Raw genomic sequence first — 112,603 nt, 5'->3', positions numbered from 1 at the left:
CGCGTCGCGTACCCGAACACCTCGGCCAGCGGCACCGTCGCCGTGACGACGACCGTGCCCGCCCGCGCCACGGACCCGGTCACCCGCCCGCGCCGCGCCGCGAGGTCGCCGAGCACCGCGCCGGCGGCCTCGTCCGGCGCGGTCACCGTGACCTCGGCCACCGGCTCCAGCAGCGCCATCGCGCACGCCGCCAGCGCCGCGCGCAGCCCCAGCCGCCCGGCGGCGCGGAAGGCGAGCTCCGACGAGTCCTTCAGATGCGTGGCCCCGTCGGTCAGCGTCACCCGCAGCCCGGTCACCGGATGGCCGCCGAGCGGCCCCGCCGCGAGCGCGTCGCGGCAGCCGGCCTCGACCGCCCGGACGTACTCGCGCGGCACCCGCCCGCCGGTCACCGAGGAGCCGAACGCGAACTCCTCGCCGTCCAGCGGCTCGACGTCCAGCACGACGTGCGCGAACTGCCCGGCGCCGCCGTCCTGTTTGACGTGCCGGTACAGCACGCCCCGCACTCCGCGCACGACCGTCTCCCGGTAGGCGACCTGCGGACGTCCGACGGCCACGGCCAGGCCGTGGTCGCGGCGCAGCTTCTCCACCGCCACCTCCAGGTGCAGCTCGCCCATCCCGGACAGCAGCGTCTGCCCGGTCTCGGCGTCGGCCCGTACCGACAGCGACGGGTCCTCCTCCGTGAGGCGGGCCAGCGCCGTGGCCAGCCGGCCGGCGTCGGCGCTCCTCCGCGCCTCGACGGCCACGGACACGACGGGCTCGGCGGGGCTCGGCGGCTCCAGCACGACCGGGGCGTCCGGGGCGCACAGGGTCGCGCCCGCGCGGGGCGCCTTGAGCCCGACCAGCGCCACGATGTCGCCCGCCACCGCCCGGTCCACCTCGGCGTGCCGGTCGGCCTGCACCCGCAGGATCCGCCCGGCCCGCTCGACGCGTCCCGCGCCGGCGTCCAGCACCGCGTCCCCTTTCCTGAGGGTCCCCGCGTAGAGCCGCACGTACGTGAGCCGTCCCGTCGCCGTCGCGCTCACCTTGAACGCCAGCGCCACCAGCGGCGCCGCGGGATCGGCGGCCCGCGCGGCGGCGGGCACGTCGAGCGGCGACGGCAGGTACGCCACGACCGCGTCGAGCAGCGGCTCCACCCCGCGGTCACGGTAGGCGGCCCCGCACAGCACGACCACGGCCGCCCCGGACAGCGTCAGCTCCCGCAGCGCGAGCGCCAGCGTCTCGTCGGAGAGCGCCGCTCCGGCGGGGGCGGCGCAGAACTCCTCCAGGGCGCCCGGGTGCAGCCCGGCCACGGTCTCCTCCAGGAGCCCGCGCCGCCGCCGCGCCTCCGGCAGCAGCTCCTCGGGCACGGGCTCCTCCCGCACCGGCGCGCCGCCGCCGTCCCAGACCAGCGCCCGCATCCGGACCAGGTCCACCACGCCGCGGAAGCCGTCCTCCGCGCCGATCGGGAGCTGGACGGGCAGCGCCACGGGGTGCAGCCGCGCCCGGATCGCGGCGACCACGGCGTCGAGGTCCGCGCCCGCCCGGTCCATCTTGTTGACGAACGCCACCCGCGGGACCCCGTGCCGGTCGGCCCGCCGCCACACGGACTCGCTCTGCGGCTCGACCCCGGCCACGCCGTCGAAGACGGCCACCGCGCCGTCGAGCACCCGCAGCGACCGCTCGACCTCGTCGGAGAAGTCGACGTGGCCGGGAGTGTCGATGAGGTTGATCCGGTGGCCGTCCCAGTCGCAGCTCACCGCGGCGGCGAAGATCGTGATGCCGCGGTCGCGTTCCTGGGGGTCGAAGTCGGTGACGGTGGTGCCGTCGTGCACCTCGCCGCGCTTGTACGTGGCGCCGGTCAGGTACAGGATCCGCTCGGTGACGGTGGTCTTGCCGGCGTCCACGTGGGCGAGGACGCCGAGGTTGCGTACGGTGGCGAGGGGGTCGGCTACGACACGGGTGCGCATGGCCTGCGGCCTTTCGTGAAAGGTCGGGAAACGAGGACAGCGCGATTCGCCCGGCGAACAGCCCGGCAGGATCAGGAAGAGGAGGCGTTCGTCAGGGCGTCCGGCGACGGCCGCGCAGCCGGCGCCGGGGCGACGAGGACACCAGGATCACCTCGTACCGCGAGGACGGGAGGACGACGGCGGCGCTGACGGGGCGCATGGCGGGGTCCTTCCCTTCTCGATCGCGGCGGGTTCGGGGCGAGTGTAGTGAAGTGGCTTCCGGCGGGGCGACGGGTTTTCCGCCCGTCACCGCTCGACGACGTGGCCGACGCGGAAGAAGCCGTCCGGGTCGTAGGCCCGCTTGACCTCCCGCAGCCGCGCGTGGTCCGCCTCCGACCAGGCCGCGGCCGTACGCCCGGTGTCGGCGAGGAAGTTGAGGAACGTGCCCCCGTTGTCGTACGGCCGCAGCGCCTCGGCGAGCCCCGGCACCGGCGTGTCCACGATCACCGACAGCCGGGTGCGGCGGTGGCTGACGGGGCCGGCGTCCGGCCCCGGACGGCTCATCGCGCCGCCCCAGTGCCGCACCTCCACGGTCTGCGCCTGCCCGGCCGCGGCGACCAGCACGTCCACGACCTCGCCGGGGACCTCCTCCAGCATGGACATGTGACGGATCGGGGTGCCGCCCATGGCGGTGTCCGCGTACGTCGTCGTGCGGGTCTCGTCCAGCAGCGCCGGACCGGCCGCCCGCAGGAGCGGCGCCAGCAGCCGCCGGCCCTCCGCCTCGTCGCCTGCGTGCACGACCTTGAGCTGCGCCACGTGCCGCCCGGCGAGCGGCCCTTCGTCGGGCATGCGCCGCAGCACGACGGCGGTGCTGAGGTCGTCGGGGGCGGTGTCGATCCAGGTCCGGTACGCCTCCAGCAGCTCGCCCGCCACCTCGATCGGGAAGTACGCGAACCCGCTGTAGACCTGCGAGACCGGGTGCAGCCGGAACTCCAGCGAGGTGACCACGCCGAACCCGCCGCCGCCCCCGCGCAGCGCCCAGAACAGTTCGGGGTGGCTGTCCGGGCTCGCCGTCACGTGCCGGCCGTCGGCCAGCAGCACCTCGGCCCGCAGCACGCTGTCGGCGGCGAAGCCGTGCCTGCGCGCCAGCCAGCCGAGCCCGCCGCCGAGCGTGTAGCCGGTGACGCCGACGTCGGGCGCCGAGCCGGACAGCGGCGCGAGCCCGAACGGCGCGGCGGCGGCGATGACGTGGCCCCAGCGCGCGCCCGGCCCGACCCGCGCGATCCGGCGGACGGGGTCCACCAGCACCGACGCCATCGGCGTCGTCCGCACCAGCACGCCGCCCTCGGCCCCGGCGTGCGTGCCGTGCCCGGTGGCCTGCACCGCGAACGGCACCCCGTGCGCCCGCGCCGCCAGCAGCGCCGACCGCACGTCCGCCATGCCGTACGCCTCGGCGACCAGCGCGGGCCGGGCGTCCACGGCGGGGTTGAGCGCGCGGCGCAGCTCGTCGTAGCGGTCGTCACCCGGCCGGTACGCCCGCCCGGTGAAGCCGGTCAGCGTGATGTCCTCGTCGATCCTGTAGGGGTTGCTCATCTCGATCGCCCTTCTCGTCATGTCCTGTGATCAGGGTGCGGGAGGGCGCTTACGGTCTCGTTCCCGTCGCCTTACCGCACCTCTTAAGACCGTCCGAGAGTCAGAATCTCGTCGCCGCGCGGCCGGCGAATCCCGCGGGCGTCGTCTTTTCCGCTACGCCGCCGGCGGTAGGCGGGCGCCGGCCTGCCACGGCGGGAGTGGTACCGGCGGATGAAGGACGACCGGGTCTACGTGACGGGCACGATCTCGGCCCTGGTCAGGACGCCGTCCTCGACGGTGAGCAGGCCGATCGTGCCGTGCGGCTGGCGGCGGCGGTCGGTGGGGGAGCCCGGGTTGAAGATGCGCAGGCCGTCGCCGGACTCGTCCAGCGGGATGTGGGAGTGGCCGAAGACCACCAGGTCCGCCTCGGGGAAGCGGCGCCGCAGGCGGGCCAGGCGGCCCTTGGCCGGGCCGCTGTCGTGGATCATGCCGATCCGCAGGCCGTCCAGCGTGAGCTCCAGGGTCTCCGGCGCCGTCACGTCCGGGCCGTCGTTGTTGCCCTTGACCGCGTGCACCGGCGCGTACGCGGCCAGCTCGGCCAGCACCGAGGCGACGCAGACGTCCCCGGCGTGCAGGATGACGTCCGCGCCCCGCAGGTGCTCGGCGACCCGGGGCGGGCAGGAGCGCCAGCGCCGGGGCGCGTGGGTGTCGGACAGCGCGACCACGTTCATGCCCTGCCCCTGCCCGCGTCGCCCGGGCCCGTCACCCCCGCCGCCCGTGCCTCGAGGTAGTCGCGCTCGGGGGCGCTGGCCGTCAGCCGGGCCGCCTCGCGGTAGGCGTCGGCCGCCCCGGCGTGGTCGCCAGCCAGCTCCAGCAGGTGCGCCCGGACCGCGGCCGGCCGGTGGTGGCCCTTGAGCCGGCCGTCGGCCGCGAGCCGGTCCAGCCGGTCGAGCCCGGCCCGGGGGCCGTGGACCATGGCCTCGGCGACCGCGTGGTTGAGCTCGACCACCGGGTTGTCGTCCAGCCCCGACAGCACCCGGTAGAGCGCGAGGATCTGCGGCCAGTCGGTCTCGGCGGCCGACGGGGCCTCGTCGTGCACGGCCGCGATGGCCGCCTGCACCTGGTAGGGCCCGAGCGGGGCCGTGGACAGCGCCTTGCTCACCAGCTCCACGCCCTCGGCGACGAGCCGCCGGTCCCACAGTCCGCGGTCCTGCTCGGCGAGCGGGACCAGCCGCCCGTCCGGCCCGGTGCGGGCGGGCCGCCTCGCCTCGGTGAGCAGCATGAGCGCCAGCAGCCCGGCCACCTCGCCGTCGTCCGGCAGCAGCCGGTGCACGGCTCTGGCCAGCCTGATCGCCTCGCCGGTCAGCTCGTCGCGGTGCAGCTGCGGCCCGGCCGTCGCGGTGTAGCCCTCGTTGAAGATCAGGTAGAGCACGTGCAGGACGACCCGCAGCCGTTCGGCCCGCTCGCCCTCCGGCGGCGGCTCGAACCGCGCCCCCGCGGCCTTGATCCGCTGCTTGGCCCGGCTGATGCGCTGCGCCATCGTCGCCTCGGGCACCAGGAACGCGCCCGCCACCTGCGCCGTGGTCAGCCCGCCGACGGCCCGCAGCGTGAGGGCGAGCTGCGAGGGCGGCGACAGCGCCGGATGGCAGCACAGGAACAGCAGCGTGAGCGTGTCGTCCCGATCGCCGGCCGGCTCCTCGCCAGGCCCGGCCACGGTGTAGGCGTCCGCGGGCTCGCCTGCCCCGGCGCTCTCCTCGCGCCGCCGGCGGGCGTGCTCGCTGCGTACGAGGTCGATGAGCCGCCGCGAGGCCACCGTCACCAGCCAGGCCCGCGGGTTGTCCGGCACGCCCTCGCGCGGCCACTGGACGGCGGCGTCGAGCAGCGCCTCCTGGACGGCGTCCTCGCAGGCGGCGAACTGCTCGTGGCGCCGTACGAGGATGGCGAGCACCTGCGGCGCCAGCTCCCGCAGCAGCGCCTCGACCTCGGTCATCCCAGAGCCGGGCCGCCCTCGCCCGCGGGCGGGTCGACCTCGTCGATGATCGGCCGCACCTCCATCGCGCACAGCCGGGCGTCCGGCCACCGGGCCGCGATCTCCGTGGCCCGCTCGACGCTCGCGCACTCCACGATGAGGTAGCCCGCCAGGAACTCCTTGGCCTCCAGGAACGGCCCGTCGGTGACGGCTGGCACGCCGCCGCGCACCCTGACCACGCGGGAGGTGGCGGGCCCGTCGAGCGCCTGCCCGCCCACCAGCTCGCCGCTCTCGGCGAGCTCCTTCATCAGGGCGTCCACCTCGGCCATCACGTCGGCCTCGTGATCGGCCACGTGCTGCTGCGACTCGGCGTTGGCGTAGATCATCAGCATGTACTTCACGGGCTCATGCTATGGGCTCAGTGGCAGCGGAGGTCCAGGCCGGCGTCGGTGCTGTCGGACGCCTCCACGATGAAGGACGTGGGGAGGCCGTCGACGTCCTGGCCCCTCTCGAAGTAGATCCGCAAGGAGGCCCGCTCGGTCTCGACCCCGGCGATGCGGGCGGCGGCGTAGTAGCGGAGCACCGCCTCCTCGGAAAGGTGCGTGGACAGGGAGATGCGGACCTGGTAGTCGCAGTGGTTGCCGTTCCCTCGCAGGGCGATGGAGCCCTCGGCGGTGTTGTCCGTGTGGAAGGTCTCGGGCGGCGGCGGATAGGCGAGGAGGCGGTCCCCGAGGGCCTCGAGCTTCCTGTCGTTCGCCCACGAAGGGATGGCGAACAGCAGAAACAGCCCGGCGAAGGGCGCCAGGACCGCGCACGCGACGGCGACGAGACATCCGGATCTCATGACCGCGAACTCTACGCGGGATCAGCGCTGCGGCGGGCGGCCCCAGATGCGGCGGAAGTCGGCGAGCGGGTACGGCACGTCGGCGGGCGGCAGGTCCCAGAGGCGGGTGCGCCGCTGGTCGAGGTCGAAGCGGGGCCAGCCGGGGTCGCCGGTGGCGGCGAACGACGTCCAGGCGCGGCGGACGCGCTCCGACAGCTCGGCGAAACCGGCGGGCGGCGGGGAGCCCAGGAGTCGGCCGGCGAAACGGCTCCGGCCGTCGCCGAAGGTGAACGGCACGTCCACGCCGTGCGCCGCGCCCAGCGCCGGTCCCTTCCAGGTGAAGTCGTACAGCCAGGTACGGCCGCCGGCCCGCGCGTGGGCCTCGGCGGTCCACGTGGTCGGCATGCGGACCAGCGCGTCCGACATCAGCACGGTGAACAGCTCGGCGTCACCGGCCCCGGGATGCGCCAGGCCGTACGTGGGCACGGCGTCGGCGTCCAGCCCGAACGAGGCCGCCGCAGCGGCAGGATCGACCCCGGCGGGCGGTCCGCCAGGGGCGAGCCCGCGGTACTCCTCGTGCGTGAAGCCGCAGATCAGCTCCACGCCGCGCGCGGCCGGACCGGCCATGCCCGCCCACGGCGGCCCGGTGACCAGCTCGCCGTCCACGACCGGCCCGAACGGGCTCGCCCCCGTGACGTCCCGCGCCGCGAGGACGGCCTCGGGCGGCAGCCCGGCGAGGGCTTCGTACGTCGCCGGAACCCCGGCCGCCGCGGCCAGCGCCCCGGTGACGCGCCCGGCCTCGTCCGGGGTGCGGAGACCGGCCGGGATGCTCTGCGCGATCGCCCGGCGGAACAGCCCCGCGGCGGCCGGCGCGGCCGTCAGCAGCGCGACCGAGGCCGCGCCCGCCGACTGCCCGAACACCGTCACGTTGCCGGGGTCGCCGCCGAACGCGGCGATGTTCCCGCGCACCCACTCCAGCGCGGCGACCTGGTCGCGCAGGCCGCGGTTGTCCGGCACGCCGGGCAGGTGGCCGAAGCCCTCGAAGCCCACCCGGTAGTCCACGGTCACCACCACGACGCCGGAGCGGGCCAGTACGGCGCCGTCGTACTGCGGCATGGCCGTCGCGCCGACCTGCCACGCCCCGCCGTAGAGCCACACCATGACCGGCAGCCCCGCCCCTCCCGGGTCGGGGCTCCACACGTTGAGGTTCAGGCAGGCGAGGCCGTCCCCGGGCCGCCAGATCGGCGGCACCCCCGGCGCAGGGGGGAGCTGGGGCGGCGCGGCGCCGTAGGCGACGGCGTCCCGCACCCCGTCCCACGCGGGCGGCGGGGCGGGCGGCCGGAGACGCAGCGGCCCTTCCGGCGCGGCCGCGTACGGGACCCCCAGGAAGGAGGCGACGCCGTCCCGCGTCGCGCCCCGCACGGAGCCCTGGGCGATCTTCACGATGACCTGCATGTTTCCAGTCTGGCCGGGCATGCTTGGAGATCACTTGGACGCGGCTGCACCCCTTATCGGCCGCGCAGCCGGGACGAGGGCGAGGCGGGGGAGCGGGGCCGGCCGACGCGGGCGATGTGCAGCAGCGAGGAGGGATCGGCGACGCCCAGGCGGGCGGCGAGCTCGCGCCGCGTGCCCGGGCTGTCGATGATCTGGCTCAGCGGATGCGTGGCGTAGCCGGCGCCCGACAGGGTGAGCCAGTGCCGGAGGAGGAGCCGCCCCTGCTCCACCTCGTCGCCCGCCGGGCCGACCAGCACCAGCACGTCGCCGTCGTGGTCGAGCAGCCCGCGCGAGGCGCCCGCCAGGACGCGGGGCAGGCCGAGCGGCCGGAGCGCCGGGTACAGCGCCAGCGACGCGCGCAGCGCCGCCGCCTCCAGCCGGGTCAGGCGCAGCGCCCGGTCGCTCAGGCCGTCGAGCAGGTAGCGGCGGTGCCTGCGGGTCAGCCGCAGCCACTGGCGCAGCTCGCGGGTCACCTCCGGCGAGCCGTACTGGTGCAGGTCGGCCGCGTGCAGCAGGTCGGCGAGGTCGCGGCACGGCACGCGGCGCATCCCGGTCAGCCCGGCCACCAGCTCGTCCGGCAGCCGGCCGGGATGGTACTCGCCCCGGTTGGCGCCGCGGGCGCGCACGTCGGCCGTGGTGAAGGGCGTCGCGTACGTCCCCGCGGCCCGCACGAGATGGCCGACGCGCAGCGGCCCTGGATCGGCGGCGAACGCCACGGGCAGGCCCGCCGACGCGCAGACGATCAGGCAGCACTCCACGAACGCCCCCAGGCCGAGCCGCAGGTCGCGGCCCGTGGGGTCGCTGACCGGCAGCGCCCGGTCCGGGTCCCAGCCGACGGTCACCCGGTCGTCCTCGTACGTCAGCGTCCAGGGCTGCGTGTTGTGCGCGCTCGGCGCCCGCCAGAAGTCGGGCTCCAGCGCCCGCAGCTCGTTCACGTGAGGTCCTTGGCGTAGAAGGCGTAGCCGTGGAGGGGGCGGCCGCCCATGGCGGTGTACTGGGCGGCCGAGCCGGGGTTGGTGCGCTCGACGTACGTGCTGCGCAGCGTGCGGTAGCCGCCGCGGCGCAGGCCCGCGTGCAGCTCGCGCGAGAGCAGGCGCATGTAGCCGCGGCCCTGCTCGTCCGGCACCGTGCCCTTGATCACCAGCACGGCCTCGCGCCGGTGACGGGAGCGGGTGGCGAGCAGGCGGAGCTGGTTGAGCAGGTGGAGGTCGCCGCGCACCCGCATCACGAACTCGGAGATGTCGGGCAGGCACAGCACGAACGCGACCGGCCGGCCCGCCTTGGTGAGATACAGCAGCAGGTCCTCGTCCAGCAGGTGCGCCAGCCCGTCGGTCTGCGCCGCGAGCTGTTCGGCGGAGATCTCGGTGTAGTAGCCGAGCCCGGCGAAGGAGGCGTTGAGCATGCCGCGCAGGATCGGCAGCTGCTCGGCGATCCGGCGGCGGTCGCCGCGGTGCACCTCCAGCCCTTCGGCCGCGACGCGGGCGTCGTCGAAGGCGAACACCGGCTCCTGCGGCACCGGGCAGATCCAGGTGTCGGACTCGAAGCGGCGGGCGAAGCCGTACGCCTCGTACGCGGCCGGGTAGTAAGGCGGGTTCCAGGCGCTGTCGATGAAGCCGCGCTCGGCGAAGCCCGAGGTGATGACGCCGCCCGCCTGGTTCGGCAGCAGCGAGACCGGGCCGAACGCCGTCCGCCGCCCGTCCGCGCGGCCCGCCTCGCACACGGCGTCGAACAGCTCCTCGGCGGCGTCCTCCGTGAACTCGGTGAGGCCGAAGAGCTGCAGCCGCTCGCCCAGCTTGGCGTCGAACGCGGCGTCGGTGTGCAGGGTCGTGCGGGCGACGACCCGGCCGGCGCGGCGCAGCACGTACAGGGCGACGCCCTGGCGCATCCACGCGCGGACCTGGGCGTGCAGCGGCGGGACGAAGCGCGGCGGCCCGTCACCGGGGGCGTGCAGGCGGTCGGTGAGCGACAGGAAGTCGCGCAGGCCGGCCCGGCTCGTGACACGTTCCAGCCCGCTCATGCGCGTTTCACCGGCGGGCCCGCGCTCTCCGTCGACAGCGGCGTGAACGTCTCGATGTGCGCCATCCCGTCGCCCTCGGCCCGCCACACGCCGTTGCTGTAGCCCTCGGGCTCGGCGTTGTAGACCCGGATGTAGCCGCCGGTGGCGTTCTTCGTGCCGTCGGTCACCCACTGCATGAGCCTGCGGTGGTGGCGGGTGCGGGCGAAGCGCATGAGGGCGTCGCGGTCCTCGAAGAACGCCAGCGTGCCCAGCGTGAACGGGAACTCCCAGTAGACCTTGTGCCACCGGTAGCCGCGCATCCGCTTCATGTCGCGCACCATGCGCCACCAGGTGAAGGAGAGGACGACGATCGACAGCGGCCCCCGGTAGCGGGTCGCCCCGACGAACATCGCCGTCGCCTGCCCCTGCGGCGGCGCCTTGCTGAAATCGGTGGTCCTCATGCGTCCTTCACCAGGTAGACGTTCTTCATCTTGGTGAGCCCGGCGAACGGGCCCTCGCCCGGGCCGAAGACCCGCACCCGCAGGTCGGCGGCCGTCGGGTCCTCGCGCAGCGACTCGGCGAAGTCGCGCGAGACGGCGCTCAGGTGGGCCAGCACGCCCTTGCGGCACAGCGCGGCCAGCTCCTCCCTGTCCACCTCGCCGCGTATCTCGAGGTTCACCACCGGCCGGTACTCCAGGCCGGGCAGTTCCTCCAGGGACAGGCAGAACCGGTTGATCGCGGCGGCGTACGGGTTGCCCTGGTAGAGGCCGTACTCGACGTCCTGCGGATACAGGTTCGCCCCCATGTAGGAGATCGTCGAGTCCTTGCGGCCGAACAGGAACAGCAGCGGCAGGTTCAGCCGCTCGTCGGTCCAGGCGCGCTCGTACGCCTCGTCGCCGAGCGCGGCGCGCACCTCGGCGAGCGTGCGCAGCGCGGCCTCGTCGCCCACGTTGTAGCGCAGCTTGGGCTGCAGGGTCGTCTTGGTGTTGATCGTGCACAGCAGCTCGCCTGCGGCGTTGACCTCCAGGAACGTCTCCAGCGGGTTGTAGTGGAAGATCATCGGCAGCCGCTGCTCGTCCGGCCCCAGCAGGCGCTCGCGCAGCTCCCGATCGACGGCGAGGCGCTTGCGCAGCCACACGCTGAACCCGCTCTCCGCGCCCATCCCGATCGTCAGGTCGCTCGCGCCGTAGCCGGAGCGGACCTCCTCGAAGCGCTCCTCCAGGTAGTCGCGCAGCGCCTCGGTCATGCCCTCGCCGCCGACCATGCCCCGGATCCGGTAGTCCCGCCAGGGGAAGCCGCGCTCGTCGAGATGGTCGCGCAGGTGCTTGAGGAACGGCGGGTACGCGGAGACCACGTAGTCGTAGCCGGGCCCGAAGTGCTCCAGCGTGTCGGCGATCTTCTCCAGGTCGGGCCCGGTGTTCTTGACCATCGCGATGCGCGCCATGGCCGTGCCGGTGGTGGTGCCGGTGGCCCAGGCGCCCATCGAGTACGCGTTCACCACGAACAGCCGCCTGCCGGGGAAGACCAGGTCGATGTAGCCAGCCGCGTTGCGGTACACGCCCTTGAGCTCGCGCGGCCCGCGCACCCAGTTGTACGGCTTGCCGCTCGACCCGGACGACTCGTCCACGATCACGCCGGCCCGGTGCAGCCTGCCCTCCTGGCAGCGGCTCTCCTCGTCGTAGGCGGCGGCGTAGTTCTGCTTGGTGGTCTCGGGGAAGTCGGCGAGCCGCTTGGCGTGCTCGGCGCCGTTCTCGCGCAGGAAGTGCCGGTAGGCGGGCACGTCCACGGCGGCGAACTGGCAGGCCACGCGGGCGTGCCTGGCCGCCACGCGGTCCAGCGCCGGATGGTAACTGCGGGCGACCAGCCGCCAGATCGCGGGGTGCAGCGCGCCGAGCCGGTAGGCGCCGGTGAGGGACCAGGAGTACGCCTGGAGGCGCAGGCGGCGCCAGCGCTGGCGCGCGGTGAGGGGGCCGAGACGGGGACTGAGCCGGTTCATGAGCGGTGACCCTAATGATCCCGAATTGCCGATCACTTGCGTCGCACTTGAACCGCCGACGCGGAACCCACCTTTCCGCATTCGTCCCTACGGTGAGCGGTGAAAGCGGACGGGCCGACCGAGGAGAACGTCGATGATCGCACTGTCGTGGCCGCAGGTGAGCGCGCGCCGGCTGGAGCGGGCCGGCCTGGGCGCGGAGCCCGCCAGGACCGGCCCGGCGGAGGTCGTGGCGGCCATGTGCGGCGCGCACGCCCAGGTGATGTCGGCGGCGGAGGTCTCCGTCGGCCTGCGCCTCGCCGGAGCCACCCGCGCGCACGTGCGCGCCGCGCTGCGGCGCGGCGGCGAGCTGGTCAAGACGTACGGGCCGCGCGGCACCGTCCACGTCCTGCCCGCCCGTGACCTGGCCACGTGGGTGAGCGCGCTGTCGTCGCTGCCGGCGGGCAGGAATCCGTTCGGGCCGTCCGTGCGGCTCACCCCCGAGCAGACCGAACGGGTGGTGGCCGCGATCACCGAGGCGGTCGCCGCGGACGAGCTGACCATCGACGAGCTGAGCGACCGGGTCGTGGACCTCGCCGGGCCCTGGGCGGGCGACCTCGTCATGCCGGCGTTCGGCGGGAACTGGCCGCGCTGGCGGCAGGCGATGCACCTGGCCGCGCACCGGGGCGCGTTCGTGTTCGGGGCCGGACGGGGGCGCAAGGTCACCTACACCGCGCCGCCCGCCGCCGCCCCCGTGGTGGACGGGCTCGGCGAGCTGGTGCGGGGCTACCTGACGGCGTACGGGCCGGCCACGCCGGAGCAGTTCGCGCAGTGGGCGGGCGGGCCGGCGCGGTGGGCGGCGCGCGCCTTCGAGGGGGCCGGGCTGGAGGAGGTGCTGTTCGAGGGGCGGCCGGCCTGGGTGGTCGCCGGGGACACGGCGGTGCCGCAGGAGCCGCCGCGCGGGGTGCGGCTGCTGCCGTACTTCGACGCGTACGTGGTGGCGGGGCGGCCCCGCGAGCTGCTGTACGCCGGGCCGGCGGCGGCGCGGGCGCTCAACCGGGGGCAGGCGGGCAACTTCCCGGTGCTGCTCGTGGACGGCGTCGTGGCCGGCGTCTGGCACCAGCGCCGCTCCGGCGACCGCCTCGACGTGACCGTGGAGCCGCTCCACGAGCTCGGCCCGGAGGCGGAACGGGAGCTGGAGGAGCAGGTGGAGCGGCTGGGCGAGGTGCTGGAGGCCCGGCCACGGCTGACCGTCGGCACGGTCACCGTGGGCGCGCACGCCTGAACAAATCGCCGAGCCCGCCGCGCCTGACTCGCCGCGGTCATGTCCTGCGGGTGCTGGCCTCGATGCCGTCGAGCACCACGTCCAGGCCCGCCAGGAACGCCTCGCGGGTCCGGTGCTCCAGGTAGGGCTCGCCGTCGCCGCCGGGCCAGTCGTCCTCCGACTCCACCCACCGCGCCATCGGGTAGCGCCCGGCGAACCCGGGAGCCACCTCCTCCAGCAGCGACGCGCGGGCCCGCCACCACTCCTCGTCCGACACGCCGGTCTCCGACGGGGCCTCGCGCGACTCGGCGACCGTGCGGGCCGCGCCGCGCACGAAGTCGTACAGCAGCGCCACCACGCCCCGCACCCGGGCCGGCCGCAGCCCGGTCGCCCGCAGGATCCCGACCAGGGTCTCCAGCGCCGCGAACTCGTTGGGCCCGAGCACCGGCCGGGCCTGCGACACCTGGAGGATCCACGGGTGACGCAGGTAGAAGGCGCGGGTCTGCTCGGCCCACGCCGCGACGGCCGGGCGCCAGCCGCCGCTCAGGTCGTACTCGGCGGGCAGCTCGGCCATCGCCCGGTCGTACATGAGGTCGACCAGCTCGCCCTTGCTCGGCACGTACGTGTAGAGCGCCATCCCGCTGCGGCCCAGCCGCTCGCCGACCTTGCGCATCGACAGGGCCGCCATGCCCTCGGCGTCGGCCACCTCGATGGCGGCGTCGACGATCACGTCCACGCTCAGCCCCGGCTTCGGCCCCGGCCGGGTCTCGCGCCGCTCCTGCCCGTCGCGCCACAGCAGCGCCATCGAACGGCGGGCGTCACCCTGACCGGCGTAGACGACCAACGCGCGACTCCCCGTACGGACCCGACTCTGCTACGCCGTGAAGCGTAGCAGCGCCGTCCCTGACGTACGGGCCCGGCTCAGCCGGGGACCAGCAGGACCTCCGAGCCGATCGGGACGTACCCGGCCGCGAGGAAGGCCCGCACGCTCGCCGCGTTGCCCGGCGCGATCTGCGCCCACAGCGGCCGGGACGCCAGGTGGCGGGCCGCCGTGGCGAGGAGCCGGCCGAGCCCGCGGCCCCGGTGGCCCGGCTCCACCTCGACGGCGGCCTCCCAGCGGCCGGCCACGCCCCGCCCCACGGTCAGCAGGCCGCCCTCGCACGTCCAGACGCGCACCTCGTCACGGTAGGCGAGGGCCCGCTCGACCCGTGGATGATCGGCCGCGGTCACCTCGCGCAGCGCGAGCGGCGGCGGACCGGGAAGCGGGTCCGCCACGGCGAGCAGGTCGAGGTTCCCTGCGCTCCGCCCGGTCCGCAGGCCCAGCTCCAGCAGGAACGGCGGGTTCACCGGGGCCGAGAGGTCGCCGGCCGGCAGCCGCTCGCGTACCCAGGCGGGCGGCAGGTCGGCGAAGACGACCGTGTGCCCCGTGAACGCGATCACGCCCAGGTCGCGCGGGGACGGCTGAGCCACCACCGTCAGCCCGCCGTCCGGAGCGGGCGGCGCGCCGCGCTCGGCGGCGGCGAGCACGGCCTCCAGAGAGTTCAACGCCCGGCCTCCTGCTTGGCCGCTTCGACCGCCTCCAGGTAGGCGAGGATGCGGTCCCGGTTGCGTGACAGGCACTCCACCCGCTGCTGGATGCGGGCCGCCTCCGACCTGAGCAGGTCGGCCAGCTCGGGCGTCAGGCAGTCCGGATGCAGATGGATGTCGTCGGGCCGGTCGAGGAACGGGATGACGCGGCGGATGATGTCCGTGGTCAGCCCCGAGTCGAGCAGCCCCCGGATCTGCTGCACCCGGTAGACCGCCGCCTCCGGATAGACCCGGTAGCCGTTCACCGCCCGGTCCGGGCGCAGCAGGTCCTGCTCCTCGTAGTAGCGCAGCATCCGAGCCGGTACGCCCGTGCGGCGCGACAGCTCCCCGATCCTCATGCGGCCTCCTCGCTTGCCTTCTCATTGATGAGAAGGTTTCAGCATGGTCGCATGACCGACACGATGACCGCTCCTCCGGGGCGGGACTCCCGCCTGCCCTGGGCCGGCCTGCTGGCCCTGTTCACCGCGGCGTTCACCGCCGTCATGACCGAGCTGCTGCCCGCCGGGCTGCTGCCGCGCATGGCCGAGGCCCTGGACGTGCCCGAGGGCCGGGTCGGCTTCCTCGTCACCGGGTACGCCGTGGCCTCCACGCTCGCCGCGATCCCGCTCACCGCCCTGGTGCGCGGGCTGCGGCGGCGGCCCGTGCTGGTGACGGCGCTGAGCGGGTTCGCGCTGCTCAACGCCGTCACCGCGGCGTCCTCCTGGTATCCGCTCACCTTCGCCGCGCGGCTGCTCGCCGGCGTGATGGGCGGGCTGCTGTGGGCCATGCTCGTCGGGTACGCCGCCCGGATGGTCCCCGCGGAGCGGCGCGGACGGGCCATCGCCATCGTCTCGGCCGGCATCACCGTCGCCCTGTGCGCGGGCCTGCCCGCGGGCGCGGCGCTCGCCGCGGCCCTCGGCTGGCGGGCCACCTTCGCCGGGCTGGCCTGCGTGGCGGTCGCGCTGGTCGGATGGGTGCTGTGGAAGGTGCCGGACTTCCCCGGCGAGGCGGCGGGGGAGCGTACGCCGCTGCGGCGGGTGGCGGCGGCCCCCGGCGTGCGCGTCGTCCTCGGCACGACCGCGCTCGTCCTCGTCGGGCACCAGGCCGTCTACACGTACCTGGCGCCGCTGGCCGAGCTGTCGGGGACGGCGGCGACGAGCGTCGTGCTGCTGGTGTTCGGGGCCGGGACCGTCGCCGGGATCTGGGCCACCGGCGCGACGATCGACCGGCGGCCCCGCGCGGCCCTGCTCGTGGTGCTGGCCGTGATGGTCGCCGTCATGCCCCTGCTGGGCGGGCCCGGCTGGACGCCGCTGGCGGCCGTGGCCCTGTGGGGCGCCGCGTTCGGCGGGGTGCCGACGCTGCTGCAGACGGCGCTGGTGCACGCCGCCGGGCCGGGCCACGCCGACGTCGCGACCTCCATGCAGACCACCGTCTACAACGCCGGCATCGCCGCCGGCTCGCTCACCGGCGGCCTCGTGCTGGAGTCCGCCGGCGCCGCGGCGCTGCCGTGGACCGCGCTCCCGCTGCTGGCCTGCGCCCTGGTGACGGCCGTGGTGGCCAGGCGGCACGCGTTCCCCCGGCGGGCCGCCGCGGATTGACCGTCTCTTGTGCCGGCTCGCGGCGGCGCTTGGCGCGGCAGAGGGGAGGTTGAAGGGGATCGTTGCCATCCGCCGTCGTGAGGAGACGCGCATGACGACCAGACGCCCTGCCAAGGCGACGCGGTCCAAGACCGACAGCCAGCCGTGGCTGCACATGAACGGCGTGCAGATCCAGGAGTTCGGCACCGTGCGGATGTTCCCGCTCGGGCTGTCGCGGGACGCCCGGATGTACTCGTGCGAGCGGCTCAACCAGATCCTGGCCGACACCCAGATCCTCCACGCCCTGTACAAGAAGCACCACTGGCTCATGCGCGGCCCGACCTTCTACCAGCTCCACCTGCTGCTGGACAAGCACGCCGGCGAGCAGCTCGAACTGGTCGACCAGATCGCCGAGCGGGTGCAGACCCTCGGCGGCGTGGCCGTCGGCGACCCGCGCCACGTCGCCGAGATCACCGTGATCCCGCGCCCGCCGAACGGCTGCGAGGAGGTGCCGGCCATGCTCTCCCGCCTGATCGAGGCCCACGAGACCATCCTGGTCGCCTGCCACGACGCGGCGGGCCGGGCGCAGGAGATGGGCGACGACGGCACCAACGACCTGCTCGTCTCCGAGGTGATCCGGACGAACGAGCTGCAGACGTGGTTCCTCATCGAGCACCTGGTGGACACGCCGCTCGTCGAGACGCCCGGGAGCTGAGCGAGGGAAATTGTCGGGGCCGCGCGGTACGGTCGGCGTCTCGGCGAGCGGGAGGCGTACATGATCGACGACGAGGTGGCGGCGCGGCTGCGGGAGATCTGCCTGGGCCTGCCCGAGACGGAGGAGCAGCCGTTCGGCGGGCACACCGCGCCCAGCTTCCGGGTGCGGGGCAAGCTGTTCGTCATGACCAGCGAGGACGGGCGGTCGATGACGTTCAAGGCCGGGCCCGGCGTGCAGGAGGCGCTGGTCGGCTCCCAGCCTGAGCGCTTCTTCGTGCCGCCCTACGTCGGCGCCAAGGGCTGGGTGGGGGCGTGGCTGGCGGCCGGGCACGACTGGGACGAGCTCGACGAGCTGATCAGGGACAGCTACCGCCTGGTCGCCCCCAAACGCCTGGCCGCCCTCCTCGACGCCTGACCCCCCCGCGCGGCGGCGCTTGCGCGCGGGGGGCGCTTCGCGCGGAGAGCGCTTTCGCGCGGGGTTCGCCTGCGCGGGGGGCGGCGTTCCCGCACAGGCGGGCGTTCCCGCACAGGCGGGCGCTCCCGCGCGTGGGGCGCCGTGGTCGCGTGGATGGCCGATAATGGCCGAGGCCCAGCGTGCGGGCGTTCCCCGCACCGTCCCGCCCGTTCTCGAAAGCGACTCCGCCCATGCTGCCCGACGACCTCCGCGCCGCCCTGGACCAGGCCCTGGCCCGGCACTCGCCCCAGGAGCTGGCCCGCTCGGTCGCGCGGCTCACCGAGCGCTACCGCGGCAGCGCGACCGGTGCGACCAGCGCGCCCGGTGCGCCCGGCGAGGCCGCGCACATCCGCGGGCAGGCCGACGTGGCCGCCTACGCCGCCTACCGCATGCCGGCCACCTACGAGGCCGCCGCGCTGGCTATGCGACATGCGGCGGCCCGCGTCCCGGGGTTCGCGCCGGTCAGCCAGCTCGACGCGGGCGGCGGCACCGGGGCCGCGATCTGGGCGGCCGGGGCCACCTGGCCGTCCCTGCGCCAGGTCACGGTCATCGAACGCGACCCGCAGATCATCGACCTCGGCAGACGCCTCGCCCGCACCGCGCAGGCCCCCGGGGTGCGCGGCACCGCCTGGCGGCAGGCCGCCGTCGGGTCCGGCCTCGACCGGCCGCGCGCCGATCTCGCGACCATGTCGTACGCGCTGGGCGAGTTCGCCGAGCGGGACCGCGCCGACGTCGTACGCTGGCTCGCCCGCGACGCCGCCATGGTGCTGGTCGTCGAGCCGGGCACGCCCGCCGGCTACGCCACGATCGCCGCGGCCCGCGAGGTGCTGCTGGCCGAGGGCCTGAGCGTCGTGGCCCCGTGCCCCCACGACCGCGCCTGCCCGATCGAGCCCGGCCGCGACTGGTGCCACTTCTCGGTGCGCCTGCCGCGGACGTCCCTGCACCGCCAGGTCAAGGCGGGCACCCTCAGCTTCGAGGACGAGAAGTTCGCCTACGTCGCCGCCACCGCCCGCCCCGCGCCGGCCCCCGCCGCCGACCGGGTGCTGCGCCACCCGCAGAAGCGCAAGGGCGTGGTGTCGCTGCGCCTGTGCACCGACGCTGGCGGCATCCGCGACGTGCTCGTCTCCAAGCGGCAGGGCGAGCTCTACCGCCGCGCCAGGGACGTCGGCTGGGGAGACGCCTGGGAGGCCACCGGGGAAGCCGCCGGTGAGGCCACCAGAGAAGCCGTCAGGGAAACCGCCGGGGAAGCGGATCGCCCCGCGGCCGACCCCGGATGACGGCGACCTCCCGGTGCCGACTTTCTCGAATCCTCCCGAACCGGCCGACCCCGCACGCCATTCTTAGGGGGTGCACGTAAGCGATCTTCTTCATCCCCTGTACGCCCGGCGCCTGCGCCGCCAGGTCTCGACCTGCCCGCTGCCCCGGCACGTCGGTCTCATCATCGACGGAAACCGCCGCTGGGCCAGGCAGAAGGGCCTGCCCAACCCGAGCATCGGCCACCAGTACGGCGCCGACCACATCCAGGACGTGCAGGTGTGGTGCGAGAGCCTCGGCATCAGGCACCTGACGGTGTTCCTGTGCTCGACGGAGAACCTCCAGCGGCGCGGCGACAAGGAGGTCGCCTTCCTGCTGCGGGTCATCGAGGAGATGGTCGCCGACCGGCTCGCCCGCCCGGGCGCCCGCTGGCGGGTGCACGTCGCAGGGCTGCTCGACATGCTGCCCGACACCACCGCCCGCGCGCTGAAGAACGCCGTCGAGGCGACCCGCGACTGCGCGACCGGCTTCCACCTGACGCTGGCCATCGGCTACGGCGGCCGCCAGGAGGTCATCGACGCCCTGCGCGAGCTGCTGTACGAGCGGGCCGAGGCCGGGCAGAGCATGCACGAGCTGGCCGAGACGCTGACCGCGGACGACCTCGCCGGCCACCTCTACACCGCCGGGCAGCCGGACCCCGACCTGGTCATCCGCACCAGCGGCGAGCAGCGCATGTCGAACTTCCTGCTCTGGCAGTCGGCCTACTCCGAGCTGTACTTCTGCGAGGCGTACTGGCCGGCCTTCCGCGAGATCGACTTCCTGCGCGCGCTGCGCAGCTTCGCCGCCCGCCAGCGCCGCTTCGGGGGCTGACGCGTGAATCACGACGAGGTGCTGAGCCTGTACGAGCGGCGCTTCCGCCGCGAGCCCGTGCCCGAGATGCCCGGGGCCGTGGTGGAACGGGCGGGCGCGGTCGTCCGCCAGTCCGGCCCCGCGCCCTGCTGGAACGGCGTCCTGTGGTCCGACCTCGACGAGCGGACCGCGGACGCCGCCATCGCCGAGCAGATCCGCCACTACGCGGAGCTGGGCACGGAGTTCGAGTGGAAGCTCTACGACCACGACCGCCCGGCCGACCTCGACCGGCGGCTTCTCGCGGCCGGCTTCACCGCCGAGCCGCCCGAGACCCTCATGGTGGCCGAGACCGCGCGGATCGCCGTCCCCGCCGCCCTGCCCGCCGCTGGGCCGGAGGGCGTGCGGCTGGTGCCGGTGACCGGCATGGACGGCGTCGAGCTGGTGGCCGACGTGCACGAGCGGGTGTTCGGCGCCAGCCGGGTACGGATCAGGGAACGGCTGGCCGTGCAGCTCGCCGAGGGAAGCGTCGTGGCCGTCCTCGCCATGGCGGGCGACGTGCCGGTCAGCGCCGCCCGGATGGACCTGCACTCCGGCACCGAGTTCGCGAGCCTGTGGGGCGGGGGCACCGATCCGGAGTGGCGGGGGCGCGGCATCTACCGGGCGCTGGTCGCCTACCGGGCCCGCGAGGCGCTCGCCCGCGGATACCGCTACCTGCAGGTGGACGCCTCCGCGGAGAGCCGGCCGATCCTGACCCGGCTCGGCTTCGCCGCCCTGGCCACCACCACGCCGTACACGTACGGGTGACTATCCTTGAGCGTCCGCCCGCGCCCGAGGAGATTCGCACGTTGCCCCCTGCTGACGACTTCCGTGAGCTGGAGCTGCTGTCCGACTGCGGCAGCTGCTTCGGCCTGTGCTGCGTCGCGCTGCCGTTCGCGGCCTCGGCCGACTTCGCCGCCGACAAGGCCGCGGGGGACCCCTGCCGCAACCTGCGCGAGGACTTCCGCTGCTCGATCCACGAGCGGCTGCGTCCGAGCGGCTACCCCGGCTGCACGGTCTTCGACTGCTTCGGGGCGGGGCAGAAGGTCTCGCAGGTCACGTTCGGGGGGCGGAGCTGGCGGGCCGCGCCGGAGACGGCCGGGCAGATGTACGCCGTCTTCCCGGTCATGCGGCAGCTCCACGAGCTGCTGTGGTACCTCGCGGAGGCGCTGTCCCTGGAGCCCGCCCGGCCGGTCCACGCCGAGCTGCGCCGCGCGCTCGACGAGACCGACCGGCTCACCCGGCAGGACGCCGGCGCCCTGGAGAAGTACGACGTGGCCCCGCACCGGGCCGCGGTCAACGAGCTGCTGCTGCGGGTCAGCGAACTGGTCAGATCCGGCCCCCAGGGAAAGGGCCGGGGCAAGGACCGGCGTGGGGCCGATCTCATCGGGGCCCGGCTCAGGGGCGCGGACCTGCGGCGGGCGAACCTGCGGGGCGCCTACCTGATCGGGGCGGACCTGCGCGGCGCGGACCTGCGGGAGGCCGACCTCGTCGGCGCCGACCTGCGCGGCGCCGACCTGGCGGGCGCCGACCTCACCGGCGCGATCTTCCTCACGCAGGCCCAGCTCAACGCCGCCGCCGGCGACGCCGCCACCCGCATCCCGGCCGCTCTGACCCGGCCCGCCCACTGGGCTGAGACGGCCTCCCGTCCGGCCGCCCGGCCCGCCCCTGCCCGGCCCGCCAGGCCCGCCCGCCGCCCGCGCCGCCGCTGAGCCCGGGCGCGGGAAGAGGGGGCGCGTGGGAGCATCGTGTCGACATCACGTCCAGCACCCTGGAGGAGATCGGCATGAGCATCACCGTCCACCCCGTGACCGACCCGGTGTCCGAGCACGGCGAGGGGCCGGTGTGGTCCGCCCGCTGGGGCGGGCTGCGCTGGGTGGACATGCTGGCCGGCGACGTGCTGGCGCTCGACGGCGCGACGGTGCGGCGGCGGCACGTGGGCAAGAAGGTCGCCGCCGCGCTGCGCCCCCGCGCGGCCGGCGGCTACGTGGTCGCCGCCGAGCGCGAGCTGCTGCTGGCCGACTCCGACGACCTCGACGCACCGCTGCGCCCGCTGGGCGGCGAGGCGTGGAGCGACCCGTCCGTACGGATGAACGACGGCGGCTGCGACCCCGACGGCCGCTTCTACATCGGCAGCATGGCCTACGACGCCGCCCCGGGGCGCGGCTCGTTCTACGTGGCCGGCCAGGACGGCGCCCTGCGCGTGGTGCTGCCGGAGGTGACGATCTCCAACGGGTTCGACTTCAGCCCCGACGGCTCGCTCGCCTACTACGCCGACACCGCCACCGGCCGGGTGGACGTGTTCGACTACGACCCGGACGAAGGGCTCGGCGGGCGGCGGCCGTTCGCGTACGTCGACCCGGAGCGGGGCCAGCCCGACGGGCTGACGGTCGACGCCGAGGGCGGCGTCTGGGTGGCGCTCTGGCAGGGCGGAGCCGTGCACCGCTACGATCCCGCCGGCCGCCTCGACGCCGTCGTCGCGCTGCCGGCGCGCCAGGTCACGGCGGTGGCCTTCGGCGGCGACGACCTCGGCCGGCTGTTCATCACCACCTCGGCGCTGGGCGTGGACCGGGCCGAGCAGCCGCAGGCGGGGGCGGTGTTCGCGGCCGACCCCGGCGTCCGTGGCCGCCCGGTGCTGCCGGCCGCCTTGTGAGGGCGCGCGGCCCGCGCGCTTCCTCGTCAACTGCTCGAAGGGAAAGGCCCGCGGGCCGTCGCGTCAGTCGAGATCACCGCTGAGGTAGCGCTGGACGAGGGGAGCCAGGATCGCGACCAGGTGCTCGCGCTCCAGGGAGGCCAGTGGCTCGACCCGCAGCACGTATCTGGCCGTGGCGATGCCCAGCAGGTGCGCGCCCGTGAGGTTGGCCCGCAGTTCGGCTCGATCCGCCCCGATGGCGCGGGCGAGGGGCAGCATCACCTCGTCCGACATGAACGAGGCCACCATCGCCGACGCGCTCGGCGACGCCGACACGCCGCGCACCACCGCGAGGAGGCGTGCTCCTGTGCCGGGCGCCTCCCAGAGCTCGAGATAGCGGCGCGTCAGCCGCTGTCCGAGGTCCGCGAGGTCGCCGTCGTGCACCAGAGCGGTCAGCGACCGGACGGGCGGATCGGCCCGCAGGGCGGTGTCGAAGAGCTTGTCCTTGTTGCCGAAGAACTGCAGGACCAGCGCCGGATCCACGCCGGCGGCCGCGGCGACGCCCCGGATGGTGGTCGCCGTGTAGCCCTGCTCGGTGAAGCTGTGCTGGGCCGCGGCCAGGATCGCCTCGCGCGTCCCTGACACGCCGGGACGGCGCCCGCCGGCCCTCTTCTGACGGGTCTCGCTCACTCCACAAGAGTAACTCACCCATGTTGAGTTTCGCGCCGATGGCGAGTTATCGTGAACTCACCATCGTTGAGTTACCTCGTGAAGGGAGCAGCGATGTCACGAACGGTCATGATCACCGGAACGTCATCGGGAATCGGCCGCGCCACGGCTCTGGCGCTGGCCGCCCGGGGCTTCACCGTCTTCGCCGGAATACGCGAGACGGCCGACGGCGAGGCGCTGCGCCACGCGGCCGGCGACCGGATCATCCCCCTGTACGTCGACGTCACCGACGCGGACTCGATCGCCGCGGCCGTGGTGCGGGTGGAGCAGGCCACCGGCGCGGCCGGGCTGGCCGGGCTCGTCAACAACGCCGGGATCGGCGCGCCCTGGCCGATGGAGCTGGTGCCGCTCGACGAGTTCCGGCGTCATCTGGAGGTGAATCTCACCGGCCAGCTCGCCGTCACCCAGGCGTTCCTGCCGCTGGTCAAGCGTGCCAGAGGGCGGATCATCAACGTCGGATCCGAGGGCGGGCGCATCACGCTGCCGTTTCTCGGCCCCATCACCAGCGCCAAGCACGGGCTGGTCTCGGTGACCGACGCGCTGCGCATGGAGCTGCGCCCGTGGGGCGTGCACGTGAGCATCGTGGAGCCGGGCGCCACGCGGAGCAGCGCCCCCGCCAAGCTGGTGGAGAACGGACGCCGCGCCGTCGCCGAGCTGTTCTCGCCGCAGGGCCGCGCCGACTACGGCGCGACCATCGAGCACGTCATCGGGAAGATCGCCGCGAGCAACCAGCGCAGCGGCAGCCCGCCCGAGGTGATCGCCGGAGCCGTGGTGAGGGCGATGACCTCCCGGCGGCCGAGGACGCGCTATCCGGTCGGCGGCCACGCCAAGCTGCTCACCCGGCTGCGGCGGGTGCTGCCCGACCGCGCGATGGACGCGCTGTGCGCGCGAATGCTGGACCTGCCCACCGGAGCGAGATCGGAGTACGTGAGATGAGACCGTTCGCCCGCGCACTGGTCGCAGTGCTGACATGGGGCGCGACGCTGCTGCCCGGGGGCACGGCACACGCCGCCGATACGGTGGTCGAGACCATCAACGTGTGGCAGTGGAACGTGGCCGGCTGGGTGATGAACGACGGCTCCACGACCACTGGCATGGTCGAGGCCGCCGCCGCGTCGATCGTGAACCGCGACGCGGATTTCGCGGCCTTCAACGAACTGTGCTGGAGCCAGTACGTGGCACTGCAGGACCGGCTGAAGGCGGCCGACTGGCCCGAGGGCGACAGCTTCGCCCGCTTCGCCACCATCCGGGAGACGACCTGCGACGGTGAGCCGTTCGGCGTCGCTCTCTTCAGCCGGCGGCAGCTCGGCATCGCCAAGAAATACGACCTGCCGGCAGACGGGCGCGGCGGGGTGCACAAGCTCCTCTGCGCGCCGCTGGACGCCCGGCCGCACCTGCGGTTCTGCACCACGCACATCACCGGCTCGGAGGCGACGATCGGCGGGAGCAATATCAAGACACAGCAGCTGGAGGCGGTACGGGGCCACCTTGAGGACCTCCACGACAACGGCGACACCGTCCTCGTCGCCGGCGACTTCAACGCGCGGCCGTATGACGAGCGGCTCGACAGCTGGTACTCGTCGAGCCTCGACGTGCCGAACAACGCCGGCAACACCGGTGCGTACAGGGAGCTGGACGACGAGGACCCGAGCTGCCCCGGCGTCGGCGAGACGACCGTCAACGAGGTCAACGGGGACGGCGAGCCGATCGGCGTCGAGGAGCCCTGCGGCCAGCGCCCCAAGATAGACCTGCTCTTCGTCCGGGAGAGCGCCATCGCCGGCCCGTACACCGGTGACGCGCTGGGCAAGGGCACGGCCTGCGGCGGAGCGTGTTCCGACCATCGCGTGACGATCGGCACGGTCCCGGTCCGTATTCGGCTCTGACGGCCTGACCCGCCGCCGGCCTTCGTCCGCCGACCCCGGCGGCTTTCTGACCGAAATATTTCCGGGGCAAGGCCCCTGTGGACATTTTTCGAGAAATTTCGCTATGTTCCCACAGGCCAATTCATGTCCCCGGAGGTCCGCATGTTTCCCTCAGTCGCGCACGAAAGAAGGGAGGTATGGCGGACCATCTCCGGCCTCGCTGTTCCCCTTTTCGTGGCCGGGTCCGTTAATTTTGCCGCCCAGCTCGGAATTATCGCCATTCTTGGACGTATGGGGGGAGAGGCGATTTATGTGCGTTCCCTCTATCAGCCTGTCGCCCTCGTCGTCCTTGCCCTGGGCGTGGGCTTCGCGGTCTGCAACCAGGTCGCCGCCGCGATCAGCAAGGGGGCCGGGCGCCCCCAGGACGTCATGTCGAACGCCGCCAGCCTGGCCAGGGTATGGCTCGGGCTCGGCGCGGCCCTGTTCCTGGTCCTCGCGGTCGCGGCTCCCTCCCTGCCCGGTCTCCTTCATGCGGACGCCGGGCTGCGGGACACGTTCGTCTCCTTCCTGCGCTGGACCAGCGCCGCCGGCCTGCTGGCCGTCGCGGGGGAGTTGTGCGCGGCCGGCCTGCGCGGCTATGGGCACGTGCGGCAGGCCACCGTCCTGGTCATCTGTACGGCGGGCGTGCGGGTCGGCCTCGTGGCCGGACTCGGGCTCGGCGCCGGCATCGGGATCACGGCGGTGCCCGTCGCCGAGGCGGCAGCCGGTCTGACCGGCCTGGCCATGGGCCTGGTGCTGCTGCGCCGCACCGAGCTGTGGCATCCGGCGGCCGCCCGGATCTGGCGGCGCGGGGTGTTCACCGACCTGCGCCGCATCGGGGTGCCCATCGCCATGTCCTTCCTCGTGATCTCGGCGTACAACCTCGCGGCCATCGGCGTCCTCGGGAACTACGGGGAGAACGCGGTGGCCGGGTTCACCGTCGCCGCCACCCTGCAGAACGTCGTGCTGCTGCCGGGCATGGTCCTGGGCACGGCCACGGCGATCACCATCAACCAGCGACGCGGCGCGGGCGAACGGGGGCGCATCCGTGCGTCGATGCGCGGCGGCATCGAGGTCACCGTCGTCACCTACGTTGTGATCGCGGCGCTGGTGTGGTCACTGCACGACCCGCTGGCACGGCTGATCGGCGGCGACGCCGGGGTGGCCGCGGCCGCGGGCGCTTATCTGGGCGCCGTGGCGCTCACCTATGCCGTCCAGGGACCCGTGCTCGCCTCGCTGACCGTCATGGAGGAGACCGGCGGCGGCTTCCTGGCCATCGTGCTCAACGCGATCTACTTCGGCCTGATCGTCGCGGTGGGCGCGGCGGCGGCCCACGCCGCCGGCAGCGCGGACGGCTTCTACGCGGCGGTGGCGTACTGCAACCTGATCGGCGTGACGGTGCCGATCGTCGCCGTACGGCACATACGAAAGCTGTCGGCCCCCACAAACCCTTTGCCCCTCGAAACTAGATAGCCTAGGTTTATACCTAGAGATCCTAGCTTGAGGGAAGAACCATGAACCCCGTCACCGAACGCGACCTGCGCGCGTCCTTCGTCAACTGCTCCAAAGGGGAGGCCCGCAGGCTCGGACTGCCGCGCGACCTGGCCGCCACCCCCTGGGCCGACCTCGACTTCCTGGGCTGGCGCGACCCGGGGGCGCCCGAGCGGGCGTACCTGGTGGCCGAGCGCGGCGGCGGGCTCACCGGCGTGGCGCTCCGCCTGGCCCAGGACGTGCGGAGGAGCCTCACCAAGAGCACCCTGTGCTCGGTGTGTGTCACCCCGCACGCGGGCACCGGCGTCGCGCTGTTCACCGCGCCCCGCGTCGGGGCCGCCGGCCGCCAGGGCAACACGGTCGGCGTCTACATGTGCGCCGACCTCGCCTGCTCCCTGTACGTACGGGGCAGGAAGCAGACCGAGGCGGGCACGCGGTTCGAGTCGCTGACGGCGGAGGAGAAGGTCGCGCGGGCCGTGGCCAACCTGGACGCCTTCCTCGGCCGGGTGCTCGACGACACTCTCGCGAACGCCTGAGCCCCGCGCCGGCGGCACGCGGACCTCAGGCGGGCCGCCGGCGGGCGCGCGGCACCAGGGCGGGGCTGACGTGGTGCAGCACCGTGTCGCGGGTGATCACGACCCGGGCCACGTCGTCCCTGTCCGGCACCTCGTACATCACGTTGAGCAGCACCTCCTCCAGGACCGCGCGGGCCGCCCTGGCCCCGGTGCGGCGCAGCAGCGCCTGCTCGGCGACCGCCGCCACCGCGTCCTCCTCGAAGGCGAGCTCGACGCCGTCCAGCTCGAACAGCCGCTGGTACTGCCTGATCAGCGCGTTGCGCGGCTCGGTGAGCATCCGGACCAGCCCGGCCCGGTCCAGCGGGCGCAGCGTCGTCAGCACCGGCAGCCGGCCGGTCAGCTCGGGGATCAGCCCGTACGCCACCAGGTCCTGCGGCATGACCCGGGCCAGCACGTCCTCCTCGGCCGGGTCGTGCGGCGCGCCGCCGAACCCGGCCGCCCGCCGCAGCGCGCGCCGCTCGATCACCCGCTCCAGCCCGTCGAACGCGCCCCCGGCGATGAACAGCACGTTCGTCGTGTCCAGGGCGATGAGGTCCTGGTGGGGGTGCTTGCGCCCGCCCTGCGGCGGCACGTTCGCGACCGTGCCCTCCAGGATCGTCAGCAGCGCCTGCTGCACGCCCTCGCCGGAGACGTCGCGGGTGATCGACGGGTTGTCCGCCTTGCGGGCGATCTTGTCGATCTCGTCGATGTAGACGATGCCGGTCTCGGCCCGCCGCACGTCGTGGCCGGCCGCCTGGATGAGCTTGAGCAGGATGTTCTCGACGTCGTCGCCGACGTAGCCGCTCTCGGTGAGCGCGGTGGCGTCGGCGACGGCGAACGGCACGTCCAGCATCCGCGCCAGGGTCTGAACGAGGTACGTCTTGCCGCTGCCCGTGGGGCCGACCAGCAGGATGTTGGACTTGCCCAGCTCGACCGGGTCGTCCCTGGAGACGGGGGCGCGCAGGCGCTTGTAGTGGTTGTGGACGGCCACGGCCAGGGTCCGCTTGGCCCGGTCCTGGCCGATGACGTACTGGTCCAAAAAGGTGTGGATCTCGCGCGGGGTGGGCAGGTCGCGCGCCGGCCCGGCGGGTGCCGTCGCGGCCTCCTCCTCGGCCATGAGCTCGGTGCACTGCCCGACGCACTCCTCGCAGATGTAGACCGACGGCGGCCCCGCGATCAGCCGCCGGACCTCGTTCTGGCCCTTCCCGCAGAACGAGCAGGCCGGTCCCGTCGAGCGGGTCACGGCCGTCAGCCCGCCGTGCCCAGGGTCACCGGCAGCGACAGCAGCCGGGCCGTGCCCGGGTCGGGGACGCGCCGCGGCGGCCCCGCGAGCGCGAGGCCGGGGAAGCGGCGCAGCAGCGAACCGAGCGCGACCGCGGTCTGCACGCGCGCCAGCGACGCCCCGGCGCAGAAGTGCGGCCCGTGCGCGAACCCGAGCTGCCCCGCGGCGTCCCGCCCCACGTCGAACCGGTCGGGATCGGCGAAGACGCGCGGGTCGCGGTTGGCGGCCGGGATCGCGACCGTCACCGGCTCGCCCTCCGGCACCGTCACGCCGCCGATCTCGACGTCCTCCGCCGTGAACCGGGGGATGGTCAGCAGTTGCGGACCGCACCAGCGCATCAGCTCCTCGACCGCGCCCGGCATCAGCGCCGGGTCGGCGCGCAGCGCGGCCAGCTGATCGGGATGCTCGTGCAGGGCGGCCACGGAGTTGGCGATGAGGTTCGTCGGCGTCTGCCCGGCCAGGACGAGCTGCCACACCATCGTCACCAGCTCGGCCTCCGACAGCCGGTCGCCGTCCTCCTCCTGGACGCGGGCCAGCTCGGAGATCAGGTCGTCGCCCGGCTCGGCCCGCGCCCTGGCCACGGCGGCCTTCGCGCCCTCCAGGATCCCGGGGATCGCCTCGGCGAACGCCGCCCCGTGCCCCGCCGCGACATCCGCGCCCCACGCGCGCCAGCGCGGCCGGTCGGCGGCCGGGATGCCGGTCAGCTCGCAGATCACCTCCATCGGCAGCGGCCGGGCGAAGCGCGCCAGCAGGTCCACCGTGCCGCCTCCTGGGCCGCCTCCTGGGCCGCCTCCTGGGCCGTCGTCCGACCGGTGGCCGGGCAGCTCGTCCAGCAGGGCGTCCACGACGGCCTCGACGCGCGGCCGGAACCGCTCCGCCTGCCGCGGCGCGAACGCGGGCGCGACCAGGCGGCGCAGCCGGGCGTGCTCGGCGCCGTTCAGCTCGGACATCGTCGTCATGTACGGCAGGCAGTCGGCCGGGACGTCCGGCCGCTGGTAGCTGTCCTCACGGGTGCGCAGCCGCGGATCAGCGAGCGCCGCCCGGCCCTCGGCGTGCCGCAGCACCACCCAGAACGCGAACCCCGGCCCGGTGAGCCGCGCCACGGGGGAGTCGGCGGCCGCCCTGACGTACGCGGCGGAGGGGTCGCGCAGCAGCGCGGGGTCGGTCAGGTCGAGTTCTGGCACGTCGGCCATGGGCCACCCCTCATTTCAGATGATCTCATCATTTGAGTGTTCACGGTATCCTGACCGGCGGGACCCGGCAACGCGAGGAGGACGATGGCCCGGCTGACCAGAGCGCAGGCACAGGAGCGCAACCGGGCCAGAGTGCTGGCCGCGGCGCGGGCGGAGTTCGCCGAGCGCGGATACCGGGAAGCCAAGATCGACGGCATCGCCGACCGCGCCGAGCTCACGCGGGGAGCGGTCTACTCCAACTTCCCCGGCAAGCGGGCGCTCTACTTCGCGGTGCTGGCCGAGCTGGCCGAGTCCGCCGAGCCGCCCGCGCCCGCGGAGCCCGCGCTGACCGTGGGCGAGGCGCTGGGGGAGGTGGCCCGCGCCTGGCTCGCCCGGCTGCCGCTCGCCACCGACGACGAACGCGGGCCGAGCCGGCTCGGCATGCACCTGATGCCGGAGATCCTCGCCGACGAGCTGACGCGGGTGCCGTACGCGCAGCTCGTGAAGCTCGACGCGATCCTGCTCGGGCTGGCGCTGGAACGCCTGCGGCCGCCGCCCGCCCCGGACGGGCGGCTGGTGGGGCTCGCCGAGGCCGCGCTCACGCTGCTGCACGGGGCGGGGCAGCTTGCGGCGGCGGCGCCGGGGTTCGTGGAGCCGTTCAACGTGGTGCGCGCCTGCGAGCGGCTGGCCGATCTCGACCTCGACGACCGGTGGTTCGTCGCACCGCTGCTGCCGCGCCTGTCGGCCGGCGACGAGCCGTGGTCGCCGCCGTCGTCGCCCGTGCCGGACGCGGTCAGCGGCGAGCCCGTACGGCTCACCGACGACGGCGTGGTGGCGGTGCTCGGCATGCACCGGTTGTCGGCCGTCGAGGACGCCGTACGGGCCGCGCCGCCCGGGGCCGAGGTCACCGCCGTCGTGGTCAGCGGCGCGCCCGAGGAGCTGTTCCCGCTGGCCAGGCTCACACTCGCCGAGCTGTGCGGCTGCCTGCGCCCGGCCGTGCCGCGCTCGGCCTGGCCGCGGCTGCGGGTGGTGTGGGACGAGAGCGGCGAGCTCGCGGCGGCGGCCGGCGTCACCGGCGTGGACGACGCCACGGAGGTGGCGCTGCGCGTCGAGGCGGGCCGCGTCACGGTGCGCGCCGAAGGCTACGGCGCCGCCCACGCCGCCGCCCGGCACCGCGGTTGATCGCCCCGGCTCGTCTGCCCGCCTGGTCTGCCAGGCTGATCGCCCCGCCTGGTCTATCCGCCTGGTCTGTCCACCTGATCTGCTCGGCTGATCGCCCCGGCTGGTCTGTCCGGCTGGTCTGTCCGGCTGGTCTGTCCGGCTGGTCTGTCCGGCTGGTCCGCCCGCCCTGAACCACGTCATGCTGGTGGCAGGCGGGACCGGCTCTGTGGGGGGACGGGCCGCGGTGACATGACCGGCATCTGATAGGAAAGTCGCCCATGTCGGGTTATTTGTCGTCCAAGGAGGCCGTTCCCGGTCTCGTCGCGCGGCTCAGGGCCGCCGGGTGCGTGTTCGCCGAGGACGAGGCGGAGCTCATCCTCGCCGCCGCCCGCACTCCTGACGAGGTCGAGGCGATGGCCGAGCGCCGCGTCTCCGGGCAGCCGCTGGAGCACGTGCTGGGCTGGGCGGAGTTCTGCGGGCTCCGGCTGGCCGTCGAGCCGGGGGTGTTCGTGCCGCGGCCCCGTACCGGGTTCCTCATCGGGCAGGCCGTCGCCCTGGCCGGGGAGCTTCCCGGCGCGCCGGTCGTCCTCGACCTGTGCTGCGGCACGGGCGCGATGGGCGCCGCCCTCGCCGCCGGGCTGGCCGGGCCGGTCGAGCTGCACGCGGCCGACCTCGATCCCGCCGCCGTGCGCTGCGCCCGGCGCAACCTGCCCGGCGCCTCCGTCCACGAGGGCGACCTGTACGAGCCGCTGCCCGCGACGCTGCGCGGCCGGGTGGACCTGCTGATCGCCAGCCCGCCGTACGTGCCGTCCGCCTCCGTCGGGCTGCTGCCCCCGGAGGCCCGCCTGTACGAGCCGCTGACCGCGCTCGACGGCGGCCACGACGGCCTCGACGTGGTCCGCCGCGTGATCGCCGGCGCGCCCGGCTGGCTGGCCCCCGGCGGCCACCTGCTGATCGAGACCAGCGAACGCCAGGCCGAGGCCACCGCCCGCGCCGCCGAGGAGGCCGGCCTGACCGCCCGCGTCACCGGCTCCGACGAGCTGGACGCCACCGCCGTCGTCGCCACCGCCCCACGGGAGTAAGGGACCAACGGCACCCCGATCCAGGGACTTCGTCCCCGGGTGCGGCCCGCCCCGTGACGCCACGATGAAAGGGGAAGGCGAGCCGCTGGAGGAGTGTCATGAGCGTCGAGACCCTGGTGGCCGAGCAGGTCATGAGCCGGATCCTGGTCGTCGTCAAGCCGGAGGAGTCGCCGCTGATGGCGTGGGAGCTGATGCGCCGCGCCGACGTGCACCATCTCCCCGTCGTGTCCGGCGGGCACCTGCTCGGGGTGCTGAGCCGCGAGGACCTCGCGGCCTCCTGGTCCGGCGGGCCGTGGGAGCAGTCGGGACGCCAGGTGGGCGCGGTGCTGACGGGCGAGCGCCGGCCGCGGGTGCGGCCCGGCACGCCGCTGCCACGGGTGGCGGCGATCCTGGCCGACTCCGGCTGTGACGCCTTGCCGGTGGTGGGGGAGCACGGGCTGGTCGGGCTCATCACCGCCTCCGACGTGGTCGCCGCCGTGGCGGGCCGCCGTACGCACCAGAAGGGCACGGCGGGCGAGGTGATGACCGGCATGTTCCACCTCGAACCGGTGCTTCCGCGGGAGAGCTGAGGGAGGAAGGGCGCATGTACGCGCTGGTGGTGTACGAGTCGATGTACGGCAACACGAAGGCGGTCGCCGAGTCGATCGCCGAAGGGCTGGCGGGCGCCATGCGGGCCGAGGTGGCCGAGGTCGCCACCGCCCCCGACGTGGTGGGCGCTGACGTGGGCCTGCTGGTCGTGGGCGGGCCGACGCACGCGTTCGGGCTGAGCAGGGTCTCGACCAGGCAGTCCGCCGCGGAGCAGGCCGAGGGCGGCCCGCTGGTCTCCGGGGGCCGCGGGGTGCGCGAGTGGCTGGCAGCGCTGCGCACCTCGTCGGCCGCCCTCGACGCGGCGGCCTTCGACACGCGGGTCGCCAGGCCGCGCATGCCGGGCTCGGCCGCGCAGGGCGTCGCGAGGCGGCTGCGCCGGGCCGGGGTACGGCTGGCCTGCCCGGCGCGCAGCTTCTACGTGGAGGGCACCCTGGGCCCGCTCGTCCCCGGCGAGCTGGACCGGGCCAGGGAATGGGGCGAGAGCCTGGCCCGCGCCCGCACCATATCGGCGGCGTAACCCGGCAGGCTCCGCGCGGCAAACTCCGCGCGGTCCGCGCGCCGGACCTCGGGCGGTCCGCGCGGTGGCCCTTGGGCGGTCCGCGCGTGGTCCGGTACGGCGGGCGGGCGCGCGGATTCCGTGCGGCGGCGAGGAGACTCGTCGCCGCACGGTTTTTTGTTTCTCGTGAAATGTCGCGAATTAAGGCCGTTCGCCGCTTCCACCTGCATGGACTTCCCGTCGGATTCGCGATTTCATTTCCCCGTCATCGCCAATTCTTGATGGGGGGAATAAATGGTTCGGATGCGACGGACAATGGCGGTCGCCGTCATTCTGGTGGTGGCGGCGGCGTTCTCGGCGCCGTCGGCGTCAGCGGCCGGACGACGCGAACCGGTGCGCGTCACCCGCTTCCTCGGCGAGCGGACCCTGCCGCATCTGACCCGCCTGGACGGCACGACGGTGGGCGGCCTGTCCGGCATCGACCACGACCCCCGCACCGGCACCTGGTACTTCATCTCCGACGACCGCTGGCGCTACAACCCCGCCCGCTTCTACACCGGCCGCCTGCACATCGACCGCGTCACGGGGGAGTTCCGCGGCGTACGGCTGACCGGCGTCACCACGCTCACCCGCGCCGACGGCACGCCCTACCCCGGCTACGGCAAGCCCGAGTCCGCCGACCCCGAGTCGATCAGGTTCGACCGCTGGAACGGCCGGCTGCTGTGGGGCGACGAGGGCGACCGGCCCGACGACCGCAACCCCGGCATCCCGCTCTCCCAGCCCGCCGTCCGCGCCATGGACCGGCAGGGCCGCCACCTCGGCGCGTTCCCGCTGCCGCGCGGCCTGCGGCTGACCCGCGCCGAACGCGGCCCGCGGCGCAACTTCGGCTTCGAGGGTCTCGCCGTCACGCCCCGCGTGGTCACCGCCGTCACCGAGGGCCCCCGCTACGAGGACGGCCCGCCGCCCACCGCCGAGAGCGGCGCGCCCGCCCGGGTCACCGTGTGGAGCCGCGACGGCAGGCCGCGCGGCCAGTACGTCTACCCGCTCGACGCGCTGCCCGCCGCGCCCGTCCCGCCGACCGGCGACGCCGACAGCGGCGTGTCGGAGATCCTGGCCGTGGACGACCTGCGCTACCTCGCGCTCGAACGGTCCTGGATCCAGGGCGTCGGCTACCGCGCCCGGCTGTACGAGTTCGACCTGCGCGGCGCGACCGACGTCCTTCGCCGGCGCTCCCTGGCCGACGGGCGGGCGTACCGGCCGGTGGTCAAGCGGCTCGTCCTCGATCTGGGCGAGGCGGCCCCGCAGGTCCAGAACTACGAGGGTCTGGCCTGGGGACCGCGGCTGGCGAACGGCGAGTGCACGCTGGTCGTCGGCTCCGACGACAACTTCAGCCAGGAGGAGGTCACCCGGTTCCTGGCGTTCGGGGCCACGGGCTGCCACTGAGCGCCCGTGGCCCCGTACTCGGTCAGGCGCCCGAGACGGCGGCGGTGACGACGGCGGCGAAGCCGCGCATGCCGAGCGCGTTCGGGTGGAAGGGGGTCGCGGCCGAGGCCGGCACGTACGGCTCGATCCAGCGGGTCCCCGGCGGGGTGCACGGGTCGTGGCCGACGCTCGGGGTCTGCAGGTCGATGAAGCCGACACCGGCCGCGGCGGCCTGCTCGGCGAGCATCTGGTTGAAGTACTGCAGGGTGGCGCGGATGTAGTTGGCGTCGGCCTTGATGATCGGGACGCGCGGATAGCAGCCGTTGGGCGGGGCGTACGTCGCATAACCGACCACGAAGATCCGGGCCTGCGGGGCGCGGGCGCGGATGTCGCCGGCGAGCTGGATCAGCTTGGGCCGCAGCGCGTCGGTCTTGACCCGCCAGCTGTCCTGGCCGTCGACGATGTAGTCGTCGTTGCAGGCGTCGCCGACGGGCGGCGGCAGCAGGTTGAGGCAGTCCTCGATGAAGCCGGTCAGGCCCACGTCGTTGGCGCCGATCTGCACGGTGACCAGCGTGGTGTCCGCGGTGACGGCGTTGAGCTGCGGCGCCACCGAGCCGAGGTCGGTGCTCTGCGACTGGTACATGTGCGTCGTCCTGGCGCCGGAGCAGGTGACGTCGCGCAGTGTGCGGGCGCCGATGGCCTGGGCCGTCAGGTGCGCGTAGTTGCGGGTGGAGCGCCAGCAGCCCAGCTCGGGCAGCACCTGGTCGGGGATGAGCGGGCCCGCCGCGGCCGAGTCGCCGAGCGCCACGTAGACGTCGTTCTGGGCGGCGGCGTGGGCGGGTGGGGAGACGGATAACAGCAGGGCGACGGCGGCGAGCATGGCGAGGACACGTCGGGACATGAGGGGACTCCTCGGGCGAGGGGGGTGAGTGGGGGGTGCCGAGTTTCCGATCGATGATGATGACCCGCGGCTCAACGATGATCCCCGAAGGTCATTCTGTGAATTGGACGCGGTAGTGAAACAGAGCTGTCAATTCCGGTACATCTCACCAACCCCTGCGGGCCTTGGTGCGACGAATCACAAGAAACTTGGACCAGTCCGCTTGAAAGCCGACGATGTGGGCACTGTGGCTGCGTGTCTTTCGTGCTCACATCGCTCCGTCCCGCCGAGGCCGTGCACACTCCGCTCGGCGAGGACCTGGCCCCGCTGCGCGAGCTGGTGCGCGCGTTCGCCGTACGGGCCGGGCTGGAGCGCTCACGTGCCGACCTGCTGGTGCTCGCGGTCAGCGAGGCGGCGGGGAACGTCCTGGAGCACGCCCGCGCCCCCGGCACCGTGAGCCTGCGCAGCGACGCCGACGGCGTCACGGTGCACGTCGCGGACGAGGCGGGCGCCCTCACCGCCGAGCACCTGCGCGCCGCGCCGCGCCGGCCCGGTCACGGCGGCCTCGGGCTGCGGATCATCCAGCGCGTGTGCGATCGGGTGCGGCTCGACCACCCCGGCGGCCGTACCCGGCTGGAGCTGTTCATGAGTCGCCGGCTGAGCGCGGCCTGACGGCCCGGATCACCCCGCCCGGCCGTTTCGGTCCCGCCGGAAAGGGAACCTGGGGGCGATGCCGCTCGACAACACCCCACTCATGCTCCTTGAAGGTTACGGCTGGCTCCCCGCACGCCGCCGCGAGGCCCCGGACGGCGTGGCCCGCACCCGCGTCTTGGGCCGCCGCGCGACCGGCCTGTGCGGCCCCGACGCCGCCCGCTTCCTCTACGACGAGGACCACGTGCTCCGCCACGGCGCCCTCCCCGGCCTCGTGCAGAGCACACTGTTCGGCCACGGGCCGGTCCACACCCTGGACGGCGCCGACCACCGGGTCCGCAAGGCGATGTTCCTGTCGCTCATGACGCCCGCGGGCATCGCCGACCTCCGCCGGCGCACCGCCGCCGCCTGGGACGAGGCCGCGGCCGGCTGGGCGGCCGGCGGCGAACCGGTCGTGCTCTTCGACGAGGCCGCCCGCGTGCTCGGCCGTGCCGTCACCGCCTGGGCCGGCGTCACGATGTCCCCCGGCGAGGCCGACGAGCTGGCCGACGACTGCGTGGCCATGGTGGACGGCTTCGCCACGCTCGGGCCGCGCCACTGGCGCGCCCGCCGGGCCCGCGACCGCCAGGAGGCCCGGCTGACGAAGCTGCTGGAGGACGTGCGGCGCGGCGCGATCCACGCGCCCACCGGCTCGGCGCTGGCCGCGGTCGCCCGGCACACGGACGCCCACGGCGAGCGCCTCGACCCGCACCTGGCCGCGGTGGAGCTGCTCAACTTCATCCGGCCCACGGTGGCCGTCTGCTGGTTCGTCGCGTACGCGGGCCACGCGCTGCACCGCTGGCCCGAGCACCGGGCGCGGCTGCGGACGGGTGACGAGGAGTTCGCCGAGGCATTCGCGCACGAGGTGCGGCGCTTCTACCCGTTCGCGCCGTTCGTCGGCGGGCGCGCTGCGCGCGACCTGACCTGGCGCGGCCACGAGATCCCCGAGGGCACGCTCGTGCTGCTCGACGTGTACGGCCAGAACCACGACCCGGACCTGTGGCCCGAGCCCTACTCCTTCCGCCCCGAACGTTTCCTCGGCCGCCCGATGGACCCCTTCGAGCTGATCCCGCAGGGCGGCGGCGACCCGCGCACCGGGCACCGCTGCCCCGGCGAGGACGTCACCGTCACGCTGCTGCGGGAGCTGGTGGTCCGGCTGGCGCGGCTCGACCACGACGTCCCGCTGCAGGATCTCGGCATCTCGCTGCGCCGGGTCCCCGCCCGCCCGGCGAGCGGCGTCGTGATCAGCGGCGTCCGCGCTCCCGTGCCGGCCGCCGCCTCCGGCGAATAGCTATGCTCGCATAGGTATTATGGAGGGCATGTCACCCTCCGCACCGGCCGCGCCGACGGCGAACGGGGTGGTGGAGGTCATCCCTCTGCTGCACCGCGCCCTCGACCGGCGCATCGAGCTGGACTTCCCGCACCCCAAACCGCCGGAGGTCCAGCTCGCCGCGTTGCGCCTGGTGCGGGAGCGGGACGGCATCACGGTCCGTGAGCTCGCCGAGGCCCTGCTCATGAAGACCAGCAACGCCAGCGCCATGATCACCCAGATGACGGCGGCCGGGCTGCTGCGCCGCGAGCGCGACCCGGCCGACCGGCGGGTGCTCCACCTGCACCTCACCGACGAGGCGCGGCGGCGTGTGGAGGAGGCCCACGACCTGTTCACCGGCTATGTGCTGCGCGCGTTCGGCTCGCTGGGCGAGGACGACAGGGCCGCCATCGCCGCCGCGCTGCCCGCTCTGCGCCGCCTGGCCGGCCTCATCCAGAAACCCTCCTGACCCCGCCGGGCCGCGCTCGACAAGGCCCGGTTGGAACGTTCCACGAAAGACAGGGACCAAGCCCCGCATGTCCGCACACCAGACCGGCACCGTCACCGCGCCCGCCCACAGCCCGCCGCCCCGGGGCGTGCGCGCCAACCCGTGGTGGAGTCTCGTCGCCGTCGCGTTCGGCCTGTTCATGGTCGGCCTCGACGGCTCCGTCGTGTCGATCGCCAACCCCGAGATCGGCAGGGACCTCGGCGCCACCACCGCCGACCTGCAGTGGGTCACCAACTCCTACCTGCTCGCCCTCGCCGCCGCGCTCATCCTGGGCGGCAAGCTCGGCGACCGCTACGGCCGCCGCACGTACTACCTGATCGGCGTGGCCGGGTTCACGCTCGCGTCGGTCGCGATCGGACTGTCCGGCTCCATCGCGGGCGTCATCGCCTTCCGCGCGCTGCAGGGCTTCTTCGGCGCGCTGCTCATGCCGAACACGCTGGGCACACTGCGCGCGGTGTTCCCGCCCCGCAGGTTCGGCATGGCCGTCGGCATCTGGGCCATGGTCTCCTCGGTCTCGACCGCGCTCGGCCCGATCGTGGGCGGGCTGCTCGTCCAGCACGTCTCCTGGGAGTCGGTCTTCTTCATCAACGCCCCCATCGGCCTGCTCGCCCTGGTCGTCTCGGCCCTCGTCCTGCCGCAGACCAGGACCTCCACCGGCCACCACCGCTTCGACGCGGGCGGCGTGCTGCTGCTCGCCGCCGGGCTGGTCGCCGTCGTCTTCGCCGTCGTCAAGGGCGAGACGTGGGGCTGGACCGACGCGAGGACGCTCGGCTGCGGCCTGGCCGGCCTGCTCGTGCTGACCCTCTTCTGCTGGTACGAGACCCGCCGCGAGCACCCGTTGCTGCCGATGCGGCTCTTCCGCAACCCGACGCTGACGATCGGCACCGTCATCACCGCGATCAACTTCTTCGCGCTGCTCGGCTCGATCTTCTACCTCATGCTCTACCTGCAGAACGTCCGCGGTCTCAGCCCCGTGCAGGCCGGCGTCCACACGCTGCCCCTGAGCGTCGCCTCCGTCGTGGCCGCGCCGCTCGGCGCCGCCGTCACCGGGCGCTTCGGCGCGCGGGTGTCGATGCCGCTCGGCATGCTGCTGCAGGCCGCCGCCGCCACCGGGCTGGCCCTGCTGTCGGCCGGCTCGTCCTACCACGCCATGTGGCCGCCGTTCGTCGCCTTCGGCCTCGGCGTCGGCATGGTCATGGCCGCCTCCTCCGAGGCCATCGTCGGCAACGCGCCCGTCAGGGACGGCGGCGTCGCGGGCGGCCTGCAGAGCACCGCGCTCCAGATCGGCGGCGCGCTCGGCACCTCGGTGCTGGTCTCGCTGATCGGCAGCCGGGTCTCCGGCACCCTCACCGGCGAGCTCGCCGCGGCCGGCGTCCCCGGCGCGGAGGGGTTCCGCGCGGCCGAGGACGCGGTCGCGATGGGGGTCGCCCCGGTGACGCCGGACATGCCCGCCCAGCTGCGGGCGTCCGTCACCGAGGGCGCGCACCAGGCGTTCATGAACGGCGTCCACACGGCCGCGCTCGTCACGGCGGTCGTCTGCGCCGGAGCCGCCGTGGTGGCCGCCCTCGGCGTCCGCCGGTCCTCCTACGGCCAGCCGTAGACCTTCTTGATCGCGGCGGCGATCTCGTTCACCAGGCCGGCGTCGCTGCCGTTGGCGAGGACGGCGAACCCCGCCCCGAGCTTCGGATAGCCCTGGAACAGCGAGCGGAAGCCGTAGTTCGAGCCGTCGTGGCTGTAGGAGAAGCCGTCGGTCCCCGCGCCCGCGAGGAACAGCCCGCGCCCCATGCCCGGCTGCGGGCCCTCCGACAGCAGCGTGCGCACCGACGCCCTGCTGAGCGGACCGGCGATGTCGCCGGAGGCGGTGTACGCCCGGTTGAGCCAGGACACCAGCCGGCACAGGTCGAGGACGTTCGTGTAGAGGCCGGCGGCGGCCGACTCCGGGTAGCGGTTGCGCTTGCCGGGGATCACGGCGCCGGCCGCGGTGTGGCCGGAGGCCAGCTCGAAGGCGGGCGTGAGGGCGTACGAGCTGGTCGTCATGCCGAGCGGCGCGAACACCTCCCTCTGCATGTAGTCCGCCAGCGTCCCGCCGGTCCGCTGCTCCAGCATGCGCTGCAGCAGCACGAAGCCCGCGCCGGAGTAGTGGTACTCGGCGCCGGGCGTGGTGGTCAGCTCGATCTTCGGCGAGTTGCCCTCGCCGTTCATGACCTGCAGCAGCGTCGGCACGGTGGCGTCGGGGCCGTAGCCGGCGAAGCCGCCGCCGCCGGAGGCGAACCCGGAGCAGGCGCCGGCCGGCGAGGTCGAGCCGCGCCCGACGACGCCGGCCCGGTGGGCGAGCAACCGGTCGATCGTCGGGGTGGCAGTGGAGGTCACGCAGTCGCGCTGCGGCAGCGTCCAGCCGAGGTGCGGGCGGACGTCGGCGCTCAGCGCCGGGCCGCCGGTCTGCGCGAGGCGCAGCACGCCGAGCGCCGTCACCGCCTTGCTGATCGAGGCGGCCTGGAACGCGCTCTCCGGATGGGCGGCCGCCGCGCCGCCCGCCTCCAGCCGGCCGTAGCCGGTGGACCAGGCGATCTTGTTGCCGACGACCACGGCGACCGTGACGCCCGGCGTGTGGTAGGCGCTCATGCGCTGCCAGAGCGTCGCGCCGCCGACCTTGTTCTCGACCTGGCGCACCTTGTCGGCGGGCAGCGCGGGCGCCTTGCCGCGGGTGCTCAGCACCCAGCCGCCGCCCGGCGCGAACGCCACGGTGTGCACCTGCCAGCCGCCGCCCGCGAGCGTCCCCATCCTGGTGAAGCAGGCGTCGGGGATGCCGCGCGCGAAGTACTCGTCCTGCGCGACCACCACCCAGCCGCCCGCCTTCGGGAAAGCGACCCGGGTCAGCTTGCGGCCGCCCTGGGTGAGGTTGCGCATCATCTGGTAGCACTCGTCGTCCACGCCCTTGGCGTAGAAGGCGTTCGCGGCGGTCACCACCCACCGGTCGCCGCCCGCGGGCGGGAACGCCACGTCCACGACCTGCTGCCCGGCGGCGTAGTAGGACTTGATCCGGTCCAGGCAGGCCGCCGGCAGGCCGCGCGCCGACACGCCCTTGTCGGTGGTGATCACCCAGCGGTCGCCGCCCTCCGGAGGGAAGGCCAGGCAGTGGATCCGCCGGCCCGCCTTGGACAGCGCCCCCAGCTCGGTGAAGCAGGCGTCGGGGATGCCCCGGGCGAAGTAGCGGCCGTCCTGGGTGACGACCACCCAGCCGCCTGACGGCGTGAACGCGAACGCCGTCACCCCGTACGGCGCCAGCTCGCCCAGCTTCGCGTGCGCCTCGGCGGTGACGCCCGCGTCGTAGAAGGGGTAGCTCGCCGCCAGCGCCGGGCTCGCGGACCCGGCGGCGGCCAGGCCGGCGGCGCCGGCCAGGGCGAGAAAACGTCTGCGTTCCATGCGGTTCACTCCTCACGTCGAGCCCCCGGGGCGAGGCGCGCGGACGATCTTACGACCGCGTGGCACAGACGTGGGAATCGTTGTCAGAAGGGGCCTCTCAGCCCAGGTGGCTCAGTCCAGGCGACTCAGTCCAGGTGACCGGCGATCTCGGCGATCTCCTCGGTCTGCGCCTTGACGATGCGGTCGGCCAGCTCGTGCGTCGGCCCGTGCACGCCGCCCGCCTTCACCTCCTCGGCCATGTGGATGCCGTGTTCGAGATGCTTGGACACCAGCGTCAGCCAGCCCCGGTCGAAGCCCGGCCCGGCCTTCAGCTCGGCGCCCGCCGTCGAGGTCTCCTCCTTCGGCACCGGCTGGTCCCAGGACGTGAGCCAGTCCGACATCGCCTTGATGTCGGCCTGCTCCTTCGGGATGAGCTCGGCGCCGAGTTCGCGTACGTACGCGCCGGAGCCGCGCTCGACGGCCAGCCCGGCGAGGTGGATCGTCTCGCGGTGATGGGTGATCATCTGCTGGTTGAAGCGCACGTCGGCCTGCGAGTAGCCCGGATCGGCGCCGGCCGCGGCGCACCCGGCCGCCGCCGTCAGCAGGGTCGTCAGCAGGGCCGCCGTGGTCATCCTGAAGCGCATGTAGGAGGGTACGCGGGCGGCGCCGCCCGGGTTCAGCCGAGTTTGGCGGCCAGCTCCGCGGCCAGGACCAGATCCTCGGCGATCAGCCCCGATGAGGTGAACAACGTCGGCGCGCCGGGCGGCGGCGTGCCCTCGCCGGTGAGCACGTGGTGCAGGTCGGTGTCGCAGCCGGGCATCCCCGCGTGCTCGCCCACCACGTACGGCCGCCGGCTCCCGGGCTCCGGCGTCCGGCCGCCGATCACGTTGACGTGCGACCCCGGCCTGGGAGCCGGTCCCGGGAACAGCGGGCCGGGCAGGCAGACGCACACGATGTCCGCCTCGGCCACGTCGTCAGGGTCGCCGGGGACGACCTTCGCGCCGTGCTCGGCGTCCAGCTCCTCGGCCAGGCGGCGGGCCCGGCGGGCGTCGGGGCCGACGACGCGCACCTCGTCGGGCTGGCGTACCGCGAGCATGGCCCGTACGTGTGCGCGGGCGTCGGCGCCTGTCCCGAGCACCACCAGCCGCCGGGCGTCGGCCTGGGCGAGGTGCCGGGTCGCGAGCGCGCTCACCGCCGCCGCGCGCAGGACGGCGAGCGCCCGCGCGTCGAGCAGCAGCCGCGGCCGCAGCTCGTCCGCGTCGAACACGACGAACACCGCCTCGAACACCGCATCGGACATTGGGTCGAACACCGCATCGGACACTGGGTCGTCACCGGGCTCTGGGGAGGGGAGGAGGCGGGACACGGGGGCGGCGGTCAGGCGGGCGGCGGCCCACCGGCCGCGCTCGCCCGCCGACAGCACCAGCTCGCCGCCCCCCAGCCCGGCGCGGGCGGCGGGCGCGTCGGGACCGGGAGGTCCCGCGCGGAAGGCCGCCTCCAGCGCCATCACCGCGTGTTCCATCGGCAACATGCGCCGGATCTGCTCGTCTCCCAGGTACGGCGGCCCGGCCACGCGCGTCTCCCCCCGTCTCGGCTCGGCTGCCGCGCCAGTCTGCCGCAGCCCCGCACCCCCCGACAGGGCCCCGGGCACGGTGAACCGCCGGGGGAGTGGTCGCCGCGCACACCCACGGCGACCGTGACCGGGCTACGGTCGCGTCACCGCCTTGCTAGAGAGGAGCTCGCTCATGAGCCGATACCGGGTCTCCATGGATATCGGCGGCACGTTCACCGACGTCATCGGGTACGACGAGACGACCGGCCGCTACCATGTCGGCAAGTCGTCCACCACGCCCGACGATCTGACGAGGGGTGTGCTGACCGCGCTGGAGTCCTTGGTGGACTCCCCCCGTGACATCTCGTTCACCGTGCACGGCACCACCCAGGGACTCAACGCCTTCCTCGAACGGCGCGGGGTCAAGGTGCTGCTGCTGGCCTCCAAGGGAGCGGGCGACACGTACCACATCGCCCGTGGCCCCCGCACTCGCCTGTACGACCTGCACTTCCGCAAGCCCGAGCCGCTGGTGCCGAAGCGCGACATCGTGGAGATCGGCGGCCGTTTCGACGCCGCTGGCGAGGAGCTGGAGCCGCTGGACGAGCAGGCGGTGCGCGAGGCCGCCCGCCGCTACCGCGAGGGCGGGTTCGGCGCGATCGCGGTGGCCTACCTGTTCAGCTACCTGGACCCGGCGCACGAGCTGCGCACCAGGGAGATCCTGCTGGAGGAGCTGGGCTCCGAGGTGACGGTGTCGCTGTCGCACGAGGCCGCCAAGGAGTGGCGCGAGTACGAGCGCACCTCCTCCGCCGTGGTCGAGGCGTACACGGGCCCGGTCGTGCGCCGCTACCTGGAGCGCCTTGAGGCGAACCTCAAGGAGCGCGGGCTCACCGTGCCGATGCACGTGATGCAGTCCTCCGGCGGCATCCTGACCGCGGAGTCGGCCCGCCGCCGCCCGCTGCAGACGCTGCTGTCCGGCCCCGTCGGCGGCGCCATGGGCGGCGTCGAGCTGGCCCGCGCGATCGGCCGGCCCAACCTCATCGGCGTGGACATGGGCGGCACCTCGTTCGACGTGTCGCTGGTCATCGACGGCCAGCCGGACATCTCGCCCGAGGCCAACATCGAGGGCCTGCCGATGCTCATGAGCGTCGTCAACATCCACACCATCGGCGCCGGCGGCGGCTCGGTGGCCTGGCTGGAGGCGGGCGGCCTGCGCGTCGGACCGCGTTCGGCCGGCGCGACCCCCGGCCCGGCCTGCTACGGCCGCGGCGGCACCGAGCCGACCGTGACCGACGCAAACCTCGTGCTCGGCCGCATCGACCCCGACTGGTTCGCCGGCGGCACGCTGGACCTCGACACCGAGGCGGCCCGCCGCGCGCTCGACACCGTCGGCCAGGGCCTCGGCCTGGACACCCTCGCCATCGCCGAGGGCGTCTGCGACGTCGCCAACGCCAAGATGGCCCAGGCCATCAGGACGATCACCGTCTCGCGGGGCATCGAGCCGCGCGAGTTCACGCTCGTCGCCTTCGGCGGCGCCGGTCCGATGCACGCCGTCTTCCTCGCCCGCGAGCTGGGCATCAAGGAGGTCGTGGTGCCGCGCTTCCCGGGCGCGTTCTCCGCCTGGGGCATGCTGCAGACCGACATCCGCAAGGACTTCTCCGACACCTACTTCCACCTCGACGCCGACCTCGACGGCGCGGACATGGCCGCCAGGCTGCGCGGCATGGCCGAGGAGGGCCTCGCCTCGCTGGCCGGCGAGGGCGTCCCGGAGGAGAACCGCCGCGTCGAGCACGCCGTGGACATCCGCTACGCGGCCCAGGAGTACACGCTCACCGTGCCGCTGTCCGACGCCGACGAGCCGGCCGCCGAGGGCTTCGTCGAGGTCATCGCCAAGCGTTTCGCCCAGCAGCACGAGACCCGCTACGGCCACGCCAACCTGGGCGCGCCCATCGAGTTCGTGACGCTGCGCACCACCGCCTTCGGCGACCTCGGCCGCGGCGCCGCCGAGCAGGTCGGGGAGGCGCAGGGGCCGGACTTCGCGCACGAGACGCGCGAGGTCGTCTTCGACGGGCAGGCCCGCCCGACCATCCTGGTGCGCCGTGAGGCGCTGTCCGCCGGCCACTCCTTCGAGGGTCCGGCGATCATCGTGGAGAGCACCGCCACCACGGTCGTCCCGCCCGGCTTCTCGGTGTCGGTCGACCCCATCGGCTCGCTGGTCGTTCGCAACACCGAGGAGGAGCAGTGACCACCCCCGCCCAGACCGCCGACGCCCAGACCGTCGACCCGGTCGTCGTCGAGATCATCCGCAACGCGCTCGCCGCCGCGGCCGACGACATGAACGCCACCCTCATCCGCTCGGCGTACACCCCCATCATCTACGAGTGCGGCGACTGCGTCGTGGCCCTGCTGGACGACCAGCACCAGGTCCTCGGCCAGTCCGCCGGCCTGCCGATCTTCCTGGGCAACCTGGAGACCTGCACCAAGGCCACCGAGGAGCAGTTCGGGCGGGAGGTGTGGCAGCCGGGCGACGTGTGGATCCTCAACGACAGCTACCTCGGCGGCACCCACCTCAACGACGTGACCATCTTCGGCCCCGTCTTCGTGGACGAGGAGCTGGTCGGCTTCACCGCCACCCGCGCCCACTGGATCGACGTCGGCTCCAAGGACCCCGGCGGCTCCATGGACTCGGTCAACATCTTCCAGGAGGGCCTGCGGCTCGCGCCGCAGAAGCTGGTCGAGGGCGGCGTGGACGTCCACGGCGCGATGAGCACGATCGCCACGAACGTGCGCTTCCCGTACCAGACCAGCGGCGACATGCACGCCATGATCGCCACGATCAAGATGGGCCAGGCGCGCCTGGAGGAGATCGTGCGCCGGTGGGGCCTGGACACCCTCCGCGCCGCCCGCGACGAGATCTTCGCCCAGACCGAGCGCCTGGAGCGCGAGGTCATCGCGGCCATCCCCGACGGCGTGTACGAGGCCGAGGGCTGCCTCGACAACGACGGCATCGACCTGGACACGACGATCCCGATCCGGCTGAAGATCACGGTGTCCGGCTCGGAGATCGACTTCGACGTCCGCGACTCCGCCGACCAGACCGTCGGCCCGGTCAACTGCGGCGTCTCGCAGACCGTCTCGGCCTGCCGGGTCGGCTACAAGCTGCTGGTCAGCCCCGACGTGCCCGGCAACGGCGGCTCGTTCCGCCCGATGACCGTCCAGGTCAGGGAGGGGTCGGTGTTCGGCGCGGTGGCGCCGGCTGCCTGCCAGTGGTACTTCTCGCACCTCGGCCTGCTCATCGACATGGTCGCCAAGGCGCTCGCCCCCGCCATGCCGGACAAGGTCGCCGGGGCCAGCCACGGCGACTCGATGATCGTCCTGCTGGCCGGCACGGACCCGCGCACCAAGCGCGACTACGTCAGCCTGGAGGCCACGCTCGGCGGCTGGGGCGCCTGGGACGGCTCCGACGGCGAGACCGCGCTGATCAACAACGTGAACGGCTCGCTCAAGGACATCCCGGTCGAGGTGTTCGAGACCCGCTACCCGTTCCGGATCAGCGAGTACGCCATCCGCCCCGACTCCGGCGGCGCCGGCCGCTTCCGCGGCGGCAACGGCGTGGTCCGCGAGTACACCGCGCTGCACGACTGCACGGTGTCGCTGTGGTTCGAGCGGTCGCTGACGCCCGCCTGGGGCCTGTTCGGCGGCCACGACGCCACCCCGCCGGAGATCATCATCAACCCGGGCAGGGAGGACGAGCGCCGCCTGCTGAAGTGCAACGGCATGAAGCTGAAGAAGGGCGACGTCATCCTCTGCAAGACCGGTGGTGGCGGCGGCTTCGGCGACCCGGCCGAGCGCGACGCCGAGGCGGTCCGGGCCGACGTGCTCGACGGCCAGGTCTCGGCCACGCGGGCCGGCGAGGTCTACTCCTTCTCCGCCTGACCAGCGGGGCGACGGCCGGCCTCCGGAGCATCGCGCTCCGGGGCCGGCCGTCGCCGTTCCTGCGCGCCGGGCTGTCGGCGGGTCCGCGCGCGGGTCTGCGCCGATCGGCAGGCGGTCCGCGCCCCGACCGACCGGCCTCTGCCGACGGGCCTGTCTGCCGGTCGGCCTACGGCTGCTGGGTTGTCGCCTGCTGGCCGTTCTGGAGCTCGGGCAGGAGCGCGTAGCAGGCCAGGTGGAGTGCGAGCCGCTGGTCGGGGTGGTCGAAGTCGACGCCCCGGGCGCGGATGCGCTCCACGCGGCCGAGCACCGTGTTGCGGTGCAGGCCGAGGCGCGCCGCCGCGCGCCCGGTCGAGCCGCCGCAGTCGAGCACCGCGGCCAGCGTCACCACCAGCACCGGCCCGTCCGGCGCGGCCAGCAGGTCGGCCAGCACCAGCCGCGCCGACGCGGCCAGCTCCGCCTGGCCCAGCGTGCCGAGCAGCGCCCGGTAGCCGAGCTCGTCGAACGTGCGCACCTCGCCGTGCCCGAGCCGGACCGTCGCGCCAGCGGCCAGCACCGCCTGCTCCAGCGAGGCGCGTAGCCCCTCGCCGCCCTCGGCGGCCCGGCCCACGCCCGCGCTGAGCGGCACCGGCACGCGCATCCTGGCCAGGTGCCTGCGCAGCGCCGCCGCGACCTGGCCGGACTCGATCTCCGGCTCGGTCCACCAGCTCGCCCAGCCGTCCTGCCACGGGGCGAGCGGCAGGTCGGGCAGCACCTCCTGCCAGGCCGACACCACGCCCGGCGACAGGCCGGCGCCCTCCAGCGCGGGATCGGTACGCAGGAACACCGCCACGTGCCGCCCCTCCAGCCGCCAGCCCGGCAGGTCCACACCAGGCTCGGCCTCCACCGCGTGCCCCGGCCGGGCGAACAGCGCCGTCAGCGCGGCCCGCGCCTGCTCGGCGCCGTAGACGGCGCTCACCCGCTCCCGCGCCACCGACGTCGTGAGCGGGGCGCGCGCCAGGCGCAGGATCAGCCGTACGCTCTCCGCCCAGGCCGGGGCCGGGGGAGCGGCCAGGCCGGCGACGAGATCGGCCCAGCGGCGGCCGTCCGGGCCGGGGACCTCCACCCGCACCTGGTGCTCGGCCCGCGCCGCCGCCGACTGCCCGGCCAGCAGGTGGCCGTCCGGCAGCAGCAGCGCCGCCGTCACGCCGGGCACCTCCGCGTTGATCACGCCGAGGATCCCGCGCGGGCTGCTGCGCTCGGCGAACAGCTCCGCGCAGCGGGCCGCGAGCCGGGCCCGCGCCGCCTCGGGGCTGGCGACCACGGCGGCCAGCTCCAGCGCGTACGCGGCCGGGTCCTCGCCCACCGCGAACACCGGCAGCCGCATCCGCGTGGCGAGCTGCGCCGTCGCCGACGTCGGCCCCGCCTCGGCCGGGCTGACCAGGCAGGACGCGCTGCGCTCCCACGCCAGGCGGAGCGCCGACTCCACCATCCAGGCGCCGTGGCCGAGCGTGGCCGACAGCACGACGACCGTTCCCGGTCCGTGCGAGCGGATCTGGTCCAGCTCCGACACCAGCGCCACGCGGGACACCCGCCGGCCGAGGTCCTCGCGGACCAGCATCTGGGCGCGGCCCAGCGGGCCGTACCTGACCAGCTCGTCCACGGTGAGCTGCTCGGCGACGCGCGGGGCGCGTACGCTGCTCATCGGCTCGCCTCCTTCGGGTGCCGCAGCGGGAAGCCGAACGCGCCGGGGCCGCCGAGCGCCAGGCCGGGGATCGTGTGCCAGAGCGGCGCGGCGGGCACGACCAGCACGTCCACCAGGTCGCCCGCGGTCAGCCTGCCGGGCCCGGTCATGCGCAGCGTGCCCCGGTCCAGCAGGCACAGCAGGTCGGGCACGGCCGCCGCCAGCGAGCCGTCCGACAGCGCGAGGATCAGCTCGTTGTGCGCCTCGATGCGGATCAGGCGGCCGCTGTCGTGGTCGTGCACGGCCAGGCCCACCGGGTTGCCGGGGAAGAGCGCGGCGGCCTGGCGCACCGAGGGCCCGATCTCGACCAGCCGCCCGCCGCCGAGCACGCTCGCGCCGGTGACGGCGGTCAGCTCGGCCAGCAGCCGCTCGTGCGGCGCCACGACCCCCCGCTGCCCCGGCCCGCCCTCCTGGAACGCCCCCGCCTCCCAGGTCTCCCAGGGCGGGCCGGGCGGCTGGGGTGGGTCGCCGGTCCAGCCGGGGCGGCCGGGCTGGTGGGGTGGGCCGTCGGTCCAGCCGGGGCGGCCGGGTGGATGGGCCGGGCCGTCGGTCCAGCCGGGGCGGCCGGGTGGATGGGCCGGGCCGTCGGTCCAGCCGGGGCGGCCGGGTGGATGGGCCGGGCCGCCGGTCCACGCAGGGCCGCCGGTCCAGGCGGGGCGGCCGGGGGCGTGGGCGAGCAGGACGCGGCCGACCTCCAGCACCCGGCTCATCGAGCCCGGGATCGCCGCCCCCGCCAGCTCGCCCACCCGCGTCGGGTAGAGCGCGCACAGCAGCCACCCGCCGGCGCTCTGCGCGACGACCCGCGCCAGCCGCTCGGCCCGCGCCGACCCGGTCTCCAGCAGCAGCGAGTCGTCGCCCGCGCTGACCGCCGCCATGGGCGCCAGCGACAGCCCGGCCAGCTCGAACGTCGTCTGGTGGATGAGCGGGAACACCCGCCCCATGCCGTCGCAGTCGATGAGCGGCAGCCCGAGCAGCGCCGCCGCCGCCACCGGGAACAGCGCGTTGACGCTGGCGGCGTTGAGCGGCAGCACCGCGCCGAGCGGCCCGCACCGGCCCTCCAGGCTGCGCGCCAGCGCCTCGGGCTCGGCGCCGGAGGGCGGCAGCTCGGCCATGGCGGTGGTGGAGCCCATGCCGCCGATGGCGGCGCAGACGGTGCCGGGGTCGAGGTCGCCGGCCGCGACCAGGCGTACGGGACCGGTGTGGGCCAGGATGTCGCCGAGCCAGACGCCGGCGAAGTCGATGCCCTCGCCCGCCGCGCTGGTGGAGAAGAACTCCGCCCCGGCGAGCAGCGCGGGCACGTCGGCGGCGGTGATCAGCCGCTCGCTCACGTCTCCTCGCCCGCCTCGCCGCCCGCGCGGACCATCAGCCGGTAGGAGCCGCTGCGCAGGAACGACATCGACACCGCCCGCGAGCTGACCACACGCTCGCTGCCGAGCCGGGCGCCGCTCTCGGCGACCAGCGTCAGGGCGCGCTGCTCGGCGATGCCGCGCTGGCGGTCGAGCTCCTCGCGCGACTCGGCGTAGACGACGGTGTCGAGCCAGGCCGTCGGCTCGGTGCAGGCCGCGCCGATGGCCGCGAGCTCGCCGCCGGGCAGCACCAGCCGCCCCGGGGCGGGCAGCCGGGCGGCGACGGCCCTGGCTCGTACGGCCGCCTCGCCGGTGGAGCCGGCGGCCACCACCGCCTGGTCGGGTTCGTGCTCGGCCAGCAGGGCGAACGCCGCGGCCGAGGCGGCGGGTGAGCCGGGGATGCGGGTCAGCGACGCGGTCGGCACGGCCATCCGCACCCCGCCGGGCCCCGGCCGGTCGACGGTCACCTCGGGCAGGCCGCCCGTGACGTGGCCCACGGCGAGCGCGTCCGGCAGGGCCAGCCCCACCAGCGCGTCCCCGGCCCCGGCCAGCCAGGCGGCACCGGTCAGCGCCGCCGCCTCCGACGCGGCCAGCGCGAGCACCGGCAGCAGCCGCAGCCGTTCGGCCGAGATGCGCCCGCCGTCGCCGGCCGCGAACCAGGTGGACACCTGCGGCCCGACCAGCTCGCCCACCCGTACGCACCGCTCGGCCAGCTCGGCGGCCCGCGCCAGCAGCGCCGCGTTGATGACGGTGGCGGCCTCCCTGTCGAGCAGCCCCAGCCCGCCCACCTGGTGGGACAGCGACACCCGCGCCTCGGGGCGGGTGTCGTGGACCAGCTCGGCGGCGGCCAGCTCGTGGTCGGCGCAGCCGGGCGCGCCGCTCGCGGTCACCGCGAGCGCGGGGATGTCGCGGGCCGCGGCGGCCTCGGCGAGGACGGCGTAGATGTCGAGCGGCGCCAGCTCGACGCCGAACAGGTCGTGCCCGCCGATCACCGCGCCCCGCCGCGCCTGCAGGGACCGCAGCAGCGGGGAAGGGTGACCGGAGCCGAGCCCGCCCGTGGGCAGCCGGGGCACCACGCGCACGGCCGCGACCGGCGTGCCGGCCAGGGCGGGATCGAGCTCGGCGGAGACGTCCCAGGTGACGGAGCCGACGCGAACGCCGTTCGCGAGGCCGCGCAGCATCCGGGCGAGGACCCGCTCGCTCGCGTTGGGACCGGTGGCGTGGCGGGTCTCGCCGTCGCCGACGAGTGCGGCGTGCGCGCGCCCCGCACCCAGCAGGATCCCGATCCGCGCGCCCTCCACCTAGCTCCTTCGGCCTCGCAGCAGCCGGTCGAGGCTCACCGCGCCGAGGATGAGCGCACCCTGTACGACCTGCTGATATATCGTATCCCAGCCCAGCAGGTTGAACCCGTTGCCGATCAGCGTGATGAGCAGGACGCCGATCAGGCCGCGCCAGATCGCGCCCTCGCCGCCCATGACGCTGGTGCCGCCCACGACGGCCGCGGCGATGGCGGTCATCTCCATGCCGGTGGCGAGGCTCGCCTGCGCCGACCCGCCCCGGGCGGCCAGGATGAGCCCGCCGAGGGCTGCGCACACGCCGCTGATGGCGAACACCGCCACCTTGATCTGCCCGACCCTGATGCCGGACAGCCGGGCGGCCTCCTCGTTGCCGCCGATCGCGTACACGCGGCGGCCGAACGTGGTGCGGGCCAGCAGGATCCAGCAGACCGCGACCACGGCGAGGAACAGCAGCGACGCCGCGGTCACCCCGCCGAGCACGGTCGGCCAGCTCAGCGCCTGGAAGGCGGTGGCCCGGTCCTCGGCCGGGTAGACGATCGCGCCGGCCGTGAGGATCACCGCCACGCCCCGGTAGATGATGCTGAGCGCCAGCGTCGCGATGAACGAGTGCACCTTGATCCGGACGACCACGATGCCGTTGATCATGCCGAGCAGCGCGCCGGCCAGCACGCCGGCGATCATGCCGGGGCCGACCCCGGCCACGTTCGTGACCGCGACGGCGACGATCGCCGACAGGGCCAGCACCGCGGTGATCGACAGGTCGAACGACCCCGAGATGATCACCAGGGTGGCGGCGGTGGCCAGCAGCCCCACCACGGCGGCCTGGTCGAGCAGGTTGACCAGGTTGCCCGTGGTGAGGAACGTCGAGGTGCTGACCGACAGCACCACGATGATGAGGACCACGCCGAGCACGATCCCCAGGTCGCGCAGCCGGGCCGAGCGGCCGGGCGCGGCTTTCACGTCCGCCTTGACGTCCGCGGTGGTGGCGGTCATCGGTTCTCCTCAGGAAGTTCGGTGTCGGGGGTGTCGGCGAAGGCCAGCGCGACGACCTGCTCGGGGGTGGCCCGGCCGCGCGCGAACTCCCCGACGAAGCGGCCGTGCCGCATGACGAGCACCCGGTGCGCCAGGCCCAGCACCTCCTCGACCTCGGAGGAGACCACCAGCACCGCCATGCCCTCGGCGGCCAGCTCGACCAGGAGCTGGTGGATCTGGCCCTTGGCGCCCACGTCCACGCCGCGGGTCGGCTCGTCCACCATCAGGACCTTGGGCCGGTCCATGAGCCACTTGCCGAACAGCACCTTCTGCTGGTTGCCGCCCGACAGCGTCCACACGGGGCCGCCCAGGTCGGAGCCGCGCACGTCGAGCCCGCCGAGCATGGCGCCGGCGGCCTCGCGCTCGGCCCCGCCCCTGACGAACCCGGCCCGCTGCCGGCTGCCGAGGCTGGCGAGCGCCACGTTCTCGCGGACCGGGCGGCCGAGCACGAGGCCCTGGTCCTTGCGGGACTCCGGCACCATGGCGAGCCCGGCCTTCATCGCGCGGGCGGGGGAGCCCGCGGGGACGGTCTGACCGGCCACCTCGACCACGCCCGCGTCGGGCGCGTCCGCGCCGAAGATCGCGCGCAGCGTCTCGGAGCGGCCGCTGCCGACCAGGCCGGCGATGCCGACGATCTCGCCCGCGCGGATGTCCAGCGACACGTCGCGCACGGCGGTGCCGCGGCGCAGGCCGCGGGCGCTGAGCAGCACCGGCGCGTCCTCGGGCACCGGCCGCGGCTCGGGGTAGAGCAGCTCGACGGGGCGGCCCACCATGTCGCCGACCAGGCTCTGCGGCGTCTGCTCGGCAGCGGGGCCGGTCTTGATGTGCCGGCCGTCGCGCAGCACGGTGACGTCGTCGCAGACCGACAGCACCTCATCGAGGAAGTGCGAGATGAGCACCACGGCCGCGCCGTCGGCCGCGAGGCGCCTGATGACCTCCAGCAGGCGCTCGGTCTCGTTCTGGGTCAGCAGCGCGGTCGGCTCGTCCATGCCGATGACCGACGCGCCCGAGGCCAGCGCGCGCAGCACCTCGACCTGCTGCTGCGCGGCGATCGGCAGGTCCCTGACCAGCGCGGACGGGTCCAGCTCGAACCCGGTCCGCTCGGTCAGCTCGGCGAAGCGCCGCCGGTCGGCGCGGCGGTCGCGCCAGCCGAACCGGTTGCGCCACCGGCCGAGATACACGTTGTCCAGCACGGTCATGGCCGGCACCAGGGCCAGCTCCTGCGAGATGAGCGTGAACCCGTGCCGCAGCGCGTCCCTGGGCGAGCCGACCGTGATGGGCCGGCCGTCCAGCAGGATGCGGCCGGTGTCCGGGGCCACCGCCCCGCACACCGCCTTGAGCAGCGTGGACTTGCCCGCGCCGTTCTCGCCGAGCAGGCCGTGCACCCGGCCGCCGTGCAGGGTGAACGACACGTCCCGCAGGACGGGCACGCCGCCGTAGGACTTGCCGAACCCCTCAAGGTCGATCCTCACCGGCGGCTCCTCCTACTCGTCGTACTCGCCGGCGACGCCGGCCAGCGCCTCCTTGGTGCCCTTGCCGTCGTTCGGCGCGAGCACGGTCTCGCTGTTGGACTCCTCCACCTGCTGGCCGCGGGCCTTGGCCAGGCCGAGCTCGGCAGCCTTGGCGCCGGCGCTCTTCTCCGGCAGGTAGTAGGTGGCGAACCAGCGCCCGTCCTGGACGGCCTTGACCGCCTGGCGGGAGCCGCCGTTGCCGATGAGCAGCACGCCCTTGCCCTTGACCACGCTCTCCGCGCCGGCGATGGCCTGGGAGCTGCCGATGACGACGTTGACGTCCGGCTGGGCCTGCAGCACGTCCTGCATGGCCTTGCGCCCGCCCTCCTGCGTGTAGCCGCCCTCCACCCGGGAGGCCAGCTCGACGCCGTCGGCCGCCTCCAGGGCCTTGACCGCGGCCTCGGTTCGGGCGTTGTCCAGGGGCAGCGACTTCATGCCCTCCAGGTACGCGACCTTGCAGGGGTTGAGGTTCTTGCTGCGGCACGCCTCGACGCCGAGCTCGCCGAGCTTCTTGCCGTTGTCGGCGGGCACGTCCACGAGCGTGATCACGCCGGGGACCTGCGAGTCGGCCGTGTCGTACGCGGTCCCGACCGGCGTGAACTCGGCCACCACCGTGATCCCGGCCGCGACGGCCTGCCGGAGCGCCGGCACCACGGACGCGCCGTCGTTGGCCTGCACGATGAACACGTCGAACCGCTTGCTGGTGACCGCGTCCTGGATCTGCTGGACCTGCGTCTGGGCGTCGAAGTTCGGGTCGAAGAACTCGGCCGTGGCGTTGTTGGCCTTGGCGTACTCCTCGATGCCGTTCCACGTGGCGACGGCGAAGGCGTTCGCACGGGCGAAGCCGAAGAAGGCGATCCGCTTCTGCGCGTCGGCGCCCTGGGCGGCCTGCGAGGCGGGCGCGCTGCTCGCCGTGCCGGTCTCCGACCCGGGCGCGACGCACGCGGTGCTGAACGCGAGGATCGCGGCGGCGGCGCCGACGGCCATCCCTGTCTTCCTGACCTGCCCGTATTTCCTGATGTGCATGGGCTTTCCCGTTTCTCGGTGCGCGGCTGGACGCTTGTGGAGAGCCCGTCGCCTTACCCCCGGGGCGTCGGCCTCCTCCGACGTGCTGGAAACTGTAGGAAGCCCTTCCCGGACCCCATGGGCGCGGCGCACATCCCGGCCCGGCGCCACTGTGCGGCGTGCCGCGCACCGGGGGAGGGGCCGCCGCGGGCCCGTCCCGCGGGCCCTTGGCCCCCCTCGGATCCGTGACGACCGCGGGAGGCCGTTAAGGTGAACAATCCCGCGCGCGCGGGATGTCGTGCTGATGGAGTCACGAAACGGATGGTCGGTTCATGGGTGACAAGCCGGAACGTCGGGTGGCGGTCTTCGGTGCCGGGTACATCGGGCTGGTGACCGGCGCCTGCTTCGCCGAGCTCGGGCACCGGGTGGTGGTCAGGGACATCGATCCCGAGAAGGTGAGGCTGCTGCGGGCCGGCGACGTGCCGATCTACGAGCCGGGGCTCGGCGACCTGATCGCGCGCAACAAGGAGCGGCTGTCGTTCACCCTGGACCTCGCCGAGGCGCTGGATGGCGCCGAGGTCGCGTACGTGTGCGTGGACACCCCGCCCTCGGCCTCCGGCGACGCGGACCTGTCGCGCGTGTGGTCGGTGGTGCGCTCCCTGGAGGGCGCGAAGGACCTGAAAGCGGTCGTGGTGAAGTCGACCGTGCCGGTCGGCACCGGCTCGCGCGTACGCGCCGTGCTCGACGAGAGCGGCCTCGCGCACGTCGGCTACGCCTCCAACCCCGAGTTCACCGCCGAGGGCACCGCCGTCCACGACTTTCTGCACCCCGACCGCGTGGTCGTCGGCGCCTCCGACGAGACGGTCGCGCGGCTCGTCGCCGACCTGCACGCAGGCGTGGACGGGCCGGTCGTGACGATGGACGTGCGCTCGGCCGAGATGGTGAAGCTGGCCTCCAACGCCCTGCTCGCCACCAAGATCAGCTTCATCAACGAGATCGCCACGCTCTGCGAGAAGACCGGCGCGGACGTCACGGAGGTCGCCCAGGCCGTCGGCCTCGACCACCGGCTCGGCCCCCACTTCCTGCGGGCCGGCATCGGCTGGGGCGGCTCCTGCTTCCCCAAGGACTCCGAGGCGCTGCGCCAGCTCGCCAGCAACACCGGCTACCACCTGCAGCTGCTGTCGGCCGTCATCGAGGTCAACAACCTGCAGAAGCGGCGGGCCATCCAGCAGCTCAACGACGCGCTGGGCACGCTGGCCGGGGCGCGGGTGGCGCTGCTCGGGCTGACGTTCAAGCCGGGCACCGACGACATGCGCGAGGCGCCGAGCACCGTGCTCGCCTCCCGGCTGCTCGCCGAAGGGGCCGAGGTGCGCTGCTGGGACCCGATGGCCCGGCCGGGCGCGGCCGAGCCGTGGGCGTCCACGACCCGCCACCCGACGCCGGAGCTGGCCATGGAAGGGGCCGACGCCGCGATCGTGGTCACCGAGTGGCCGCAGCTCCAGGACGTCGACTGGGCGGCGGTCGCCGGGTCGATGCGGCGCCCGGTCCTCTACGACGGGCGCAACCTGCTCGACCCGGCCGCGATGCGGGCGCTCGGGTTCACGTACATGGGGGTCGGCCGGCCGTGACGGCGCCGTCGAACTTCGACGGTTGTCCTACCATGACGTCATGGAAGACGTCTTGGCAGACGAGCGCATCCCGCCGCACCCCGACCCCCGGGAGGTCACGCTCCAACAGGTCCTCGAAGCCCTCGTGGACCCGGTGCGGCGCGGCATCGTCACGCGGCTCCGCGACTCCGCCGCCGCCATCAAGTGCGGCGACTTCGACCTGCCGGTGAGCAAGTCGACGGCCACGCACCACTTCCGCGTCCTGCGCGAGGCCGGCCTCATCCGCCAGCACTACGCGGGCACCGCGCGGCTCAACACCCTGCGCCGCGACGAGCTGGACGCCGTCTTCCCCGGCCTGCTCGACGCCATCATGGACGCGGAACGCGCCCGGGTCTGACGCGCCGGCGCGCTCAGCAGGCGGCCGCGCGGGACTCCAGCAGGGCGCGCTCGCGGCCGTTGCGGGTCAGCGCCGCCGCCCGCTCGAACTCGGCCCGCGCCTCCTCGCGGCGGCCCAGCTTGAACAGCAGGTCGCCGCGGACGCTCGGCAGCAGGTGATAGCCCTTCAGCGCGGGCTCGCCGGCGATCTGGTCGAGCAGGCCGAGACCCACCTCAGGGCCGTACGCCATCGACAGCGCCACCGCCCGGTTCAGCTCGACCACGGGGGAGCGCAGCAGCTTGGCCAGCTCCTCGTAGAGCGCGGCGATGCGTGCCCAGTCGGTGTCGCCGGCGACGACGGCGCGGGCGTGGCAGGCGGCGATGGCGGCCTGCAGCGCGTACGGGCCGGGAGCGCCGCCGGCCAGGCTCTCGGCCCGGCGCAGCGCCTCCAGGCCGCGGCCGACGAGCAGGCGGTCCCAGCGGGTGCGGTCCTGCTCCAGCAGCAGGACCGGCTCGCCGGACGGGCCCACGCGGGCCGCCGAGCGGGACGCGTGCAGCTCCATGAGCGCCACCAGGCCGTGCACCTCGGGCTCGCCCGGCATCAGCCCGGCCAGGACGCGGCCGAGACGCAGGGCGTCCTCGCACAGCGCGGGCCGCAGCCAGTCGTCGCCCGCCGTGGCCGAGTAGCCCTCGTTGAAGATCAGGTAGATGACCTCCAGGACGGCCGCGAGCCGCCCGGCCAGCTCGCCGCCCCCGGGCACCTCGAACGGCACGCCCTTGTCGGCCAGGGCGCGCTTGGCGCGGACGATGCGCTGCGCCACCGTCGGCTCGGGGACCAGGAACGCGCGGGCGATCTCCTCGGTGGTCAGGCCGCCGAGCACGCGCAGGGTCAGCGCCACCCGCGACTCCATCGACAGCGCCGGATGGCAGGCCGTGAACACCAGGCGCAGCAGGTCGTCCTCGATCTCGTCCGGCTCGGGCCGCTCCTCGCCCGCGCCGCTCTCCAGCCGGCGGCCGAGCTCGGCGAGGTTGTGGCGCAGCCGTTCGTTCCTGCGGATCAGGTCGATCGCGCGGCGCCTGGCGACCGTCATGAGCCAGGCGCCCGGGTTGTCCGGCACCCCGGACCCGGGCCACTGCTCAAGCGCGGCGACCAGCGCGTCCTGCGCCAGCTCCTCGGCCAAGCCGACGTCGCGGACGAGCCCGGCGAGCCCGGCGATGAGCCGGGCGGCCTCGATCCGCCACACCGCCTCCACCGTGCGGTGCGGATCGGCACCGGCGCCGCGGTGCGCGCCGGTGCCCCCGCCAGCGTCCGCGCCAAGGTCCGCGCCAGCGTCCGCGCCAAGGTCCGCGCCGGGGTCCGCGCCAAGGTCCGCGCCGTGGTCCGCGCCAAGGTCCGCGCCGGGGTCCGTCGTCATCCGCCCATCCCACCAGCGCCCCCGCCGCCCTCGCAACCCGCGGCGGGGCGCGCGCGGGGTCAGGCGTCGGGGACGTCGCCGCGCAGGCGTACGTGCAGGGCCCGCTCGCGCTCCTCCTCCGGCAGCGACTCGTCGAGCACGTCGGAGGCGTCGAAGACGCGCCACACGTCGAGCCCGACGCCGTCGTGGCCGGGCGGCACCGGCACCCGCAGCGCCCACTCGATCGCCTCCTCCCGCGACTTCACCTGGATCAGCCAGAACCCGGCGATGAGCTCCTTGGACTCGGCGAACGGCCCGTCGATCACGCTCGCCCGCCCCCCGCTGTAGGCGATCTGCGCCCCCTTGGAGCTGGGCAGCAGCCCTTCGGCGGCCAGCAGCACCCCGGCCTTGGCCAGCGCCTCGTTGTAGGCGTGCATGGCGTCCACGAGCTCCTGAGGAGGCAGCTCCCCGGCCTCGGTCGCGGCGTTGCCCTTGCCCACGATCATGAACTTCACGGTCTGCTCCTCTTTCACGCGTACGGTCCGTCGCCGGTGCGTCGAACGGCGGGAGGCCGGATCGACAGGCGGCCACCGATTGTCGTACACCCGGAGGCCATCCGCTCAGTCGATCTGCATGACGACGGCCTTCGGCTCGGTGAAGAACTCGCGGCTGAACGTGCCGCCCTCGCGCCCCACGCCCGAGTCGCCCGCCCCGCCGAACGGCGCCCGCAGGTCGCGGATGAAGAAGCAGTTGACCCAGACCGTGCCCGCCCGCAGCCGGGCCGAGACGCGGTGCGCCCGCGACAGGCTCTCGGTGAACAGCATGGCGTTGAGCCCGTAGCGGGTGCCGTTCATAAGCGCCACGACCTCGTCCTCGGTGTCGAACGGCGTCACCGTCACCACCGGGCCGAAGATCTCCTCCCGCTGGTGGCGGGCGGTGGCGGGCAGGCCGGTGACGATCGTCGGCCGGACGAACCAGCCGTCGCCGAGCCCGCCCGCGTGCACGGTGCCGCCCTCGGCGGCGACGGTCTCGACGTAGCCGCGCACCTTGCGGTAGTGCGTCTCGGAGGCCAGCGGCCCGAGCTCGGTGTCCTCCAGCTTGGGGTCGCCGAGCCGCATCGCCCCGGCGGCGGCGGTGAAGCGGGCCAGGAACTCCTCGAACACCGGGCGCTGCACGTACAGGCGGGAGCCGGCCAGGCAGACCTGCCCGGCGTTGGTGAAGATCGCGCGCAGCGACCAGCTCACCGCGTTGTCCAGGTCGGCGTCGGCGAAGACGGCGTTGCCGCCCTTGCCGCCGAGCTCCAGGCTGACCGGGACGAGGTTGCGGGCGGCGGCGGCCGAGATGACGCGGCCGGTCGCCGACTCGCCGGTGAACGTGATACGGTCCACGCCGGGATGCTCGGTGAGCGCCTGGCCGGCCGAGTCCGGGCCGTACCCGTGCACGACGTTGAGCACGCCGGGCGGCAGGCCCGCCTCCAGCGCGAGCCGCGCGAGGATGGTCGCCGAGGCGGGCGTGTCCTCGGCGGGCTTGAGCACGACCGTGTTGCCCCAGGCCAGCGCGGGCGCGATCTTCCAGGTCTCCAGCATGAGCGGGAAGTTCCACGGCGCGACGGCGGCGGCCACGCCGACCGGCTCGTAGCGGGTGTAGGCGTGGTGGCCGGAGTCCATCGGCAGGGCCTCGGCCGGGGTGAGGCGGGCGTGGTCGGCGAAGAAGCGGAAGTTGTCGGCGGCGCGGGGCACGTCGTTGCCGCGGCTCTGGCTGATCGGCTTGCCCATGTCGCGGGTGTCGGCCAGGCCGAGCCGGTCGGCGTGGGCCAGGATGAGGTCCGCCAGGCGGTGCAGCAGCCGCCCGCGCTCGGCGCGGCCCATGCGCGGCCAGGGCCCCTCGTCGAAGGCGCGCCGCGCCGCCGCGACGGCCAGGTCCACCTCGGCGGGGCCGCCGAGCGCGACCTCGGCCCACGGCTCGCGGGTGTAGGGATCGACGCTGGCGAAGGTCTCGCCGCCCGCCGAGACGACCTCGGCGCCGTCGATCACGTGCCCGAAGAACTCCACGTCAACCGCCCTTGCTGATCTCGTCGCGTTCGGCGAGCGTCTGGTCGCCGGCCGCCCAGTGCGTACGCGGCACCTCCCTGACGATCACCCTGATGCTCTGGGCCGGCGAGCCGATCGCCCGCTCCACGGCGGCGTGCAGCTCGTGGATGAGCGCCCGGATCGCGGCCGGATCACGCCCTTCGGACAGGGACACCTCGACCAGCGGCATGTCAGCCCTCGCTTCCCGTGACGGGCCGCCCCGGCAGGGGACGGCGGATCTGCGGCTGGGTGTGGACGCGCCGCGTGGGGCCCTGCCACATGTCGATCGAGCCCGGCTCGGCGGGGTCGAAGTAGCGGGGGCGCCAGGCGTCCTCGTCGGTGATGAGGCGCACGCCCCACGAGTACTCGTACGTGATGCCCTCGGGGCCCTTGAAGTAGACGAACACGGCCGTGGACTGGGGGTGGCGGCCGGGGCCCATCTCGATCTCGACGCCGTTCGCCTCCAGGAAGTGCCAGTTGCGCATGACGTCGTCGAGCGAGTCCACCTGGAAGTTGATGTGGCAGAGCCCCGGCCGGCTGCCCTGGAAGACGGCGAGCTTGTGGTGGACCTGGTCGATGCGCATGAGGCAGGCCCAGTCGCCGATCCAGTCGGAGACGCGGGCGTTGAACAGGCCGTTCCAGAAGCGGTACGCCTCGCGCACGTCGGGCGCGTCCAGGCACAGGTGGCCGAACTCGGTGATGCCGGCCTCGCGGCCGTGCCGTACGGGGGCGGTGAGCGTCACCTGGTCGATGACGAGGTCGACCCGGTTGCCGAAGGGGTCGTCGAAGGAGAGGAAGTCGCGGACCCGGCGCGAGCGGGCCTCCTCGGCGCCGCCCCGCGCGACGGCCACGCCCGCCTTCTCCAGCTCGGTCTCGGCGGCGGCCAGCGCGTCCTCGTCGCGGACGGTGAAGCCGGAGCTGATGACGCCGGACTCGCCCTCGACCAGGGCGAGGCAGTGGTGGCGCTGGTCGGCGCGCAGGTAGGCGACGCCGTTCTCCTGGGCGGTGAGCTCCATGCCGACGACGTCGACCGCGAAGCGCACGGCGGTGTCCAGGTCGGCGGCGCCGGAGCGGACGTAGGCGATGTCCGTCAATTCGATCATGACGACTCCCGGAGGTGGGACCAGATGCGGGCGAGGAGTTCGGGCGCGGCGGACCGCCACGCCCGCTGTTCGGCGGGGGTGAGGGGGACGGGGGTTCCGGCCGCGGCGGCGGTGGCGTTCATGCGGGCGCTGGCCTCCAGCACCCACATAAGGGCGACGGCCTCGCCGGCGCTCGCGCCGGCGGTGACCGCGCCGTTGCCCCGCATGACCAGGGCGGGGGAGTCGCCGAGCCGGTCGGCGAGCGCCCGGCCGCGGGCCCGGTCGCGGACGAGCACGGCGTCGTCGAGCACGGGCACCTCGGGCCCGAGGAAGGCGCCCTGCCCGTGGAGTGGCCGGATGGGCACCCCGGCGGCGGCGAGCGCGGTGGCGGCAGGCGGCTGTGCCCGGCAGATCGCGCCGGTGCCGGGGCGGGCGCGGGCGATCTCGACGTGGATCCACGCCTCGCGCGGCGCTCCGCCGGGCAGTTCGGCGGCGTCGAGGGGGAGCTCGGCGTACGGGGACGCGGCCGTGAGGGTGCCGAGGGGCACGGGTGGAGTCATGAGCAGCCGGTCGGCGCCGGTCCGGACCGAGACGTGCCCGAACGCGGTCACCAGCCCCGCCGCCGCCAGCGCCCGCCCGGCCAGGGCCAGCTCGGTCCGTAAGTGCTCTTCCGGTAAGGGTCCGGCTTCAGCCGTGCGCACCGCCGCCCGCCTCCTCGCGAGATCGTTCCCGAAGACAGGGAGGACAATACATGTATCTCCATACCTGTTCTAGAGGAACGGATCATGCTCTCCCTATGCTGGAGGGCATGTCGCTTCAGCACGCGCTGCTCGGCGTCCTGGAGGCGCGCCCCATGAACGGGTACGAGCTGACCCGCTTCTTCGAGGCCGCCCCGCGCTGGGTGTGGTCGGCGCCGCAGAGCCAGATCTATCCCACGCTGCGCCAGATGGAGCAGGCCGGCCTCATCGAGGGCCAGAAGGAGATCCGGGGCACCAGGCTGAGCAGGACCGTCTACTCCATCACCGGACGCGGCCTGGCGGAGCTGCGCGCCTGGCTCGGCACCTCCCACACCCCGCCGCCGGCGCGGGACGCTTTCTTCCTGCAGGCGCTGTTCTTCGACATGATCGAGCCGGACCGGGCCGCATCGGTGCTCAAGGCGTTCATCGCCGAGCAGGAGCAGCTCGCCGCCGAGTGGCGGGCGCACAGGGAGGCGCTGCTGGCCAAGGACACGCCCCTGCTCAAGGAGCGGCTGAAGAACCGCCCGGCGGCCGAGCACGACCGCATCGCCGCGCTGAAGGCGCACGTCTTCGCGGGGCAGATCGCGGTCGCGACGGCCCGCGCCGAGTGGGCCCGCGAGAGCCTGCGGCTGCTGGAGGAGCCCACGCCCTGACGCGGGCGGGGCCGCACACGCGACGAGCGCGCGTCCCCGGGCGATGGGGCCGCGCGCTCGTACGTGGGTGAGGTCAGGAGGCGTACTCGGGGTAGCCGTAGCCGACGACCTGCCACTTCGGCCGGACGCGCTCCTCCACCTTGCCGTTGCCGGTGTTGCCCTCGATGGTGGAGATGGTGCCGTCCTGGTTGTCCTTCTCGACGAACCCGACGTGGTTGATGGCGTCGAGGTCCTTGCTGCCGCTCCAGGAGAAGAAGACCACCGCGCCGGGCTTGGCGACGGTGCCGAAGCGGTCGTTGTTCTTGAACCACCTGGCGTGGGCGACGGTCCAGGCGTCCCAGCCGATCTGCGGGCGGGCGCCGGTCTTCTCGCCGACCCAGGAGACGAACATCGCGCACCAGGGGGCGTTGAGGTAGCCGGCGGGGGTGCCGCCGTCGCGGGCGATGGTCTCGGCGGCCCGCTTCGAGTCGGCGTACCAGCGCTGGTACGGGGTGCCGCCGCCGGCGGCGTTCTCGCTGGTGCCCACCTGGGAGCGGGCCATGGACAGCACCTGGTCGGCGGTGACCTGGATCTTGTTCTCGTCGGCGCGGGAGCGCTGGGCGGCGTGGTCGACCGGGTTCTTGGTGCTCTTGACAGTGCTCTTGACGGTGCTGCTGTGCTGTCCTGCGGCCGAGGCGGTCTCGGCGTTCGCGGCCTGCGGGCCGAGCGCGGCGGCGGCCACGGCCGTGCCGAGGACGGCGTAAGCGATCTTCATCTTTCGGGCAGCGGTGAAGCCGTGCTTGGCCATCGAGGGGGTTACTCCTTGCTTCCATGCCGCTTACCGGGTTAGCTGACGGGTTCGGACGTGGAAGCTGCCCTACGGCACGTGGTGCCGATTCACCCCAAAGGACGTGGGTCCCCGGTTCCGCGCGTGGCGGATTCAGCGGTCACAGGACGATCCTGTGATGTTCTTTCACTTGCGATGGTCAGACATACTCCGACAAAACGGACGTATGCCCTGAGACGCCCCATAAGGTAATACACATGGCAAGGAGATGACAAATCCCTAAAGGGCTGGTCAGGACAGTTGTTGCCGGGCGTCGGCCAGCAGCCCCATCATGGCAAGGGATTCGTCAAGCGGCATGATCGCCGATTCGGTCCGTCCCTCGGCCACCGCGGCACGCACCTCGCGCACCTCACCCGCGTAGCCGTTGTCGGCCGGATCGAGCAGATGCTCCTCGGGCTCCATGCCGGGCGCGGACAGCACGATCCGCTCCGGCGCCCAGAACGCCGCCGGGATGTCCGCCCGCATGCCCGTGCCGACCACGTGGGCGGAGTTGGGGTAGTGCGCGAGCAACGAGGTCGCCACCACGGCGTGCCGCCCCCCGGAGTACGTCAGCAGCCCCGCCGCCTCGGCGTCCACGCCGTTGGGCGCGAGCGCCCCGGTGACGCGCAGGCTCTCGGGCATGCCGAGCAGCAGCTGCGCCAGCCCGAACGGGTAGATGCCGAGGTCGAGCAGCGCGCCGCCGCCCAGCTCGGGAGCCCACAGCCGGTGCGCCTCGTCATAGGGATGGGCGAAGCCGAAGGACGCCTGCACCGAGCGGATCTCCCCGAAGCGCTCGTCGGTGGCGATCATGCGGATCAGCGGGTTGAACCGCATCCACATGGCCTCCATGAGGAAGACGCCCGCCTCGCGCGCCAGGCGCACCATCGTCTCGGCGTCGGCCACGCTGGCCGCGAGCGGCTTCTCGCACAGCACGGCCTTGCCGTTCGCGATGGCGGCCGCGGCCACCGGGAGGTGCTGGGCGTGGGGCGTGGCGACGTAGATCGCGTCCACGGCCGGGTCGGCGCACAGCTGCTCGTAGGAGCCGTACGCCGACTCCGCGCCGAGCGTCGCGGCCAGCGCCCGCGCCCGGCCGAGGTCGCGGGAGCCGACGGCGGCCACCCGCATGCCCGGCTCGGCCGCGATGGCCGTCCCCACGGTCTGGGCGATGCCGCCGGTCGCCGCTATGCCCCACGCAAAATCTCGCACAAGGCGAGATCGTAGAGGGTTCAGGTGGCGTTGAAGGTGTCGGGGTCGGGCCCGAGGCGCTTGCCCTGGTTGAGGGCTCCGATGGCGGCCATGTCCTCGGTGTCGAGGATGAAGCCGAACACGTCGATGTTCTCCTTGATGCGCGCCGGGGTGACCGACTTCGGGATCACCACGTTGCCGAGCTGCAGGTGCCAGCGGAGCACGATCTGGGCGGGCGTCCTGCCGTACTTGCCCGACAGCACCGCGAGCGCCGGATCGTCCAGCAGGCCCCTGCCCTGGCCGAGCGGGCTCCACGCCTCGGTGAGGATGCCGTTGGCCTCGTGGAACTCGCGCATCTCGCGCTGCTGCAGGTAGGGATGGAGCTCGATCTGGTTGATCGACGGCGTGATGCCCGTCTCCTCCATCAGCCGGGTGAGCGTGGGGACGGTGAAGTTGGACACCCCGATCGCCCTGGCCCGGCCGTCCCGGTAGATCTTCTCCAGGGCCTTCCACGCCTGGACGTACTTGTCCTGCCGCGGCACCGGCCAATGGATGAGGAAGAGGTCGACGTAATCGAGGCCCAGCCGGGCCAGGCTCTCGTCGAAGGCCTGCTCGGCGCGGCCGTGGTCGCCGTTCCACAGCTTGGTCGTGATGAACACCTTCTCGCGCGGCAGCCCGCAGGCGCGCACGGCCTGGCCCACGCCCTCCTCGTTGCCGTAGGCGGCGGCCGTGTCGATGTGCCGGTAGCCGGCCTCCAGCGCGGTGCGCACGGCCTGCTCGGCCTCGTCGCCGGGGACCTGCCAGACGCCGAACCCCAGCTGCGGGATCTGCACGCCGTCGGTGTTGAGCATGAGCGAGTTCATAGTGTCCATTGTTCACGTCGCGTTCCTGGCGGCTTAAGGCGGCAGGGGTAACTTAACGGCGTCATGGACGGGCCATCACCCTGCTGGGAGGCCCATCGGCCGGGAGGGGCAGGAGTGGTCGGACAGGCGTCGGCCTGGGTGGAGTCGCCGCTCCAGATGCTGTGCGCCGTCGAGGCCCACCACGCGGGGCTCCTCGGGCCCGTGACCACGGTCGTGCCGCGCGCGGGGCTGCGCGCGCTGAAGGCCACCCGCGCGGAGCTGCGCTCCCTCGGCGCGCCCGACGGGCTGGTGCTGGCCGATCCGCACGAGCGCATGCCGCGCCGGGTCCTCGCGGTCGGCGACGCCTTCTCCGGCAGGGTGCAGGTGCGCTGGCTGGCGTCGTGGCCCGGCCGGGTCGTCATCGTGGACGACGGCCTCGCCACGCTGCGCCTGCTGGAGCTGCTGGCGGCCGGGCCGTCGCGCCCCCTGCTGCGCGCCCGCGCCGAGCCGTCCGCGCCGCGTACCGCACTCGGCCTGGCCGCCGCGCTGCGGCTGCGCCTCAGCCGGGTGTCGGTCTTCACCGCGCTCGACGTGGACGACAAGCTCGCCGAGGCCGTCCGCGCCGCCGGCGTCGAGCTGGTCCGGCACGACTTCGCCTGGCTGCGCGCCCAGCCGCCGAGCCCGTACGGCCCCGACGAGCACACGGTCGTGCTCGGCACCTCGCTCGTCCGCAACGGCCTGGTGCACCGCGGCCGCTACCTGCGCTGGCTGACCGACCTGGCGGCCCGCGAGCCGCTCGCCTACTACCCGCACCGCCGCGAGGACCCGGTGGACGTGGCGCTCATCGGGGAGCTGCCCGGCGTCACCGTGCACGACGCCGGCGCGCCCGCCGAGCTGACCCTGCGCGGCCTGCGCCCGGACCAGCGGGTGCTCAGCCTCCCCTCGACCGCCGTCACCTCGCTGCGGGTCCTGCTCGGCCCGCGCGGCGTCGCCGTCGAGCCCGTGGACGTGCCTGACGACTGGTGGACCAGCAGGGCGGCCCCCGCCCTGCGCTCGCATCTGACAGGAGTGCCTGGTTGAACGTGTTGGCGGTGGCCGACTCCGACTCGTACCTGAAGTGGGCGGCCTGCCTGCTCGACGACCTGCCCGAGGGCTCGTCCGCGGACCTGGTGGTGGTCCGTACGCCGATCGCGCCCTCGCCCGAGCAGATCGCCGCCGCGGTGAGCGGGCGCGGGCGGCCGGCGCCGCCGGTGCTGTCGGCCCGGTCGGTGCGCCGGCTCGCCGAGCGCACCCGGCCCGACGTGATCCTCGTGGCCTGTACGGGGCCGGTGGTGGACGTGCTCGTGTCCGGCGTGCTGGACGGGCTGCGGCCCCGGCCGGTGTTCGTCAGCGGGCTGCCGGGCATCTCGGTGCCGGCGACGGAGAAGGCGTGGATCTACCGCAGCGGCTGCGACCTGTTCGTGGTGCACAGCGAGCGGGAGGTGGCCGAGTTCGGCGAGATCGCCGGGCGGCTCGGCGGGGGAGGGGCGGTCGGGCTGGCCCGGCTGCCGTTCCTGCGCGCGGGCGCGGCCCCGGCGGGCGGCGACCGGGTGGTCTTCGCCACCCAGGCCAAGGTGCCGCGCGGGCGCGAGCAGCGCGAACAGATTCTGAGCGCCCTGGCCGAGCTGGCCCGGCGCCGGCCGGACCTGGACGTCGTGGTCAAGCTGCGGGCCCTGGAGGACGAACGGCAGACGCACCGCGAACGCCACCACTACCAGCGGCTCTGGCGCGAGATGGGCGAGCCGGGGCGGCTGCGCTTCGCCGCCGGGCCGATGCACGAGCAGCTCGCGAACGCGGCCGGGTTCGTCACCGTCAGCTCGACGGCGGCGCTGGAGGCGATCGCGCTGGGCGTGCCGTCGCTGGTGCTGACCGACTTCGGCGTCAGCGCCGAGATGATCAACGTGGTGTTCGAGGGCAGCGGCCTGCTCGGCACGCTCGACGACCTGGCCGCGGGCGCCTTCCGCGCGGCCTCGCCCGCCTGGTGCGCGGCCAACTACTTCCATCCCGCCGAACGGGACGACTGGACCCGGCTGCTGGCCCGGCTGGTGTCCGCCGGGCCGGGCGGGCCCGCCACGTCCCTGCTGGACGGCCCCGAGCACGCGGCGGCGCGGCGGCGGGCCCGGCTGCGGGTGGAGGTCCACCCGTCGATGCTGCGAGCCGGATACAAGGCGAGGAAACGAGTGCGCCGCTACCTGACAGCCCTCGGCTGAGCGGCCGGAGAGGGCCGGGCGCTCAGCCGAGCGTCCGAAGGCGGGGCCGGGCGTTCAGGCGAGTGGGCGGAGGCGGCGGCGCAGGCGTTCCAGCGCCTTCGGGCGGGACGACGCCGGCCGGTCCAGGAGGCCCAGCACCTCCAGCCGCCTGCGCTTGAAGTAGCGGGCGTCGAAGTCGATCCGCGCCGGACGCAACCCCGGATACGCCTCGGCCTGCATGCAGTAGCCGACCGCGCGCACCAGCCCGGCCAGGTCCACCGGCGGCGGCTCCTCGATGACGCCGTCCGCCGTCAGCCGGGGCAGCAGCGCGTCCACGACGGTGAGCGGGACCCGGTTGCTGTTCTCGTAGGGCGTCAGGCGCTCCAGCACCAGCTCCGTCCCGTACGAGGCGACCGGCAGCCCGAAGTAGCGCCGCGCGGTCATCAGCCCGGTCGAGAAGCAGCCCACGACCAGCTCGGGCCGCAGCGCCGCGAAGCACACCTCGGCGGGCACGTTCTCCCCGGGCACCGACAGCCGCACCCCGAGCCGCCCGGCCGCCTCCCGCAGGAGCCGGGCGTGCCGCCGCCCGGCCGCCGGGTGCGGCTTGAACACCACGTGGTCGTGGCCGCGGGCGGCCAGCGCCGCCAGCATCCCCTCGTGCAGCCCGGCCTCCTCCTCGGCGCTCAGCAACTCCAGCGCCGACAGGTACTGGCCGAGGACGACCGGTGCGCCCTGTGGCAGGGCGGGGGCCGCGGCCCCGGGCGCCCCTGCCACCTCCGCGACGACCGCGAGGAAACGCTCGCCCGGCAGCGTCTCGGCCGGCACGCCGTACTCGCTGAGCAGCAGCGGCGTCAGCCCCGGCACCAGGTCCAGGTGGAGCAGCCGGGTGACGCGGCGGTGGATCTCGGCGGGGAGCGGGTCGCGGGTGGGGCCGTAGCTCATGAGCCCGTCGGCGTAGACGGTGATCGGGCAGTCGCGCACCAGCCCGCCGATCGTCCGGGCGGGCGGCACCGCGATCGACTCCAGCACCAGCTCCTCGACGTCGTCCAGGCCCCAGTGGGAGCGGATCAGCCGCTCGGTCATCGGCACCTCGATCACCCGCGCCCGCCAGTCGGACGGATGCAGCGGCGCGATCAGCTCGTTCCACGAGCGCACCTCGTCGAAGCGCCCGCGCAGCGCCGCGAAGCCGGGCGTCTCCTCCAGCGGCGTCGCCACCTCGGGGACGGCCGCGTTGTTCGACACGATCAGCAGCCGCCGGCCGTCGCCGAAACGGCCGTCGTCGATCGCGGCGGCCAGCGTCATCGCCCCGAACAGGGTCGAGGCGTAGAAGACCTTCATGGGGCGCTCCGGATCCTGGCGTACGGGTCGGGGGGCAGTCCGGGCAGCAGGGCGCGCAGCAGCGCCCCCCGCTCGGCGGGCATCCGCGTCACGGCCTCGGCCACCAGCTCGCGCGGCAGCGAGGACACCATCAGCACGCCCCGCTCCTCGAAGCGGGCGCGCAGCGGCGGCGCGAACCGCTCGCCGAGCTCCAGATGGTGGGCGAACAGGGCGCAGAAGGTCCGTACGGCCTTCGGCAGGAACTCCGGCTCCAGGTCCTTGAGCACCAGCTCGAAGGCGTCGAAGAAGTGCAGTTGCCGCTCGTCGCCGATCTGGGTGAGCGAGCCGGCGACCTGGCGGCGGTAGAACACCCCGGCCAGCGACACCACGGCGAACGTGGCCGCCTCCCGGTGCAGCCGCCAGATCCACGGCCGGTCCTCGGCCGTGTGCAGCGAGCCGGGGAAACGCAGCAGGTCGCCCAGCGAGCGCCGGTAGATCCCGGCCCAGGCGTAGGGGTAGTCCACCATCGTGCGCGTGTCCGCGGGCAGGATCGCCTCGCGGGGGTCGAGCACCACGCCCCTCCGCGCCAGGGGGGCGCGGTGCACGACCCGTTTGCGGCCCTCGACCTGCACGTGGTCGACGCGCACGAAATCGCAGCCGAGCCCGTCGGCCGCCTCGACCAGCCGGGCCAGGTAGCCGGGCGCGAGCCAGTCGTCGCCGTCCAGGTACGTCACGTACCGGCCGGACGCGGCGGCGAGACCGGCGTTGCGCGCGTCGGCCAGCCCGGCCGGCACGTCGTGACGGATGACGGCCAGGCCGGGCAGCTCGCCGCGGAAGTCCTCGACGATGTCCGGGGTGGCGTCCACGGAGCCGTCGTCGACGACGATGAACTCGAAGTCGCGCCGGGCGTTGCGGGCCAGCGCGGTGAGCGCGTCGGCGATGTAGCGCTCACCGTCGCGGATCGGCACGACGACCGAGAGAGTGATCAACGGGGGGTCTCTCCAGGAACGAGGGGCAGGGGGTCAGGCGGTGACCCGGCGCAGGCGGGCCTTGGGGGCCTCCTCGCCGGGGAAGACGCGCTTGACGCCGTCGCCCATGGCCTGCTCGATGATCCGGATGTCGCGCACCAGGTGCTCCAGCCCGGCGGGCTCCAGCGAGGCCGCGTGGTCGGAGCCCCACATGGTGCGGTCGAGCGTGATGTGCCGCTCCACGCACACCGCGCCGAGCGTCACGGCCGCCAGCGAGATCTGCAGCCCGCGCTCGTGGCCGGAGTAGCCGACCGGCACGCCGTAGCGCTCCTTCAGCGTGGTGATCGTGCGCAGGTTCGCCTCCTCCGGAGGCAGCGGGTACGTCGAGGTCGCGTGCATCATGATCAGCCGGTCGGTGCCGAGGATCTCCACCGCCGCGTCGATCTCCGACAGCGTGGACATGCCCGTGGACAGGATGACCGGCTTGCCGGTGGCGGCGAGGGCGCGCAGGAGCTGGTGGTCGGCCACGCCCGCCGAGGCCACCTTGTGCACCAGGACGTCCATCTCCTCCAGGAACTCGACGGAGGGCACGTCCCACGGCGAGGCGAACCAGTGCAGGCCGCGCTCGGCGCAGTGCTTGGCGATCTCGGCGTACTCGTCGCGGCCGAACTCGGTGCGCTCCTTGTACTCCAGGTACGTCATCTCGCCCCACGGCGTCTGCCGGATCTGCCCCTTCTGCTCCTCGGGCACGCAGATCGCGGGGGTGCGCTTCTGGAACTTGACCGCCTGGCAGCCCGCGTCGGCGGCCACGTCGATGAGCCGGCGGGCGATGTCGAGGTCGCCGTTGTGGTTGATGCCGATCTCGCCGATGACGTAGACGGGCTCGCCGTCGCCCACCAGCGTGTCGCCGATCGCGACCGGGCCGAAGCGGGGGCGGGCCCGGTCCGCGGCGGCCGGCTGGGCCTGCGGCTCGGGGCGGGCGGCCACCACGCGGTCGCACAGCTCGCGCACCGCGCCCGAGCCGCCGCCCCGGGTGAGCACGACGCGGGCCGCGGCGCGCACCCGCGGGTGGGCGTCGGGGGTGGCGACCGGCCAGCCGACCTCGGCCATCGGGCCCAGGTCGTTGACGTCGTTGCCGACGTAGGCCACCCGGGCGGGGTCGAGGCCCTCGATGTGCAGCCAGTCGCGCAGCACCGTGCGCTTGTCGGCCAGGCCCTGCAGCACGGGCACGCCGAGCTTGCGGGCGCGGGCGGCGACCACCGGGTTGTGCTCGGTGGACATGATCAGCACCTTGACGCCGGAGCGGCGCAGCAGCGACACGCCCATCCCGTCGGAGCGGCTGACCAGCACCATCTCGCGACCCTCGGAGTCGACGTAGGCGCGGTCGTCGGTGTGCACGCCGTCGAAGTCGGTGATGACGGCGTCCACGTCGATGGGCTCCGGCCGGTCGATGAACGGCGCCAGCGCCCGGACCAGCTCCAGGTCGCCCGGCTCGTCCACCTCGATCGCGTGCTGCGGCGGGACCGGCTGGACCGCGGTGCGGCCGAAGAAGCGGTGGCCGTGCTCGCGGAAACCGGCGGTGCGCATGACGTAGAACGCGCCGTTCTCGCGGAACTGGGGCTCGCGGTCCTGCCGGCGCGGCCGGACGGCGGGGTCGTGGTTGACGCCCGCGCCCGCGGCGGTCCAGAGGAACTCGTGCGTCGGCAGGCCGGACACCACGGAGTCGGCCTCGCCGTCGAGGACCTTCCGCACGGCGGCCGACAGGTCCTCCGGGTCGATGAACGCGCTCGTGCACTGGACGAGCACGACGACTTCGGGGTCGGCGCCGAGCGCGTCGAGCGCGTGCAGCACCGCCGACTCGCTGGAGGCGGTCGCGCCGCTGAGCTCGGCGGGCCGCTCCACGATCAGCGCGCCCGCCTCGCGGGCGGTCGCGGCGATGCCGTCGTGGTCGGTGCTGACCACGACCTGGTCCACGAGCTCGGCGGCCAGGCAGGCCCGGACGGCCCGGGTCACCAGCGGCACGCCCCCGACCAGGGCGAGGTTCTTCAGGGGTACGCCCGCCGAACCTCCGCGGGCGGGAACTACGGCCAAGACTCGCAACGGATTCTCCTCAAAGCTTCTGATGGCATTGAGAAGCTAGAGGTCCGGGTTGAACGCCCGGCGTCACCGTCATTAACGCTCCATGGGGATCCGGTAGAGCAACTCTGGCCGGCCCACTCCGCCGTACTGCGGCATGCGGACCGCCGTACCCAGCTCGACCAGGTGTTCCAGGTAGCGGCGGGCGGTCACGCGGGACACCCCGATGGCGTCGGCCACCGCCTGCGCGGCCATGCCGCCCGGCCGCGCCCGCAGCTCGGCCGCGACCGCGTCCAGGGTGTCCCTGGACAGCCCCTTGGGCAGGTCGGAGCTGCCGCGCAGGGCGCCGAGCACGCGGTCCACGTCGCCCTGGCCGGCCGCGACCCCGGCCTCGTCCTTGAACCGGGCGTAGCGGGTGAGCTTCTCCTGCAGCGTGGCGTACGTGAACGGCTTGAGCAGGTACTGCGAGACGCCGAGCGACACCGCCGAGCGCACCATCGCCAGGTCGCGGGCCGAGGTGACGGCGATGACGTCACACATCAGGCCGCCCGCCCTGATGGCCCGCACCACCTCCAGCCCGTGCAGGTCCGGCAGGTACAGGTCGAGCAGGACGAGGTCCACCGGGCGGCGGCGCAGGAAACGCAGCGCCTCGCCGCCGGAGCGGGCCACCCCGGCCACCGTGAAGCCGGGCACCCGCTCGACGTAGACGCGGTTGGCCTCGGCGGTGATCTCCTCGTCCTCGACGACCAGGACGGAGACGGCGGCGCCGGTCATCGGACGCGCTCCGGGATCGGCAGCCGCACGGTGAACGCGGACCCGCGCACCTCGATCTCCCCGCCGAGCCGCCGCACCGCCTGCCCGACCAGCGCCAGGCCGAGGCCGCGGCCGTCGCCCTTGGTGGTCCAGCCCCTGGCGAAGGCGGCCGGGCCGGTGAGCCCCGGGCCGTCGTCGGAGACCTGGATGACGGCCCGGCCGCCGTCGGAGCCGAGCCGCACCTCGACGCGGGTGCCGGCGTCGATGGCGTTGTCGATGAGGTTGCCCGCGATGGTGACCAGCGCGCGCGGGTCCAGGCCCCAGTCGTCCAGCGGCTCGTCCTCGCCGCCCTCGTTCGTGATCACCAGCTCGACGCCGCGCTCGGCGGCCTCGGCGCTCTTGCCGAGCAGCAGCGCCGCGAGCACCGGCTCGCGGACCGCGCCCATCACCCGGTCGGTCAGCTCCTGCGCCGCGCGCAGCTCGGCGGTGCCGAGCGCGACGGCCTCCTCGGTACGGCCCAGCTCGACCAGCGTGATCACGGTGTGCAGCCGGTTGGCGGCCTCGTGCGCGGCCGAGCGCAGCGACTCGGCGAAGCCGCGCTCGGCGTCGAGCTGGCCGGTCAGCGCCTGCAGCTCGGTCGTGTCGCGTACGGTCACCACCCGGCCGAGCCGGCTCGCGGCGCTGTTGACCGCGAGGACCCGCTCGCCGACCAGGTGGACCCGCTCCTCGCCGGCGGCCGTCAGCTCGGTGAGGCCCAGCTCGTCCACGTGCCGGCCCTCGGCGCCGGCGGGCAGGCCGAGCAGCAGCCGGGCGGCGTCGTTGCACAGCGTCAGCCGGCCGTCGCCGCCGACCAGCAGCAGGCCCTCGCGCACGGCGTGCAGGACCGCGTCGTGGTGCTCGTGGATGCGGCCCAGCTCCACCGGGCCGAGCCCGTGCGTCTGGCGGCGCAGCCGGGCGGTCACCAGCCACGTGCCGGCCGCGCCCAGCCCGAGCGCGAGCGCCACGATGAAGCCGCCCCAGCCGAGCTGGCCGCGCAGCATGGCGCTGATCCTGTCCACCGTGATCCCCGCGCTGACCAGGGCCACCACCCGGCCGTCCGACAGGACGGGGGTGACGGCCCGCTCGGACGGGCCGAGCGTGCCGGTGTAGGTCTCGGTGAACGTCTCGCCGCGCAGCGCCGGGCCGGTGTTGCCGAGGAAGCGCCGGCCGATCTCGGAGCGGTGGGGATGGCTGAGCCGGGTGCCGTCCGGCCGCATGATGGTGATGAAGTCGACGCCCGTGCTGAGCCGCACCCGCTCGGCGAACGGCTGCAGCCGCGCGCTCGGGTCGGGGTCGCCCAGGGCGTCGGCGACCTCGGGGGCGGCGGCCACGCTGACCGCCACGGCCGTGGCCCGGTGGCCGGCGTCGTCGGTGAGCAGCCGGTGCGCCTGCACCAGGGCGAGCACGGCGCAGCCCGTCGCGGTGACCGCGACCACGAGCAGTTGCAGGACCAGCATCTGGCCCGCCAGGCTCCAGCGATGCATGGTGAAGACACCTTTTTCCGGCATTAGTCGTGAACGTAACTTACTTAATGGTGACCTGGGTCACGTATGCCGCGCATAGTCGCACCACTGGAACGTCCGTCCGCAGTGGCTGGAGACAACCCCCCATGCGCGATCGCACACGCTATCTGTACCTGGCCGTCATCGCGGCGGTCCTGCTCGGGATCCTGGTCGGGTTCGTCTGGCCGGAGGCCGGTCAGGCGCTCAAACCCCTCGGCACCGGGTTCGTCGCCCTCATCAAGATGCTGATCGGGCCGATCATCTTCTGCACCATCGTGCTCGGCGTCGGCTCGGTGAGCCAGGCCGCCAAGGTCGGCAAGGTCGGCGGCCTCGCCCTCGGCTACTTCATCGTGATGTCCACGGTGGCCCTGCTCATCGGCCTGCTCGTGGGCAACGTCATCCACCCGGGCGAGGGGCTGCGGCTCACCGACACCGCCCGGCAGGCGGCCGAGGCGGAGGCGGCCAAGGGCGGCGAGAGCGGCACCGTCGACTTCCTGCTCGGCATCATCCCCGACACGCTGCTGTCGTCCCTGACCTCGGGGTCGGTGCTGCAGGCGCTGCTGGTGGCGCTGCTGACCGGCTTCGCGCTCCAGGCGATGCGGGAGAAGGGCAAGCCGATCCTGCGCGGCATCGAGCACCTGCAGCGGCTCGTCTTCCGCATCCTCGCCATGGTCATGTGGGCCGCGCCCGTAGGCGCGTTCGGCGCGATCGCGGCCGTCGTGGGCGCCACCGGCATCGAGGCGCTCAAGAGCCTCGCGATCATCATGATCGCCTTCTACACCACCTGCGTGCTCTTCGTCGGCCTGGTGCTCGGCCCGCTGCTGTGGCTGGTCGCGCGGGTCAACCTGTGGTCGCTGCTGCGCTATCTCGGCCGCGAGTTCCTGCTGATCCTCTCGACGTCCTCCTCGGAGACCGCGCTGCCGCGGCTCATCGCCAAGATGGAGCACCTCGGCGTGAGCCGGACCGTCGCGGGCATCACGGTCCCGACCGGCTACTCCTTCAACCTCGACGGCACCGCCATCTACCTCACCATGGCCACGCTGTTCATCGCCACCGCGACCGGCTCGCCGCTGGAGCTCGGCGAGCAGGTGGCGCTGCTGCTGTTCATGATGATCGCGTCCAAGGGCGCGGCGGGCGTGACGGGCGCGGGGCTCGCCACCCTGGCCGGCGGCCTGCAGGCGCACCGGCCCGAGCTGGTGGACGGCGTCGGCCTCATCGTGGGCATCGACCGCTTCATGTCCGAGGCGCGGGCGCTCACCAACTTCGCGGGCAACGCCGTGGCGACGGTCCTCGTGGGCACCTGGACCGGCGACTTCGACCGGGAGCGCGCCGGCGAGGTGCTGGCCGGGCGGGCCCCGTTCGACGAGTCCACCCTGATCGACGAGGACGAGTCCCCCGGGGAGCGTCCCGAGCCCGACGCCGGGGAGCGGGAGATGGCCCGCGCCTGACCCGCGTCAGCGGCGGCCGTAGGTGAGACGCCGGAGCAGCGCCTCCGCCGGACCCCTCCGGCCGCCCGCGGACAGCACGGCGGCGAGGACCACCGTGGCGAGCCAGGTCAGCACGGCGACGCCGGACGCGGCGGCGTCGCCGGCGCGGGTGCCGAGCCCGCCGAAGTACGGCGCGAACACCGCCACGAAGATCACCGACTGCAGCAGGTAACAGGTCAGCGACCACTGGCCGCACGCGGCCAGCGCCCTGACGACCGCGCCGGGCCGCACGCGGGAGGCGACCAGGCCGATGACGGCCGCGTACGCCAGCCCGCCCGCGATGCCGCTCAGGCTGTGCAGCACGTACGCCGCCACCGCCACCAGGTCGGACGCCGCCCACACCTGCGTGTCGATCAGCGTCAACGGCGCCCCTCCCGCGACCGCCAGCCCGGTGCCGGGGACCGCGACCCGGATGAGCAGGTCCCGGTGCGCCAGCGGGTCCTCCAGCAGGCGGCGCCTCGCGGCCCAGACGCCGAACAGGAACGCCGGCACCACACCCACGGCGAAGTACGTGGGCGTCATCCCGGACCAGCCGATCAGCCGCATCATCGTCGCCTCGACCGGGTCGGCCATGGCGGCCGGGGTGTCGCCCTTGGGCCCGGAGATCGTGAGCAGGCCGAAGGCGGCCATGACCACGGCGTGCGCGACGAGCCCGGCGATGGCGGCGCGCAGCACGGTGCGGTCCTCGCGCAGGACGAAGCCGGCGAGGACGAGCCCGACCAGCCCGTACGCCCCCAGGATGTCCCCGAAGAACAGCAGCAGCGCGTGGCAGAACCCGAAGGCCAGCAGCCACAGGCTCCGGCGGCGCAGCACCGCGCGCACCCGGGACGGGCTCCGGCCGGCGGCGAGCTGCCGGTGCGCGAGCTGGACCAGGCCGTAGCCGAACAGCGCGGCGAACATGGGCAGGGCGCGCCCGTCCACCAGCAGGATCTGGACCCCGGCGACGAGGCGGTCCAGCGTGCCCCCGTCGAGGGCGTAACCGCGGAAGCCCACGGGGTGGCCCCCCAGGTACATGTGCGCGTGGGCGAGCGCGATCAGCAGCAGCATCAGCCCGCGGGCCAGGTCGGGCGCGAGAGCCCGGCGCGTGACGGGAGTGGCTCCCTGGACGGGCAGCGGCGGAGCGACGGACATGGGTGTCCCCTCAGTAATTAGCTACACGACTGTATCTAATGATGATGAAGGTAAGCTACACCCGTGTAGCTGAACAAGGGGGCGATGATGGGCGACCACAGCGGGCGGACGCGCCGGCGTGGCGAGGAGTTGCTCAAGGCCATCCACGACGCCGTGCTGGAGGAGGTGCTGGAGGTCGGCGTGGCGCGGCTGACCATGGACGGCATCGGCCGGCGGGCGGCGACGCCGCGCACGACGCTGTACCGCCGCTGGTCCAGCCCCGTCGAGGTGCTTCTGGACGCGCTCTACCACCAGCATCCGGTGGAGGAGCCGACCCCGGGGGCGGACGATCTGCGCGGCGACCTGATCAGGGCGCTGCGCCTCATGACGGAGTGGGCGTTCAGCAGGGCGGGCCGGGCGGTGGCCGCCATCCTCACCGACCCGAAGAGCGCGGAGCTGATGTCGGAGGCGCTGCACGAGCGGGTCTTCGCCGGCCGTGGCGGCACGTTCACGCTCACGGTGCTGCGGCACTACGCCGACCGGGGCCACTTCGGCGCCGAGCTGATCACCCCGGTCGTGGCCGACATCGGCGAGGCGCTGGTGACCAAGCACCTGCTCGACAGAGGCACCCCGCCCACAGACGAGACGCTCGAGGCGATCGTCGACCAGGCCATCCTGCCGGCCGTCGGGTTCGGCCCGCGGGCCTAGAGCGCCCGACCGGCTCCCAGCCGCCGGCCGCGAGCCGGCCGGGCGCTCGTGGCGGGACTTCTCAGCGCAGCTTGCGGGCGATGCCCGCGTAGCCCATGCGGGCCGTCTCCTCGTCCACGATCGTCGGATGCGCCGGGTCGGCGAACGGCCACACGGCCGGTCCGAGCCCGTTGGCGAGACCCGGCGGGATCAGCTCGAAGTCGCCGAAGAAGGTCTCGATCTCCTTGCCCGGCCGCGGCGTGAACGGCATTCCCGACTGACGGTAGAACCCGGCGATGCGGGCGGCCCGCTCGGTCGCCACGTCGTTGCCCATGTGGGAGATGGCGAGGTAGCTGCCCGGCGCCAGCGCCTCCCGGTAGGCGGCCACGAAGCCCTGCGGGTCCTCCTCGTCCGGCACGAAGTGCAGGATGAACATCATGAGCACGGCCACGGGCCGGGAGAAGTCGAGCAGGCCGCGCACCTCGGGGTCGGACAGGATCTCCTCCGGCCGGCGCACGTCGCCCAGCACCATCGCCACCCGGTTGGGGTCGGCGAGCAGCGCCCGGCCGTGCGTGGCCACCACGGGGTCGTTGTCGACGTAGACCACGCGGGCCTCGGGAACGATCCGGTGGGCGACCTCGTGCACGTTCTCCTGGGTCGGCAGGCCCGAGCCCAGGTCGAGGAACTGCGTGATGCCCTGCTCGCACAGGTAGCGGACCATGCGGCCGATGAACGCGCGGTTCTCCCTGGTGCCGTCGCGGACCTCGGGCATGACGCCGAGCACCATGTCGCCGAGGTCGCGGTCGGCCTTGAAGTTGTCCTTGCCGCCCAGGAAGTAGTCGTACATGCGGGCCGCGTTGGGGATGCGGGGATCTACGCCCTGCGGCGCCTGCTCCGTCATGAACCAATGATCCACTATCGGAACGGTAGAAATCACGTAGCCGCCGGAAGTCTCAGGACGAACCGGGCGCCGCCCGGGAAGTCCTCCGCGCAGATCTGGCCGCCGTGCGCGAGCGCCACGTCGCGGGCGATGGCGAGGCCGAGGCCGGTGCCGCCGGCGTCGCGGCTGCGGGAGGCGTCCAGCCGGGTGAAGCGCTCGAAGATGCGCTCGCGCTCGGCCTCGGGGATCTCCTGGCCGTCGTTCTCCACCGACAGCACCGCCAGGCCGTTCTTGCGGGTCACCCGCACCTGGACGTGGGTCTCGGCGTGCCGCTGGGCGTTGTCCAGCAGGTTCGTCAGCACGCGGGCGAGCTGCAGCCGCACGCCGTCCACCTCGACGCCGGCGGCCAGGTCGGCGTGGACCGGCAGTTTGTCGCTGCGCCGGCCCAGCTCCTGGCGCACCAGGACGGCCAGGTCCACCCGCTCCTTGGCGGCGTCCACCTGGGAGCCGATCCTGGCCAGCAGGAGCAGGTCGGTGATGATGGCCTCCAGCCGGTCGGTGTCGCGCAGGGCGCTTTTCACCAGCGACCGCAGGTCGGTGTCGTCCGGGTAGAGCTGGGCGCTCTCCAACTGGGCGCGCAGCCCGGCGATCGGGGTGCGCAGCTCGTGGGAGGCGTCCGAGGCGAACTGGCGCTGCTGCTCGGCGGAACGTTCCAGGCGGGTCAGCGTGCCGTTGATCGAGCGGGCGAGCTGGGCCACCTCGTCCTCGCCCGGCGGCTCGCTGACGCGGCTGCTGAGGTCGCCGGTGTGCACCGCGTCGAGCTGCGCGCGCATGACGGCCACCGGGCGCAGCGCTCGGCCGGTGATCAGCCAGGTCGCCCACCCGGCCAGCGCGACGAGCACCGCGACCTCGGCGAAGACGACGAACTCCAGGGTGCGCGTGCCCAGCACGTCCGGGGTGCTGCGCCCGGCGAGGACGACGGGCGAGTCGGGGGAGACGTTCACCCGGATCGCCGACAGGTGCACGCACTCGGTCGGCAGGCAGTTGAACACGTCGATCTCGGGGTCCTGCCGCGTGGGGCGCAGGTCGGTGAGCGGCGGCAGGGCGCGGGCGGCGTCGCTGGTGGCGATGATCCGTTCGTCGGCGCCGATGACCTGGATGAGGTCGACCGACGGGTCGGACAGCGGGATGGCCGAGCCCTGGGGCAGGCTGCCGGAGCGCATCTCGTACGCCACCCGCTGGGCGGTGTGGCGGGTGTCGGCGAAGACGGACGACTCGACCAGCGTGCGGGCGAGGACGACGGCCGCGACGCCCATGGGCAGGAGCACGAGGGCCGCCACGATCGTGGCGATCAGGGTCACCCGTCCCCGCAGGGACCTGCCCCAGATCGACCGGAACACCGCCGACATCCCACGACATTACCGAGCGTCACGACTCGCAGATGCCGCGAGAGGGGAAAGATCCCCCAAAGCATCAGCTATCAATCGTCGGTGCCGGAGCCGGAGCGCTGGATCCAGACGGCGGTGTCGGGCGGGATCGACCCGTCGGCCGCCAGCGGGCCGCTGGACAGCAGCACCTCGCCCGCGACGCCCGGCGGCACGGGACGCTCGCCGGTGTTGAGCACCACGACCAGGCCGGGGTCCCGCTCGACGGCCAGGACGTCCTCGGGGGAGTCCAGCCAGGACAGCGTGCCGCCGCCGAGCGCCGGATGCCGCCTGCGCAGGCGCAGCGCGGCCCGGTAGAGGTTGAGCGTCGAGCCGGGGTCGTCCTCCTGGGCCTCGGCCGACAGCGCCGTCCACTCCGCCGGGATCGGCAGCCACGGGTCGCGCCAGCCGCAGCCGGGCTCGGCGGTCCACGGGATCGGCACCCGGCAGCCGTCGCGGCTCTCGCCCCGGCGCAGGAAGGCCGGGTCCTGGCGCAGCTCGTCCGGCAGGTCGAGAACCTCGGGCAGGCCCAGCTCCTCGCCGTTGTAGAGGTAGGCCGAGCCGGGCAGGGCCAGCATGAGCAGGGTGGCCGCGCGGGCGCGGGCCAGGCTCCCGTGGCGGGTGACGTGGCGCGGCTTGTCGTGGTTGGACAGCACCCAGGTGGTGGGCGCGCCGACCAGCTCGGCCTCGGCCAGCGACTTCTCGATGACCGTACGGAACGACTTGGCATGGAAGTCGGCCATCATGAACTCGAAGTTGAACGCCTGGTGCAGCTCGTCCGGGCCGATGTAACGGGCCAGGCGCTCGGGGGAGGAGACCCACGCCTCGGCCACCGCCATCCGGCCGCCCGGGTAGGAGTCGAGGATCGGCCGCCATTCGCGGTAGATGTCGTGCACGCCGTCCTGGTCGAAGTAGGGCACCTGCTCGTCGCCGAGCATCTCGGCCTGCGGGCCGTCCTTCGCCCCGACGTCCGGCAGGCCGGCGGCCTTGATCATGCCGTGCGCCACGTCCACGCGGAAGCCGTCCACGCCGCGCTCCAGCCAGAAGCGCAGGATGTCGCGGAACTCGGCGCGCACCTCGGGGTTGTCCCAGTTGAGGTCGGGCTGCTCGGGCGCGAACAGGTGCAGGTACCACTGGCCGTCCTCGACCTGCGTCCACGCCGGGCCGCCGAAGATCGACTCCCAGTCGTTGGGCTCGTCGCGGAAGATGTAGCGGTCGCGCAGGCCGGCCTGGAACCAGGGGTGCCGGTCGGAGGAGTGGTTCGGCACCAGGTCCACGATGACCCTGATGCCCTTGCCATGGGCCTCGGCGACGAGGGCGTCGAAGTCGGCGAGCGTGCCGAAGCGCGGGTCCACGTCGCGGTAGTCGGCCACGTCGTAGCCGCCGTCGGCGAGGGGCGAGGTGTAGAACGGGCTGAGCCAGATCGCGTCCACGCCGAGGCTCGCGAGGTAGTCCAGGCGGCCGCGCACGCCCTGGAGGTCACCGGTGCCGTCGCCGTTCGCGTCGGCGAAGCTTCGCGGATAGACCTGGTACACGACGGCGTCCCGCCACCAGTCGTCGTTGCCGAGCAGCATGGTGTTCCTTCCCCCGGGGGACCAAGTGGTCCTGTGATGTTCTGGTGAAGGATGTCCTGATCGTCGCTTCTGGGTCAAGCGTAACTTTCCGCAAGTTGCAGAAGCGACGTGCGGGTTTGGTAACGCTCTTTCGCAAGACCTTCCAATTCTTGCAAAGAGCCGCTAACTTCCTGGAAACGTTCGGGCTTTCCCTCCGCGGCGGCGCGCCATCAGCGCGCCGCTGCTTCTGCGTGACCTCAGGAGGTCTCATGCGCAAGCGTGCTCTGGGTGTGGCCGCCCTCGCGACCCTCGCCCTCGCCGCCACGGGCTGCGGCGGCGCAGAGCCGGCCGCCCCCACCGCCTCGTCCGGCGCGTCCGCCCCCGCCACGGCGGCCGCGGGCGGCGGCACGCTCGTCATCTGGGCCGACCCCAGCCGGGTCCAGCCGCTGCAGCCCTTCGCCGAGGCCTTCGGCACGGAGAACGGCGTGAAGGTGGAGGTCAAGGAGATCTCCAAGGACAACCAGACGACCTTCCTCACCGCCTCCCAGCAGGGCAGCGGCCCCGACATCATGATCGGCGCGCACGACTGGATCGGCAACCTGGTGCAGAACGGCGCCATCGACCCGATCACGCTGACCGAGGAGCAGAAGGGCGCCTTCTCCGCCAAGGCCCTGCAGGCCGTCACCTTCAACGGCCAGATCTACGGCGCCCCCTACGCCGTGGAGAACATCGCCCTCATCCGCAACACCAAGCTCGCCCCCGACGCCCCCGCCAGCATCGAGGACCTGATCGCCCAGGGCAAGAAGCTCAAGGCGGACGGCAAGGTCAAGGAGGTGCTCTGCCTGCCGGTCGGCCAGAAGGGCGACGCCTTCCACGTCTACCCGATCTTCGCCTCGGCCGGCGGCGCGCTGTTCGGCGCCACCTCCACCGGCGACCCCGACCCCAAGACGGTGCTGCTCGGCTCGCCGGACTCGGTCAAGGCGTTCGAGAAGCTCAAGGACCTCGGCGAGAAGGGCGACGGCGCGCTGCGCACGTCGATCACCAACGAGAACTACATCGTCAACTTCGCCGGCGGCAAGTGCGCCTACCTCGTCTCCGGCCCGTGGGCGATCGCCGACGTCAAGAAGGCCGGCGTCTCCTACGACATCAGCCCCGTCCCCGCGTTCAAGGACGGCAAGCCCGCCACCCCGTTCGTCGGCGTCCAGACCTTCTTCGTCGCCTCCAAGGGCAAGAGCAAGGCCCTGGCCCAGGAGTTCGTCGCCAACTACGTGACCAACGTGGACGTCGCCATGGCGCTCTACAAGGCCGACCCGCGGCCCCCGGCGCTGTCGGCCGCGCTCCAGCAGGTCCAGGCCGAGGACCCGGACGCCGTGAAGTTCATGGACGCCGGCAAGGACGGCATGCCGATGCCCGCCATCCCCGAGATGGCCGCCATCTGGGAGCCGTTCGGCATCGCCGAGAACGCGGCGGTCAAGGGCGGCGACGCGGCCGAGGCCGCGGCGGCCGCGCAGAAGGCCGTCGACGGCGCGCTCAAGAACTGACGCCGTGGCACTCGACGTGCGCGAGAGCGGGCGGGCGGCGGGGACGCCGCCCGCCCGGCCCCGCAGGGAGATCACCACGGCGTTCGTGGTGAGCCGGATCGCGGTGCTCGCCGTGACCGCCGCGATCCTGCTGTACGCCGTTCCGCCGCTGGTCGCCACCGAGTCGTGGGCCGCGCTCGTGGTGCTGTGCGCCGCCGCCGCGGGCATCGCCCTGCTCTACCTGACCCGGCGCTTCGTCCCGGCGAAGTACCTCGTCCCCGGCACCGTCTTCCTCATCGCCTTCCAGGTGTTCCCCGTCGTCTACACGGCGACCACCGCGTTCACCAACTTCGGCGACGGGCACCGGGGCAGCAAGGCCGAGGCGGTCACCGCCATCGAGACCGGCTCGGTGCGCCAGGCCCCCGGCTCTCCCGAGTACGCCCTGACCCCCGCCCTGCGCGGCGAGGAGCTGGTGTTCCTGCTGGCCGACCCGAAGACCAAGCAGGTCTCGCTCGGCACCGCCGACGGGCTGACCCCGCTGACCGGGGCCGAGCTCGGCATCACCGGCAAGGTCGTCTCCGCGCCCGGCCTGACCGTGCTCAAGGCCCCCGAGGCGGCCGCCCGCGCCGCCGAGGTCTCCGCCCTCGCCGTGCCCACCTCCGGCGGCCTGATCAAGGCCAACGGGCTCAGCCGGGCCGTCGAGGGCCGGGCCGCGCTCGTGTACGACGAGGCGTGCGACTGCGTACGCGGCGCCGGCGGCCCCTGGACGGCCGACGAGGACCAGGGCTACTTCGTCAACGCCAAGGGTGAGCACCTGGCGCAGGGCTGGCAGGTGAACGTCGGATTCGCCAACTTCGCCCGCGCCCTGACCGACCCCACCATCTCCGGCTACTTCCTGGGCGTGCTCGGCTGGAACGCGGTCTTCGCGCTGGCCTCGGTGCTCGGCACGTTCGGCCTCGGCATGGCGGTCGCGCTGGCGCTGCACCACCCGCGCATGCGCGGCACCCGGTTCTACCGGATCGCGCTGATCCTGCCGTACGCGATGCCGGCCTTCGCCATGCTGCTGGTCTGGCGGGACATGTTCAACCGCGACTTCGGCCTGGTCAACCAGCTTCTCGGCGTGCACGTGGACTGGCTCGGCGAGCCCGTGACCGCCCGGCTCGCGGTGATCCTGGTCAACCTGTGGCTCGGCTTCCCGTACATGTTCCTCGTCACGACCGGCGCGCTGCAGGCCATCCCGCGCGAGCTGACCGAGGCGGCGGCCATCGACGGGGCGACCCCGTGGCGGGCCTTCCGGCGGGTGACGCTGCCGCTGCTGCTGGTCGCGCTGACGCCGCTGCTGATCTCGTCGTTCGCGTTCAACTTCAACAACTTCAACGCCATCGCGCTCACCACCGAGGGCGGGCCCTTCCCGGCCGCGAGCCCGCAGGTCGGCGCCACCGACCTGCTCATCACCTACACCTTCAGGCTGGCCTTCGGCGCGGCCGGGGCGCAGTTCGGGTTCGCCGCGGCCATCTCGGTGTTCATCTTCGCGATCGTGGCGCTCGTCTCGGCGGTGGCCTTCCGGCGCACCCGCAAGCAGGAGGAGGTCTACGCGTGAAGCTCGCCCTCAGGCACGTGTTCGTGCTCGTCGTCTGCGCGTTCGCGCTGTTCCCCATCCTGTTCGTGGTGTCGGCGGCGATCAACCCGCTGGGCACGCTGGCCTCGACCGACCTGCTGCCGTCCGGCGCCGGCGTGACGAACTTCGTGAACCTGCTCACCTCGGACACCTATCCGTTCGGGCGCTGGTTCTTCAACTCGGTGTTCATCGCGCTGGCCTCGTCGTTCGCGAGCCTGCTGCTGTCGATGTTCGCCGCCTACGCCTTCAGCCGCATGCGCTTCGCGGGCCGCCGGGCCGGGCTGCTGGCGCTGCTGCTCATCCAGATGTTCCCGCAGTTCCTGGCCATCGTGACGATCTTCATGATCTTCACCGAGGTCACCGAGCTCTACCCGGCGTTCGGCTTCAACACCGCGTGGGGCCTGCTGCTGCTCTACCTCGGCGGCGCGCTCGGCGTGAACACCTGGCTGATGAAGGGCTTCCTCGACACCGTGCCGAAGGAGCTCGACGAGGCCGCCACCGTGGACGGCGCCACGCACGCGCAGATCTTCTGGCGGATCATCATGCCGCTGGTCACCCCGATCCTCGCGGTCACCGCGCTGCTGGCCTTCATCGGCACGATGAGCGAGTTCCTCATGGCCAACGTGTTCCTGCGCGACCCCGGCAGCAAGACCCTCTCGGTCGGCATGTACGGCATGATCGCCGGCGACCACCGCAACGCGAACTTCGGCATGTTCGCCGCGGGCACGCTGCTGACCGCCGTTCCGACCGTCGGTGTGTTCCTCTGGTTGCAGAAGTACATCGTCTCCGGCCTGACCGCCGGCGCAGTCAAGGGATAGGTGCATTGCGCTACGTCGAGGAGCCGCACCACGACGGCTCCGCCCTGTACGTCCCCGACCAGGAGCCCGAGCTCGGCGCGCGGGTGACGCTCTGGCTGCGCGCGCCGCGGGCCGCGGGCGTCACCGGCGTGCACGTACGGGCCGTCCAGGACGGCGAGCCCCGCTACGCCGAGGCCGCGCCCGCCGCCAGGCGGGTCCCCGGCCTCGGCCGCGGGGACGTCTGGTGGCGGGCCGAGATCACCGCCGTCAACCCGGTCACGCCCTACCGGTTCCTGCTGGCCACCGGGCGGGGCCCGAGGTGGCTGACCGCCGCCGGCCTCGTGGGGCACGACGTCACCGACGCCACGGACTTCCGGCTGGTCTGCCACGAGCCGCCGCCGCGCTGGATGCGGGACTCGATCGTCTACCAGATCTTCCCCGACCGCTTCGAGCGCTCCCGCCCGATGCGCGACCTGCCCGACCGTGACCTGCCCGACTGGGCGCTGCCGCGCGACTGGGACGCCGACCCCGTCATCCCGTCGGGCCCCGGCACCGCCGAGCAGTTCTACGGCGGCGACCTCGACGGCGTCGTACGGCGGCTCGACCACGTCGAGAGCCTCGGCGCCGACACCGTCTACCTGACGCCGATCTTCCCGGCCCGTTCCAACCACCGCTACGACGCCGCCACCTTCGACCGGGTCGACCCGCTGCTCGGCGGCGACGCGGCGCTGCACCGCCTGGCGGACGCGCTGCACGCCCGCGGCATGCGCCTGCTCGGCGACGTCACCACCAACCACTGCGGCGACACCCACGAGTGGTTCACCGCCGCCGTCTCCGACGTCGCCGCGCCCGAGCGCGAGATGTTCTACTTCGACCCCGACACCGGCGACTACGAGTCCTGGTGGGGCGTCAAGTCGCTGCCCAAGCTCAACTGGAACAGCCCGCGCGTACGCGAGGGGATGCGCGAGGTCCTGACCCGCTGGCTCGGCCCGCTCGACGGCTGGCGCGTGGACGTCGCCAACATGACGGGGCGGCGCGGCGCCGACGACCTCGCGCACGAGGCCGCCGCGTACCTGCGGGCGGCGCTCGGCCCGGACGCGGCCTTCATCGCCGAGCACAACCACGACGCGAGCGGCGACCTCGACCGCGGCGGCTGGCACGGCACCATGAACTACGGCGGCTTCACCCGCCCGGTCTGGGCCTGGCTGCGCGACCCCGGCCTGGACCTCGACCACTTCCTCGGCGTGCCGGGCGGCGTGCCGGAGCGTGACGGGCACGCCACGCTCGCCACCTTCACGACCTTCGCCGCCCACATGTCGTGGCGCTCGCTCGTGCACTCCTGGCAGCTCCTCGACTCCCACGACTCGCCGCGCATCCGCACCGTCACCGGCTCGCGCGAGCGCCACCTGCTCGCCCTCGGCCTGCAGGCCACGCTGCCCGGCACGCCCATGGTCTTCGCCGGCAGCGAGTTCGGCCTGACCGGCGTCAACGGCGAGCACTCGCGCACCCCGATGCCCTGGAACCGGCCCGCCGACCAGGACCTCGCCACCCTCGCGGGATACCGGGCGCTGCTCGGCCTGCGCCGCGCCGAGCCCGCCCTGCGTCACGGCGGGCTGCGCTGGCTGCACGCCGACGCCGACTGCCTGGTCTTCGCCCGCGAGACGGAGGAGGAGACGCTGGTGGTGGCCGCGCGCCGGGCCCCTGGCGAGCCGCTGCCGACGGGCGTCCGGATGCAGGGCGTGCACGACGCGGCCGACGGCGACGAGATTCCCGGCGACGCGCCGTCACTCAGCGTATGGCGTGTCACGCACTGAACACGCTACGGTGGCGTCTGTTACTTGTCGTTTCAATTAGATAGTGGTGCGCTCCGATGAGGTTGCTGTCCGTAGCCGTCATGGCCTCGATCCTGCCTGCCCTTCCCGCGACGGCGGCCTCGGCCCAAGCGGGCACCACCTATTACGTCGACTCCAAAACGGGTGACGACTCGGCCGAGGGCACCAGCGCCCGCACCGCGTGGAGAACGCTCCACGCGGTCAACGTCGCCGACCTCAAGCCCGGCGACACCGTCGCCGTCAAGCGCGGCAGCTCCTTCCAGGGCCCGCTCCTGCTGACCGCCAAGGGCACCGCGGCCCGGCCGATCGTCGTCAAGACCTACGGCAAGGGCCCCGACGCCAAGATCACCGGCTCCGACGACGACTGCGTGATCATCAGCGGCGACCACTGGCGGGTCAGCAACCTGCGCGCCACCCGGTGCCGCTGGGCCGGCTTCCGCCTCGCCGGCCATGACAACCAGCTCTCCGGCGTGCGGGCCGACCGCAACGTCGCGGGCGTGCAGATCACCGGCTCGCGCAACACCGTCCGCGACAGCGTGATCAGCGGCAACAACCGCATGAGCGTCAACGACGCGGGCGGCGACAACGACTCCGGCGCCTTCGGCGTGCTGCTCAACGGCGACGACAACGTCATCACCGGCAACACCATCAGCGGCAGCTACGCCAAGAGCGCCGACTACGGCACCGACGGCGCCGCCGTCGAGATCTACAACGGCGACCGCAACCTCGTCACCCACAACATCTCCCGCGACAACGAGACCTTCACCGAGCTGGGCGCGCGCAAGGGCAGGACCGCCACCGGCAACGTCTTCGCCTTCAACGTCGTGACCTCCTCCCGCGGCCGGGCCTCCTTCCTCGTCACCCGCGGCCCCCGCCACGTCGTCGGCCCGGTCAAGGGCACCATCGCGGTGCACAACTCGGTCTACCTGCCCGGCAAGGACACCATCGGATGGTCCTGCCACGACGGCTGCGCGCCCGGGATTCTCAAGCTCCGCAACAACGTCATCATCGTCGGCGGCGAGGCCGGCTGGGAGGACGGCAAGGGCGCCGACGAGGACGGCAGCGTCTACCGCGGGCGCACCAAGTTCAAGCTCGGGCCGAAGTCCGTCGTCGCCGATCCCAAGTTCGTCTCCCGCACCGACCTGCGGCTGCGGCCCGGCTCCCCGGCCATCGGCCGCGCCCTGCCGCTCACCGCCGCCTGGTTCGGCGGCGTCGCGGGCCGCCAGAAGGACGTCCTGGGCCGCGAGCTGGGCGGCTCGCCGGACGCGGGCGCCTACCAGAGCGGCCGCTAGCATGGGCGCGTGGTAGCTCCAGATCTCCGCCGGCCGCTGGTCCGGCAGCTCGCCGAGGCCGAGGGCCCGCGCCGCTACTGGCACACCGCCGACGAGGCCGGCCGGGTGTGGCTGTTCGAGAGCGTCGAGGGCGGCGACGGCGAGCAGTGGGCGATCCGGCAGGTCGAGGTCGGCCCCGACCGCGCCGCCCGCCGCTACTGGTGGGAGCACCTGCAGGACGAGCAGGGCTTCCTCACCGACCAGCCGCTGGAGATCTGGGATCTCACCGAGATCCCCGGGGCCGCCTTCGACTCCGTGTGGGAGGCGGCCGGCTGATCAGCCCGCCGCGCCGCCCTCCAGACCTCTGACGATGAGCTCGACCGCGGTGTTCAGGCTGCGCCCGGTCTCCTCGGGGTCGTCCGGCAGGTGACCCTGCAGCTCCGACAGGATGATCCCCGACACGAACGCGTACAGCACGTCGCTCGTGCGCCGCAGCCCGTCCTCGGGCACCCCCGCCAGCCGCAGGATGCGCTCCAGCACCTGCCACAGTGACAGCCGCCGGTCGGCGACGATCCGCGGATGGCCGTGCACGTAGATCCACAGCGCGGGGTGCTCCCGCGCGTGCCGGTGGTAGGCGAACGCCAGGGCGCGGAGCTGCTCCTGCCACGGCCGGCCGTCGTCGGGCGGCAGGCTCATCCGCCCCGCCGTCGTGGCGCAGACGAGCTCCAGCAGCGCCTCCTTGCTCTCCACGTGGTGGTAGAGCGACATCGGGTTGACGGCGAGCTCGGCGGCCAGCTTGCGCATGGACAACGCCTCGACGCCGCCCGCGTCCACCAGTCGCAGCGCCGCGGCGCTGATCTCGTCGATGCTCAGCGGGGTTCCTCTGCGCGCGCTCACAGCCATACACCGTATGGTAGCGTCATCCATACGGTGTATGGCTAGATTTCTGGAGCACGTGATGGCACGGACGATCCCCGCCCCGCAAGGGCTGCCCCTCCTCGGCAACACGCTGCAGATCCCCGCGCACGCGCCGACGGAGCACTTCGTCGAGGTGGCGGCCCGCTACCGGGACGAGGGCGTCTTCCGCCTGGAGGTCGCCGGCCGGACGATCGTGATGGTCTTCGACCCCGACCTGGTCGCCGAGGTGTGCGACGAGAGCCGGTTCGAAAAGCGCATCCGGCCGCCGCTGTCGATCGTGCGCGACTTCGGCGGCGACGGCCTGTTCACCGCCGAGCGGCACGAGCCGGTCTGGGGGCAGGCGCACCGCATCCTGCTGCCGGCCTTCAGCCAGCGCTCGATGAAGGCGTACTATCCGCAGTTCCTGGAGGTCGCCGAGCAGCTCGTCGCCTCGTGGGCGGCCCGGCAGGGCCAGGACCTGCCCGTCGCCGACGACATGACCAGGCTCACGCTCGACACGATCTCGCTCACCGGGTTCGGCCACCGCTTCGACTCCTTCAACTCGCCGGAGCTGCACCCGTTCCTCAAGGCCATGGGCGGCGCGCTCACCGAGGCCATGCTGCGCAACCAGCAGCTCCCGTTCGTCACCCGGCTCAAGCGCCGGCACGAGGAGGCCTACCGGCGCGACATCGCGACCATGCGCGCCCTCGTCGACGACGTCATCAAGGCCCGCAGGGCCGAGGGCGGCGGCGCGACCGGCGACCTGCTCGGGCTCATGCTGGAGGCCGCCGACCCGCGGACCGGCGCCCGGCTGTCCGACGAGAACATCCGCAACCAGGTGCTCACCTTCCTCATCGCCGGCCACGAGACCACCAGCGGCCTGCTCTCCTTCGCGCTGTACAACCTGCTGCGCGAGCCCCACACGCTGGCCCGCGCGTACGAGGAGGTGGACCGGCTGCTGCCCGGCGACGAGCCGCCCTCCTACGAGACGATCATGAAGCTCGACGTCATCCCCCGCATCCTGGAGGAGACGCTGCGGCTCTGGTCGCCGATCCCCGCCTTCGGCGTGAGCGCGATCGAGGACACCGAGATCGGCGGCTACCCGATCCCCAAGGACCAGGGCGTGGGCGTGCTGCTGCCGGTCCTGCACCGCCACCCCGGGGCGTGGGAGCGGCCGGACGAGTTCGACATCGACCGCTGGCTGCCCGAGCAGCGTAAGAACCACCACCCGGCCGCGTACAAGCCGTTCGGCAACGGCGAGCGGGCCTGCATCGGCCGCCAGTTCGCGCTCACCGAGGCCCGGCTGGCGCTGGCGATGATCCTGCGGCGCTTCGCGCTGTCCGACCCGGACGCGTACCGGATGAAGATCAAGCAGACCCTCACCCTCAAGCCGGACGGGTTCACGCTGCGGGTGCGCGAGCGGCGCGCCCACGAGCGGACCGTCGTGGCGCTCCCCGACGTCGCCGCCGACGCCGCGACCGGGAGGGAGCGGGACGTCGCGGTCGCCGGGGTGCCGCTCACCGTCGCCTACGGCTCCAACCTCGGCACCAGCGCCGACCTCGCCGAGCGGCTGGCCGAGCGGGCCGGGCGGGCCGGGTTCGCCACCACGCTGACCACGCTCGACGAGCTCGACCCGCCGCGCGAGGGCCTGCTGATCGTGATCGCCTCCTCCTACAACGGCAAGGCCCCCGACAACGCCCAGCGCTTCGACGCCCTCGGCACGCTGCCCGACCTGTCCGGGGTGCGCCTCGCGGTGCTCGGCTGCGGCAACACCCAGTGGCCGACCTACCAGGCGTTCCCGCGCCGGGCCAGTGAGAAGCTGATCGCCGCCGGCGCGGTGCCGCTGGTCGAGCGGGGCGAGGCCGACACCGACGGCGACTTCGACGGCGACGTGTCGGCCTGGACCGCCCGGCTGTGGGCGGCCCTCGCCGAGGAGTACGGCGCCGGCTCCGCCGCCACCGGCCCCCGCTACACGATGGAGGTGCTGAGCGAGGCCGAGGTCCGGCCCGCCGTCGTCTCCGAGCGGGCCGTCCCGCTGACCGTCGTCTCCAACGAGGAGCTGACCGGCGACCCCACAGGGCTCTGGGACTTCTCGGCCGAGGCGCCCCGCCCCGGCGTGCGCTCCATCGTGGCCCGGCTGCCCGAGGGCGTCACGTACACGGCGGGCGACCACGTGGCCGTCTTCGCCAAGAACGATCCCGAGCTGGTCGAATGGGCGCTGCGCTGCCTGCGCGTCCCCCGCGAGCAGGTCCTGCGGCTGCGCGCCTCCGGCGCCACGCACCTGCCCGTGGACACGCCGGTGACCGCCGGGCTGCTGCTCGGCGAGTTCGCCGAGCTGCAGGAGGTCGCCACCCGCGCCGACCTGGAGGCGCTGGCCGCCCACACCGCGTGCCCGTTCACCCGCCGCCAGCTCGCCGAGCTGACCGCGAACTACGCCGAGGAGGTCCTCGCCAAGCGCCTGTCCCCGCTGGCGCTGCTCGACCGCTTCCCCGCGATCGAGCTGCCGCTGCCGGTGTTCCTGGAGCTGGCCGGGCCGATCAGGCCGCGCTACTACTCGATCTCCTCCTCGCCGCTGGCCGACCCGTCGCTGGTGCGGCTCACGGTCGGGCTCGTCGAGGGTCCCGCCTGGTCGGGGAGCGGCACCTACCACGGCACCTGCTCGGCGTACCTGGCCGGGCTGGGGGAGGGCGAGGTCTTCTACGGCTACGTACGGGTGCCCGCGCCCGCGTTCCGGCTGCCCGCCGACCCGGCCACGCCGGTGATCCTCGTGGGTCCCGGCACCGGGTTCGCGCCGCTGCGCGGCTTCCTGGAGGAGCGGGCGCTGTCGGACGCCCCCGGGCGGGCCCTGGTGTTCGCCGGGTGCCGGCACCCCGAGCACGACCTGCTGTACCGCGACGAGCTCGCGGCCTGGGCGGGGCGGCCGGAGGTGAGCGTGCACGCCGCGTACTCGGCGGTCGCCGGGCATCCGTACCGGTACGTCCAGGACGCCCTGGCCGCGCACGGCGAGGAGGTGTGGGAGCTGCTGGAGCGGGGCGCGCACGTGTACGTCTGCGGCGACGGCCTCCGGATGGCCCCCGCCGTCCGGCAGGCCCTCCTGGACCTGCACCGGGAGCGCACCGGCGAGGACGGCGCCGCCTGGCTGGCCGGGCTGGAGGCGGACGGCCGCTACCAGCAGGACGTGTTCGCCTGACCTGGCCTTCTTGGCCTTCTTGGGACGCGATCTGCGAAAACTCCAGCTCACCATGGGCAGACCGTGGTTGATAATCCGGACTTAAACCCGCATCTAGGGATAGAACCGCAGCATGTACGACATTTCCGTGGAACATGCTGGAAACCTTTCCACGGCACTGTGAGAGCTCGGGAAAGGGGGGCGGCATGCTGCTGCGACTGAGGGTGTCCCTGCCGGACCGGCCGGGAGGGCTCGGCCGGGTGGCCAAGGCACTGGGCACACTCGGAGCCGACATCCTGCAGGTCACCGTGCTCGAAAGGGAGGCCGGGCGGGCCGTGGACGACTTCACCGTCTCCTGGCCGGGGCCGGTGACCCCGGCCGAGGCCGGCGAGCGGCTGTCGGTGGTGCCCGGCGTGCGCGTCGAAGGGGTGTGGACCACCAAGGAGGTGCCGGGATCGGCGCTCGACTACGACCTGCTCTCGCACGTCGTGGCCGAGCCGGGCCGCGGCCTCGCCACCCTCGTGGACGCGCTGCCGGGGCTGTGCGGGGCGGAGTGGTCGCTGGCGGTGGCGGACGGCGCGGTACGGCACGCCTCGCTGGCCGCCCCCGACACCTTCGAGCTGCCCGCGCCGCCGCCCCGGGCCGTCGCCGTGGACGCCCGCGAGCTGCGACTGATGCTGCTGCCGGTGCTGGAGCACCGCATGCACCTGGTCGTGGCGCGCGCCGCCGGAGGGCCGGTCTTCCACCGCGCGGAGATCGAGCGCGCCGTCCGCATCGTGGACGTCGTCGCCAAGCTCGCCGCCCGGACCGTCGCGTAGGACATTGACCCGGTAAGTGCCGCCTTATTAACGTGAGCTGCCTGATCAGCAAGCGGACCGGGGACGAGGCACATGGATTTCGAGCTGACCGACGAGCAGAAGGCGTTCCGGGAGACCCTGCGCGCGTTCGTGGACAAGGAGATCGTGCCGGTGGCCGTGGAGTGGGAGCACTCCGGCAGATACCCGGCCGAGATCATCGACAAGATGAAGCAGATGGGCCTGTTCGGCCTGTCCGTGCCCGAGGAGTACGGCGGCATGGGCGCGGACATGGTGTCGTTCGCGCTGGTCTTCGAGGAGATCGCGCGCGGCTGGATGGGCGTGGCCGGCACCATCGGCTCCCACTCGCTCGCCTGCTGGATGATCAACCGGCACGGCACCGAGGAGCAGCGGCGGCTCTACCTCAAGGACCTCGCCACCGGCGCCCGGCGCACCGCGATCGCCCTCACCGAGCCCGGCGCCGGCACCGACCTGCAGGGCATCCAGACCCGCGCGGTCCGCGACGGCGACCACTACGTGGTGACCGGCACCAAGACCTGGATCACCAACGCCCGCCACGCCGACCCGCTGCCCGTCCTCGTCAAGACCTCGATCACCGAACCCGCCCACAAGGGCATGTCGGTGCTGCTCGTGGACCCGTCGTCGCCCGGCTTCAGCGTCAGCCGCGACCTGCCCAAACTCGGCTACAAGGGCACCGAGACCTGCGAGGTCGTGCTGGACGAGGTACGGGTGCCGGTCTCCGCCCTGCTCGGCGGCGTCGAGGGGCGCGGCATGCAGCAGGTGCTCGGCGGGCTGGAGATCGGCCGGGTCAACATCGCCGCCCGCGCCGTCGGCGTCGCGCAGGCCGCGTACGACGCCGCGCTCGGCTACGCGCGGGAGCGCACCGCGTTCGGGCAGCCCATCGCCGACTTCCAGGCGATCCAGCTCAAGCTCGCCGACCTGGCCACCGAGATCCAGGCGGCGCGGCTGCTGACGTACTGGGCCGCGTCCCAGGCCGACAGCGGCAAGCGGGTGGACATGGAGGCCGGGATGGCGAAGTACTTCGCCTCCGAGGTGGCGCTGAAGGCGTCGCTGGAGTCGATGCGCATCCACGGCGGCTACGGCTACTCGCAGGAGTTCGTGGTCGAGCGGCTCTACCGGGACGCGCCGCTGATGGCGATCGGCGAGGGCACCAACGACGTGCAGCGGCTGGTGATCGCCCGCGCGCTGGTGTCGGGCAAGGGCAGGATCGGCTGGTGAGCCTCGGCGGGGCCGGGTGCCTATCCTGGTGCCCAGTGACGACCTGCGCGAGCGAGGGATGCCATGGCTCACCAGCCGAACTCCGGCCATGACCACGGGCACGGTCACGGTCACGGTCATGGGCACGGTCATGGGCACGGTCATGGGCACGGTCATGGGCACGGTCATGGGCACGGTCATGGGCACGGTCATGGGCACGGTCATGGGCACGGGCACCCGCGTGGAATCAGGAGGCTGGCGAGGAGCATCGCGCACGTCGTGACGCCGCACAGTCACGACAGCGCCGACAAGACCGACACCGCCCTGGAGTCCAGCAGTCGCGGCATGCGGGTCCTCGCCGTCTCCTTCGCCGTGCTGATGGTCACCGCGGCCGTCCAGGCGGTCATCGTCGTGGCCTCCGGCTCGGTGGCGCTGCTCGGCGACACCCTGCACAACCTGGCCGACGCCCTCACCGCCGTCCCGCTGGCCATCGCGTTCTCGGTCGGTCGCCGCGCCGCCACCCGCCGCTTCACCTACGGCTACGGCCGGGCCGAGGACCTGGCGGGCATCGTCATCGTCGCGATCATCGCCGTCTCCGCCGCCCTCGCCGGGTACGAGGCCGTCCAGCGCCTGCTCCACCCCCAGGACATCCGCGCCGTCGGCTGGGTGGCCGGCGCCGCGGTGGTCGGCTTCCTCGGCAACGAGTGGGTGGCCCGCTACCGGATCAGGGTCGGCAGGGAGATCGGCTCGGCGGCCCTGGTCGCCGACGGCCTGCACGCCAGGACCGACGGCTTCACCTCGCTCGCCGTGCTGCTCGGCGCGGGCGGCGCCGCGCTCGGCTTCCCGGTCGCCGACCCCGTCGTCGGCCTGCTGATCACCGTCGCCATCTGCTTCGTCCTGCGCGACGCGGCCCGCGAGATCTACCACCGCCTCATGGACGCCGTGGACCCCGCGCTCGTGGACGCGGCGGAAGGCATCATCGCCGGGGTGCCCGGCGTGCGGCGGGTCGGCTCGGTACGGCTGCGCTGGATCGGCCACGCCCTGCACGCCGAGGTGGAGATCCTGGTCGCCCATGACATGTCGGTCGTGGACGCGCACGCGGTGGCGGTCGAGGCCGAGCACCGCCTCATCCACGAGCTGCCCCGCCTGCGGGCCGCGACCGTCCACACCGACCCCTACGGCCCGGACGGCGCCGACCACCACGCCTCGCTCACCGGGCACCGGAGCGAGTGAGAAGAGCGGGCGGCATCACCGCCCGCCGTACGGGTAAGTTGGTGCGGGTGTCCGCAGCCACCGCTCCGCTCGTGCCCAGCGACCCCGGCAGCTCGGGCGGCCCGGCGGGCCCCGGCGCCCGGCTGGCCTGGCTCGACGCCCTGCGCGGCATCGGGGCGACGGCCGTGGTGGCCGAGCACCTGCTGCCGTGGTTCCTGCCGGGCCTGCGCCCCTACTGGTTCAGTCTCGGCGTCTACGGCATCCTGGTGTTCTTCCTGGTCAGCGGCTACATCATCCCCACGTCGCTGGAGCGGCACGGCGACGTGCGGGCCTTCTGGATCAGCCGGTTCTTCCGCCTCTACCCGCTCTACCTGGCGGTGACCGTGCTCGTGCTGGCGCTCGCATGGTGGGTGCCGGTGCGCGCCGAGGTGCCGCGCGACGGGAGCGCGGTGGCGGCGCACGCCACGATGCTGCTCGACGTGGTCGGGGTGGGCGGGGTGGCCGACACCATGTGGACGCTGTCGTACGAGATGGTGTTCTACCTCGTGGTCACCGCGTTGTTCCTGGTCGGCGCGCACCGGGGGAGCGGGACGCTCACGATGGTGTTCGGCCTGGGGGCCGTGGCCGTGGGCCTGGTGATCGGCGGGCCCCTGCTGCGTGGCGGCTGGCCCGCGTACGTCACGGCCGCCGTGTTCGCGGCCGGGCTGGCGTGCGTGCTGTGGGGGAGAGCCCGCACGGCGGCGGCCTGCGTGCTGGGCGTGACCGCGCTGGCCGCGCTGGTGCTGAGCAGCCGCATCCCGTGGCTCGGCGTGGCCGTGGTGGCGGTCATGTTCGCGGGCACCACGATCCGCCGCTGGGAGGAGGGCGCCGGCCCGCTCTGGCCGGTGGCGGTGACGACGGCGCTGGTCGGGCTGGCGCCGCTGCGGGCGATCGAGACCGGCTGGTGGTGGGTGCAGGCCGACGTCTGGCTGACCACGATCGCGCTGGCGGGCGGCACGTTCGCGGCCGGGATGGCGCTGCGCGGGCGGCGGCTGCCCCGGGCGCTCGTCTGGCTGGGCCTGGTCAGCTACTCGCTCTACCTGGTCCACCATCCGCTGCTGAAGTACTTCACGACGATCTCGGGCGATCTGAGGGAGGCCGAGCCGGTGTGGCAGGCGGCGATGGCGGCGCTCGCCCTGGCGCTGGTGCTGGGGGCGAGCGCCCTCGCCTACCACTTCGTCGAACGGCCCGGCCAGGCGTGGGGCCGCCGCGTCGCGCGGGCCGTCTCAGGCGCCGGTGGCGGCGGGCTCAGGGGCGGCGGCTCCGGCGGGCGGGCCGGATAGAGCCGGTACGACGCGCGGATGGCGGGCCAGCGCCCGGGCCACCACCGGATCCTCGGCGACGAGGAAGGCCAGGTGCCTGATGGCGTGCGCGACCACGTTGGCCAGCGCGAGGCGCTCCGGCGACGGCGTCGCGGGCGCGCCGCCCCGGGCGATATCCAGGACGGGCGTCCGTTCGGCGGGCAGCCAGGGGGCGGGATCGGGGCACACCGCGTACGTGAGCACGACCCGGCCGTCCGGCTCGTAGCGCCAGCTCGTGGAGTGCAGCACCACGCCGGGGTCCTCGCCGCGCACCCCGGCCAGCCGCCGCGCCGCCTCGTCGGGGGTCTCGCCGGGGCGCGGGCTGGTCGTGGCGTGCCGGTACGACCAGCGATTGTCGGTGCCCACGCGTAGCATGAGCGTCTCAACCGAGACCACGTGTCCTGCCGTCATCGCCACCAACTTACTGCAATCCATGCGCAACTACGGGCAGCGCGCAGGTGGCGTTCGCTCTTGAACCGCGCGGCGAGCCCGGCTGTAGTCGAAGGGCGTGCGACAGAGAGGGGCCGAACAACCATGCCAGGTGTGCTGGTGCTGATGGGGTCGGGCGAGACGAGCCCGACCATGGTCGAGGTCCACCGCGCCGCCACGCGGGAGCTGCGGCCCGGGGCGCGGGCGGTGCTGCTCGACACGCCCTACGCCTTCCAGGAGAACCGCGCGGACATCTCCGCCCGCGCCCGCCGCTACTTCGCCCACAGCGTGGGGCTCCAGGTCGAGGTGGGCACGGGCATCGCGGGGGCCGACTGGGTGTTCTCGGGGCCGGGGAGCCCGACGTACGCGCTGGAGCGCTGGGCCGAGTCCGGCGTGGCCGGCGACCTGCGGGCACGGGTGCGCGCCCGGCAGGGCGTGACCGTGCTCGCCTCGGCGGCGGCCTGCACGGCGGGCCTGGCCACCGTCCCCGTCTACGAGATCTACAAGGTGGGCGCCGAGCCCCACTGGCGCGAGGGCATCGACCTGCTGGAGCCGCTCGGGCTGCAGGCCGTCCTCATCCCGCACTTCGACAACGCCGAGGGCGGCACCCACGACACCCGCTACTGCTACCTCGGCGAGCGGCGGCTGTCGCGGATGGAGCGCGAGCTGCCCGAGGGCACCGCCGTGCTCGGCATCGACGAGCACACCGCGCTCGTCATCGACCTGGAGAGCGAGAGCGTGCGCGTCGCCGGGCGGGGCGGGCTCACCGTACGCCTGCCGGGGTCGGCGGCGGTGCTGCCGGCGGGCACCCGCACCGACCTCGCCGGGCTCCGCCGGCTGGCCTCCGGTGCGGGCGGCGCCCCGCTGCCGCCGCCTCCGGCGGAGCGGGCCGCCGCGCCCGCCGAGGTGACGCTGGAGGAGACGATCCGCGCCGGGGAGGAGCGCTTCCGCGCGGCGGAGGCGGAGCCCGACCTCGTGGCGGCCGCGCAGGCGGTCCTCGACCTGGAGGCCGAGATCGTCAAGTGGGCCGCCGACACCGAGGAGGACGCCGGCGGCGTCGACCAGGCGCGCGAGCTGATGCGGCTGCTCATCGCCCGCCTCGGCGAGCTGGCCGCCGACGCCGGCCGCCGCTCGACGGGCCTCGGCCACCTGGTCGAGTCGCTGCTCGCCCTCCGCGTCGCGCTGCGCCGCCAGGGCAGCTACGACGTCGCCGACGCGCTGCGGGATGCGATGCGAGCAGGCGGCGTGCAGATCGAGGACACCCCGGACGGCCCCCGCTGGAGCCTCTGACCAGGCGGCGTCGGCGGCGGGGCGGGTCGATCCGGGCGCGTCGGGCTTGACCCCGACGGCCCCCGCCGGAGTCTTTGATCCGGCGGCGTCGGCGGCGGGACAGGCCGATCCGGAGTTCCTGACTCCCTGGGCTCAGCGGCGGGGTGGGTCGATGCGGGCGCCGTCCGGCTTGAAGATCATGATGCGGGAGAGGTCCACCGCGACCTTGGCGGCGTCGCCCGCGCGCCAGACCGGCCGGTTGCCGAGGCGGACGATGAGGTCCGCGCGGCGGTGGATGCCGCTGCCCACGCTGCCGACGCGCTCCTGCTCCTGCGGCTCCGCCTCCTGCACGGGGGCGAACATGCGGCGCATCAGGCCCGACAGCCCGCCGGAGCCGTTCTTGGCGCCGTGGGCCCGCCGCTGCCTGGGGTCCGGCGGCTCGGGCACCGGCACGGCGGGCATGCCGCACTCCAGGTACGCCAGCCACTCGTGCCCGTGATACTCCAGCGTCCGCACCCGCCCGAAGAACGACGGCCCCTCGTACGACTCCGGCACCGGCGCGAGCCCGTCGGGCCGCATGCCGACCAGGACGTGCCCGCCGGTGTGCTGCGAGATGGCGTACGCCCTGGGATCGCTCCAGGGCATGGTGAGCCGGTGCGGGCCGAAGTCGAGCAGGACGTACTGGTTCTGTGGCGTCCTGACAGTGGCCGCCAACAGGTTCAACTGCTGGGAGTTGAGGAAGGCCGCCACGAAGGCGGTGGCTGGATCGTTGTAAATCTGGGCCGGAGTGCCGACGTCCTGCAGGACCCCGCGATTGAGTATCGCGATGCGGTCGGCCAGCGTCAGGGCCTCCACCTGGTCGTGGGTCACGTAGATGGTGGTGACGCCGAGCGACCTGACCAGCGCCGAGATCTCCATGCGCAGCTCGGTGCGCATGCCCGCGTCCAGGTTGGACAGGGGCTCGTCCATGAGGAACAACTTCGGCTGCCGGACGATCGCCCGGCCCATCGCCACGCGCTGCCGCTGGCCGCCGGACAGGGTGCCGGGGCGGCGGTCCAGCGTCTCGTCGATGTGCAGCACCTTCGACAGCTCGGTCACGCGCTCGCGTACGAGGGCCGGGTCGGACTTGGCGATCTCCAGGGGGAAGGCGATGTTGCCGCGCACGGTACGGTGCGGGTAGAGGGCGCCGTTCTGGAAGACCATGGCGACGTCGCGGTCGCGCGGCGGCAGGTGGTTGGCGAGCTCGCCGTCCAGCCACAGCTCACCTTCGGTGATGCCTTCCAGGCCGGCGATCATCCGTAACAGCGTCGACTTGCCGCAGCCCGAAGGGCCCAGCAGGACGAGGAACTCACCGTCTTCAGCCCGTAAGTTCAGCCGGTCGACGGCCAGGTAGTCGCCCGGATACACCTTGGTCACGCTGTCGAGAACGACCGAGCTCATGGGCCTGCACCTTGCGCGCGTGTCACCTGTGACGAGACGGATTGATGAGGTAGTACATCGCGCCTTAACGCTAGATGTCCACCCTTGACATAAAGAATCTCCCTCCGCGCCGTTTCGGTCGGGAGTTTTGGGCGTCCGAAGACTGATATTTCCGGATTGCCGATGCCTGCAAAGGACTTGCGTAAAGTTGCAGAAACGGCTTTCATGGTCGGGACGCAGGGGGGAGGCCGGCTCGTGCCCGCCTCGGGTGCCCCGGAGCAGCGGATTCGGCGGCAGGGTGGAAAGTAAAGTAGCTCACATGAATGGTCACGCTCGCCTTGCCGACATCGCCGCCCAGGCCGGGGTGAGCGAGGCCACCGTCAGCCGGGTGCTCAACGGCAAGCCAGGGGTCTCCGCGACCACCCGCCAGTCGGTCATGACCGCGCTCGACCTCATGGGCTACGAACGCCCGCCCCGCCTGCGCCAGCGCAGCAACGGGCTGGTCGGCCTGGTGACGCCCGAGCTGGACAACCCGATCTTCCCGGCGTTCGCGCAGGCCATCGAGAAGGCGCTGACCCAGCACGGCTACACGCCGGTGCTGTGCACCCAGCTCCCCGGCGGCGCGCCCGAGGACGAGTTCACCGAGCTGCTGGTCGACCGCGGGGTGAGCGGCATCGTGTTCGTCTCCGGGCTGCACGCCGACACCACCGCCAGGATGGACCGCTACACCCGCCTCACCGACCGCGGCCTGCCGATCGTGCTGGTCGACGGCTACAGCGAGCACATCGACGCGCCCTTCATCTCGCCCGACGACCGCATGGCGGTCCGGCTGTCCGTGCAGCACCTGGTCGACCTCGGGCACGAGCGCATCGGGCTGGCGCTCGGCCCGCGCAGGTTCGTGCCGGTCATCAGGAAGATCGAGGGATTCAAGCAGACGATGGCCCAGCTCCTCGGCGCGACCGACGTCGACGACCTGATCGCGCACTCGCTGTTCTCGGTGGAGGGCGGCCAGGCGGCGGCCACCCAGCTGCTGGCGCGCGGCTGCACCGGCATCGTGTGCGCCAGCGACCTCATGGCGCTGGGCGCGATCCGTGCCTGCAGGGAGAAGGGCCTCGCGGTGCCCGGCGAGGTGTCGGTGGTCGGGTTCGACGACTCGCCGCTCATCGCGTTCACCGACCCGCCGCTGACGACGGTGCGCAAACCGATAGGAGCGATGGCCTCGGCGGCGGTGCAGACGCTGCTGGAGGAGGTCAACGGCGCGCCCGCCAAGCACGTCGAGCTGATCTACCAGCCCGAGCTGGTCGTGCGCGGCTCCACCGGCTCGGGACCGCTGGTCAACCGATGACGCGCGACGTCCTCGTCCTGGGCGGCGCCGGTGTCGACACCACCGTGTACGTCCCCGAGCTGCCGCTTCCCTACCGCGACACCTACCAGGTCCCGCCGGTCGTCGACCGCATCGGCAACACCGGGGCGGGCGTCGCGCTCGGCTGCCACGCCCTCGGCCTCGACGTCGCCTTCGCCGACCTGATTGGCGACGACCCACAGGGCGCGCTGATCCGGCACGCGCTGCGCGACCTCGCCTGCTCCTACGGCCATGCCGAGGCAGGCACCCGCAGGAGCGTGCTGCTCGTCGGCCCCGACGGCCGGCGCACCTCCTTCTTCGACCCCAAGGCCACGCCGGGGGAGCGCCTGCCGAAGGAGACCTACGCCGGCGTGCGCGCCCGCCACGTGCACGTCTCCATCACCGACTTCTGCCGCCACGTCTACGACGACCTCAACGACGACCTCCACGGGGTGCCGATCTCCACCGACCTGCACGACTGGAACGGCGCCGACGACTACCACAAGGACTTCGCCCTCCGCTCCGACCTGGTGTTCCTGTCGGCCGTGGCGCTGCCCGACCCGGCCGCGGCGATGCGCGCCATCCTGGCCGAGGGCCGCGCCCACACCGTGATCTGCACCCGCGGCGCCGACGGCTGCCTCGTGCTGACCCGCGACTCCGGCGAGGTGCGGGCGTTCCCCGCCGAGCCGCTGCCGGGGCCGGTCGCCGACAGCAACGGCGCGGGCGACGCGTTCGCCTCCGGCTTCCTGTACGGCACGCTGCGCGGCCGGCCGCTGGAGGAGTGCGTCAGGCTCGGCGCCCTCGCGGGGGCGCACGCGTGCTCCGTGCCCGGCACCCACGAGTCGCCGATCACCGAGAGACTGCTGCTGGAGCGGGCCGCGGCGACCGGCCCGCGTCCGGATCAGTCGAGCTCGCGCCAGGCCCTGCCGACGAACGGCGGCAGCGAGATCAGCGCGTAGACGCAGGTGAAGGCGAGCAGGGCGGCGCGGAGCCCGGCCAGCTCCGTCAGCGCCCCGGCCAGCAGCCCGCCCACCGGCATGGCCGCGTAGGCGGCGGCGGTCATGGCCCCGATGACCCGGGCCCGCAGCACGGGCGGGATCCGGTCGTACTGCAGCACGCCCAGGATGGGGTTGATCGCGCCCGCGGCGAAGCCCGAGGCCAGCGCCACCCCGACGGCGACGGCGAACGGCACGTCCAGCGCCAGCACCAGCACCCGTGGCACCCCGGCCAGCAGGAACGCCATCCCGTACGTCAGCCGCCGGGGCAGCCGGTCGCCGGCGGCGGCGTAGGCGACGGTCCCGGCCAGCGCGCCCGCCGCCACCGACCCGGCCAGCAGGCCGAACGCGCGCGGATCGCCCGCCACGTCCCGGGCGTACAGGGCCAGCAGCACCTGCGTGACGCCCGTGTCCAGCATGTTCACCACCACGATCATCCCGGTGGCGCCGAGCTGCAGCCGGTCACGCCACAGGAAGGCGAGCCCGGACCGCAGCCCCCGCAGATACCCCTCCCCGCCGCCGGGCCGCGCCGCGCCGCCGGCCCGCGGCAGCGTGCCCACCAGGGCCGCCGACAGCAGGAACGTGACGCCGTCCACGATGAGCAGCGCGTGCGTGCCGAGCCAGACGATCAGCACCCCGGCCAGCGGCGCGCCCACCATCGCGGCCCCGCGGTAGACCCCGTCGTAGGCCGCCGCCGCCCGCTCGATCCGCACCTGACCCAGCGCCGCCAGCTCCGGCAGCATCGCCTTGCGCGCGGTCTCGCCCGGCGTGGCCGCCAGCCAGCGCAGGAACAGCAGCGCCAGCAGCAGCGGGTACGACAGCCCCGAGCCCTGTGCCAGCAGCGGCACGGCCAGCACGACCAGCCCGCTGATCAGGTCCGACACCATGCTCGACCGGTGGAACCCCAGCCGGTCCACCAGCGTCCCGCCGAAAGCCGCCGCGACCACCACGGGCAGCGTGGCCGAGAACGCCGCCAGCCCGGTGAGCGCCGCGCTGCCCGTGGTCTCCAGCACGAACCACGGCACGGCGAGGACGCACAGCATGGTCCCGGTGACGGAGAGGGCGTTGGCGGCCAGCAGGATGATGAATGGACGCCTCACGCGCTCTAGCCCCGTTCCCGACCCGGAAGTTGCTCAGGGTAGACGGGTGACGGAGGGATCTGGATGACAGCGTTACCCGATTGGGCAAAAGTGATGTCGTACTACGATAGGGACGCATGATCCACCGGTCACCCCTGCGGGCCCAGCCGTGAGCGTCGTGGTCTGCGGCGAGGCGATGCTGCTCATGCTGGCCGAGCCCGGCATCCCCCTGGAGCGCGCCACCTCCTTCCGCCGCTCGATCGCCGGCGCCGAGTCCAACGTCGCCGCCGGGCTCGCCAGGCTCGGCCACGAGGTCCGCTGGCTCGGCCGGGTCGGCGCGGACCCGGCCGGCAGGTCGGTGCTGGCCATGCTGCGCGCCGAGGGCATCGACACCCGGCACGCCGTCGTCGACCCGGACGCCCCCACCGGGCTGCTGCTGCGTGACAGCCATCCGGCCAGGGCCATCGACGTCACCTACTACCGCTCGGGCTCGGCCGCCTCCCGCCTCGCCCCCGGCGAGCTGACACCCGAGATGGTGAGCGGCGCCCGGCTCGTGCACGTCACCGGCATCACGCCGATGTTGTCCGACACGGCCCACCCGGCCACGCTCCGCCTGCTCGACCTGGCCCGCGAGGCGGGCGCGACGGTCTCCTTCGACCCGAACGTACGGCTCAAGCTCGGCCCGCCCGAGCGGTGGCGCGAGCGCGTCGCTCCGCTCATGGCCCGCGCCGACGTGGTCTTCGCCGGCGAGGACGAGCTGGAGCTGCTCGGTGTGGACCCGGCCGGGCTGCCAGGACTGGCCGTGATCAAGCACCGCGACAAGTCGGCGAGCTGCGCCGGGCTGCGGCAGGAGGCGTTCCCCGTGCCCGTCACCGATCCGGTGGGCGCCGGGGACGCGTTCGCGGCCGGGTTCCTGTCGGGGCTGCTGCGCGGGGAACCGTACGAGGTGTGCCTGCGCGAGGCGGCGGCCGTGGCGGCGCTGGTCGTGCAGTGCGCCGACGACAACTCCGGGCTGCCCGACCGGGCCGGCCTTGACCGGGCGCTGGCCGCGTTCGCCTCCTCGGGCGAGACCGTGCACCGCTGAGCCCGTACGACCAGGAGGTTTTCCGATGACCGTCGCCGTCCACGTCGGCCCCGAGCCCGTGCCCGCCCTCGTCGAGGCCGTCCGCCGCGGCGGCGGGCGCGTCGTGCCGCTGGAGGAGGCCGAGGCGCTCGTCTACTACGGCAGCGGCGACCCCGCCGAGCTGCGCGGCATGATCGGCGAGCGGATCCGGTGGGTGCAACTGCCGAGCGCGGGCGTCGAGCGCATGGCCGCCGCCGGGGTGATCACCGACGAGCCGGTCTTCACCGCCGCCACCGGCTCGTACGGCCCCCAGGTCGCCGAGCACACCCTCGCGCTCATGCTGGCCGCCGCCCGCGACCTGCCCCGGTACGCCAGGGCCACGAGCTGGAGCCCGAAGGGCTCGGCGGTGTTCGCCGGCTCGACCGTCGCCGTGGTGGGCCACGGCGGCATCGGGCGGGCGCTCGTACGGCTGCTGGAGCCGTTCGGCTGCCCGGTGATCGCCGTCACCGACCGCGGCGACGCGCCCGGCGCGGCCCGGGTCCTGCCCCGCGACCGCTTCCGCGAGGCGCTGCCCGAGGCCGACTACGTCGTGGTCGCCGCGCCGCTCACGCCCCGCACCCGCGGCATGTTCGGGGCCCGCGAGTTCGCGCTCATGCGTCCAGGCGCCTGGCTGGTGAACGTCGCCCGTGGCGGCCTCGTCGTCACCGACGACCTGGTGGCCGCGCTCCGCGAGGGCCGCATCGGCGGGGCCGCCCTCGACGTCACCGACCCCGAGCCGCTTCCCGACGGGCACCCGCTCTGGACGATGGACAACGTCCTCATCACCCCGCACAGCGCGAATCCGCCCGCCGCCTACTGGCGCGGCCTGGCCGAGCGGGTCGAGGACAACGTGCGCCGCTACGCCGAAGGCGCCCCCCTGGAGGGCCGGGTCTCCCCGTCCGAGGGCTTCTGACGAGCCCCGCCTGGATCCCGGTGGCTCAGACCAGCGTGATGCGGGCGCCGGAGCTGAGGCCCGAGTCGTGGACCTCCAGGCCGACCGGCTTGCTCTTCTTCGGCAGGTCGAACACCAGCGTCCCGGTGAACGCCCCGCCCGACTCGATCCGGATCGGGGTGATCTCCTTGCCGGCGGCGTCGAGCAACCTGACCCCGCCGTGCGCCTCGTCGTCCTCGACGACCAGCTTCTGCTGGCTCGGATAGAGGACGCGGGCGTCGGGGCCCACGTTGTCCACCTGGACGCCGACCCGGCAGGTGCGCTTCGCGGCGGCCTTCGCCGGTTTCTGGCACGTCGTGCCGGTCACGGAGAAGCGCAGCTTGCCGTCCTGCACCTGACCGTCGGCGCCGGCCTCCGGGCCGCCGCGGAACAGCCACGCGAGGGCGGCCAGGATCAGCACCGCCAGGACGGCCGCCACCACCAGCGCGGTCAGGCAGCCGGTGGCGATGCTCCGCTTCCTGCGGGGCTGGGGGTAGCCCGGCAACGGCCCCTGCCCGGTGGTCGCGTGATGCGGCAGCGGCCCCTGGTTGCCGCGGGGGTGACGGGGGAGCGGCATCTGCCCGGTCTGATGCGGCGGCACCATCCCTCCCGGCCCCGGCCCCGTCCGGTCGATCCGCGGCATGGGCCCCGTGTGGTCGACATGCGGCACCGGCCCCGTGCGGTCGGCGTGCGGCACCGGTCCCGTTCTTTCGGGGTGCGGCAGCTGGCCGGTACGGTCGCCGTGCGGCACCTGACCCGTGCGGTCCAGGTGCGGCACCGGCCCCGTACGTTCGGCGTGCGGGATCTGGCCGCTGTGGTCGGCGAGCGGCACCGGCCCGGTGCGATCCGGGTGCGGCGGCGGACCGCCGTGACCGGGCGCGGGCGGCCTCGGACCCCGCCGACCGCCCTGCCCCTGCCCGGAGGCGTGCGGCGGCACCATGCCGGGCACCGGCCCGCTCCGCTCAGCCGGCGGCACCGGCGGCACGGGCGCGGCAGGGTGCGCGGAGACCCCCGGCGGCACCTGCTGCATCGGTGCTCCCTGCGGCGGGACCCCTTGCATCGGGGCTCCTTGCGGTGGGACTCCTTGCACTGGCGCCCCCTGCGCCGGGGACCCCTGCGGCGGGATCTGGGCGTGCTGGGGGATCGGGGCGCCCTGGGGAGGCACGTGGGGGCCCCGGCTGCTTCCGGGGGTGGGGCCGGTGCGCTCGGCGGGCGGTGGCTGCATGCCAGGGGTCGGCCCGGTGCGTTCCGCGGGCGGCACCCCGTGCGGTGACGCCCCCGTGCGCTCGGTCGGCGGCACAGCGCCGGGCCCCTGCGGGCCGGGCCCTTGCGCCCCAGGGCCCTGAGGACCAGGCCCTTGAGGACCAGGCCCTTGAGGACCAGGCCCCTGCACGACAGGCCCCTGTACGCCAGGCCCCTGCACGCCGTGTCCCTGGGGGCCGGGGGGCTGGGTGAGGGGGGCGAACTCCGAGGCGTTCCAGGCGTTCGTCAGGTGCTTGGTGGCCGCGAGCTGGGCGGCGGGCTCGTCGGAGGCCTCCACCAGCTCCAGCAGCAACTGCCGCGCCGTCGGCCGTCGTGACGGGTCGGGGTGGATGGCCGCCGCCACCAGCCGGTCGAGCGGCGCGGGCAGCCCTCGCAGGTCGGGCGGCGCGGTACGGGCCCGCGCCGCCATGACGTACGCGTCCCCCTCGCCGAACGGATGCCCGCCCAGCCCCGCGTACGCGATCAGCGACCCCCACGCGAACACGTCGCCCGCCGGGCTGGTGCGGCCCTCGAAGACCTGCTCGGGAGCGATCCAGCCGGGCGTGCCCATGACCATGCCGGCGTTGGTGTGCCGGGCGTTGACGTGCGTCGAGCGGGCCAGCCCGAAGTCGATGACCCGCGGCCCGGCCAGCGTCAGCATGACGTTGGCCGGCTTGAGGTCGCGGTGCACGAGCCCGGCGGCGTGGATGGCGGTGAGCGCGGCGGCGACGCCGACGGCGGCGGCGTGCAGCACCGACGGCGACAGCGCGCCGTGCTCGATGAGGTGGTCCTCCAGCGAGATGCCGTCGATGTACTCGGTGACGAGGTAGAGCACGCCGCGGTCCTCGCCGTGGTCGAGCACCCGCGCCGTGCAGAACGAGGCCACCTTGCGCGCGTTGGACACCTCTTCGTGGAAGCGCGCCCGGTAGACCGGGTCGGCGGTGTAGTCGCGCCGGATGGCCTTGAGCGCCACCCTGGAGCCGTCGGCGGCCTTGGCGAGGTAGACGACCCCCATGCCGCCGGTGCCGAGACGGCTGACCAGCTCGTAGGAACCGATCGCCGGCGGGTCTTCCGGCTTCAGCGGAGTGCCTGCGGAGCGCCCCAAAGTCGCCGTCCTCTCGCCGTGGTCATCCCGTCCCAAACCGAACCGAACCTCCGCCCGGCATGCCGTTTCGTACCCCAGACTCTAACGGAGGAAGGGGCCCTCCGTAGGCCACTGGCGCTGAGCAGGCATGGCCTCAGGAACGGCCGGGCTTGCGGCGCGCCTGGCGCATCCGGACGCGCAGCCGGGCGGGGTCGGCGGTGTGGGGGATCGGGCGGTGCGGGGACAACAGCCGCCCGATCGGCTTGGGTTTGGCCTCCCGCAGCACCGCGGCCAGGAACGCGGTGCCGACGGCCAGCGTCAGGTGCATGGCGTCGCAGCCGGGACGGGCCCACCACTCGTCGGCGGCGGTGCCGTTGAGCCAGATCTCCGGCGCGAAGGAGTCGGCGTACGGCAGCCGCGCGCTGCGCTGGTGCACCGCCAGCGGGACGAGCACGGGGGTGCCGGCGGGCAGGGTGGCGCCGTACCAGTGGGTCTCGGCGGCGGTCACCCGGGACAGCGCCGGCACCGGCGGCCACAGCCGCAGCGCCTCGCGCAGGCAGGCCCGCAGGTGCTCGGGGTCGGCGCGGGCCGCCTTGCGGTGCGCCGGGTGCGTGGACAGCAGCGCGAGCGTCTGCATCAGCGCGGCCGAGACGACGCCGAGCCCCATGAGCCAGTAGGCGGCCTGCATGAGCCCCCGCGACTCGGCCTCGCCGGGGGTCTCGGCGATCAGCCCGGCCAGGCTGCCCGGCTCGGCCCGTCGCAGGTGGTCGAGGATGCGGGTGTCGTAGCGGCCGGACAGCAGCTCCCTGCGCCGCCTGGCGCGCCGCCGGCCCGCCCGCGTGAGGCGGGTCAGCAGCCGGGTCAGCTCCTCGTCGCCGGCCGCGCCGTCGCCGTAGACGCAGCGGCGGGCCACGCGCTGCCAGCGCGCGTCGAGCCGGTCGAAGTCCACCACGCCGCTGGTCAGCTCGGCGGCCTCGGCGCGGGCGATCTCGATGAACGCCGGGCGCAGCACGTCGGCGGGCAGCCCGAAGGGACGCTCCTGCATGCAGGCCTCCAGCCCGGCCTCGACGCCGGCGGCGTAGACCTCGCGCTCCTCGACCAGCACGCGCAGCGCGTCGCGCCGGGACAGCACCAGCAGGGCGGGGCCGCGCCGGCCGCGGACGAACACGGGACGGCCGCCGTACCGGGACTCCAGGGTGGCCAGCAGGGGACGGGCCCGCAGCGGGTCGCGTCCGGGGAGCGTGTGCGGCGCCCACGGCGGGACGAGCGCGGCCGAGAGCCGCAGGCTCTGCAGCATGCCCGCCCTGGGCAGCCCCCTAGGCATGCGCGCCCTCCCACTCAGTGGAACGTTCCACCGGCGCCCGCGGGTCCGGGGCCGTGCGGGCCCTGGCCCTGCGGACCGCGGGCGCCTCCGAGGTGGCCGGAGCGGGAAGGAGGTCCATGCCGCTCATGTGATCGCGCCGCCCGGCCCGCCCGCAACGCGGGGTTTCGGTCAGTGGAACGCTTCCGGCCGCGGGGCCCCGCGGCGTTCCGGTCATCGGGACGTCTGCTCGCCGAGCAGCGCCGCCGAGATCGCCTGCGCGGCCCCGCGCACCGCGATGGCGAGCCGCCCCAGGGGCACGCCGTACGCGGGCGCGGCCACGCCCACGGCCATGCGGATCCGCCCGCCCGGCGAGCCGAACGCCGGCCCGAAGACCGGTGCGGCCACGCACGACACGCCCTCGGCGAACTCCTCCCGCGCGTACGCCACCCCGTGCCGCCGCACCTGGGCCAGCTCCCGCTCCAGCCCCGCCAGCGTGGTGATCGTGCGGCCGGTCAGCCGTTCGAACGCGCCCCGCGCCAGGAACTCCTGCCGCAGCCCGGCGTCGAAGGCCAGCAACGTCTTGCCGGTCGCCGTGCAGTGCAGCGGCGCGCGGTCCGTGGCGTCGGAGGGGGAGGCGACCCGGTCGTGGCCGTACAGCCGCTCGACGTAACGGGCCTCCAGGCCCGAGGGCACGGCCAGGTTCACCGTCTGCCGGGTGGTCTCGTACAGGTAGATCAGGTAGGGCAGCACCGCCCGCCGCGCGCCGGGACCGCGTTCCGGCCCGCCCGCCAGCACCTCCAGCAGGTCGCCGGGCAGGTAGCCGGTGCCCGCCCGCCTGGCCAGCCCCCGCCCGCACAGCACGCCGAGTATGCGGTGGGCGGTGGACTTGGGCAGGCCGGTGCTGCGGCAGAGCTGCGCGAGGCTGACCGGCTGGCGTGCCCCGCTCAGCGCGAGGAGGATGTCGATCCCCCTCTCCAGGCTCCCCGGGTGCGACACCGGGCGGTCGTCGGCGAGCGGTGGCTCCTGGCCGGCCGTTTGCGTGAGCATGAATGTCCCTTCGCTCTCCGCGAGCAAGAGGGGGCTTCCCCGAGACTGCGGCTTGACCCTCCTTGGCCTACCCCGGTGGCCGCGTCTCCAAATACCCAGGTCAGCGTAATTTGATGAGCTCGGCGTAGACCAAGACGGCCACCTCCCCGGGCGTTCTGGCTCCGATGCCGCGCGCCCGGCCGGCGACCAGCGCCACGTGCGGCACGCTCCGGGCCGGCGCCGCCCGCAGCACCGGCTCCTCGCCGGCGACGTGGCTCAGCGGCCGGTGGCCACGCGGACCAGGTGGGCGAGCGCCCGGGAGCGGCTGTGCGGCGGCCAGGCGATCACCGTCGTCACGGGCGGCGCGTCCACCACGGGGACGGTGGCGAGGTCGGGGCGCAGGTTCGCCCGGACGGACTCGGGCAGGATCACGCTCGCGCGGCCGAGCGCGACCATCTGGAGCAGCTGCGTCAGGCTCCGCACCTCGGGGCCGGGCCCCTCGGGGTAGGAGCCGTCCGGCCCCGGCCAGCGGGCCTGCGGCAGCCCCGGCAGCGCGGCGACCTCCGCCGTCATGAGCCGGGGCCGGACGGTCAGCGGATGCCCGGCGGGCAGGACCGCGACCTGTCCCTCGGTGCACAGCGTCTCGGTGTCGAACCCCGCGACCGAGTCGAAGGGCAGGTGCAGCAGCGCCGCGTCGGCCTCGCCGTCACGCAGGAGACGCTGCTGCTGCTGGGACTCGCACAGCAGCAGGTCGACGGTGACCGCGCCGGGCTCGGCGGCGTAGGCGTCGAGCAGCTTCGCCAGCAGCTCCCCGGACGCGCCCGCCTTGGTGGCGAGGATCAGGCGCGGCTCGTCCGCCGCCGCCTCCCTGGCCCGGCGCACGGCGGCAGACAGCGCGGCGAGGATCGTCCGGCCCTCGGCCAGGAGCACCGACCCGGCGGGAGTGAGCGTGACCCTGCGGCTCGACCGCTCCAGCAGCTTCACCCCGAGCCGCCGTTCGAGCCGCATGACGGTCCGCGACAGCGGCGGCTGGGCGATCCCCAGGCGCTCGGCGGCCCGGCCGAAGTGCAGCTCCTCGGCGACGGCGACGAAATAACGCAACTCCCGCGTCTCCACGTCCCCAGGCTAGCCCGGGCGATCGATACCCGTGGGGTATCGCTGCCGTACCCGGTCGGTGTTGGCCCGCCGCCCGGCCGGCGGCCACGATCGGAGCCATGACCGAACAGACGATCGCGCTGGTCACCGGCGCCAACAAGGGAATCGGGTACGAGATCGCGGCCGGCCTCGGCGCGCTGGGATGGAGCGTCGGCGTCGGCGCCCGCGACGAGCGGCGGCGGGTGGAGGCCGTGGCGAAACTGCGCGCGGACGGCGCGGACGCCTTCGGCGTGCCGCTCGACGTGACCGACGACGCGAGCGTGGCGGCCGCCGTCCGGCTGCTGGAGGAGCGCGCCGGCCGGCTCGACGTGCTGGTCAACAACGCCGGCGTCACGGGCGGCCCGCAGCAGCGGCCCACCGCGCTCGACCCCGCCACCGTGCGGGCGGCCCTGGAGACGAACGTCATCGGCGTCGTCCGGGTCATCAACGCCATGCTGCCGCTGCTGCGCCGCTCGGCCGCGCCACGCATCGTCAACCTGTCCAGCCACGTCGCGTCCCTGACCCTGCAGACCACGCCCGGCGTGGACCTCGGGCCGATCAGCGGGGCGTACACGCCGTCGAAGACGATGCTCAACGCCGTCACCATCCAGTACGCCAAAGAGCTGGCCGGGACCGGCATCCTCATCAACAACGCCTGCCCCGGCTACGTGGCGACCGACCTCAACGCCTTCCACGGGACCGCGACGGCGCGGGAGGGCGCGGCGGCCGCCATCCGGCTGGCCACGCTGCCGGACGACGGGCCGACCGGCGGCCTGTTCGACGACGCCGGCGTGGTGCCCTGGTGACCAGCCGGGCCAGTAGCTGGGTCCGTACGCGTGCGGCGCCGGTGGGTCAGGGGCGCAGGGCCGCGGCCTCGGCGGCGAGCTTCTCGACGCGGGCCCAGTCGCCCGCCTCCAGGGCGTCGGCCGGGGTGAGCCAGGTGCCGCCGACGCAGCCGACGTTCGGCAGCGCCAGGTAGTCGGCGGCGGTCGTGGCGCGGATGCCGCCGGTCGGGCAGAAGCGCACGTCGGGGAGCGGCCCCGACAGGGCCTTCAGGTACGGCACGCCGCCCGCCGCCTCCGCGGGGAAGAACTTCAGCTCCTTGATCCCCCGCTCGGCCAGCGCCATGACCTCCGACACGGTGGCCACCCCGGGCAGGTACGGCACCCCGCTCGCCTCCAGCGCCTCGACCAGCGACGGCGTGGTTCCCGGCGAGACCAGGAAACGGGCCCCGGCCGCGGCCGACGCGGCGATGTCCTCGGCGGTGCGTACGGTGCCCGCGCCCACCGTGGCCTCCGGCACCTCGGCGGCGATGCGCGCGATGGCCTCGCGGGCGGCCGGGGTGCGCAGGGTCACCTCGATGGCCGGCAGGCCGCCGGCGACCAGCGCCCGGGCCAGCGGCACGGCGGTCGCGGCGTCCTCGATCACCACGACGGGGATCACGGGGGCCAGATCGAGCAAGCTCATGCGGTCTTCTCTCCTCGTCGGCCCGCCGCCGGCGGCGGGCCGCATCAGTTCACGGACGGACCGGCGGCCGTCCTCAAGGTCAGGGGACGGACCGGCGGCCGTCCTCAAGGTCAGGGGACGGACCGGCGGCCGTCCTCAAGGTCAGGGGACGGACCGGC

The 112,603-nt window shown here is 73.9% G+C and carries 103 protein-coding genes and 1 riboswitch (1 of these 104 cut by a window edge); of the genes, 49 read left to right on the top strand and 54 right to left on the bottom strand.

Going from position 1 to position 112,603, the window contains the following annotated elements; all coding sequences use genetic code 11:
• From fusA to ABD292_RS35595, 11 genes are all read right to left on the bottom strand, one after another.
• Nucleotides 1-1,946, bottom strand: partial view of an elongation factor G gene (fusA, locus tag ABD292_RS35645; protein ID WP_344215284.1) — the 5' portion only. It extends 70 nt beyond the left edge of the window; 1,946 of the gene's 2,016 nt are visible here — the first part of the coding sequence; its start codon is at nt 1,944-1,946; its stop codon lies off the left edge, out of view.
• Nucleotides 1,947-2,231: 285 nt separating this feature from the next.
• Nucleotides 2,232-3,518: an FAD-binding oxidoreductase gene (locus ABD292_RS35640; RefSeq protein WP_344215282.1), complete on the bottom strand. Its 1,287-nt coding sequence runs from the start codon at nt 3,516-3,518 to the stop codon at nt 2,232-2,234.
• A 227-nt stretch (nt 3,519-3,745) separates the two neighbouring features.
• The gene (locus ABD292_RS35635) at nt 3,746-4,228 is read right to left on the bottom strand and encodes a metallophosphoesterase family protein (RefSeq protein ID WP_344215280.1); all 483 of its coding nucleotides are present in this window, start codon (nt 4,226-4,228) and stop codon (nt 3,746-3,748) included.
• A complete protein-coding gene (locus ABD292_RS35630) occupies nt 4,225-5,487 on the bottom strand; it encodes an RNA polymerase sigma factor (RefSeq protein ID WP_344215278.1) in 1,263 nt (420 codons plus the stop codon). The genes ABD292_RS35635 and ABD292_RS35630 overlap by 4 nt, the downstream gene beginning before the upstream one ends.
• The gene (locus tag ABD292_RS35625) at nt 5,484-5,858 is read right to left on the bottom strand and encodes a YciI family protein (protein ID WP_344215874.1); all 375 of its coding nucleotides are present in this window, start codon (nt 5,856-5,858) and stop codon (nt 5,484-5,486) included. Before ABD292_RS35625 ends, ABD292_RS35630 begins: the two co-directional genes overlap by 4 nt.
• Nucleotides 5,859-5,884: 26 nt before the next feature.
• On the bottom strand, nt 5,885-6,310 hold the full coding sequence (locus ABD292_RS35620; protein WP_344215276.1) for a hypothetical protein: 426 nt from the start codon (nt 6,308-6,310) through the stop codon (nt 5,885-5,887).
• 21 nt (nt 6,311-6,331) lie between these two features.
• Nucleotides 6,332-7,744 (bottom strand): carboxylesterase/lipase family protein, encoded by a 1,413-nt coding sequence (locus tag ABD292_RS35615; protein ID WP_344215274.1) that lies wholly within the window; start codon nt 7,742-7,744, stop codon nt 6,332-6,334.
• Between the two features lie 53 nt (nt 7,745-7,797).
• Nucleotides 7,798-8,718 carry a nitroreductase family protein gene (locus ABD292_RS35610; RefSeq protein WP_344215272.1) on the bottom strand — a complete coding sequence of 307 codons (921 nt, stop codon included), beginning with the start codon at nt 8,716-8,718 and terminating at the stop codon, nt 7,798-7,800.
• Nucleotides 8,715-9,800: a hypothetical protein gene (locus ABD292_RS35605; protein ID WP_344215270.1), complete on the bottom strand. Its 1,086-nt coding sequence runs from the start codon at nt 9,798-9,800 to the stop codon at nt 8,715-8,717. Before ABD292_RS35605 ends, ABD292_RS35610 begins: the two co-directional genes overlap by 4 nt.
• On the bottom strand, nt 9,797-10,240 hold the full coding sequence (locus ABD292_RS35600) for a DUF4188 domain-containing protein (RefSeq protein ID WP_344215268.1): 444 nt from the start codon (nt 10,238-10,240) through the stop codon (nt 9,797-9,799). The genes ABD292_RS35605 and ABD292_RS35600 overlap by 4 nt, the downstream gene beginning before the upstream one ends.
• Complete coding sequence (locus tag ABD292_RS35595) at nt 10,237-11,775, bottom strand: phenylacetate--CoA ligase family protein (protein WP_344215266.1); 1,539 nt, start codon at nt 11,773-11,775, stop codon at nt 10,237-10,239. Before ABD292_RS35595 ends, ABD292_RS35600 begins: the two co-directional genes overlap by 4 nt.
• A 133-nt stretch (nt 11,776-11,908) precedes the next feature.
• Between ABD292_RS35595 and ABD292_RS35590 the strand changes: the two genes are divergently transcribed.
• Complete coding sequence (locus tag ABD292_RS35590) at nt 11,909-13,036, top strand: winged helix DNA-binding domain-containing protein (protein WP_344215264.1); 1,128 nt, start codon at nt 11,909-11,911, stop codon at nt 13,034-13,036.
• A 37-nt stretch (nt 13,037-13,073) separates the two neighbouring features.
• Here ABD292_RS35590 and ABD292_RS35585 read toward each other — a convergent pair whose 3' ends face one another.
• The 3 genes from ABD292_RS35585 to ABD292_RS35575 form a co-directional block, all read right to left on the bottom strand.
• Nucleotides 13,074-13,859 carry a TetR/AcrR family transcriptional regulator gene (locus tag ABD292_RS35585; protein WP_344215262.1) on the bottom strand — a complete coding sequence of 262 codons (786 nt, stop codon included), beginning with the start codon at nt 13,857-13,859 and terminating at the stop codon, nt 13,074-13,076.
• Between the two features lie 77 nt (nt 13,860-13,936).
• Nucleotides 13,937-14,560: a GNAT family N-acetyltransferase gene (locus ABD292_RS35580; RefSeq protein WP_344215260.1), complete on the bottom strand. Its 624-nt coding sequence runs from the start codon at nt 14,558-14,560 to the stop codon at nt 13,937-13,939.
• Nucleotides 14,557-14,940 carry a MerR family transcriptional regulator gene (locus ABD292_RS35575; RefSeq protein WP_344215258.1) on the bottom strand — a complete coding sequence of 128 codons (384 nt, stop codon included), beginning with the start codon at nt 14,938-14,940 and terminating at the stop codon, nt 14,557-14,559. The genes ABD292_RS35580 and ABD292_RS35575 overlap by 4 nt, the downstream gene beginning before the upstream one ends.
• Before the next feature lie 51 nt (nt 14,941-14,991).
• Between ABD292_RS35575 and ABD292_RS35570 the strand changes: the two genes are divergently transcribed.
• From ABD292_RS35570 to ABD292_RS35535, 8 genes are all read left to right on the top strand, one after another.
• On the top strand, nt 14,992-16,179 hold the full coding sequence (locus ABD292_RS35570; RefSeq protein WP_344215256.1) for an MFS transporter: 1,188 nt from the start codon (nt 14,992-14,994) through the stop codon (nt 16,177-16,179).
• 91 nt (nt 16,180-16,270) lie between these two features.
• Nucleotides 16,271-16,873 carry a Dps family protein gene (locus ABD292_RS35565; protein ID WP_344215254.1) on the top strand — a complete coding sequence of 201 codons (603 nt, stop codon included), beginning with the start codon at nt 16,271-16,273 and terminating at the stop codon, nt 16,871-16,873.
• A gap of 60 nt (nt 16,874-16,933) precedes the next feature.
• A complete protein-coding gene (locus ABD292_RS35560) occupies nt 16,934-17,287 on the top strand; it encodes an MmcQ/YjbR family DNA-binding protein (protein WP_344215252.1) in 354 nt (117 codons plus the stop codon).
• Between the two features lie 230 nt (nt 17,288-17,517).
• Complete coding sequence (locus ABD292_RS35555; protein ID WP_344215250.1) at nt 17,518-18,603, top strand: small ribosomal subunit Rsm22 family protein; 1,086 nt, start codon at nt 17,518-17,520, stop codon at nt 18,601-18,603.
• Nucleotides 18,604-18,673: 70 nt separating this feature from the next.
• The gene (gene uppS, locus ABD292_RS35550) at nt 18,674-19,450 is read left to right on the top strand and encodes a polyprenyl diphosphate synthase (protein WP_344215248.1); all 777 of its coding nucleotides are present in this window, start codon (nt 18,674-18,676) and stop codon (nt 19,448-19,450) included.
• Nucleotides 19,451-19,453: 3 nt separating this feature from the next.
• The gene (locus tag ABD292_RS35545) at nt 19,454-20,233 is read left to right on the top strand and encodes a GNAT family N-acetyltransferase (RefSeq protein ID WP_344215246.1); all 780 of its coding nucleotides are present in this window, start codon (nt 19,454-19,456) and stop codon (nt 20,231-20,233) included.
• A gap of 41 nt (nt 20,234-20,274) precedes the next feature.
• A complete protein-coding gene (locus tag ABD292_RS35540; protein WP_344215244.1) occupies nt 20,275-21,177 on the top strand; it encodes a pentapeptide repeat-containing protein in 903 nt (300 codons plus the stop codon).
• Nucleotides 21,178-21,251: 74 nt separating this feature from the next.
• On the top strand, nt 21,252-22,118 hold the full coding sequence (locus ABD292_RS35535) for an SMP-30/gluconolactonase/LRE family protein (RefSeq protein WP_344215242.1): 867 nt from the start codon (nt 21,252-21,254) through the stop codon (nt 22,116-22,118).
• Nucleotides 22,119-22,181: 63 nt separating this feature from the next.
• Here ABD292_RS35535 and ABD292_RS35530 read toward each other — a convergent pair whose 3' ends face one another.
• Nucleotides 22,182-22,787, bottom strand: coding sequence for a TetR/AcrR family transcriptional regulator (locus ABD292_RS35530; RefSeq protein WP_344215240.1), 606 nt, complete (start codon nt 22,785-22,787; stop codon nt 22,182-22,184).
• 93 nt (nt 22,788-22,880) lie between these two features.
• Here ABD292_RS35530 and ABD292_RS35525 point away from each other — a divergent pair, with 93 nt between their 5' ends.
• The 4 genes from ABD292_RS35525 to ABD292_RS35510 all read left to right on the top strand — a co-directional run bounded on the left by ABD292_RS35525 (nt 22,881) and on the right by ABD292_RS35510 (nt 26,754).
• Nucleotides 22,881-23,762, top strand: coding sequence for an SDR family NAD(P)-dependent oxidoreductase (locus ABD292_RS35525; RefSeq protein WP_344215238.1), 882 nt, complete (start codon nt 22,881-22,883; stop codon nt 23,760-23,762).
• Nucleotides 23,759-24,709 (top strand): endonuclease/exonuclease/phosphatase family protein, encoded by a 951-nt coding sequence (locus ABD292_RS35520; protein WP_344215236.1) that lies wholly within the window; start codon nt 23,759-23,761, stop codon nt 24,707-24,709. Before ABD292_RS35525 ends, ABD292_RS35520 begins: the two co-directional genes overlap by 4 nt.
• 123 nt (nt 24,710-24,832) lie before the next feature.
• Nucleotides 24,833-26,200, top strand: coding sequence for an MATE family efflux transporter (locus tag ABD292_RS35515; protein ID WP_344215234.1), 1,368 nt, complete (start codon nt 24,833-24,835; stop codon nt 26,198-26,200).
• Between the two features lie 41 nt (nt 26,201-26,241).
• Nucleotides 26,242-26,754 carry an FBP domain-containing protein gene (locus tag ABD292_RS35510; RefSeq protein WP_344215232.1) on the top strand — a complete coding sequence of 171 codons (513 nt, stop codon included), beginning with the start codon at nt 26,242-26,244 and terminating at the stop codon, nt 26,752-26,754.
• A 25-nt stretch (nt 26,755-26,779) separates the two neighbouring features.
• Here the strand turns inward: ABD292_RS35510 and clpX are convergent, their stop codons facing one another.
• Both clpX and ABD292_RS35500 read right to left on the bottom strand, forming a co-directional pair.
• Nucleotides 26,780-28,015, bottom strand: a complete 1,236-nt coding sequence (gene clpX, locus ABD292_RS35505) for an ATP-dependent Clp protease ATP-binding subunit ClpX (protein WP_344215230.1) — start codon at nt 28,013-28,015, stop codon at nt 26,780-26,782.
• Nucleotides 28,016-28,020: 5 nt separating this feature from the next.
• Entirely contained in the window at nt 28,021-29,247 is a 1,227-nt protein-coding gene (locus ABD292_RS35500; RefSeq protein ID WP_344215228.1) for a cytochrome P450 family protein, read from the bottom strand.
• Nucleotides 29,248-29,331: 84 nt separating this feature from the next.
• Between ABD292_RS35500 and ABD292_RS35495 the strand changes: the two genes are divergently transcribed.
• The 5 genes from ABD292_RS35495 to ABD292_RS35475 all read left to right on the top strand — a co-directional run bounded on the left by ABD292_RS35495 (nt 29,332) and on the right by ABD292_RS35475 (nt 33,996).
• Nucleotides 29,332-30,408, top strand: a complete 1,077-nt coding sequence (locus ABD292_RS35495; protein WP_344215226.1) for a TetR/AcrR family transcriptional regulator — start codon at nt 29,332-29,334, stop codon at nt 30,406-30,408.
• A 257-nt stretch (nt 30,409-30,665) separates the two neighbouring features.
• Nucleotides 30,666-31,469, top strand: a complete 804-nt coding sequence (locus ABD292_RS35490) for a putative protein N(5)-glutamine methyltransferase (protein ID WP_344215224.1) — start codon at nt 30,666-30,668, stop codon at nt 31,467-31,469.
• Nucleotides 31,470-31,567: 98 nt separating this feature from the next.
• Nucleotides 31,568-32,038: a CBS domain-containing protein gene (locus ABD292_RS35485; RefSeq protein ID WP_344215222.1), complete on the top strand. Its 471-nt coding sequence runs from the start codon at nt 31,568-31,570 to the stop codon at nt 32,036-32,038.
• A gap of 14 nt (nt 32,039-32,052) precedes the next feature.
• Complete coding sequence (locus ABD292_RS35480) at nt 32,053-32,574, top strand: flavodoxin family protein (protein WP_344215220.1); 522 nt, start codon at nt 32,053-32,055, stop codon at nt 32,572-32,574.
• Nucleotides 32,575-32,856: 282 nt separating this feature from the next.
• Nucleotides 32,857-33,996, top strand: coding sequence for an esterase-like activity of phytase family protein (locus ABD292_RS35475; RefSeq protein ID WP_344215218.1), 1,140 nt, complete (start codon nt 32,857-32,859; stop codon nt 33,994-33,996).
• A 22-nt stretch (nt 33,997-34,018) separates the two neighbouring features.
• On the opposite strand, the gene ABD292_RS35470 is transcribed toward ABD292_RS35475, so the two are convergent.
• On the bottom strand, nt 34,019-34,876 hold the full coding sequence (locus tag ABD292_RS35470) for an SGNH/GDSL hydrolase family protein (RefSeq protein ID WP_344215216.1): 858 nt from the start codon (nt 34,874-34,876) through the stop codon (nt 34,019-34,021).
• Between the two features lie 234 nt (nt 34,877-35,110).
• Here ABD292_RS35470 and ABD292_RS35465 point away from each other — a divergent pair, with 234 nt between their 5' ends.
• From ABD292_RS35465 to ABD292_RS35450, 4 genes are all read left to right on the top strand, one after another.
• Nucleotides 35,111-35,527 carry an ATP-binding protein gene (locus ABD292_RS35465; protein WP_344215214.1) on the top strand — a complete coding sequence of 139 codons (417 nt, stop codon included), beginning with the start codon at nt 35,111-35,113 and terminating at the stop codon, nt 35,525-35,527.
• A 58-nt stretch (nt 35,528-35,585) separates the two neighbouring features.
• Nucleotides 35,586-36,836, top strand: a complete 1,251-nt coding sequence (locus ABD292_RS35460; protein ID WP_344215212.1) for a cytochrome P450 — start codon at nt 35,586-35,588, stop codon at nt 36,834-36,836.
• Nucleotides 36,837-36,864: 28 nt separating this feature from the next.
• A complete protein-coding gene (locus ABD292_RS35455; RefSeq protein ID WP_344215210.1) occupies nt 36,865-37,323 on the top strand; it encodes a MarR family winged helix-turn-helix transcriptional regulator in 459 nt (152 codons plus the stop codon).
• 67 nt (nt 37,324-37,390) lie between these two features.
• Complete coding sequence (locus ABD292_RS35450) at nt 37,391-38,962, top strand: MFS transporter (protein ID WP_344215208.1); 1,572 nt, start codon at nt 37,391-37,393, stop codon at nt 38,960-38,962.
• On the opposite strand, the gene ABD292_RS35445 is transcribed toward ABD292_RS35450, so the two are convergent.
• The 3 genes from ABD292_RS35445 to ABD292_RS35435 form a co-directional block, all read right to left on the bottom strand.
• Complete coding sequence (locus tag ABD292_RS35445) at nt 38,947-40,785, bottom strand: serine hydrolase domain-containing protein (protein WP_344215206.1); 1,839 nt, start codon at nt 40,783-40,785, stop codon at nt 38,947-38,949. The two genes, ABD292_RS35450 and ABD292_RS35445, sit on opposite strands and share 16 nt — an antisense overlap.
• Before the next feature lie 125 nt (nt 40,786-40,910).
• On the bottom strand, nt 40,911-41,408 hold the full coding sequence (locus ABD292_RS35440) for a DUF305 domain-containing protein (protein WP_344215204.1): 498 nt from the start codon (nt 41,406-41,408) through the stop codon (nt 40,911-40,913).
• A gap of 32 nt (nt 41,409-41,440) precedes the next feature.
• Nucleotides 41,441-42,337 (bottom strand): hypothetical protein, encoded by an 897-nt coding sequence (locus ABD292_RS35435; protein WP_344215202.1) that lies wholly within the window; start codon nt 42,335-42,337, stop codon nt 41,441-41,443.
• A gap of 172 nt (nt 42,338-42,509) precedes the next feature.
• Between ABD292_RS35435 and ABD292_RS35430 the strand changes: the two genes are divergently transcribed.
• Together ABD292_RS35430 and ABD292_RS35425 are read left to right on the top strand one after the other, a co-directional pair.
• Nucleotides 42,510-44,558: a hydantoinase/oxoprolinase family protein gene (locus tag ABD292_RS35430; RefSeq protein ID WP_344215200.1), complete on the top strand. Its 2,049-nt coding sequence runs from the start codon at nt 42,510-42,512 to the stop codon at nt 44,556-44,558.
• Nucleotides 44,555-46,249: a hydantoinase B/oxoprolinase family protein gene (locus ABD292_RS35425; protein WP_344215198.1), complete on the top strand. Its 1,695-nt coding sequence runs from the start codon at nt 44,555-44,557 to the stop codon at nt 46,247-46,249. Before ABD292_RS35430 ends, ABD292_RS35425 begins: the two co-directional genes overlap by 4 nt.
• 166 nt (nt 46,250-46,415) lie before the next feature.
• Here the strand turns inward: ABD292_RS35425 and ABD292_RS35420 are convergent, their stop codons facing one another.
• The 6 genes from ABD292_RS35420 to ABD292_RS35395 are packed head-to-tail and all read right to left on the bottom strand — an operon-like array spanning nt 46,416 to nt 54,182.
• Nucleotides 46,416-47,930, bottom strand: a complete 1,515-nt coding sequence (locus ABD292_RS35420) for a PucR family transcriptional regulator (RefSeq protein WP_344215196.1) — start codon at nt 47,928-47,930, stop codon at nt 46,416-46,418.
• Nucleotides 47,927-49,297, bottom strand: a complete 1,371-nt coding sequence (locus ABD292_RS35415; protein WP_344215194.1) for an S-methyl thiohydantoin desulfurase domain-containing protein — start codon at nt 49,295-49,297, stop codon at nt 47,927-47,929. The genes ABD292_RS35420 and ABD292_RS35415 overlap by 4 nt, the downstream gene beginning before the upstream one ends.
• Complete coding sequence (locus tag ABD292_RS35410) at nt 49,294-50,616, bottom strand: hypothetical protein (protein WP_344215192.1); 1,323 nt, start codon at nt 50,614-50,616, stop codon at nt 49,294-49,296. Before ABD292_RS35410 ends, ABD292_RS35415 begins: the two co-directional genes overlap by 4 nt.
• The gene (locus ABD292_RS35405) at nt 50,617-51,606 is read right to left on the bottom strand and encodes an ABC transporter permease (RefSeq protein ID WP_344215190.1); all 990 of its coding nucleotides are present in this window, start codon (nt 51,604-51,606) and stop codon (nt 50,617-50,619) included.
• Nucleotides 51,603-53,117, bottom strand: a complete 1,515-nt coding sequence (locus tag ABD292_RS35400) for a sugar ABC transporter ATP-binding protein (RefSeq protein ID WP_344215188.1) — start codon at nt 53,115-53,117, stop codon at nt 51,603-51,605. Before ABD292_RS35400 ends, ABD292_RS35405 begins: the two co-directional genes overlap by 4 nt.
• A gap of 12 nt (nt 53,118-53,129) precedes the next feature.
• The gene (locus tag ABD292_RS35395; RefSeq protein WP_344215186.1) at nt 53,130-54,182 is read right to left on the bottom strand and encodes a sugar ABC transporter substrate-binding protein; all 1,053 of its coding nucleotides are present in this window, start codon (nt 54,180-54,182) and stop codon (nt 53,130-53,132) included.
• 311 nt (nt 54,183-54,493) lie between these two features.
• Between ABD292_RS35395 and ABD292_RS35390 the strand changes: the two genes are divergently transcribed.
• The gene (locus ABD292_RS35390; RefSeq protein ID WP_344215184.1) at nt 54,494-55,789 is read left to right on the top strand and encodes a UDP-glucose dehydrogenase family protein; all 1,296 of its coding nucleotides are present in this window, start codon (nt 54,494-54,496) and stop codon (nt 55,787-55,789) included.
• 40 nt (nt 55,790-55,829) lie between these two features.
• The gene (locus ABD292_RS35385; RefSeq protein WP_344215182.1) at nt 55,830-56,165 is read left to right on the top strand and encodes an ArsR/SmtB family transcription factor; all 336 of its coding nucleotides are present in this window, start codon (nt 55,830-55,832) and stop codon (nt 56,163-56,165) included.
• A 13-nt stretch (nt 56,166-56,178) separates the two neighbouring features.
• Here ABD292_RS35385 and ABD292_RS35380 read toward each other — a convergent pair whose 3' ends face one another.
• The 6 genes from ABD292_RS35380 to ABD292_RS35355 form a co-directional block, all read right to left on the bottom strand.
• Nucleotides 56,179-57,396, bottom strand: coding sequence for an RNA polymerase sigma factor (locus tag ABD292_RS35380; RefSeq protein ID WP_425565231.1), 1,218 nt, complete (start codon nt 57,394-57,396; stop codon nt 56,179-56,181).
• Nucleotides 57,397-57,617: 221 nt separating this feature from the next.
• Complete coding sequence (locus tag ABD292_RS35375) at nt 57,618-58,043, bottom strand: YciI family protein (RefSeq protein WP_344215872.1); 426 nt, start codon at nt 58,041-58,043, stop codon at nt 57,618-57,620.
• A 114-nt stretch (nt 58,044-58,157) separates the two neighbouring features.
• A complete protein-coding gene (locus ABD292_RS35370) occupies nt 58,158-59,588 on the bottom strand; it encodes an aldehyde dehydrogenase (RefSeq protein ID WP_344215178.1) in 1,431 nt (476 codons plus the stop codon).
• A 1-nt stretch (nt 59,589) separates the two neighbouring features.
• The gene (locus ABD292_RS35365) at nt 59,590-59,796 is read right to left on the bottom strand and encodes a tautomerase family protein (protein ID WP_020541062.1); all 207 of its coding nucleotides are present in this window, start codon (nt 59,794-59,796) and stop codon (nt 59,590-59,592) included.
• Between the two features lies 1 nt (nt 59,797).
• Nucleotides 59,798-60,709, bottom strand: coding sequence for a VOC family protein (locus ABD292_RS35360; RefSeq protein WP_344215176.1), 912 nt, complete (start codon nt 60,707-60,709; stop codon nt 59,798-59,800).
• Entirely contained in the window at nt 60,706-61,389 is a 684-nt protein-coding gene (locus ABD292_RS35355) for a class II aldolase/adducin family protein (protein WP_344215174.1), read from the bottom strand. The genes ABD292_RS35360 and ABD292_RS35355 overlap by 4 nt, the downstream gene beginning before the upstream one ends.
• A 107-nt stretch (nt 61,390-61,496) precedes the next feature.
• Here ABD292_RS35355 and ABD292_RS35350 point away from each other — a divergent pair, with 107 nt between their 5' ends.
• Complete coding sequence (locus tag ABD292_RS35350) at nt 61,497-62,078, top strand: PadR family transcriptional regulator (RefSeq protein ID WP_344215172.1); 582 nt, start codon at nt 61,497-61,499, stop codon at nt 62,076-62,078.
• Between the two features lie 73 nt (nt 62,079-62,151).
• Here the strand turns inward: ABD292_RS35350 and ABD292_RS35345 are convergent, their stop codons facing one another.
• The 3 genes from ABD292_RS35345 to ABD292_RS35335 form a co-directional block, all read right to left on the bottom strand.
• A complete protein-coding gene (locus ABD292_RS35345; RefSeq protein ID WP_344215170.1) occupies nt 62,152-62,865 on the bottom strand; it encodes a CHAP domain-containing protein in 714 nt (237 codons plus the stop codon).
• A 12-nt stretch (nt 62,866-62,877) separates the two neighbouring features.
• Nucleotides 62,878-63,013, bottom strand: a riboswitch (cyclic di-AMP (ydaO/yuaA leader).
• A gap of 122 nt (nt 63,014-63,135) precedes the next feature.
• Nucleotides 63,136-64,089, bottom strand: a complete 954-nt coding sequence (locus tag ABD292_RS35340; RefSeq protein WP_344215168.1) for a Gfo/Idh/MocA family protein — start codon at nt 64,087-64,089, stop codon at nt 63,136-63,138.
• A 20-nt stretch (nt 64,090-64,109) separates the two neighbouring features.
• Entirely contained in the window at nt 64,110-64,931 is an 822-nt protein-coding gene (locus ABD292_RS35335) for an aldo/keto reductase (RefSeq protein ID WP_344215166.1), read from the bottom strand.
• A 114-nt stretch (nt 64,932-65,045) separates the two neighbouring features.
• Here ABD292_RS35335 and ABD292_RS35330 point away from each other — a divergent pair, with 114 nt between their 5' ends.
• Together ABD292_RS35330 and ABD292_RS35325 are read left to right on the top strand one after the other, a co-directional pair.
• The gene (locus ABD292_RS35330; protein ID WP_344215164.1) at nt 65,046-65,990 is read left to right on the top strand and encodes a hypothetical protein; all 945 of its coding nucleotides are present in this window, start codon (nt 65,046-65,048) and stop codon (nt 65,988-65,990) included.
• A 2-nt stretch (nt 65,991-65,992) separates the two neighbouring features.
• A complete protein-coding gene (locus ABD292_RS35325) occupies nt 65,993-67,159 on the top strand; it encodes a DUF6716 putative glycosyltransferase (RefSeq protein WP_344215870.1) in 1,167 nt (388 codons plus the stop codon).
• A gap of 54 nt (nt 67,160-67,213) precedes the next feature.
• On the opposite strand, the gene ABD292_RS35320 is transcribed toward ABD292_RS35325, so the two are convergent.
• From ABD292_RS35320 to ABD292_RS35300, 5 genes are all read right to left on the bottom strand, one after another.
• Nucleotides 67,214-68,476, bottom strand: coding sequence for a polysialyltransferase family glycosyltransferase (locus tag ABD292_RS35320; RefSeq protein ID WP_344215162.1), 1,263 nt, complete (start codon nt 68,474-68,476; stop codon nt 67,214-67,216).
• Entirely contained in the window at nt 68,473-69,444 is a 972-nt protein-coding gene (locus ABD292_RS35315) for a glycosyltransferase family 2 protein (protein ID WP_344215160.1), read from the bottom strand. Before ABD292_RS35315 ends, ABD292_RS35320 begins: the two co-directional genes overlap by 4 nt.
• Before the next feature lie 33 nt (nt 69,445-69,477).
• Nucleotides 69,478-71,523: an N-acetylneuraminate synthase family protein gene (locus ABD292_RS35310; protein WP_344215158.1), complete on the bottom strand. Its 2,046-nt coding sequence runs from the start codon at nt 71,521-71,523 to the stop codon at nt 69,478-69,480.
• A 72-nt stretch (nt 71,524-71,595) separates the two neighbouring features.
• The gene (locus ABD292_RS35305) at nt 71,596-72,273 is read right to left on the bottom strand and encodes a response regulator (RefSeq protein WP_344215156.1); all 678 of its coding nucleotides are present in this window, start codon (nt 72,271-72,273) and stop codon (nt 71,596-71,598) included.
• On the bottom strand, nt 72,270-73,775 hold the full coding sequence (locus tag ABD292_RS35300; RefSeq protein ID WP_344215154.1) for a sensor histidine kinase: 1,506 nt from the start codon (nt 73,773-73,775) through the stop codon (nt 72,270-72,272). The genes ABD292_RS35305 and ABD292_RS35300 overlap by 4 nt, the downstream gene beginning before the upstream one ends.
• 125 nt (nt 73,776-73,900) lie before the next feature.
• Between ABD292_RS35300 and ABD292_RS35295 the strand changes: the two genes are divergently transcribed.
• Nucleotides 73,901-75,241, top strand: coding sequence for a cation:dicarboxylate symporter family transporter (locus tag ABD292_RS35295; protein ID WP_344215152.1), 1,341 nt, complete (start codon nt 73,901-73,903; stop codon nt 75,239-75,241).
• Between the two features lie 6 nt (nt 75,242-75,247).
• Here the strand turns inward: ABD292_RS35295 and ABD292_RS35290 are convergent, their stop codons facing one another.
• Nucleotides 75,248-76,411: a DUF418 domain-containing protein gene (locus tag ABD292_RS35290; protein WP_344215150.1), complete on the bottom strand. Its 1,164-nt coding sequence runs from the start codon at nt 76,409-76,411 to the stop codon at nt 75,248-75,250.
• A gap of 84 nt (nt 76,412-76,495) precedes the next feature.
• On the opposite strand from ABD292_RS35290, the gene ABD292_RS35285 reads away from it, so the two are divergent.
• A complete protein-coding gene (locus ABD292_RS35285) occupies nt 76,496-77,098 on the top strand; it encodes a TetR/AcrR family transcriptional regulator (protein WP_344215148.1) in 603 nt (200 codons plus the stop codon).
• A gap of 61 nt (nt 77,099-77,159) precedes the next feature.
• On the opposite strand, the gene ABD292_RS35280 is transcribed toward ABD292_RS35285, so the two are convergent.
• From ABD292_RS35280 to ABD292_RS35270, 3 genes are all read right to left on the bottom strand, one after another.
• Entirely contained in the window at nt 77,160-77,978 is an 819-nt protein-coding gene (locus ABD292_RS35280) for an SAM-dependent methyltransferase (RefSeq protein WP_344215146.1), read from the bottom strand.
• A gap of 32 nt (nt 77,979-78,010) precedes the next feature.
• Nucleotides 78,011-79,366, bottom strand: coding sequence for a sensor histidine kinase (locus ABD292_RS35275; RefSeq protein WP_344215144.1), 1,356 nt, complete (start codon nt 79,364-79,366; stop codon nt 78,011-78,013).
• A 71-nt stretch (nt 79,367-79,437) separates the two neighbouring features.
• Nucleotides 79,438-80,955, bottom strand: coding sequence for a glycoside hydrolase family 13 protein (locus ABD292_RS35270; RefSeq protein WP_344215142.1), 1,518 nt, complete (start codon nt 80,953-80,955; stop codon nt 79,438-79,440).
• 248 nt (nt 80,956-81,203) lie between these two features.
• Here ABD292_RS35270 and ABD292_RS35265 point away from each other — a divergent pair, with 248 nt between their 5' ends.
• From ABD292_RS35265 to ABD292_RS35240, 6 genes are read left to right on the top strand one after another with little or no spacing between them, the layout of a single operon-like run.
• Nucleotides 81,204-82,475, top strand: coding sequence for a sugar ABC transporter substrate-binding protein (locus tag ABD292_RS35265; protein ID WP_344215140.1), 1,272 nt, complete (start codon nt 81,204-81,206; stop codon nt 82,473-82,475).
• A 4-nt stretch (nt 82,476-82,479) separates the two neighbouring features.
• Complete coding sequence (locus ABD292_RS35260) at nt 82,480-84,054, top strand: ABC transporter permease subunit (protein ID WP_344215138.1); 1,575 nt, start codon at nt 82,480-82,482, stop codon at nt 84,052-84,054.
• Complete coding sequence (locus tag ABD292_RS35255; protein WP_344215136.1) at nt 84,051-84,890, top strand: sugar ABC transporter permease; 840 nt, start codon at nt 84,051-84,053, stop codon at nt 84,888-84,890. Before ABD292_RS35260 ends, ABD292_RS35255 begins: the two co-directional genes overlap by 4 nt.
• A gap of 5 nt (nt 84,891-84,895) precedes the next feature.
• Nucleotides 84,896-86,683 (top strand): glycoside hydrolase family 13 protein, encoded by a 1,788-nt coding sequence (locus ABD292_RS35250; RefSeq protein ID WP_344215134.1) that lies wholly within the window; start codon nt 84,896-84,898, stop codon nt 86,681-86,683.
• Nucleotides 86,684-86,739: 56 nt separating this feature from the next.
• A complete protein-coding gene (locus ABD292_RS35245) occupies nt 86,740-87,993 on the top strand; it encodes a NosD domain-containing protein (RefSeq protein WP_344215131.1) in 1,254 nt (417 codons plus the stop codon).
• Nucleotides 87,994-88,002: 9 nt separating this feature from the next.
• Nucleotides 88,003-88,308: a hypothetical protein gene (locus tag ABD292_RS35240; protein ID WP_091093265.1), complete on the top strand. Its 306-nt coding sequence runs from the start codon at nt 88,003-88,005 to the stop codon at nt 88,306-88,308.
• On the opposite strand, the gene ABD292_RS35235 is transcribed toward ABD292_RS35240, so the two are convergent.
• Complete coding sequence (locus ABD292_RS35235; RefSeq protein WP_344215127.1) at nt 88,309-88,875, bottom strand: TetR/AcrR family transcriptional regulator; 567 nt, start codon at nt 88,873-88,875, stop codon at nt 88,309-88,311.
• A gap of 55 nt (nt 88,876-88,930) precedes the next feature.
• Here ABD292_RS35235 and ABD292_RS35230 point away from each other — a divergent pair, with 55 nt between their 5' ends.
• From ABD292_RS35230 to ABD292_RS35205, 6 genes are all read left to right on the top strand, one after another.
• Nucleotides 88,931-92,059: a bifunctional cytochrome P450/NADPH--P450 reductase gene (locus tag ABD292_RS35230; RefSeq protein WP_344215125.1), complete on the top strand. Its 3,129-nt coding sequence runs from the start codon at nt 88,931-88,933 to the stop codon at nt 92,057-92,059.
• A gap of 185 nt (nt 92,060-92,244) precedes the next feature.
• On the top strand, nt 92,245-92,856 hold the full coding sequence (locus tag ABD292_RS35225) for an ACT domain-containing protein (protein WP_344215123.1): 612 nt from the start codon (nt 92,245-92,247) through the stop codon (nt 92,854-92,856).
• A 72-nt stretch (nt 92,857-92,928) separates the two neighbouring features.
• Complete coding sequence (locus tag ABD292_RS35220; protein ID WP_344215121.1) at nt 92,929-94,092, top strand: acyl-CoA dehydrogenase family protein; 1,164 nt, start codon at nt 92,929-92,931, stop codon at nt 94,090-94,092.
• Nucleotides 94,093-94,180: 88 nt separating this feature from the next.
• Entirely contained in the window at nt 94,181-94,354 is a 174-nt protein-coding gene (locus ABD292_RS35215) for a hypothetical protein (protein WP_344215118.1), read from the top strand.
• A complete protein-coding gene (locus ABD292_RS35210; protein ID WP_344215116.1) occupies nt 94,351-95,304 on the top strand; it encodes a cation diffusion facilitator family transporter in 954 nt (317 codons plus the stop codon). Before ABD292_RS35215 ends, ABD292_RS35210 begins: the two co-directional genes overlap by 4 nt.
• Nucleotides 95,305-95,351: 47 nt before the next feature.
• Nucleotides 95,352-96,605, top strand: coding sequence for an acyltransferase family protein (locus tag ABD292_RS35205; RefSeq protein ID WP_344215114.1), 1,254 nt, complete (start codon nt 95,352-95,354; stop codon nt 96,603-96,605).
• Here ABD292_RS35205 and ABD292_RS35200 read toward each other — a convergent pair.
• Nucleotides 96,549-97,034 carry an NUDIX hydrolase gene (locus tag ABD292_RS35200; protein ID WP_344215112.1) on the bottom strand — a complete coding sequence of 162 codons (486 nt, stop codon included), beginning with the start codon at nt 97,032-97,034 and terminating at the stop codon, nt 96,549-96,551. The genes ABD292_RS35205 and ABD292_RS35200 overlap by 57 nt on opposite strands.
• Nucleotides 97,035-97,157: 123 nt before the next feature.
• Here ABD292_RS35200 and ABD292_RS35195 point away from each other — a divergent pair, with 123 nt between their 5' ends.
• Complete coding sequence (locus ABD292_RS35195) at nt 97,158-98,342, top strand: hypothetical protein (RefSeq protein ID WP_344215110.1); 1,185 nt, start codon at nt 97,158-97,160, stop codon at nt 98,340-98,342.
• A gap of 132 nt (nt 98,343-98,474) precedes the next feature.
• Here ABD292_RS35195 and ABD292_RS35190 read toward each other — a convergent pair whose 3' ends face one another.
• Nucleotides 98,475-99,761, bottom strand: coding sequence for an ABC transporter ATP-binding protein (locus ABD292_RS35190; protein WP_344215107.1), 1,287 nt, complete (start codon nt 99,759-99,761; stop codon nt 98,475-98,477).
• A 298-nt stretch (nt 99,762-100,059) separates the two neighbouring features.
• On the opposite strand from ABD292_RS35190, the gene ABD292_RS35185 reads away from it, so the two are divergent.
• Nucleotides 100,060-101,085, top strand: coding sequence for a LacI family DNA-binding transcriptional regulator (locus ABD292_RS35185; RefSeq protein ID WP_344215105.1), 1,026 nt, complete (start codon nt 100,060-100,062; stop codon nt 101,083-101,085).
• Nucleotides 101,082-102,041, top strand: a complete 960-nt coding sequence (locus ABD292_RS35180) for a carbohydrate kinase family protein (RefSeq protein ID WP_344215103.1) — start codon at nt 101,082-101,084, stop codon at nt 102,039-102,041. Before ABD292_RS35185 ends, ABD292_RS35180 begins: the two co-directional genes overlap by 4 nt.
• Here ABD292_RS35180 and ABD292_RS35175 read toward each other — a convergent pair.
• Entirely contained in the window at nt 101,984-103,177 is a 1,194-nt protein-coding gene (locus tag ABD292_RS35175) for an MFS transporter (protein ID WP_344215101.1), read from the bottom strand. The two genes, ABD292_RS35180 and ABD292_RS35175, sit on opposite strands and share 58 nt — an antisense overlap.
• A 148-nt stretch (nt 103,178-103,325) precedes the next feature.
• Between ABD292_RS35175 and ABD292_RS35170 the strand changes: the two genes are divergently transcribed.
• The gene (locus ABD292_RS35170; RefSeq protein WP_344215099.1) at nt 103,326-104,240 is read left to right on the top strand and encodes a sugar kinase; all 915 of its coding nucleotides are present in this window, start codon (nt 103,326-103,328) and stop codon (nt 104,238-104,240) included.
• Between the two features lie 25 nt (nt 104,241-104,265).
• Complete coding sequence (locus ABD292_RS35165) at nt 104,266-105,171, top strand: D-isomer specific 2-hydroxyacid dehydrogenase family protein (protein ID WP_344215097.1); 906 nt, start codon at nt 104,266-104,268, stop codon at nt 105,169-105,171.
• A 25-nt stretch (nt 105,172-105,196) separates the two neighbouring features.
• Here ABD292_RS35165 and ABD292_RS35160 read toward each other — a convergent pair whose 3' ends face one another.
• The 4 genes from ABD292_RS35160 to ABD292_RS35145 form a co-directional block, all read right to left on the bottom strand.
• Entirely contained in the window at nt 105,197-107,536 is a 2,340-nt protein-coding gene (locus ABD292_RS35160) for a protein kinase domain-containing protein (RefSeq protein WP_344215095.1), read from the bottom strand.
• 133 nt (nt 107,537-107,669) lie between these two features.
• Entirely contained in the window at nt 107,670-108,839 is a 1,170-nt protein-coding gene (locus tag ABD292_RS35155) for a cytochrome P450 (protein WP_344215093.1), read from the bottom strand.
• A 210-nt stretch (nt 108,840-109,049) separates the two neighbouring features.
• Complete coding sequence (locus ABD292_RS35150; RefSeq protein ID WP_344215091.1) at nt 109,050-109,865, bottom strand: IclR family transcriptional regulator; 816 nt, start codon at nt 109,863-109,865, stop codon at nt 109,050-109,052.
• Nucleotides 109,866-110,120: 255 nt separating this feature from the next.
• Nucleotides 110,121-110,960, bottom strand: coding sequence for a LysR family transcriptional regulator (locus ABD292_RS35145; protein ID WP_344215089.1), 840 nt, complete (start codon nt 110,958-110,960; stop codon nt 110,121-110,123).
• Between the two features lie 98 nt (nt 110,961-111,058).
• On the opposite strand from ABD292_RS35145, the gene ABD292_RS35140 reads away from it, so the two are divergent.
• Nucleotides 111,059-111,784 (top strand): SDR family NAD(P)-dependent oxidoreductase, encoded by a 726-nt coding sequence (locus ABD292_RS35140; protein WP_344215087.1) that lies wholly within the window; start codon nt 111,059-111,061, stop codon nt 111,782-111,784.
• A gap of 46 nt (nt 111,785-111,830) precedes the next feature.
• Here ABD292_RS35140 and eda read toward each other — a convergent pair whose 3' ends face one another.
• Entirely contained in the window at nt 111,831-112,445 is a 615-nt protein-coding gene (gene eda, locus ABD292_RS35135) for a bifunctional 4-hydroxy-2-oxoglutarate aldolase/2-dehydro-3-deoxy-phosphogluconate aldolase (protein WP_344215085.1), read from the bottom strand.
• Nucleotides 112,446-112,603 lie beyond the last annotated feature (158 nt).

The sequence above is a fragment of the Nonomuraea bangladeshensis genome (genome assembly GCF_039529455.1).
GTDB classification, from domain to species: domain Bacteria; phylum Actinomycetota; class Actinomycetes; order Streptosporangiales; family Streptosporangiaceae; genus Nonomuraea; species Nonomuraea bangladeshensis.
The sequence above is the reverse complement of the archived record's forward strand: the minus strand, read 5'-3'. Positions and strand labels throughout refer to the sequence as shown.

What these genes read in the sequence shown, in the direction of transcription:
- ABD292_RS35620 (WP_344215276.1), bottom strand. Translation starts at nt 6,310, where the DNA reads ATGAGATCCGGATGTCTCGTCGCCGTCGCGTGCGCGGTCCTGGCGCCC.
- ABD292_RS35460 (WP_344215212.1), top strand. Translation starts at nt 35,586, where the DNA reads ATGCCGCTCGACAACACCCCACTCATGCTCCTTGAAGGTTACGGCTGG.
- ABD292_RS35595 (WP_344215266.1), bottom strand. Translation starts at nt 11,775, where the DNA reads ATGAACCGGCTCAGTCCCCGTCTCGGCCCCCTCACCGCGCGCCAGCGC.
- ABD292_RS35140 (WP_344215087.1), top strand. Translation starts at nt 111,059, where the DNA reads ATGACCGAACAGACGATCGCGCTGGTCACCGGCGCCAACAAGGGAATC.
- ABD292_RS35350 (WP_344215172.1), top strand. Translation starts at nt 61,497, where the DNA reads ATGTCGCTTCAGCACGCGCTGCTCGGCGTCCTGGAGGCGCGCCCCATG.
- ABD292_RS35495 (WP_344215226.1), top strand. Translation starts at nt 29,332, where the DNA reads ATGGCCCGGCTGACCAGAGCGCAGGCACAGGAGCGCAACCGGGCCAGA.
- ABD292_RS35555 (WP_344215250.1), top strand. Translation starts at nt 17,518, where the DNA reads ATGCTGCCCGACGACCTCCGCGCCGCCCTGGACCAGGCCCTGGCCCGG.
- ABD292_RS35195 (WP_344215110.1), top strand. Translation starts at nt 97,158, where the DNA reads ATGCCAGGTGTGCTGGTGCTGATGGGGTCGGGCGAGACGAGCCCGACC.
- ABD292_RS35605 (WP_344215270.1), bottom strand. Translation starts at nt 9,800, where the DNA reads ATGAGCGGGCTGGAACGTGTCACGAGCCGGGCCGGCCTGCGCGACTTC.
- ABD292_RS35335 (WP_344215166.1), bottom strand. Translation starts at nt 64,931, where the DNA reads ATGAACTCGCTCATGCTCAACACCGACGGCGTGCAGATCCCGCAGCTG.
- eda (WP_344215085.1), bottom strand. Translation starts at nt 112,445, where the DNA reads ATGAGCTTGCTCGATCTGGCCCCCGTGATCCCCGTCGTGGTGATCGAG.
- ABD292_RS35570 (WP_344215256.1), top strand. Translation starts at nt 14,992, where the DNA reads ATGACCGACACGATGACCGCTCCTCCGGGGCGGGACTCCCGCCTGCCC.
- ABD292_RS35305 (WP_344215156.1), bottom strand. Translation starts at nt 72,273, where the DNA reads ATGACCGGCGCCGCCGTCTCCGTCCTGGTCGTCGAGGACGAGGAGATC.
- ABD292_RS35265 (WP_344215140.1), top strand. Translation starts at nt 81,204, where the DNA reads ATGCGCAAGCGTGCTCTGGGTGTGGCCGCCCTCGCGACCCTCGCCCTC.
- ABD292_RS35490 (WP_344215224.1), top strand. Translation starts at nt 30,666, where the DNA reads ATGTCGGGTTATTTGTCGTCCAAGGAGGCCGTTCCCGGTCTCGTCGCG.
- ABD292_RS35420 (WP_344215196.1), bottom strand. Translation starts at nt 47,930, where the DNA reads ATGAGCAGCGTACGCGCCCCGCGCGTCGCCGAGCAGCTCACCGTGGAC.
- ABD292_RS35235 (WP_344215127.1), bottom strand. Translation starts at nt 88,875, where the DNA reads ATGGCTGTGAGCGCGCGCAGAGGAACCCCGCTGAGCATCGACGAGATC.
- ABD292_RS35450 (WP_344215208.1), top strand. Translation starts at nt 37,391, where the DNA reads ATGTCCGCACACCAGACCGGCACCGTCACCGCGCCCGCCCACAGCCCG.
- ABD292_RS35535 (WP_344215242.1), top strand. Translation starts at nt 21,252, where the DNA reads ATGAGCATCACCGTCCACCCCGTGACCGACCCGGTGTCCGAGCACGGC.
- ABD292_RS35625 (WP_344215874.1), bottom strand. Translation starts at nt 5,858, where the DNA reads ATGCTGATGATCTACGCCAACGCCGAGTCGCAGCAGCACGTGGCCGAT.
- ABD292_RS35575 (WP_344215258.1), bottom strand. Translation starts at nt 14,940, where the DNA reads ATGAGGATCGGGGAGCTGTCGCGCCGCACGGGCGTACCGGCTCGGATG.
- ABD292_RS35190 (WP_344215107.1), bottom strand. Translation starts at nt 99,761, where the DNA reads ATGAGCTCGGTCGTTCTCGACAGCGTGACCAAGGTGTATCCGGGCGAC.
- ABD292_RS35280 (WP_344215146.1), bottom strand. Translation starts at nt 77,978, where the DNA reads ATGACGGAGCAGGCGCCGCAGGGCGTAGATCCCCGCATCCCCAACGCG.
- ABD292_RS35390 (WP_344215184.1), top strand. Translation starts at nt 54,494, where the DNA reads ATGGGTGACAAGCCGGAACGTCGGGTGGCGGTCTTCGGTGCCGGGTAC.
- ABD292_RS35560 (WP_344215252.1), top strand. Translation starts at nt 16,934, where the DNA reads ATGATCGACGACGAGGTGGCGGCGCGGCTGCGGGAGATCTGCCTGGGC.
- ABD292_RS35480 (WP_344215220.1), top strand. Translation starts at nt 32,053, where the DNA reads ATGTACGCGCTGGTGGTGTACGAGTCGATGTACGGCAACACGAAGGCG.
- ABD292_RS35455 (WP_344215210.1), top strand. Translation starts at nt 36,865, where the DNA reads ATGTCACCCTCCGCACCGGCCGCGCCGACGGCGAACGGGGTGGTGGAG.
- ABD292_RS35320 (WP_344215162.1), bottom strand. Translation starts at nt 68,476, where the DNA reads ATGAAGGTCTTCTACGCCTCGACCCTGTTCGGGGCGATGACGCTGGCC.
- ABD292_RS35470 (WP_344215216.1), bottom strand. Translation starts at nt 34,876, where the DNA reads ATGTCCCGACGTGTCCTCGCCATGCTCGCCGCCGTCGCCCTGCTGTTA.
- ABD292_RS35635 (WP_344215280.1), bottom strand. Translation starts at nt 4,228, where the DNA reads ATGAACGTGGTCGCGCTGTCCGACACCCACGCGCCCCGGCGCTGGCGC.
- ABD292_RS35345 (WP_344215170.1), bottom strand. Translation starts at nt 62,865, where the DNA reads ATGGCCAAGCACGGCTTCACCGCTGCCCGAAAGATGAAGATCGCTTAC.
- ABD292_RS35230 (WP_344215125.1), top strand. Translation starts at nt 88,931, where the DNA reads ATGGCACGGACGATCCCCGCCCCGCAAGGGCTGCCCCTCCTCGGCAAC.
- ABD292_RS35165 (WP_344215097.1), top strand. Translation starts at nt 104,266, where the DNA reads ATGACCGTCGCCGTCCACGTCGGCCCCGAGCCCGTGCCCGCCCTCGTC.
- ABD292_RS35600 (WP_344215268.1), bottom strand. Translation starts at nt 10,240, where the DNA reads ATGAGGACCACCGATTTCAGCAAGGCGCCGCCGCAGGGGCAGGCGACG.
- ABD292_RS35515 (WP_344215234.1), top strand. Translation starts at nt 24,833, where the DNA reads ATGTCCCCGGAGGTCCGCATGTTTCCCTCAGTCGCGCACGAAAGAAGG.
- ABD292_RS35520 (WP_344215236.1), top strand. Translation starts at nt 23,759, where the DNA reads ATGAGACCGTTCGCCCGCGCACTGGTCGCAGTGCTGACATGGGGCGCG.
- ABD292_RS35275 (WP_344215144.1), bottom strand. Translation starts at nt 79,366, where the DNA reads ATGTCGGCGGTGTTCCGGTCGATCTGGGGCAGGTCCCTGCGGGGACGG.
- ABD292_RS35245 (WP_344215131.1), top strand. Translation starts at nt 86,740, where the DNA reads ATGAGGTTGCTGTCCGTAGCCGTCATGGCCTCGATCCTGCCTGCCCTT.
- ABD292_RS35475 (WP_344215218.1), top strand. Translation starts at nt 32,857, where the DNA reads ATGCGACGGACAATGGCGGTCGCCGTCATTCTGGTGGTGGCGGCGGCG.
- ABD292_RS35405 (WP_344215190.1), bottom strand. Translation starts at nt 51,606, where the DNA reads ATGACCGCCACCACCGCGGACGTCAAGGCGGACGTGAAAGCCGCGCCC.
- ABD292_RS35365 (WP_020541062.1), bottom strand. Translation starts at nt 59,796, where the DNA reads ATGCCGCTGGTCGAGGTGTCCCTGTCCGAAGGGCGTGATCCGGCCGCG.
- ABD292_RS35150 (WP_344215091.1), bottom strand. Translation starts at nt 109,865, where the DNA reads ATGCTCACGCAAACGGCCGGCCAGGAGCCACCGCTCGCCGACGACCGC.
- ABD292_RS35445 (WP_344215206.1), bottom strand. Translation starts at nt 40,785, where the DNA reads ATGGAACGCAGACGTTTTCTCGCCCTGGCCGGCGCCGCCGGCCTGGCC.
- ABD292_RS35285 (WP_344215148.1), top strand. Translation starts at nt 76,496, where the DNA reads ATGATGGGCGACCACAGCGGGCGGACGCGCCGGCGTGGCGAGGAGTTG.
- ABD292_RS35155 (WP_344215093.1), bottom strand. Translation starts at nt 108,839, where the DNA reads ATGCCTAGGGGGCTGCCCAGGGCGGGCATGCTGCAGAGCCTGCGGCTC.
- ABD292_RS35395 (WP_344215186.1), bottom strand. Translation starts at nt 54,182, where the DNA reads ATGCACATCAGGAAATACGGGCAGGTCAGGAAGACAGGGATGGCCGTC.
- ABD292_RS35270 (WP_344215142.1), bottom strand. Translation starts at nt 80,955, where the DNA reads ATGCTGCTCGGCAACGACGACTGGTGGCGGGACGCCGTCGTGTACCAG.
- ABD292_RS35290 (WP_344215150.1), bottom strand. Translation starts at nt 76,411, where the DNA reads ATGTCCGTCGCTCCGCCGCTGCCCGTCCAGGGAGCCACTCCCGTCACG.
- ABD292_RS35485 (WP_344215222.1), top strand. Translation starts at nt 31,568, where the DNA reads ATGAGCGTCGAGACCCTGGTGGCCGAGCAGGTCATGAGCCGGATCCTG.
- ABD292_RS35500 (WP_344215228.1), bottom strand. Translation starts at nt 29,247, where the DNA reads ATGGCCGACGTGCCAGAACTCGACCTGACCGACCCCGCGCTGCTGCGC.
- ABD292_RS35640 (WP_344215282.1), bottom strand. Translation starts at nt 3,518, where the DNA reads ATGAGCAACCCCTACAGGATCGACGAGGACATCACGCTGACCGGCTTC.
- ABD292_RS35300 (WP_344215154.1), bottom strand. Translation starts at nt 73,775, where the DNA reads ATGCATCGCTGGAGCCTGGCGGGCCAGATGCTGGTCCTGCAACTGCTC.
- ABD292_RS35510 (WP_344215232.1), top strand. Translation starts at nt 26,242, where the DNA reads ATGAACCCCGTCACCGAACGCGACCTGCGCGCGTCCTTCGTCAACTGC.
- ABD292_RS35375 (WP_344215872.1), bottom strand. Translation starts at nt 58,043, where the DNA reads ATGATCGTGGGCAAGGGCAACGCCGCGACCGAGGCCGGGGAGCTGCCT.
- ABD292_RS35360 (WP_344215176.1), bottom strand. Translation starts at nt 60,709, where the DNA reads ATGATCGAATTGACGGACATCGCCTACGTCCGCTCCGGCGCCGCCGAC.
- ABD292_RS35185 (WP_344215105.1), top strand. Translation starts at nt 100,060, where the DNA reads ATGAATGGTCACGCTCGCCTTGCCGACATCGCCGCCCAGGCCGGGGTG.
- ABD292_RS35565 (WP_344215254.1), top strand. Translation starts at nt 16,271, where the DNA reads ATGACGACCAGACGCCCTGCCAAGGCGACGCGGTCCAAGACCGACAGC.
- ABD292_RS35225 (WP_344215123.1), top strand. Translation starts at nt 92,245, where the DNA reads ATGCTGCTGCGACTGAGGGTGTCCCTGCCGGACCGGCCGGGAGGGCTC.
- ABD292_RS35220 (WP_344215121.1), top strand. Translation starts at nt 92,929, where the DNA reads ATGGATTTCGAGCTGACCGACGAGCAGAAGGCGTTCCGGGAGACCCTG.
- ABD292_RS35525 (WP_344215238.1), top strand. Translation starts at nt 22,881, where the DNA reads ATGTCACGAACGGTCATGATCACCGGAACGTCATCGGGAATCGGCCGC.
- ABD292_RS35215 (WP_344215118.1), top strand. Translation starts at nt 94,181, where the DNA reads ATGACCACGGGCACGGTCACGGTCACGGTCATGGGCACGGTCATGGGC.
- ABD292_RS35295 (WP_344215152.1), top strand. Translation starts at nt 73,901, where the DNA reads ATGCGCGATCGCACACGCTATCTGTACCTGGCCGTCATCGCGGCGGTC.
- ABD292_RS35180 (WP_344215103.1), top strand. Translation starts at nt 101,082, where the DNA reads ATGACGCGCGACGTCCTCGTCCTGGGCGGCGCCGGTGTCGACACCACC.
- ABD292_RS35630 (WP_344215278.1), bottom strand. Translation starts at nt 5,487, where the DNA reads ATGACCGAGGTCGAGGCGCTGCTGCGGGAGCTGGCGCCGCAGGTGCTC.
- ABD292_RS35430 (WP_344215200.1), top strand. Translation starts at nt 42,510, where the DNA reads ATGAGCCGATACCGGGTCTCCATGGATATCGGCGGCACGTTCACCGAC.
- ABD292_RS35385 (WP_344215182.1), top strand. Translation starts at nt 55,830, where the DNA reads ATGGAAGACGTCTTGGCAGACGAGCGCATCCCGCCGCACCCCGACCCC.
- ABD292_RS35440 (WP_344215204.1), bottom strand. Translation starts at nt 41,408, where the DNA reads ATGCGCTTCAGGATGACCACGGCGGCCCTGCTGACGACCCTGCTGACG.
- ABD292_RS35200 (WP_344215112.1), bottom strand. Translation starts at nt 97,034, where the DNA reads ATGACGGCAGGACACGTGGTCTCGGTTGAGACGCTCATGCTACGCGTG.
- ABD292_RS35590 (WP_344215264.1), top strand. Translation starts at nt 11,909, where the DNA reads ATGATCGCACTGTCGTGGCCGCAGGTGAGCGCGCGCCGGCTGGAGCGG.
- ABD292_RS35615 (WP_344215274.1), bottom strand. Translation starts at nt 7,744, where the DNA reads ATGCAGGTCATCGTGAAGATCGCCCAGGGCTCCGTGCGGGGCGCGACG.